Below are 110697 nucleotides of genomic sequence, written 5' to 3'. Positions count from 1 at the left end.
CGACCGCAAGCGTTGCAGCGGCTGAATCAGGCGTCAACTTTAGCGGCTATGCCCGTTTTGGTCTTGGCTACGTCGAAGACCGTACCGGCACCGTTGACAACTTCGTCACATCTGGCGGCGTGATCACGACAACAACTGAAGCCACTGTGGATACCGACAACACCGCCCTGATATCGCGGTTCCGCCTGAGCATTGATGGCTACACCGAGACGGACAGTGGCATTCGCTTTGAAGCCCGTGTTCGCCTGCAAGCCGACGACACTCCTTCGACCGGCGAACAGCAAAAGGCTGGTCTGAACGGAGCTCGCTTCTCAGTCATCTACGGTGGTCTGCGCGTTGACGCAGGTAACGTTGCTGGTTCGTTCGACAACTTGGACGACTATTTCGGCACCGAAATCGGCCTGGAAGACTTCCTGGGGCAGTATTCGGGCGTGAACTATAGCTTCCTCGAGTACACCTCGACCGGCTCTGGCGCGAACGCTGTATTTGTCAAATATAGCGTCGGTGATTTGTCCGTATACGGATCGTATGACCAAAATACGATTGCTGTTAACGGCGGAAAAGACAGTGCAGACCGTTGGGATGTCGGTGCGAGCTACACTTTTAACGACATCATTACTGCATCGTTGCTCTACGGTGAAACCGACCTCGCAACTGGCGGTGATGAGAGCCTGGCCCTCTTCACCCTGGGTGTAGATATGGGAGATTTCTACGGCACACTGTTCTTGGCCGATGATGATGTTGAAAACGACGACGAAGACGGCACTGCGTACGGTTTCTCGGTTGCCTATAACGTAGGTGCTGCGACCACGCTGGAACTGGCATACGGTGACGGTTCGGCTGATGATGACCAGCGTTTCATCGGTGCCGGCGCAATCTATGATCTGGGTGGCGGCGCGTCTCTGCGCGGCGGTGTCGGCGAGATCAAAGATGGCGATGAGGACGGTATTATCCGTGCCGACTTGGGTGTCCGGTTCAACTTTTAAGTTGACCTAAGCTGATTATGTAAAAGGGCGGGTTTTCGAACCCGCCCTTTTTTCCGCCTATTTCTTTTCAAAAAACAAGATAACCTCGCCCAGACGGACGCCGAAGCGCGAGACATAGGCGCGGTTCAGCAGACGATCATCCGTCAGCAGCCACATCCAATCGTCGAAGTTCACGCGCATCGTTCCGTCTTTGACCGGTAGGTCGATCTTATATTTCCAATTGAACGTATCGCCACGCTCGATCCCGCTGGCGGTGCCCAGAACGCCGGGTGCAGTACCGGTCCAGGTGTCTTCGCCGGTTTTGGTAAGTGTCCATATGCGTTGTTCGGTGGCGCCATCATCATAGACGAAATCCTCGACCAAGGTCAGGGCTTCGCCATCCCACGTTCCGTCAATGTCGACAGTAAAGCGGCGGGGTACATTGCCCAGAACATCCTGAAACTGACCGTAGGCAACAGTCTTTCCCTCAAAGAACTCTTCAAGGTTCAGTTGCCGGTCGGACAGAAATGTCTTGGGGACGCGCGGTTTCGCGGAACAGGCGGCCAAAGCCGCGAGCCCCGCTATGGCAAAACCCAGGATCAGAACGCGGCGAGCAATCATTGAACGACCCTCGACTCTGCCGCCGCGTCATATCCATTGCCGCCGCTGACATGTGCGGTTTTGGTATCCGGTGCCGGACGCATTGTAGCAACCAGTTCAGCAACCTTGAGGCCAAACTTGCGCATTTCCGAACGGTTCATGATCACGCCATTTTCAGTCAGATACATCCAATCGGTGACATCAAGCGTGTGCCCGCCCGCGTCCTGCGGCAGGATGATGCGATAGGTTAGCTTGACGGTCGAACCCGATATGGTTCCTTTGCCTTCGCCCACGATATCATCTGCCGTAGCGGTAAACGTGTTGCCGGTCCCAAGCGTCAGATGCCATTTCCGTGTCATTTTCTTGCCGTTAGAGTAGGTGAAATACTCGGCCAGTGTACCGGTGTTTCCGTTCCATTCCCCGACCATGCGGGCGACGAAACTGTTCGACATCTTGCCGTTGGGTCCATAGATCAACCCTTCGGACAATATTTCGCCGTTCAGAACCTCTTTGATTCTGAATTCAGGCCCGGTGCCGGAATAATCGGAGGGTGATTGCGATCTGAAGCTCAGGAAACGGTTCTTGACGACTAGAAGAACGAGGATTGCGAGCAAGAAAACAACAAGCGTATTCATTTGGCTGTAACCTCCGTGGGCAACGTCAGGACCAACCCGAACGCGCCAAGTTTCAGTATGCAGGGTAGTACGGCATACGCGATGGTGAGTGTCCGCAAGGCTTCGGCGGAATTCGCCTGCCCCGGCGTGAAACCGCTGCGCTCCAGCAGCGGCAAGGTGAAAAAAGCAGCAAGCGCAAGGCCCAGCTTGCCTGCAAATGACCAGATGCCAAACGCGGCCGAGGCGTTCAGCCCCGCACGCGTCAGCACGACCGAAAACATGGCGGGCAGCACCACCATATCCGCCCCAAGCGCCGCACCTGAGGCGAGGCAGATCAGGGCAAAGCCTGTCAGGTTCCCCGACGACAACATGGCAGCGCCGACAAAACCAGCGATCGATAGGGGCATGGCAATCATCAATGTTTGTTTCGCGCCAATTCGGTTGCTGAGTTTAGCCCAGAGCGGCACGGTCGCCCCAGCGCTTAGGAAAAACAGGATCAACAGCGGTCCGGCTTTACCAGACAGTTGCAGGCGGTCTTCCACAAAGAACAGAAACAGAGTTGATGTGATGGCAACTGGCAGGCTGTTGATCAACGCCAGAAACAAAAGGCGTAGGGCGCCCGCTTGACCAAGCCCTGAAACTGACAAACCTTCACCCGTGATCGGTGCGCGACGCCACATTGGAAGCGTCATGATCAGGGTAAAGATCGCCAGTACTCCCAGAAACAGACCAAACGCTGGATAGCCCTGTGCGCTGGCGCCGAATGCCACGAACAAGGCTGGGGCGCTAGCCGCGAGGACAACTCCGGTCAATTGTCCGCCTTCGCGCCAGGCGGCCAGTGTCATAAGTTCCTTCGGGTCAGTGCGTTTTGCCAAGGTTGCGCTTCGGCCATACAATAATATGGTGCCAACGCTGTAGGCCGAGAACAAAAGGATCAAAACAGACACTAATGCAGCGATACTTGCCCCCTCGGGTAAACCAAACAGCAAGGGAAAACCCAGCGCCAGCCCGAATGCAGCGACAGCAGCAAACAGGGCTTGCGCGCGGGGCCAACGGTCGATGGCCCAACCGATCAGCGGATCCTGCACCAGATCGACCAGTCGGATTACCAGCAGCACGGTACCGATCACAGCCAATCCGATGCCCAGATTGACGGCGGCAAATCGCGGCAAATGGATATACAACGGAATACCTGCTGCCGCCAACATCAGGGCGTATAGGCTGACTCGGGGGTAAAGCATCACTGGCCTTTCAATTGCCGGGTGAAGCTGGCTGATCTTGTGTCATTGCCAAGGAAGATGGACATGAAGGCCCGCTTGGCCCCCGGGTAGGACAGGGTGCAGGTTTTTTGGCCGTTGCGCCAAAATCCAACCTGGTTCGCACCTTCCGAGATTGCGACGTAATTATCGCCCCGGCTGACGCCTTGGAAACACTGCTCCAATTGACCTGCGGTGGGCACAGGGTTGCCCTGACGCGCCATCTCATCCAGTGTCGACTCGACCAGGGCTTTTTGTTTCAGGTTCTTGCGGTAGGTCAACTGTATGCCAAAGTCTTCATTCCAGCTAAACGCGTCGCCCGCGGGCGTGAAAAGCTTGGCGTCGTAAACAGGTACACCCAAAAATCGAAATGTCGCACTGCCCTTGAGCTGCGCGTCAGAAAGCGTCTGATTGATAGGAGACGCAGCAAGCCCTCCCGGAGCCAGTATCACCAAGGAAACCAGCACCGCACGGCAAGCGTCAGGTATCAGCCTAAGCAGGAATGACCGGGTCTTTTTCAAGCGTACCATTGTCAGCTCCGAGTGTTTGCGGGTTGCCATTCAGACGCTCAACAACATGCATCGCGCTGGCAATCCCATCTTCGTGAAAGCCGTGCCGATTGTAGGCGCCGGCAAACCAAGTTCGATTCTGTCCCTGCATCTCGCGGATTTGCCCCTGGGCTTTCAGGGCGGCTTTATCGAATACCGGATGGGCAAATTCGACCTTGTCATAGATTTTATCCGCGGGAATTTCCGATGACGCGTTCAGCGTCACGAACAGCGGATCGCTGTCCGGAATGTTCTGTAGCCGGTTCATCCAATATGTCACACCGACATTTCCGGCTTGTGACCGATAGGTCCAGCTTGACCAGCAGGCGCGCCGCCGTGGCATCTGGCCCGGGTCACAGTGCAAAATCGCGGTGTTGGGCTGATAACGGATAGACCCTAATGCAGCCTTTTCTGCATCCGTTGCGGCCTCACCTAGAATAGACAGCGATTGATCGGAGTGCGTGGCTAGAATGATCTCATCGAACAAATCAGCTTGTCCCTGGCTGTGTACCGTCACTCCGGTATCGTCCCGGTGGATGCGATCAACCGGGCAGGCCAGGCGTATTTCACTGCCGCGCGCCCGCAAAGCAGCATCAATCCGGCGGACGTATTCGATACTTCCGCCTTTGACCGTGTACCACTGATGCTGATTGGCCCGTCCGCTCGCCAACAGGGCATGATTGCGAAAGAACTGCACCAAAGAGCGGGCTGGGAACTGGTCGACAAACTCTACCGGGGTGGACCAGATGGCGCCGCACATTGGCATCAGGTAATTGTGGCGAAACCAATATCCAAGGCGAAGCTGATCGACCAACTCTCCGATCGTGGTGTCATCATCCTTGGCGGCCTCGGGGGCTTCTTTTCCGAACCGTACAATGTCCGCAATCATCTTGTAATAGGCCGGTCGCGCGAGGTTGCGTTTCTGCGCCGTCAGGGTGCGCAGGTTGTTCAGACCGTACTCGATGCGGCCATCGTCGATCGTGGCCCCGAAACTCATTTCAGATTTGATGACCGGCACGTTCAGTTCGTCAAACAGACGTGTCAGGTAAGGATATGTGGCATAGTTGAAGACAATAAAGCCGGTATCGACAGGCTGATCCCCGTTCTTGCCAGCAAGCACAGTGCGCGCGTGTCCGCCAAGCCGCGGCTCGGCCTCGAACACGGTCACATCGTTGTTTTCTGAAAGATAGTAAGCAGCCGACAGACCGGAGATACCTGCACCTACTACTGCGATTTTCTTGCGTACGCCTCGGGTTTCGTCGAACATGCCATCCTCTATATGCGACATTTTACAATAAGATACGCATCGTATGCGCGGATGGATCAATCGTATTGAATGTTTTCTCGGTGGGCTGAAGCGCTGATGCCTGGGATGTGATCCATCCGTTTTGCCCAATCGTAGAACCTGCATGACAACAAACACGGATGAGGTATGAGTAGTTTCAGCGGGAAAACCTATTGGATTATTGGCGCCAGCGAAGGGTTGGGCCACGCGCTGGCTGAGACGTTAAGCCGTCAGGGCGCGCGGCTGATCCTGTCTGCCCGAAATGCAGACCGCCTGACTGAAATCTGCGATACGCTGCCCAATGCGCAATCCGTACCGTTTGACGTCACCGATCTGGACGCCGTGCGCCGCGCTGCGGTCGAGGTCGATGAGGTGGACGGGCTGGTCTATAACGCGGGCGCTTATGAGCCGATGCGCACGGCCGATTGGGATACCGAGGCGGTATTGTCGATGACGGACGTGAACTATACTGGCGCGTTGCGGGTCCTGGGTGAAACAGTGCCGGGATTTGTGCGCTCGGGCCGGGGGGATATCACCTTGATCGGATCGCTTTCAGGATATCGTGGGTTGCCCGGAGCCGTGGGGTATGCGGCCAGCAAAGCAGCCCTGATTTCTCTGGCAGAGACGATGCGGTTCGATCTTGCCGGGACAGGCGTAACCGTGCGGATCGTCAATCCGGGTTTCATCAAGACCCGACTGACCGAGAAGAACGATTTCAAGATGCCGATGCTGATGACGCCCGAAGATGCTGCCGAACGGGTGGCCAAGGCTATGTCGCGGCGCCGCTTTCGCACGGACTTTCCAGCGCCGTTTTCCTGGGGAATTCGCTTGCTGGATTACTTGCCGGATCTTTTGGTTTATCGGGGGAAATAGACGCTAACCAAACTGCCCCTGACAGAACCAGCCTGCCGACATGGTGCCGCCATGGCCGTAGAACAGCCACAGCCGCTCCCCCTGTTCCGTCACCACCACCCAGTAATCCCGGACCCCGCTGCGCCAATTGGGGTCGTCCAGCCACCATTCCGGTGCGATCCGCTCTGGGCCGCTGGCCTGCGCCAGTTGCCAATCACGCCCACGCCAGCGAAAGGCGCTGGGCACTGTCGGGGTTTCCGGGGCCATGACCGGTTCGGGCTGCCACATCAGCAAGGGTCGCGGGCGGGGCGACGGGGGCCAGTCGTGTGCCGGTTCCGACCATGCAGCCGCCAGCGTCTGCGCGGTTTTTTCGGGAATATGAGAGGCCACGGGATGGTGTCGTGTGATCGCCTCTAACCCAACCCGAGCGCCCAGCTTGCCGATGAGGTCATCGACGGCTGTATTGCCTTCCAATCGCTCGCGGGCCACGCGGCGGGCCTCGGCATGGCCTGCCATAGTACGGGCGTGGATAGGCTCGGACTGGATCGCCTCAAGCCGCAGCATGTCGATACCATAGCCCGCATCGATCTTGTCGATTTTCATCTCTAACAAAGGGCGAATACGGTGTTTGTCATAGGTTGGACGGGCCAGACCGACCTCGACAATCTCAGCCGCCTGATCGGCGCGATGCGCCTCCAGCCGTAATGTCCGCACGCCGCGCCCCTTTTCTTCCAGCTTGGTGCAGAGCGTCGGCAGCATCCGGTCGATGGCGGCCATCACGTCCTCGATCAGGCCGATCGGATTGGGCAGCGTCATCCGCACCGCAAAGTGATGCGGGGACCGCGCGGGCGAGACAGGCTCGGGCGCGCTGCCCATGGCCTGATCCAGCCGCAGGACCAGCCCGCGCCCGAAGCGGCGGGCCAACGACGCGCGCGGCTGACCCAGCAGATCGCCAATCCGGCGCAGCCCCAAGCGGTTCAACTGCGCGACCACCTGATCCTCAAGCCGCAGCGCCGCGATGGGCAGGGGGCTGAGCGCGCCATAGGACTGCCCCGGCGCGGCAATCCGCGCGCCGCCGCCCAGGGCCATCACCTGCGGCGCAGTCCCGCCCTTGGTCCAGTGCCGCCGCTTGCCCGCCCGGGCGCGGGTGGCGCGTGCCTCTTGGCTGATGGCGTCGCCGTTGCGGTCGGATGTGGCCTCTTGCCCGGCATAGCGCGCCAAAGCCCAGGCCGCGCCCAGCGTGTCGGCGATGCCCATCTGCACACTCAGGCCCATATCGGCGCAGTCGACCTCAAGAACGTTCAGCAGCGCCTCTTCCCCGCCAAACAGATGCGCGCAGCCCGACAGGTCGACGATCAGGCCATCGGGGGATTCTTCGGCGACCCACGGGCTGAACTTGCCCGCCCAGCGGCGCAGCGCGGTCAGAAATGCAGCCTCGGCCGGGGTGTTGCGGGGGCGTGTCACAAGGTTTGCGCACATGGCATGGGCATCGCGCACGGGCTGGCCAACGCGCAAACCGGCGGACTGGGCTTCGGCGTTCAGTGACGTGATAACCTGCATATTCGATTGTTCCGCCACCACAGCCAAAGGCCCATCCTGCAGCCCCCGCGCAGCGCGGATCAGCCGTTCAGCCCCCAAACGGGGAAACCACAGGGATAATATTCGGCGTTTTGGCATCGGGCAGACATCAAAATGTTCTTACTTTGTTCTAAATGAGAATCATGCCCTGAGTCGAGTCCGCACTTACCCGCAGGTCAGCCGCTGAATGATCCCGGAGCCGTTCACGTAGATGTTCAGCCGGTCGATGCGATAGTCCTGCGTGGCCAAGTCATCGGGGCCCAGCACGCGGGTCCGTTCCGGCAGGTTGGCCTGAATGGTCGAGACCGGCTGGCCAACGGAATCGGCCAATGCTTCCCCTTTGCAGAAGGCCAGGTCCACCGGGGCGGCTTCAGGCTCAGTAGGGCCGGGCTCGGGCAGGTCGGTTTCAGCGCAGGCGGCAAGGACAATCAGGATCGGGATGAACCGGTGCATTGGCGCTCCTCTTTTCGGCAATGTCGTTTCTGAAATATCAAAAGCTTACAGAGCCTGCCATGAAAGCGCAGTTGAAAACACCCTGTATTTGACGCAGGGTCGGGTCAAACAAGACAGGGAGATAAGCACCATGCGTACCCGTGCCGCCGTTGCCGTTCAGGCTGGCAAACCTTTGGAAGTGATGGACGTAAACCTAGAAGGCCCCAAGGCGGGCGAGGTTCTGGTTGAGATAAAAGCGACCGGTATTTGCCACACCGATGAGTTCACCCTGTCAGGTGCAGATCCAGAAGGCTTGTTTCCTGCCATTCTGGGCCACGAAGGTGCGGGCGTTGTGCTTGAGGTCGGCGCTGGCGTGACCAGCCTGAAACCGGGCGATCACGTCATCCCGCTCTACACGCCCGAATGTCGTGAGTGTGAGTACTGCCTGCATCCCAAGACAAACCTGTGTCAGGCGATCCGTGAAACCCAGGGCAAGGGCCTGATGCCCGACGGCACCTCGCGGTTTTCGACGCTGGATGGGGATCCAATCCTGCACTACATGGGCTGCTCGACCTTCTCGAACCACACGGTTCTGCCAGAAATTGCGCTTGCCAAGGTGCGTGAAGACGCGCCGTTCGACAAGATTTGCTATATCGGCTGCGGTGTAACCACCGGCATCGGCGCTGTGATCAACACTGCCAAGGTGGAAATCGGCAGCCGGGCCATCGTGTTCGGTCTGGGCGGCATTGGCCTGAACGTGATCCAGGGCCTGCGTCTGGCCGGGGCAGATCAGATCGTTGGTGTCGACCTGAACCCGTCGAAGGTCAATATGGCGACCGCGTTTGGCATGACCGATTTCGTGAACCCCAAAGAGGTCGAGGGCGGTCTGGTTCCCTATCTGGTCAATCTGACCAAGGGCGGGGCGGATTATACATTCGACGCCACCGGCAATGTCGGTGTGATGCGCGACGCGCTGGAATCGGCGCATAAGGGCTGGGGTGAGTCGATCATCATCGGTGTGGCGCCTGCAGGCGCCGAGATTTCGACCCGTCCGTTCCAGTTGGTGACTGGCCGCTCATGGCGCGGCACCGCGTTCGGCGGTGCCCGTGGCCGGACCGATGTGCCCAAGATCGTCGACTGGTACATGGAGGGAAAGATCGAGATTGACCCGATGATCACCCACACCATGGGGCTGGACGACATCAACCACGGGTTCGATCTGATGCACCGGGGTGAAAGCATCCGGTCGGTTGTTGTGTATTAACAACCCTAAATTGACAGGGCGGGCTTTGACCCGCCCTTTTTGGTTCTTATCTTCAGGTCATTGTAAATTTCTGAATTGAGGGATTAATTTGACAAACAGGACAACGGAACGCTTGGCTGTTCTGATTGACGCCGAGAATGTCCCGGCGAAGCATGTTGCCGAGATATTTGAAGAAGTCGCCACCTTGGGTGAGGCCAGCCTGCGCCGAATCTATGGTGACTTTTCGGGCGGCACCCCGCAAGGCTGGAGCGCCGAGAAACTGGCGGAATACGCCATCGTCCCTCACCAGCAATTCGCCAACACCACAGGCAAAAATGCCGGAGACATTGCCTTGGTGATCGACGCAATGGACATTTTGCATTCTGGCCGCTTCGACGGGTTCGTTCTGGTGTCATCGGATAGCGATTTCACCCGGCTGGCCAGTCGCATCCGCGAACAGGGGTTGAGCGTTTTCGGGATTGGTGAGCGCAAGACGCCCAAAGCTTTCGTCGCGGCTTGCAACCGGTTTATCTACATCGAGAATATCAAAAAAGAAGAAGCGCAGACCAGCGGTGCTGAAGGGAAAGCAAAGAAGCCCTCAGTCAAACAGGATCTGAACCACGCCTATCAGCTGATCCGGAATGTCGTGCTCAAATCTGAAGACCCGGACGGTTGGACCGGACTCAGCGGGGTTGGTAGCCAACTCGGCATGAACTACCCGGATTTCGACACGCGCACCTACGGATTCAAGCGCTTAAGTGACCTGGTACGCGCAACCGGGAAGTTCGAAGAATCCAGCGAAAACGGGGGCCTAAAGATCAGACCAAAGGACAGGTAGGGGCTTACGTATTGCGGCCGCGCTAAGACTCCGGCCGAGCTGATGCCCCGGTATCCGACCGCGGTGACCGCACGCGCAAGACCGGCGTATTCGCTGACGTGTTCGCCCGGCTTTCACGCCAGACGACAAACACCCCAGATGCGATGATGATGCTTGCCCCCACGGCGACCCAGCCGTCCGGGCGTTCGCCAAAAAAGGTCATACCGAATAGCGTTGCCCAGATGATCTGGCTGTACTGGCTGGGGGCGATAACCCCGGCAGGTGCCGCCCGGTAGGCCAGAATGATCAGGTGTTGCGCGATAACCGAGAAGATTCCAACCAATGCCATCATCGCCAGATGTAGCAGAGACGGAGGTTGATAAACGGCGGGTTGTGCAAGACTCATGACTGCGATCGCCAACAGCATCGGATACAGGATCAACACGGCCGAGCGTTCCTCGTTCCCGATTTTTCGCACCAGAACGGATGCAGATGCGCTACAGAACGCAGCCGTCAACGCCGCAAGGTGGCCCAGTGTGATTTCGGTTGCACCGGGGCGCAGGACGATCAGGACACCGATCATACCGACGCCGACGGCCGCCCAGCGTTGGCCGCGAACGACCTCACCCAAAACCGGAATCGACAGGACGGTCACGATAAGCGGGAAGGAGAACAGCAGCGAGTATACCTCGGCCAGCGGAAGCACTGAAAACGCATAGAATGCGCAGACCATGGACGTCACCATCAAGCCTGAGCGCAGCATAACCAGCCACGGGTGGTGCGGCAGGAAGTTGCCTGTTGTCCGGTCGGTCAGGATCGTCACAGCCATCGGCACAAAGGAAAAGAGCGTGGCGAAAAAGATGATCTGCATCACCGAATACGTGCCACCCAACACCTTGATCAGGGCATCATGGCTGGCAAAGACAGCAAAACCCAAAAACGCATAGCCAAGGCCGCGAAGGGTGGTGTTTTGAGTGCTCATCGCTGCGGCCTCAAGTGATGTATCGGCGTTACCGTCGCAGCGCGGGTGATGTTCCGGCTGTCGTGTCTCTGAGTAAACACATTTCAGTGGGGCGCATAGCCCCTAATTTACCGCTAACATCGCATACCCGCTATGTACCGGAATCATCGCAGGACCGGCGGCGCGTCTGTAGGCTGACGTGCGGACTGAACCCCCGCCTTCATGCCCGCTCCGATCCGCCGGGCAAGCGCACTCCACGGAGTAGCCGTTTCCGGTGGCAACGTCTGAGTGGCGACTTCTTCGAACAGGTCCAGCCAATGTGCGAACATCTCGGGTTTCACGTCTGGCCGTTCGATATGAACCCGCTGTGGATTGCCGTCATAGCAGCGCTCGAACAGGATGGCGTTTCGCCAGAAGGCGGCGATCTTGTCCTCATGCGCGGGCCAGTCGTGGACGTGCGTGTTGAAAACGGGGCCAAGCACCGCATCCCTGCGCACGCGGGCGTAAAACGCACGGACTTGCGCGTTGATCTGGTCCGGCGTTGCAGGAAAGCGCGGCGGCAGGGTGGGTCTGGTCATTGGGCTCTCGGTTTTCGACTCTGTTCAGGGCCATATCCGGTTCAGGGGTCACACGACAGGAGTGGTTTTGTCGCGCGGCTCTGGCGTCAGAAGATGTCGCAGCAGGGCCACTGGATGCGCCCGCAGGCTGAGGCGCGTAGCAACGTAATCCTCGACCACCTGTTCGCCCAGGGTCATTTGGGGCAGATAGGCCTCGGGTTCATCCAGCACCTCGCCCTCAAGATCCTGCGAGAACAGCGGCAAGGGTTTGGTGGTTGCAATCGCCTTGGCCTGCCACAAAGCCTCGCGCCGGGTCAGGCCGCAGGCAGCAAAGGCATCGGCCTCGGCCAGCCGTTCGATCACCGACGGCCCCAGCCCCGCGCGGCGCCAGACGTCATCGACTTGATGGTAGCCATTGCCGCGCGCGGCAGTCAGCCAACTGGCGTCTTCCTCGCTGAGACCCTTTATCTGACGGAACCCCAGCCGCAGGGCCAGACCGCCATGGCCGTCAGGCTCCATCACAGTGTCCCAGAAACTGGCATTGATGCAGACTGGACGCACCTGCACGCCATGTTCGCGCGCATCGCGCACAATCTGGGCAGGGGCGTAAAACCCCATCGGCTGTGAGTTCAGCAGTGCACAGGCGAAAATGCCCGGGTGGTGGCATTTGATCCAGGCCGAGGCATAGACCAGCAGCGCAAAGCTGGCCGCGTGGCTTTCGGGGAATCCGTAGGACCCGAACCCTTCGATCTGCGAGAAACAGCGCTCGGCAAAGTCGTCGTCATAGCCGTTGCGCTTCATGCCGCGTAAGAAAAGCGCGCGGAATTCGCTGACATTGCCGTGTTTCTTGAACGTCGCCAGCGACCGGCGCAGCCGGTCGGCCTGTTCCGGGGTGAAGCCTGCACCGACGATGGCGATCTGCATCGCCTGTTCCTGAAATAGCGGTACACCCAGTGTTTTGCCCAGCACCTCGCCCAGCGCGTCCGAGGGGAAGCTGACCTCTTCCTCACCATTTCGCCGCCGGATATATGGGTGGACCATGTCGCCCTGAATGGGGCCGGGGCGGATGATGGCGACCTCGATCACCAGATCATAGAAATTGCGCGGCCGCATCCGAGGCAGGAAATTCATCTGCGCTCGGCTTTCCACCTGAAACACGCCCACACTGTCCGCCTTGCACAGCATGTCATAAACCGCCGGGTCTTCGGGCGGCAGGGTGGCAAGGGTATAGCGGGTCTGGTGGTGCTGGCCGATCAGATCGAACGCCTTGCGGATGCAGGTGAGCATCCCGAGGCTGAGAACATCGACCTTCAGAATACCCAGAGAGTCGATATCGTCCTTGTCCCAGCAGATGACGGTGCGGTCCTCCATGGTGGCGTTTTCGATGGGGACAAGTTCGTCCAAACGCCCCTCGGTAATGATGAATCCGCCCACGTGCTGTGAGAGGTGGCGGGGGAAGCCATCGATCTCATAGACCAGCATTAGAGTCTGTTTCAGGCGGCGATCTTCGGGATCGAGACCGATTTCGCGCATCCGATGCGCCTCGAGTCCGACGGTCGAGAAGAAGCCCCATAGCTGCGATGACAGGGCCGAGATTGTGTCTTCGGTCAGGCCCATGGCGCGCCCAACCTCGCGAATGGCGCGTTTGCCGCGATAGTGGATCACCGTGGCGCAGAGACCCGCGCGGTGACGGCCATAGCGATCATAGATGTGCTGAATCACCTCTTCGCGGCGTTCATGTTCGAAATCCACGTCGATATCGGGCGGCTCATCGCGTGCCTCGGACACGAAGCGTTCGAACACCATCGTGCCCAGTTCGGGGCTGACTTCGGTGATACCAAGACAGTAGCAGACCACCGAATTGGCCGCCGAGCCGCGCCCCTGGCACAGGATATCGCGGGACCGTGCGAATTTGACGATGTCTCGGACGGTCAGGAAGTAGGGTTCATATTTCAGCTTGCCGATCAGGGTGAGCTCATGGGCCAGCATCTTTTTCGCCTTGTCCGATGCGCCTGCTGGGTAACGCCATTTCAGCCCCTCATGCGCCAGACGGTGCAGACGTTCGGTCGGGCTTTCCCGCTCGCTACCCTCACTGGGGTATTCATAGCGCAGTTCGTCGAGCGAGAATGTGAGCTGTTCGCTAAGGACATGCGCGCGGGCGATGGCCCCCTCATGTCCTTTGAAAATGCGTAACATCTCTGGTTCAGAGCGGAGACGCTGTTCACCATTGGCAAGCGCCTCACGACCCAGATCGTCGACCTTGCGGCGCAGGCGGATGGCGGTCAGCACGTCGGCCAGTTTGCGGCGGGTGCCGTGGTGCATCATCGGCGTGGCGCTGGCGAGCGTGGGGATGCCAAGTTGCTTTGATTCAGTCTCTAATAAGCCAAAATATGCAGTATCTGCCCCATCATACCGAGGATGCATCAACAGATGCATCCGTCCGGCAAAGCGGCGCGTTAGCTGTTGTGCCTGTGTCCGCCAAGCGTCCGCGCCGCCCGGGGACCGGGTCGCGTGTGGCCAGAGCAGCAGGTGGAGACCGTCGGAGAATTCCATCAGGTCCGACAGGTGCAGGATGCAGTCACCTTTCTCGGCGCGCAGGCGACCTGCCGACAGGATGCGGCACAGGTTACCCCAGCCCTGACGGTTGAGCGGCAGGGCGGTGACGGTGGGCGCGTCGGTACAGATCAGCCGCGCCGCCGGGATCAGCCGTGGTACGGTATGGATGGGGTAGGAGGACGGTTTGGGAATATGGGCGGGGCAGGGTGGTCCGATCGAGGTGTTCTGGGCCTCCCATTCCACACGTTCGCGAACCTTGCGGGTGATCTCACGCGCCTGGGTGTGGGCACGAACGATCCCGGCGACCGAGTTGTCATCGGCAATGGCAATGGCGGGTAGGCCCAGGGTAACGGCGCGCTCCATATACTCCTCGGGGTGTGAAGCCCCGGTGAGAAAGGTGAAGTTCGATGTGATCGACAGCTCGGCATACATAGCGAGTCCACATTATATTCACGTTTTGTTCTTTTTCGAGTCCTTTGCGCCAAAATCAATGCTCATCGGTCAGAATGACGCTCTCGGTCCAAGATCGTGCAGAAAAGCATGTGCCGCGCATTTCTCAACGCGCGGCACATGATTGTAAGTCACTCGCGTGACTTGATGAGAAGATCGCAGCCCGTTGCGGCGTGAACGGGTTAGCCGTCCAGCCCCTCGGGCTTGCCGACAATTGTGAAATGCAGACCTTCGGGGTTGAGCAATTCACTGGCGACGCGGTTCACCTCTTCCAGTGTCACCGCGTTCACCTTGTCGTTCCGCGTGGCGATATAGTCGATGGGCAGGTTTTCCATCTGCATCCCGACCATGATCCCGGCGATACGACCGTTGCCGTCAAACCGCAGCGGATAAGCACCAGTCAGATAGGTCTTGGCGTCGTCCAGCTCTTTCTGGGTGACGCCCTCGGTCGCGGCGCGAGCCCATTCCGTGCGGATCACCTCAACCGCTTCGGCAATACGGTCGTTGGAGGACGAGACCGACCCCAGATAGACTGACGCCAGATCTTTTGGCACCAGGTAGGTTGCGATGCCATAGGTCAGGCCACGTTTTTCCCGCACTTCCTGCATCAGGCGGCTTTCGAACCCACCGCCACCAAGAATGTGGTTCAGGATAAAGGCGGCAAAGAAATCAGGATCGTCGCGGTCAATCCCTGCATGACCGAACAGGGCAACCGATTGCGGCGTGTCGAACTCAACCACGCTCACACCGCCGGGGATGTTTACCTCGGCCCGCTCTGGTATGGGTTTGCCCGTTTCGGGCAGATCGGCCAGCAGCGTGTCCAGCAGCGCGCCAAGTTCTTCGGCAGTGATGTCGCCCACGGCGCCGACATAGAGCCTATCCTTGGCGAAAACACTGTCATAAGCGGCCACCACGTCATCGCGCGTCAACGCGCCGACACTTTCGATCGAGCCTTTGCCTTCGGATCCGTAGGGGTGATCGCCGTAAGCCATCCGCGCAAAGTTGCGCCCCGCGATATCGTTGGGATCGGTCTGATCCGACCGTAGGCCTGACAGAATCTGAGCCTTAACACGTTCCACGGCATCTTCGTCAAAGCGAGGTTCATGGATTGTCGTGCGTAGCAGGTCGATCACTTCGTCGCGGTTTTCGGTCAAGAATTGCGCTGAGATCGACACCGAGTCATCCGATGCGTCATATCGAAAGGAAGCGGCCAGAGCTTCAAGTTCGCGCGCATAGTTCCGCGCGTCCATGTCACCCGCGCCCTCTTCGATAAGGCCGCTCATCAGGTAGACAGCGCCGCGTTTTTCCGGATCATCCAGCGATGTGCCGCCACGAAAGCGCAGTTCCAGCGCGGTGAACGGGATCGAATGATCCTCGACCAGCCAAGCTGTGATACCACCGGGCGAGGTCACTTCCTTGATATCAATCGCGGCCCAGGCGGGCAGCGCGACGACAAAGGCAATCAGGGTTGCGAAGATCCGTTTCATTGCGTCACCTCATCGTCTTTCATCAGCCAGCCAGTGACGGAAGTTTCAAGCTGCAGAACCTCGCGCGCGGCTGCAATGATCTCATCCCCTGTCACGGCTTGCAGGATATCGGGCCAGGCTTGCACGTCTTCGACTGTCAGGCCACTGGTCAAAGCGCGGCCATAGCGGTTGCCAATCCCGTCTACATTGTCGCGCGCATAAATCTGCGCGGCGCGCAGCTGCATCTTGATCCGGTCCAGATCGTCTTGGTTCACACCTTCGGCAATGAAATCGGCAACGGCCTGATCCATGGCATCTTCGGCCTCTTGCAGCGAAACGCCCTGCGCCGGAACAACCAACAGATCAAAGGTCGTGTCGTCCAGCGAAACGCCGCGGTAAAACGCCCCGGCATAGACAACCTTTTGCTGTTCGAACTGAAGCTTTTCATTCAGATACGACGTGGTGCCGCCACCCAATAATTCAGACAGCAGATACAGGGCAGCCGCTTTTTCCTGTGCACCCGGATCACGCTCGGGTGCCAAATAGCTTCGCTGGACATAGGGTTGCGCAATACGCGGGTCTTTGTACGTCAACCGTCGTGCAGCTGTTTGCGGTGGCTCTTGCGCGCGGTCCCGCTGTGATACATCCGTGTTGGCCGGGATAACGCCATAATATTGCTCGGCCAGCTTTTTGACATCATTGGGTTTAACATCACCGGTTACCACAAGAATGGCGTTATTGGGTGCATAATTGTCTTGGTAGAAGGATAGTACATCCTCCATACCCAGTGTCTCCATCTCATGCCGCCAGCCGATGATCGGCACAGCATAGCCATGGTTCAGATATTGCGCAGCGCTCATCTGCTCGCCGAAGAGGGCGCGTGGGCTGTTGTCTGTGCGCTGGTTACGCTCTTCGACGATCACGCCGCGCTCGGTGACGATGTCTTCTTCGGTCAGACTCAGATTGCGCATCCGGTCCGCTTCCATCTGCATCATCAATTCCAACCGATCTGCAGCGACACGTTGGAAATAAGCGGTGTAGTCATAAGACGTGAACGCGTTGTCATTCCCGCCATTGGCCGCGACGGTGCCTGAAAACTCACCCGGAGCCAGCGTGTCGGTGCCTTTGAACATCAAATGCTCGAGGAAATGTGCAATGCCGGACGCACCCGCAGGCTCATCAGCTGATCCGACGCGATACCAGACCATATGCTGCACAACGGGCGCACGGTTATCTTCGATGACGACGACATCCATGCCGTTGTCCAGCGTGAACGTCGTTACCGCCTCATGCCCTTGCTCGGCAGTCAGGGGGGTGGCGGTGAGCAGGGCGGCAGATAATGCCAAAGCCCGAACCATGGGGCATCCTCCGTTTCGTTTGGTGCTATTCAAACTACGATGGTGCGGCGCAGGTTCAAGGCCGATGACGGAAAGTTAAGATTTATTCATTCGCCGGAGGCGCGGAAGGCGTCTCAAGCCCGGCCCGGCGCGCGGCTTCGTTTTGCGCGGCAGCATCAAGCGCTTCGCGACGATAAACCTGCTCGTACCGATCCACTTTGAACAGGCGCAGACGCGTCAAACGGCCTTGTTTCCTGCGGAACTCAGCATCTTCGGTTTCGATGACCTGCCGTGTGTTGGCGGGAACGCCATAGCGGCTTGAGGCCGTGACCAGCGCGGCGTCGCTGGACGGAATCGCGGTATTGGGGTTCAAAGCCGCCTCGCTGCCGCCCAATGCCACGATGGCATCCGCTTTGGGGTTCGGGTCGGTCAGGTTGGCACCGCCCGGCGTTGGGGCAGGCAGGAAATCGTAATCCTTGGGCTGCGTCAGCGGTTTGACTGGCATAACCGAAAACTCATCCGGGCCGTCTCCGGGTGCCTCAAGATGGCGCAGGCCGATGTTCGAGCATCCGGCAATTGTAAAAGCCAATGTCACAGCAAGTATGGAACGCGGCAACCGCATCAGAGTCTCCAGCCTGTTTGTGGCGCTTTTATCCCATTTCTCGGAGGAGGTCACGAGGGCTTTTTCCCATCAAAGACCACAAGCCCGATAGCTCCGGCAAAGATAAACACATCGGCCAGATTAAAGACAAACGGGTTGTTTATGCCGCAGCAGGACATGTTCAGGAAGTCCAGCACAAAACCGTACAGCACCCGGTCAACAACGTTTCCAAGCGCGCCGCCAATCAGCAATCCGCCGCACACAATCATGAGTTTCGTTGGTGCTGTCCGCATCAACCAGACCAGAACACCGACCGAGATCGCAAGCGAAATGCCGATCAGCATCCAGCGGGCGGCCTCGGAATTTCCTTGGAACAGGCCGAAATTGATGCCCCGATTCTCGCCGTATTTGAACACCAGAAGCGGCGGCAATATGTCGATATTGCCCTCGGCCACGCGCATTACGTGGACGACCAGATACTTGCTGATCTGGTCGATCAGGAACGCGGCCAGCGCCGCCCAGAGCAGAAGGCGATAACGCATCAGTGACGGAAGTGACGCATGCCGGTGAAGACCATGGCAAGGCCTGCATTGTCCGCAGCGGCAATCACCTCATCATCGCGCATCGAGCCACCGGGTTGAATCACGCAGGTAGCACCGGCTTCGGCGGCCTCCATCAAACCGTCGGGGAAGGGGAAGAATGCATCCGACGCCACGGCAGAGCCGATGGTCAAAGGTTGCGCCAATCCCAGCGCATCGGCCATGCGTTCGGCTTTTTTGGCAGCGATCAGGGCCGAGTCGACCCGGCTCATCTGACCCGCGCCGACGCCCACGGTTGCGCCGTCCTTGACATAAACGATCGCGTTCGATTTGACGTGTTTCGCCACTTTCCAGGCAAACAGCAGATCGCGCATCTGCTCGTCTGTCGGGGCTTTCTTGGTGACGACTTTCAGATCATCCAAGCCGACAAAACCGTTATCCTTGTCCTGCACCAGCAGGCCACCGGCCACCTGCCGCACGGTTTTGCCCCCGGTGGTCACGTCCGGTAAACCCTCGGTCGTCAAAAGGCGCAGGTTTTTCTTGGCGGCGAAGATCGCCTTTGCCTCATCCGATGCAACGGGGGCGATCACAACCTCGGTAAAGATACCGGTGATCTCTTGCGCAGTTGCGGCATCAAGCGGTTGGTTCAACGCAACGATGCCACCAAAGGCCGAGGTTCGGTCACAGTCGAAGGCGGCTTTATACGCCTCAAGCAAGGTCGCACCCTTGGCCACTCCGCAGGGGTTGGCGTGTTTGATAATGGCACAGGCCGCACCTTCTGACGGATCGAACTCGGCAACCAACTCGAACGCAGCATCGGTGTCGTTGATGTTGTTGTAGCTCAGTTCTTTGCCCTGATGCTGCACGGCGGTCGCCACACCGGGACGGTTGGTGCCATCGGTGTAGAACGCGGCCTGTTGATGGCTGTTCTCGCCATAGCGCAGGGGCTGCTTCAATTCACCGGCAAAGGCGCGCCGGGTGGGCGTGTCCAGTTGCAGCGCATCAGCCATCCAGTTCGATACGGCGGTGTCATAGGCAGCCGTGCGGGCGTAAGCCTTTTGCGCCAGCCACTGACGGAAGCCATACGATGTCTTGCCGTAATTCTCTTCCAACTGATCCAGCAGGGACGAGTAATCCTCGACATCAACCACCACGTTTACGAATGCATGGTTCTTTGAGGCCGCGCGGATCATCGCCGGGCCGCCAATGTCGATGTTTTCTATGCATTCATCGTAGCCCGCGCCTTTTGCCACAGTTGCCTCAAACGGGTAGAGGTTCACAACCAGCAGGTCGATCGCGCCGATTCCGTGTTCCTCCATCGCGGCCACGTGGGTGTCATTGTCGCGTAGGGCCAGCAACCCGCCATGCACCATCGGATGCAGGGTCTTGACCCGGCCATCCATCATTTCGGGGAAACCAGTGATCTCGCTGACATCCCTGACCTCAAGCCCTGCATCGCGCAGCGCCTTGGCCGTGCCGCCGGTCGACAATAGCTCGACCCCGCGCTCGGCCAGTGCCTTTCCCAGTTCGACCAGCCCGGTCTTGTCGGAAACGGAAAGCAGCGCGCGGCGCACGGGGTGAAGATCAGTCATGGGTCCAAAGGTCCTTTTGGCGTCAGTCGAAATCGGGTTCGTCCCGGTGCAGGTCGCGCACGGCATAGGCTGTATCCTGTGCCTTGCTCAACGTCCACTGGATGCGCGTCGCATACTCCATTGCGCGCCCGGATAGAACGATCTGTTTTGTCGCGCGTGGCTTTAATCGGCCTTTTTCAAGATAAACGCTTGGCTCAACGGTTAGTTTTGCCGCTCCATCATGCCGGAATACCCATATTTCCCCGCTTTTGAGAGCCATCGACACCGCCGCACCGCCCAGATCAATAGCCGCATCAACATCCGGATGCAGGTGAAACCGGATGTCATAGCCAATGCCGTTCAGGCCCGACGCATCCAGCGCCCTGTCAAATTGCCGTTTGGCCTTGTCGCTGGCGGTCAGCAAAATATCCTCGCCCGTCAACTCGCGCCCGTCAAAGCGCAGTTCGAACGTGCGGGCGTGGGTCAGGCCGAAAACCTTGGTGTAACCGTCATGCCCGGCCATGAAACGTGCGCCTTCCATCGCTTCTTCAAATTCCATTGGTACGTCCTTGGGGGCGTCCACCAGTGCCTCGCTGTCGCTGCCGGGTCCTGCGTTTGCCAAACGGGCACTGGAATACCCATCAAGGCACAAGGTCGAATGAGACGGAGTCGCCCGTCCGGCCCGACGCCATTCCGCACCGAAGGTTTCACCGGACCCGCAGTTCACGATCAATGGGCGCCGGCCTGATGTGAGTTCAAAGGCAAGGGTAGACGCGTGCGCATTGTAAGATGCGGCCCCCGTAGGCGGCGCGCTGGCGTCCAGAATCACGCTGGTGCGCCCCGCATAAAGGCGCGCGTACCCCATCGCCAGACCAGATGCGGGCTGGGGTCGAACGCCGCTTTGGGCGAGGGCCTGATCCAACCGCCCCTCGACGCCGCGGCCCCCGCCATGAAACCGGGCAAGGGCGCCATCGGAATGGCGCAAGCTGCGCAAGGTGGGTGCGATGCGCTTGATCGCGTCGGCCTGCGCGCCGGGCGTTCCCCGCCCCAAAGCGCTGAGCGCGGCTGAGGTCCAAGACAACAAAGTAAAGACTTCTAACAGTTCTTCGGGATTGCGGGTGGAAATTCCGCCCTGCCGGTCAACTTGTTTCTCGCATTCCTTTGCAAGGGCGCGCAGGGCCGGATCGGACATCTGTTCCATCCCTTTCAGCGCCAGCCCGGCCTGCACCAAACCGGCCAGCGCCTCGAATCGCGGTAGGCCCGGCGTGGCCGCGTGCCAGCGTTTCGACAGGAACCATGTTTGTTGTGCCAACGCGCGGAAGAACAGACGGGTTCGCTTTTCATCCGCACCCCGCAGCAGGAAGGCCGCGTGGTTGATCCAACGCATTACGCGCCGTCCGGTCAGATCTGGGGCCCATCCCGGCCCTTGCCCGCGCCCATGCGCTTCGATCCAGCCCCAAACCCAACGCTGCGCCTTGTCGCGCGCCCGCATGTCTCCGACTGCGGCAAGATCATCCAGCCAGGCAAACCCGTGGCGCTCGTTGTCAAACCCGGTGCTGGGCGCGGTAACGTCCCACAGATCTGTATCTTCAGCCTCGACGAGGTAACCGGCAAACAGCAAATTGCCCGCAACCAATTGCCGCCCGCGCGCAAACGATCCAACAGTACGGGGTTCAGGCTCGGTCACGAAGCCGGCGACTGCCTTGCGTCTCTGGCTGAGCCGCGCGTACAGGCGGTTCTGAAACCGCGCCCACCGGTTTGTCATGGTATCTGTATTCGACATGACGCTCGTTACTCTGCCCCTCGCGCTCTGCTGGCGCCTGAGACCCAACGATAGACCGCGCTGGCCGTCAAGTCACCGAAAAGCGTGCCCTTAGGCGGATTTGTTCAGGCAGGCGATGTAGAAGCCGTCCATCCCCCCAAGGTCTGCCCAGTAATCGGGCCGCAGGCGCAAGCCGCCCTCTGGCGTAACCCATTCCTTATCCACCCCGGCAATCTTCAGCGCATTGCGGTCGATCTTCATGTCGGGGTGTTGATCCAAAGCCTCTTCAATCTGCACTTCCCCTTCGTCCGGCAGCAGCGAGCAGGTGCAGTAGACCAGCCGCCCACCGGGTTTCAGCAAGGTCCAGGCATGGGCAAGCATCTGTGTCTGCAACGCGATCAATCCGGCGAATTCCGAGCCGTCCTTGGCAAAGGGCAAATCCGGATGCCGTCGAATCGTGCCAGTAGCGGAACAGGGCGCGTCCAGCAGGATGGCGTCGTACTGGCCCTGATGCTCTAGCGCATCGCCTGCAATGACATTTGCTTGCAGATTTGTGCGCTTGAGATTCTCGCGGACTTTTTCCAGACGCGACTCTGAGATATCCAGTGCTGTGACCGTTGCCCCGGCAGCGGCCAGTTGCAGCGTCTTGCCGCCGGGTGCCGCACAAAGATCCAGCACGGTTTCCCCGGCCAATGGCGCCAGAACGCGCACCGGCAAAGCCGCCGCCGCGTCCTGCACCCACCAGTCACCCTTGGCGAACCCCGGCAGGGTCGAGACCTGCCCGGCATCGTGAACACGTAGTGACCCTGTCGGCATTGCCTCTCCGGGCCCGTTTGCACCCGGCTTGAGCGTGATATCCAGCGGAGCACCGGCGAAATGGGCCCGTTCCATTCCTGCGACGGCGTCCGCCCCCCAGGCCGCGATCAATGGTTCGCGCAGCCATTCGGGCAAACGTGGTACGCGCATTTTGGGCCAGGCCTTGGGCCCTTCGTCGGCCACTTTACGCAGAACCGCATTCACCAGACCCTTGAGTCTGCCATGCTTGCGCGAACGGCCCACGATTTCGACCATGGAATTGACCACGCCATGAGCGGCCTCACCCAGGCACAGTTCAACCGCGCCCAGACGCAGCGCGTTCCGGACAGTCAAAGCGGGCGTGCGGTTCAGATGGTTGTCCAGCAAACGGTCTGCGCGTTCCAGCCCGCGAAGGGTTTGCAAGGCCAGGCGTTGTGCCCGGGCGCGATCGTCCGGTGCCAGCCGGTCCAACGCGCCTGCAGCCAGGCATTCAGGCAAAAGCCGCCCTTCACCCAGTATTTGATCCAACAGATAGATCGCGCTGCGTCGCGCCGCCGTTGCAGTGTCAGACATGGAACCGCCTTTGATTATATACGCGTCCACATTGCCAACAGCGGACGCGGGCGTATATCAAGCCCATGCCCGGAAAGGAACCCGATGTCATGAGTGACGACCGCAAAGACCTGCCCCCTGCCGCCCAACGCGCACTGACCGAGGCGGAAGAGCGCCGCAAGAAGGCTGAGGCCGAAGCCAAAAAGATGCCCAGGGAACTGGGTGGTCGCGATGGTCCCGACCCTGCGCGCTATGGCGATTGGGAGAAAAAAGGCATCGCGATTGATTTCTGATCCGTCGAATCGGTAACGCGCGAAGAAGATAAACGGGTCATGTTGTTTATTTGAGTTAACGCGCACCGCCCGAGGTGCAGGCAGTCCCTTGATTGGCTTATAGCCCAAGCACGTCAACCATGTCGTACTGACCGGGCGCCTTGCCTTGTCCCCACAGCGCTGCTTTCAGTGCACCACGGGCAAAGATGGCGCGGTCGGTGGCAAGGTGGCGCAGCACGATCCGCTCACCGGGGGCGGCAAAAAGAACGTCATGCTCGCCCACGATGTCACCGCCGCGAATGGCGTGAAACCCGATGTCGCCCCTTTTGCGCGCGCCGGTGATGCCATCGCGGCCCCGGTCGGCCACATCCGACAGCTTGACGCCCCGCCCTTCGGCGGCGGCCTCACCCAACATCAACGCGGTGCCCGAAGGGGCATCGACCTTGTGGTGATGGTGACCTTCGATCACCTCGATATCAAAATCTTCATCCAGCGCGGCGGCGACTTTTTTGGTCAATTGCACCAGCAGGTTGACACCAAGGCTCATGTTCCCCGCCCGTACGATGACGGCATGGCGCGCGGCAGGCTCTAGCGCCGCGATCTGGTCCTCGGTCATGCCGGTGGTGCCGATCACATGCACGCAACGCGCCTGTGCCGCCAGAGCAGCAAATCCCAGCGTTGCCTCAGGCGCTGTGAAATCAATCACCGCCTGTGCCTGCGCGAAAGCCTCCAGCGGGTCGTCGGTCACTTTGACACCCATCGCCTGACCGTCCATGGCCTCACCAACATCCTGACCGACCCAATCGTGGCCGTCACGCTCGACCACTCCGACCAGACGGGCCTGATCGCTATCCGAAACGGTCTTGATCAGCATCTGCCCCATGCGGCCCGAAGCCCCTGTGATAACGATCCCCGGAATATGGGTCATTGCGCTGGTCCTTTCGCATTTGTCGGCTCAAAGCCTCCTACCCCGTTCGCGCCCGCTTGGCAAAGCCCTGCTTTGGGCTTAGATCGGGGATATGGCAAAGAATAAATTCCACGATGGCCCCGGCCCGTCCCAACGACAGCTGCGCGTCGGCGAGCTGATCCGCCGCACCCTGTCCGAGGTTCTGGCGCGCGGAGATGTCCACGACCCCGACCTGAACCGCATGTCGATCACTGTGGGTGAGGTGCGCACTTCGCCCGATTTGAAGATCGCGACTGCCTATGTGCTGCCCTTGGGTGGCAAAGGGCAGGAGGACGTGATCGAGCTGCTGGCCCGCAACAAGGGTGAATTGCGGCGCGTGGTTGGCAAGAAGGTCGGCCTGAAATTTTCGCCCGATCTGCGGTTCCGTCTTGATGACACGTTTGATCGTCTGGACGACACCCGCCGCATGTTCGAACAGGACGCGGTGCGCCGCGATCTGGACGAGTGATACGCGCACTTATCTCCTTGGGCGCCGTCCTTTGGGCCGCGCAAGCTGCTGCGGTGACCTGCGAAAAGGTGACCCATGAAGAAAAGCGTTACACGGTTTGCGAAGTGGATGCGTCCGAGGCAGACCTTCGCCTGTTTCTGAAGGATGAAAATGGCGAGTTGCTGGGGCATTTCTCTTCGGTGAACGAAGTGCTGGCCGCCGACGGCAAACGTCTGGCTTTCGCGATGAATGCGGGCATGTACCACGATGACCGCTCACCCGTTGGCCATTATGTCGAAGACGGTCAAGAACAGATGCGCGTGATCCCCAATGCAGGGCCGGGCAATTTCGGCCTGTTGCCCAACGGAGTGTTCTGCATCCGTGACGGTCGCGCCGACGTGTTCGAAACGCTGGACTACGTAGATCGGGCGCCCGTGTGCCGCTTTGCTACGCAGTCCGGTCCGATGCTGGTGATTGACGGGGAATTGCATCCGCGTTTTTTGCCCGATTCGACCTCGCTCTATTTGCGTAATGGGGTGGGCACCAGCGCGGATGGGACACGGGCGGTGTTTGCAATCTCGGACGATTATGTCACCTTCCACGAGTTTGGTAGCCTGTTTCGCGATGTACTGAAAACTCCGAACGCGCTGTTTCTCGACGGCAATATTTCCCGAATGTACGAGCGGGCCAGCAATCGGTCTGACATCGGGTTTTCGCTGGGTCCCATTGTGGGGGTGGTAGAAGACGCGCCCTGAAATTGACAGCGGCAGAGCGATCCGCTAGGTCGCGCGCCTCAGCAAGGATCAAGGTGCAAGATGGGACGCAAACGCAAGGGCCGCGACATTTCCGGTTGGCTGGTGGTGGACAAGCCTGCGGGCATGACCTCGACCGCTGTGGTCAACAAGGTGCGCTGGGCGATGGAGGCCCGGAAAGCGGGTCATGCAGGTACATTGGACCCCGAGGCAACCGGTGTTCTGGCCGTGGCCCTGGGCGAGGCGACCAAAACCGTTCCCTACATCACCGATGCGCTGAAAGCTTACACCTTCACCGTGCGTCTGGGACAAGCCACCAACACCGATGACGCCGAGGGCGAAGTGATTGCGCAAAGCGATGCGCGCCCTTCGGATGCCGATATCAAACAGGCGCTCGCCCCGTTTCTGGGGGATATCATGCAGGTCCCGCCCAAGTTCTCGGCCGTGAAGATCGACGGACAGCGTGCCTATAAGCTGGCGCGTGATGGCGAAGATGTGGAGCTGTCCGCCCGCCCGCTTTGGGTTGAGGAACTGGTTCTGGTCGACCGACCTGATCAGGACCACGTTGTGCTAGAGATGACCTGCGGCAAAGGCGGCTATGTCCGCTCGATTGCCCGCGATCTGGGCGAAGCATTGGGGTGCTACGGCCACGTCAAACAACTGCGCCGGATATGGTCCGGCCCGTTCGAGGCCGAAGATGGCCTGAGCATCGAGCAGATCGACGCGATGGCCAAGACACCCGCGCTGGACGAGTATCTACACCCGCTGGAAACCGGCCTGACCGACCTGCCCGAGCTGAAATGCACCCCCGAGGGCGCCACCCGTCTGCGCAATGGCAATCCGGGCATGGTTCTGGCTGGTGACGTGGAATATGGCGATGAGGCATGGGCTTCGCTGGATGGCAAGGCGGTGGCCGTGGGTATCTACAAATCGGGCGAATTGCACCCCAGCCGGGTGTTCGTCGATTGACCGGCATGCTAGGCGAAGGACATGATCACCCGTTCCCATACCAAGGGCGATGCGCCCTCGACCGCCGTTTATTCCGATTGCGAGAAGTATCGCTATAGCCTGACCCGTATCTGGGACCCTGAGGGGCGCAAGGCGCTGTTCGTGATGCTGAACCCATCGACCGCGACCGAGGTGCAGAATGACCCGACCGTTGAGCGATGTGAACGGCGCGCGCGGGCCTTGGGGTTCGGTGCGTTTCAAGTGACCAACATCTTTGCCTGGCGCGACACCGACCCGCGCAAGATGCGCGCCGCAGCCGATCCGGTGGGGCCGGAAAACAATGCCGCCATTCTGGACGGAGCAGATTGGGCCGATCAGGTCATTGCCGCCTGGGGCACCCACGGTGCGCATCTGGAGCGTGGCCCTGCGGTCGAAACCCTTTTGCGCGGAACGGGTCTGCCGCTGTTTCATCTGGGGCTGACCAAGGAAGGGCACCCGAAACATCCGCTCTATATCGCGTACACTCAGCAACCAGAACCGTGGTGACAAAGGGTTAACCACAAGATCAGCTTGGCTTTGACCAAGCGGTTGATTGCATGGGATATTTACCGTCGGGGCGGAGCGTTCACGGAGGGTTCCCATGTTTCTGTTCGGATTGCTGAGCCTTGCCGCCGTCGGTGGTGCGGCTATTGCCTTGAGCGACGCGTTTGTCTCTGATGACGCGCCTGAAGAGGACGACAGCATTGATGACCAGCCCGACGAAATCTCTGAGGGTAAATTTATTGAAATCGACACGCGTGAGGAAGATACGCTCGAACCTGCAGAGCAGACCGAAGCTGAAGAGCAGACCGAGGCGGAAGACTCCTCAACCGGTACGCCCCCAACCGGAACGATTGTGTCCGAGTATCAAGGCGGTCTGGTCATTGCTGGCACCGCCGAAGCGGATGTTTTAACCGGGCAGGACGGAGATGATCAGATCAATGGCTTTGCCGCTGATGACGTCATTGATGGCGGCGAAGGCAATGATGTGCTGCATGGGGGCGCAGGTTTAGACACTATTCTTGGCGGTGATGGAGATGACATCCTTCACGGTGAGGATGGGGATGACCTGATGGCTGGGGACGAAGGCGAAGATACGCTTTACGGCCATTTCGGCGCAGATCAGATGGAAGGGGGTGCGGGCGACGATACCCTTTACGGCGGACAGGAAGATGACTCTCTGCTTGGCGGTGACGGCGATGACGCGCTGCATGGCGGTTTTGGCGACGATATCCTGGACGGGGGCGCGGGCGAGGACGTTCTGTTCGGCGGCGATGGCAATGATGTGCTTACCGGTGAGGATCCCGACGGTGAACACGCCACCGACTTTCTGAACGGCGGTGCTGGAGAGGATCAAATTCTGGCAGACAGTGGCGATATCGTTACCGGCGGCGACGGCGCAGATGACATCATTCTTGACCCGGAAGCCGAGGATGAAGCGGTGACCGTGATGGATTTCCAACCCGGACAGGATAAGCTGTTCGTGTCCTGGGATGGTCAGGATGATCCGGAAATTCAGATCGAAACTGACGCTGAGAACGAAAATCTGGTCCATGTGGTTGTTGACGGGCAGGGTGTTGCACAGTTGCTTGGCGCAGAAGGGTTGACCGCTGACGACATTCAACTGATCTCTGGTGCTAAACTGGCGCACCTGACCGCGCTAAGCTGATTTAAGAATCCCTTTGCCATTCGAAGAAAATACGCCTATACGCGCCCATCCGCATCGGAATCGGTGCGGTTTTCTCCATGGGCCTGCGCTGGACGACATCCCGGCCTGCGCCATTCACGCTAACCTTTAAAGGAGACCCCGATGTCGATCACTGCCGCTGAAAAAGCACGCGTCATGAAAGAATTCGCAACCAAGGACGGCGACACCGGTTCGCCAGAAGTCCAGGTTGCCATTCTGACCTCGCGCATCAACACCCTGACTGAGCACTTCAAGACCCATAAGAAGGACAACCACGGTCGTCGCGGTCTGCTGAAGATGGTTGCCCAGCGTCGTAAGCTGCTGGATTACCTGAAGGGCAAGGAAGAAGCGCGTTACCAGGACCTGATCAAAAAGCTGGGCATCCGCCGCTAAGCGCTTTTTGCACAAGATTTGAAACTGGATTTTCCGGTTTAGCGCCCGTCATTTTGGCGGGCGTTTGCTTTTTCTGGTCGCCGGAAGGGCGCACCCTTCTATAACGCTGTCTTCAGCCATGCGCTTTTTTTGACGAGAACACGATTGGCACTGTCGCGCGCTGCATCCACCAGATCAGAAACCTCGTCGATACTGTCCAAAAGTCTTTTGCCTTGGTGCGCTTTTTTTGCCCTGAGATCGAGGATGATTGACCCGTTCTCCGCCACAACGTCTTTGAAATAGCTAAGATAAGTCTCAACAGGGTAGTGAAACCCACATGAGATAAAGCTGAACGCCAGATCAACGGGCGCGTCTGTACTCAGATCATCAACCTCCGGATTTCGGCAATGAATTTGTCCGGGTTCAACACCATTCTCGATCAGAAACGCCTTGGCCGTAGCAAGGTTTGAATATGCTGCTCCGGTTTCGTTGAAGCCGAAGTGCTTTTCCTCCGTTTTTTCGAGGTCTATCAGGACCAGTTTGCAAGCGGTGTCGCGCCAAAGGAAAAGGTCAAAGATCGCATAGCCGCAGCCGATATCTGCAATTGCTTTGGGTGCGCAATCCGCAATGGTGCCCCGCAGCTGTTGGTATTCCAGATAGATGATTGCAGCTGCACGTCGGAAAAGCTCATCCCTGTTCTTGTCGATCAGAGATTCGGCAGGGCGTGAATCTCCAGCTATCCAAGAGCTGATGATTTTTGCTGATCTCGGCTGATCATGAATTATCTCCGATCGCTGCATGATCAGGTTTACCACGTCTTCGCGGGAAAATGCCTTGAAACTCAAGCCCTGAATTTCTGGCAGCGCGGTTCCTCTACCATTTACTCAATCGTTATCATTACCTGCTTCTGGCGCGATCATATCAGAGACATTTTGATTGTGAGTAACGTGTTACCGGCCACAATGAGCGGCCTTGGAACAGGTTGGATGGCTCGCAACAGACAAGTTACGAAAAATATCCAAACGTTCGCGATTAAACGGGCGCGTGGAGTCTTTCGGGGTCTGGTCTACATTTTGGCTTCTCTGATCTTAGCGTTAGCCGCAGGCGCTAGCACATCATCGAAACCACCAAAGCGAAGGGGATGTCGGTGGATACGGCTGCGCCTTGCAAGGCAGCAAGACCGCCACCCAAAAGCAAGGCGATAGCAACCAAGTCTTCGAACGTGCACCAGAACACGCGCTGGACCGCCAGGGTCGATTCCGTTCACGATGATGAAGAAGATAAACAGGTTCACGACCATGGTCATATTGATCTTGCTGAGTCGTTTGACTCTAGCATTCATACCCAACAAGACCGAGCCCGACTTGATAGTGGTGATCCCGATGATCAACAACGCGGTAACGGTCGAACCGGGTTCGAGGCCGTAAACTTCATTTAGCTCTGCTGCAACCTGTTCTGCGCTCAGACCCAATGAGGTGGTCAGGCCAAACAGCTTCGCTAAAACCGCCAGCGTGTCGATGATTTGGCCCCATCAGCCCCAGACACGTTGACCCAGAAGCGGATAGAACGCAGACCGGAGCGTCAGCGGCAAGCCGAGGTTGCAACTGAAAATCGCAAGGCTCAGACCCACGGCGGAATAGACTGCCCAGTTTTCAAGCCCCAAATGGCGAATCGTGCCGACGATGCCGATATATTCATTGCCGTTCACTGCGATATCTATACTCAGGGGGTGGGCGTCCTTGGCAAAGTCGTAACAGACCGTCTCCATCGCCCAAGAACGGGAGGCAAATACCGATGCCGGCGGCAAACGTCATAGCGGTCCAGCCGGCATAGGGATAGTCTGGTGTGACGTCTTTGACCCAGATACGCACCGTCCCGACGGGCAGAAAAATCAGCAACAGGCAGAACAGCGTATATAGATTGACGACCTGCTCATGAGGAACTTCAAGCCGTCAAGCTGAAAGCCCAGCGGTTGTCTGTCACCGCTTATGATGGATAGAACGCACCGCCTATTTTAACCCCCGAGAGCCATCGGTTTTGCGGCTGTGCGCCGCGCGCAAACGGTCTTTCAGGCCCGGCGGCCAAGCAGCTTGACCAGGTTCATCTGCCAAAGGCTCGACCAGTTCGGCATCCATTCGGAAGGTCGCATGCATCTGCACCAAGCCGTCCACCACGTTCACCACGTGATCCGATGGATTGATGACCAATCGCCCGGTCAGACGTACCGGTTCGTGGTCGTAGGCGGGCGTCCAGCCATCGTGGAGTTTCACCCGGATCATCTGATTTGGTGGCGGGGGTGGCAAATGACTGCACATTCCGGACTGAGGCACCAGATAGGCCGTGCGCTGCCCGTCTTTGTCCGAGGGGGCCGGCAGGGCAAAGCCCGTCAGGGTGACGATCTGTCCGTCCAGTTTGGGGTTTCCAGCGGTGTCGGCTTTTTTGCGATGCTGGGATACGACCTCGCGCTGAGAGAGCAACCCATCGATATCAATCCGATCAGCGGCCAGCGCCTGTTCGGTCTCGGCCAAAAGCATATGCCATCTTTGGCGCTCTTCCGGACTGCCAACATCCGCTTGCAACCGACCGCGCAGACGGATTGCAAACAAGATGTCGTCACGTTGTTCCGGCGTGAGCGCGCGAAACGGGTCGTCAAAGCTCTGCGCTGCCGGATCCGGCAAGGCGGTCCAATCGATCAAAGCGCCCGGCGCGGCAAATGCCGGACCCAACAGGCCCAACCATGCCAGAAATGCGATTGTCACCCAGGTTTTTATCCGCATACCTTTCCCAAAACGCTCAATTCCACCGTATCTTAGCGGGTTTTGACGCGGCGCGTCCACGCGGGGATCATCACGAAATCACAAGCGGAGCAAGACCGTCTGGCCGTTCGGTTTCGCTTTCCTTTGGGCCCATTCTCATGTATGCGCCAGACATCTGAGACGTTGTGCCCTGACCCCGGCACTCGAATGGAAGATAAAGTGGGGTCGGCGGCAATGGGGCCGCCAAGCAAACGGGAGACCCGGGATGCGCCTGGGAGTGCTCCCTTTTAGGATACGCATATGTTTGATGTAACAAAGAAATCAATGCAGTGGGGCGAAGAGACGCTTACACTGGAAACCGGCAAGATTGCCCGTCAGGCCGACGGCACCGTGATCGCCACGCTGGGCGAAACCAGCGTCATGGCGAACGTGACCTTTGCCAAAGAGCAAAAGCCCGGCCAGGACTTTTTCCCGCTGACCGTACACTACCAAGAGAAATACTATTCCGCCGGTAAAGTTCCGGGCGGCTTCTTCAAGCGCGAGGCGCGCCCGACCGAGAAAGAAACGCTGACCGCGCGTCTGATCGACCGTCCGATCCGCCCGCTGTTCGTTGATGGTTTCAAGAACGAAGTGCTGGTGATGTGCACCGTGCTGAGTCACGATCTGGTCAACGATCCCGACATCGTTGCGATGATCGCGGCGTCGGCTGCGCTGACCATTTCCGGCGCGCCGTTCATGGGCCCGATCGCCGGCGCCCGTGTTGGTTTCGTGGATGGTGAATACGTCCTGAACCCAACCGTGGACGACATGCAGGACCTGCGCCTGAACCCCGAACAGCGTCTGGACCTAGTTGTTGCCGGCACCAAAGACGCCGTGATGATGGTGGAATCGGAAGCCTACGAACTGTCCGAGGCTGAAATGCTGGGTGCCGTGACCTTCGCGCATGAGCAGATTCAGCCGGTCATCGATCTGATCATCGGTTTGGCCGAAGAAGCCGCGAAAGAGCCTTTCGATTTCCAAGCGCCCGACTACTCGGACCTGTACGCCGCTGTTTCAGCAGCCGGTGAAGAGCAGATGCGCGCCGCCTTTGCGATCACCGACAAACAAGAGCGCACCGCCGCTGTTGCTGCAGCCCGTGAAGCGATCAAGGAGGCACTGACCGAGGAACAGCTGGAAGACAGCAACCTTGGTTCGGCGATGAAAAAGTTGGAGGCCGGCATTCTGCGCGGTGACGTCGTCAAAGGCGGTAAGCGCATTGACGGCCGTTCAACCACCGATGTTCGCGCGATCGAAGCCGAAACCTCGCTACTGCCCCGTACGCACGGTTCCGCCCTGTTTACCCGTGGTGAAACGCAGGCGCTGGCCGTAACCACGCTGGGCACCGGTGATGACGAGCAGTTCATCGACGCGCTGCATGGCAACTTCAAATCAAACTTCCTTCTGCACTACAACTTCCCTCCCTACTCGGTTGGTGAGGTTGGCCGCGTGGGTGGCCCGGGCCGTCGTGAGATTGGTCATGGCAAACTGGCATGGCGCGCGCTGCAGGCGGTTCTGCCTGCGCCGACCGACTTCCCCTACACCATCCGCGTGGTGTCCGAAATCACCGAATCCAACGGCTCGTCCTCGATGGCGTCGGTCTGCGGCGGTTCGCTGTCGATGATGGATGCGGGTGTTCCGCTGAAGGCTCCGGTTGCCGGTGTCGCCATGGGTCTGATCCTGGAAGATGACGGGTCGTACGCCGTTCTGACCGACATTCTGGGTGACGAAGACCACCTTGGCGACATGGACTTCAAAGTAGCGGGTACCGAAAACGGCATCACCTCGCTGCAGATGGACATCAAGGTCGCAGGCATCACGCCGCAGATCATGGAAACCGCCCTGGCACAGGCCAAGGATGGCCGGATGCACATCCTGGGTGAGATGGGCAAAGCCCTGTCCGAGACCAGTGAATTCTCGGTCCACGCGCCGCGTATCGAGACCATGAACATCCCGACTGACAAGATTCGTGAAGTGATCGGATCGGGCGGTAAGGTCATCCGCGAGATCGTGGAAACCTCGGGTGCCAAGGTCGACATCAACGATGACGGGGTCATCAAGATCGCCTCGCCCGATGGTGAATCGATCAAGAAAGCCTATGACATGATCTATTCGATTGTGGCCGAGCCGGAAGAAGGTCAGATCTACACCGGTAAAGTGGTCAAGATCGTCGACTTCGGTGCCTTCGTGAACTTCTTTGGTAAGCGCGACGGACTGGTCCACGTGTCCCAGATTGAAAACCGTCGCCTGAACCATCCGTCGGATGTTCTGAAGGAAGGTCAGGAAGTAAAGGTCAAGCTGCTGGGCTTTGACGACCGCGGTAAGGTCCGCCTGTCGATGAAAGTCGTCGATCAGGAAACTGGCGAAGAGGTTGTGCCTGAGAAGAAAGAAAAGAAAGAGGAAAGCGCAGACTAATCTGCACGCCTTTTTTAACCCGAAAGGCCCCGGTTTCGACCGGGGTCTTTTTTGTAAGGGCTGCTTTTGCCGCCTCTTGAAAAGTCGATGGGCGACACCGAAAGTAAAAGGACTGTTCTAAGAGGCACTTCCATGATCCTTGAAATACGTCACTACACCCTCAAGCCCGGACGCCGAGAGGAGTTTATCACCTTCTTTGAAAAGCATAATCGCTTAGCACTGCGCGACGCTGGTATGTTGGTATTCGGCCCGCTTCGGGATTTGGAAGACGCAGACAAGGTTCACTGGATGCGCGCCTTCCCCTCGATGGAGGCAAGAGAGAAGATAAAGGGCGATTTTTACGGCGGGCAGGTCTGGCATGATCAGATCGAACCAACCGCAATGTCGATGATCGCCCATTTCGAGGCAGAGGTGACTGAGACCACTGACGGTTTCGAAAACTTTAGCGGTGCCTCGTCAGTCGACGGATAGCTTCCGTAAAAACATCGCTGTCTTGCACGCTTCGGTCATGATGTAGATCGCTAATGCGCCACGCCTGACGGTCCGTGCTTCATAACGTGCCATTGCCCGTAGCTGTCGGTCAGGTCCAGCTTGATCGCAGTATCCGCCTTGGTCGACGCGCTGCCGATTTCGGCCAAGGTAAACTCAATCCCGCCGGGGATGTCGATGCGGACGCGGTGTTCGCCACCACCATGCGGGGTCTGAATTGGCCGACCGGTCGAGTTCAGGACGTCCCCGATTGCGACCTTCGCGGTGCGCCCCTCCATGTCCATTTCAAAGTCAATGGGAAGGAACAGCGTTTCGTGAACGGTTTTGCACATCGCACGGAAGACGAACCAATGGGTTGCCATTTCTTCGGTTTCTTCCCCAAGAAAGACCTTTTCCAGCGCGGCCCGCTGAGCATCTGACGCGCTGGGGTCGATAATAACCTGCATCTCACCGCCGCCCTCAAAAATCGGGCCCGGCCATGCATAAATCAACGCGGCCTTAGCCCCAGTCAGGTCGGTGTCTCCGAAATGACCTTTTGAAATCTCTAAAACCTCCAACCCGCGGCAATGACCGTGGGTCGGCAATTCCTCGAACTGGCAGGGGCAGGCATAGCCGCAATTGCAGTTCCCGAAAGCGTCGCCTTCAACGTACCAATCTGTGAATGCCATCGTCCTCTCCTGTCTTGCACGGCCTGTATGCTCGAGGTCGACGGTCTGCCTGAATGCGAGTCTGCCACCGCCACCCTACCATATGTGGGGCAAATCACGAACTGATGTCCGTGTCTTTCGGTGCCTTCACCTAAAGTCCGGCTCGCCCTGCGGGTTCTGAAAACGCGCGGCGCAGAGTTTCGCTTTCCCTGCAAGCATCTGTGATCTATGCAAAGCGCTATGCGATCTTTCGTCATTCATATGTCCTCAAGTACAGCCCGGCGCCCCAACGCCGAACGGCTTTGCGCCGACCTTCCCAATGCCGAGCTTTTCGAGGCAGTAAATGGCCGCGACCCCAGCCAGATTGCCGGAGTTCAGCTTCACCCTGGTAACCTGCACCGACCACATTATCCCTTTGTGTTGCAGCCTGCAGAGATCGGCGTCTTCGAAAGCCACCGCTGTATCTGGCGCAAGATGGTCGAGGAAGAGATTGATCTGGCGATCATCACCGAAGATGACCTGCGTATCGACGCCCCGCGTATGGTCGAGGCGTTGGAGATGCTAGAACCGATCGCCACGCCGGATCACTACATCCGCATCCCCGTGAAACAGCGCGAAGTCCCAGCCCAAACCCTTGCTTGCCAAAACGGACTGCGCCTGATCCTGCCCAAGGTGATCGGCCTGCAATGTGTCTGTCAACTGGTGGGGCGACGCGCGGCCAACCGCCTGCTGGCTGCCACCACTCAGATCGACCGGCCCGTGGATACGTTTCTTCAGATGCACTGGCTGACCGGCCAGCCGATCCATGCGTTGCAAGGCAGTGGCAATCAGGAAATTGCGGGCAAAATCGGCGGCTCGACCATTCAGAGCAAGCCGCCTTTGTCTGATAAACTGACCCGAGAGTTTAAGCGTGCTGCCTATCGGGCGCAGCTGCATCTACACCCGCAACGCCCGCCCGCTGCTTCGGAATAACATCTTTGCCAAACTGCGCCCGAACGCGCGATTGGGGGCCAAGTCGGCCCCCAATATCTAAGCCCGTCTTAGGACGGTGCTTTTGTCGTACGAAGATATGGAAAGACCGTTTTGAACTCACCAAACTTTTCTTTCGCTTCGTCGTTTGACACCGCAGGGGGGATGATCACGTCCTCACCCGGTATCCAGTTGGCTGGCGTGGCGACACCCTTGGCCGACATTTGCAAACCGTCCAGCGCACGCAAAATCTCGGCAAAGTTCCGGCCCACGGTCATCGGATAGGTCATGGACAGTTTCAGCTGTTTGTCAGGCCCGATGATAAAGACCGACCGCACCGTTGCGCTGTCTGCGGGTGTGCGGCCATCAGGCAGATATGCCTCGGCTGGCAGCATGTCGAACGCCTTGGATACCGCTAGCCCGTCATCGGCGATGATGGGAAAGCCGGGATTGGCGTTGCCATAGGCTTCGATGTCCTTTTTCCACTTTTTGTGGTCTTCGACGCCGTCCACCGACACGCCCAGCACCTTGGTGTTGCGGGCCGCCCATTCGTCATTCAGTTGCGCGACGGCCGAGAATTCGGTCGTGCAGACAGGCGTAAAATCCTTGGGGTGCGAGAACAGGATTGCCCAGCTGTCGCCGATCCAGTCGTGAAACTGAATGGTGCCCTGGTCCGTTTCTGCGGTGAAGTTCGGAACCGTATCGTTGATGCGCAAACCCATTGTGAAGCTCCTTTGCTGTAAAAGCCCGATTCGGCTGCCGTCAACCTAAACACTTTCCGCGATTGTTAAACCTTGCATTCGCGCGGAATGATTTGATCAAATCATGTCTTGCCGCGCCATGTTGCCGGTGCCAGAGTAGCCGCAACTACGCTATTTTGGGCTGCTGGCACAGGAGAATACGCCATGATCGAAAAACGCGATTTTTACATCAACGGTCAGTGGGTGGCCCCCGCGTCGGGCAATGACTTTCACGTCATCAACCCCTCGACCGAAGAGCCATGCGCGGTCATCTCACTCGGCACGCAGGCCGATACGGATGCTGCTGTTGCTGCAGCCAAGGCGGCCTTGCCAGGGTGGATGGCCACCCCAGTCGCGGATCGGATTGCCCTGGTCGAAAAACTGGCCGAGATCTACCAGTCCCGCGCCGAAGATCTGGCACAGGCCATGTCGCTTGAGATGGGCGCACCGATTGATCTGTCGCGCACGGCGCAAGCAGGCGCGGGGATTTACCATCTGAAAAACTTCATCCGCGCGGCGCGTGAATTCCAGTTCGAACGCCCGCTGGGTGATCATGCCCCCAATGACCGGATCATTTTTGAGGCCGTTGGCGTTGCCGCGCTGATCACGCCGTGGAACTGGCCGATGAACCAGATCACGCTCAAGGTGGGTGCTGCGGCGATTGCGGGGTGCACCATGGTTCTGAAACCGTCGGAACAGAGCCCGCTGAACGCGATGATCTTTGCCGAGATGATGGATGCGGCCGGTTTCCCGCCCGGGGTGTTCAATCTGGTCAACGGTGATGGTGCCGGGGTGGGGTCACAACTGTCAGGCCATCCGGATGTGGATATGGTCAGCTTTACCGGCTCGACCCGCGCTGGCACCGCGATTTCCAAGAATGCTGCGGATACGCTGAAGAAGGTGCATCTGGAACTGGGTGGCAAGGGCGCGAACGTGATCTTTGCCGATGCCGACGAAAAGGCAGTCAAGCGCGGCGTGTTGCATATGATGCAGAACACCGGCCAAAGCTGCAACGCCCCAAGCCGCATGCTAGTGCAGCGCCCAATCTACGATCAGGCGGTTGAGACAGCCGCCGAAGTGGCTGGAAAGGTCACCGTAGGACCGGCGTCGGAGGAAGGACGCCATATCGGCCCGGTCGTGAACGAGGTTCAGTGGACCAAGATTCAGGATCTGATCCAGAAAGGCATCGACGAGGGTGCGCGTCTGGTTGCAGGTGGCACAGGGCGGCCCGAGGGGTTGAACAAGGGGTACTACGTGCGCCCTACGGTGTTTGCAGATGCCAACAACAAGATGACCATCGCACGCGAGGAAATCTTTGGCCCGGTCTTGACCATGATCCCCTTCGATACCGAGGATGAAGCCATCGAGATCGCCAATGACACGCCTTATGGCCTGACCAACTATGTTCAGACTCAGGACGGCGCGCGTGCCAACCGGATGGCGCGTCACCTGCGGTCGGGTATGGTCGAGATGAATGGTCAGTCACGCAGCGCTGGCTCACCGTTTGGCGGAATGAAGCAATCGGGTAATGGGCGCGAAGGCGGCGTTTGGGGTCTTGAGGATTTTCTTGAGGTCAAAGCCGTTGGCGGCTGGACAACCGAGTAAGAACAAACACCATCGAAAACGGATTGGGCAAGGCGCAGAGATGTGCCTTGCCCTTATTTTGTCAGATGGGGCGAACCACCAGCTGCGGTTCACCATTCGATGTTCGGCGCGTGGACCGGCCATCCCATCCAACCTCGCCGCTGACCCGTTGCCGGAACGACGAGAAGCTGTCGAATGTGACCACGTCAACGGGCGCGTCGAACTGCAGGGTAATCCGCCTGTGCGCCCCATCGCCCAATATAGTTAGGCCGCGAACCTCAGCGGTGAATGTCTGACCCAGATAGGTTCCCTTGACCCTGTCACCCACACGCAGGTGCATCCGATTTCCGGCCATCGCGCGCAGCGTATTCCAGTCGCGCACGCCGTGCTGTTGGGCGACCAGTTCCAGCGATTGTGCGTGCGACAGGTCGACCCCTGCGCCGCGCAGTTTTTCACGCAGTCGCTTGGCCTGCGCCTTGAGGTCGCCTATTGGGGCGATTATTACGGTTTGTGTCATGTCTTGCCTCGTTTCCGTAAACGGGCGCAAAGATTGGACGGGCCTCGCATTGCCATCCGTGCGCCGGGAAAGGGCAACAGATGTTTACTCAACCGGGTTTCACCAAAGTCATAAGACCGCGAGCGGCAGGGGACCAGAACCTAGCCGCCTTGTTGCATTGGCAAGCTTGCCTGTCAATCAGACATCGGCCTGCGCGGCCTCGTAGGCGAGCATGGCGCGTTTGACCGGCAAGCCCCAGTGATAGCCGCCCAAGCCCCCGGATTTGCGCAATGCCCGGTGGCAGGGGATCAACCAGCTGACAGGGTTGCGCCCAACCGCCGTTCCCACGGCACGAACGGCCCGAGGTGAGCCGACCCGTTCTGCGATCTCGGAATAGGTTGTGACATGGCCCGACGGGATATGCATCAGAGCTTCCCACACCTTGATCTGAAGGGGTGAGCCAATCAGGTAGAGAGGTGTCGGCTCCAGCCGGTCGCTGGCCGCGCCAAAGGCGCTGAGTACCCAAGGCCGCAGCCGCATCGGGTCCTTGACAAAATCAGCCTGCGGCCAGCGCGAAAGCATATCCTCCATCGCGCCTTCTTCACCGGACTCTGCCCCGAAGGCCAAGCCGCAGATTCCCCTTTCGGTCCCCATGACAAGGGCCGGGCCAAAGGGGCTTTCGAACCAGCCCCAATAGATTGTCAGTCCAGCCCCTTTGCGGGCGTATTCACCTGGGCTCATGGATTCCCATTTCAAGAACAGGTCATGCAGGCGGCCACTGCCTGAAAGGCCCACGTTGTGCGCGGTCTCCAAAGTCGTAAACCGGTCGCGCAGCAGGGCTTTGGCGTGACCTAATGTCAGATATTGCTGGAAGCGTTTCGGCGACACCCCGGTCCAGCGCGAAAACAGGCGCTGGAAATGGGCCGGGCTCATGTTCATCTCACGCGCCAGTTCTTCAAGGCTCAGCCCCTCGCCGCCCTGGTCGATCAGGTCGATGGCGCGCCGCATGACGTTGTAGTGATAACCGGATTCGGAGTTTTGGATGTTCATGGCTGTCACCTTTTTATGGCTTGGCCTGATCCTAGACGGTCGGACCTGACCGAAGCGACCCGAAACTTGCGATTTTTGTGCCCATTGTTGGAATCAGCCCGGCTGATTACTCTGAGTGAATTCAGGAGCGACTGATATGCCTCAAGCCGACGCCTTCCACCTGTCCGGTGCTGCTGCCCAAAAGTATCAGGATCATTCGGTGCCTGCCATGTTCGCGCCGCTGGCGCAGGCCACGGTGAAAAAGCTGGGACTTTGCGAAAACGATCACGTGCTGGATGTCGCCTGTGGCACCGGTGCTCTAACGCGAGAGATCATCGCAATGCTGCCGGGTCGTGGGCGCGTTGTCGGTACTGACTTGAACCAGACGATGATAGACGTAGCCTCGGCTTTAATACCTGCGTCCAGCCATTCCGTGGACTGGAAGGCTGCGGATGTCACTGACCTGCCTTTTGACGTTCACAGTTTTGATTTGGCCTGCATCCAGCAAGGGCTGCAATTCTTTCCCGACAAATCTGCGGCACTGGCCGAGATACACCGCGTGCTAAAACCGGGTGGAAGGCTGTGCCTGACCTGTTGGAGCGCGATCTCAGAGTTCAACAATGGGTTGGCCGAAGCACTGGAGCGGCATGTCAGCCCCGGTGCCGCGCAAAAGGCGCGGGCGCCGTTTTCGTTTCGCGATGGCGATTTGATCACCGCGCTTTTGGAAGGCGCGGGGTTTCGGGTTGTCGAGCATGACATCATCACCCTCCACCGCCGATTTGAAGACCTGCGCGCGCAGGTTCTGGCCCTGCCGGTTGAACAGGACATGCGCGCCAAGGGGGATGCCGTCATTGACCGCGTTCTGAAGGATATCGCCGATCACCTTGCCTCTTACGACAAGGACGGGGTGTTCATTGTTCCGCAAGAAGCGCATTTCTTTGCCGCAACTCGTGCCTGACACACTTTACCCGCCGGTTCAGGCATTGCATTAAGGGTCGGATGGCAAAGCAACTCGATTATCACAAAATCCGTGAGATATTCACACGCTTCCATGACGCTGACCCCGAACCCAAGGGTGAGCTGGAGCATGTGAACGTCTATACGCTCGTTGTTGCCGTGGCGCTGTCGGCGCAGGCGACGGATGCGGGTGTCAACAAGGCCACACGCGCCCTGTTTCAGATCGCAGATACGCCGCAAAAGATGCTGGATCTGGGCGAAGAGGGGTTGATCGAACATATCAAGACCATTGGCCTGTTCCGCCAGAAGGCGAAGAACGTCATCAAGCTGAGCCGCATCCTCGTCGATCAGTACGGCGGCGAGGTTCCAAATTCCCGCGCGGCGCTGCAATCCTTGCCGGGCGTGGGGCGCAAGACGGCCAATGTGGTTTTGAATATGTGGTGGCGGTACCCTGCGCAAGCCGTAGACACGCATATCTTCCGTGTCGGCAACCGCACCGGTATCTGTCCGGGTAAAACCGTTGATGCTGTTGAGCGCGCGATCGAAGATAACATCCCAACCGATTTCCAGCTGCATGCGCATCACTGGCTGATCCTGCATGGCCGCTATCACTGCAAGGCACGCAAACCGATGTGCGCAACCTGCATCATCCGCGACCTCTGCGAATTTGAGGACAAGAACCTATGAAAACCTACCAGCTTGTTGGCATCGGAAACGCTGTTGTGGACGTGATTTCCCAGGCCGATGACAATTTCCTTGAACTGATGGGGATCGAGAAGGGCATCATGCAACTGATCGAACGTGACCGGGGCGAGGTTCTATATGCCGCAATGGAGGGGCGGGTGCAGACACCGGGCGGCTCGGTTGCCAACACGATCGCCGGGGCCGGTGCGCTGGGCCTGGACGCCGCGTTCATTGGCCGGGTTCATGATGACGCGCTGGGCCGGTTCTATGCGGATGCGATGAACGAGGACGGGGTGGATTTCGTCAACCCGCCCGTGCCGGGGGGTGAATTGCCTACCTCACGCTCAATGATCTTTGTGTCGCCCGATGGTGAACGGTCGATGAACACCTATCTGGGCATTTCCTCGGAACTGTCGTCAAAGGACGTCCCGAACGAGGTGGCAGGAAACAGCCAGATCATGTTCCTCGAAGGCTATCTGTTCGACAAGGAAAAGGGTAAGGCTGCGTTTCTTGAGGCCGCGCGCGACTGCCACAAGGGCGGCGGCAAGACCGGCATCGCCATTTCCGACCCGTTCTGCGTGGAACGCCACCGCGCCGATTTTCTGCTGCTGATCGAACACGAGCTGGATTTCGTCATCGGCAACGAGGACGAGATCAAGTCGCTGTTTGAAACAAGCGATCTAGAGGAAGCGCTGGCTAAGACGGCTGAGATTTGCCCTCTGGTCGTCTGCACCCGGTCTGGCGATGGGGTGAGCATTCTGCACGAAGGCACCCGTATTGATGTGCCTGTTGAAAAGATTGCGCCCGTCGACGCAACCGGCGCGGGCGACCAGTTCGCCGCTGGGTTCCTGTACGGCATGGCGACAGGCCGCGACTACGAAACCTGCGCAAAAATCGGCAATGTCTGCGCCCGCGAGGTGATTTCGCACATCGGCCCGCGGCCCGAGGCGAACATGTTGGAATTGTTGCGGGAGGCGGGGTTGGTTTGAGGAGTTCCGTTTAGAAGGTTAAAGGGGATCGATGAAACCACGGCACGGTTGGGCTCCATGGTCACTATCCGACATAACATCATCACGGCAGTGTATTTTTTTACCTAAAAGCGGTCGTTCGAGCCGCGCCATGGGTGCCAGTTTAGAGCCCGTCGTTGTCGTGTGACAACCGAAAGCTTCGCATGCTTAGTTAACTTGTAATTCACAGAGAAGTCGCAGGAGTTGACTAATAATGAATGATATGGATCAGTCTGCAGGGCGAACAAAATGCGTGCCGTAGCGAGCCATTTTGAATGCTTTGTAGAACCAATGTGGCGCAACTTTTACGCTAAAGTGTCCCGAATCGAATGAATTCTGAACTCACAGTCCGTGCAAAAAAGCTGGTTAAAGCAGGTGGTCCGGTTGGCGCTCTGGCGCGGTTGTCGGGAGCGGTAGACAGGCCGGGAGCGGTGTTTGATGTTGGTGTGAACCGCGGAACAATCGCAAGGCATCTGATCCGTATTTTTCCCAACAGTCAGTGCTTTCTCTTCGAGCCATTGCCGCAGCAGGCCGTTTTTATCGCCGACCGCTTTCAATCTCACAGAAACGTAACCGTAGTTGAACAAGCTCTGAGCGACAAAAGCGGTCGATCCGAATTTTATGTCGGGAAAAAGGTCGGGACTTCTTCGCTCTTATCAATGAATGGCGCAGCGCTGAAAAACCATCCAGAGGCTGTTGTGGACACCACGATCGAGGTTGATCTGAATACGATTGACAATTTTTGCGAGGAGAAAGGCATTGACCATGTCGTTTGTATGAAGACTGACGCTCAGGGATCTGAATTAAATATTTTCAAGGGAGCGGCAGCCATGTTGTCCGAGCAGCGGATCGACATGATCATGTTCGAATGGTTTGCCACACCGCATTATAAAAACTGCCCGCTGCTACTAGACTTGTGTAATGAACTGGATCGGCGGAACTATTCAATGTACGATATTTTCCCAGAACGCTCCTTCAGAAACGGTCAGAGGCGGTTCGGGAATGCCGTGTTCATTTCTGATATGTTTCGCGAAAATAACCTTTCACAACTCTAAGTGGAAACTGTACCTGGCTTTCGACTTAAGTGCGAAAGGTGCGCTGACACTGCTTCCGTTTCACAGGCATTTGGTTGAGCAGATCAGCTCGTGACAAGACGTCCGCTGTGGGCTCATAACAGACAAAAAGAACTTACCCCAAATACCCGCCAAACGCCTCCATCACCCGCTCATACACATCTCGTTTGAACGGCACGATCTCATCGATCAGGCGCGCGGGGTCCTGCCACTTCCAGCGGGTGAACTCGGGGTGGTCAGTCTCGATGTTGATCTGGTCATCAGCCCCCAGAAACCGCATCAGGAACCATTTCTGTTCCTGCCCGCGATAGCGGCCTTTCCAGATTTTGGGTACGATGTCATGCGGCAGGTCATAGGGCAGCCAGCTGTCGGTTTCAGCGACTATCTGAACCAGGTTGGCAGTGACGCCGGTTTCTTCCCACAGCTCGCGCAGAGCCGCGTCGCGGGCGTTTTCACCTTTGTCCACGCCGCCTTGAGGCATCTGCCACGCATCCTCAAACCGGTCGTTGCGCTGGCCGACAAAGATTTTGCCCTCAGTATTCATCAGCATCAGCCCGACACAGGGACGATAGGGAAGTTTGGCGATCTCTGCGGGGGTCATGCGCGGCCTCATGGTTATCCGGCCAAGCTGTACCAAGCGTGGCCGCAGCAGCAAAGGGGGTGACGTGAGGTTTCGCGTGACAAAGGTGACGCGTACGGCAATTTGGGGCATGACTTCAGGAGGGAGAGTTTCGCCATGACTGCGTACCCAAACATGCTGGCCCCGCTTGATCTGGGCTTTACCACCTTGAAGAACCGGGTGTTGATGGGCTCGATGCACACGGGGCTTGAGGAAACCGGGGACTGGAACCGGGTGGCCGAGTTCTATGCCGACCGGGCACGCGGCGGCGTGGCGCTGATGGTGACGGGTGGGATTGGCCCAAACCTGGAAGGATCGGTTCTGCCGGGTGCGTCGATGATGACGACCGAAAAGGACGTGGCGAACCATTCTATCGTGACGGACCGGGTGCATCAGGCGGGCGGCAAGATCGCGATGCAGATCCTGCATGCGGGCCGCTATGCCTATGGCCCGAAATGCGTGGCGCCCAGCCCGGTGAAATCGCCCATTTCACCATTCCCTCCGAGCGAGCTTGATGAAGAGGGCATTGAGAAACAGATCAGCGATATCGTCAACGCTGCCGTTCTGGCTCAGAAGGCGGGCTATGATGGGGTCGAAATCATGGGGTCCGAGGGGTATTTCCTGAACCAGTTCCTCGTGACCCATACCAACAAGCGTACCGATCGCTGGGGCGGGTCTTACGAGAACCGGATGCGCCTGCCTATTGAGGTCGTGCGCCGCACGCGCGAAGCGGTGGGCCGTGAGTTCATCATCATCTATCGCCTCTCCATGATCGATCTTGTTCCCAACGGCTCGACCCATGACGAGGTGGTGCAACTGGCGCAAGAGATCGAAAAGGCCGGCGCCACGATCATCAACACCGGCATTGGCTGGCACGAGGCGCGAATCCCGACCATTGCCACCAGCGTTCCCCGCGCGGCCTTTGCGTGGGTGACGAAAAAGCTGATGGGCAAGGTGTCTATTCCGGTGATCACCTCGAACCGCATTAACACCCCCGAGGTGGCCGAAGAGGTGCTGTCGACAGGCTGTGCCGACATTGTCTCGCTGGCCCGGCCAATGCTGGCGGATGCGGATTTCGTGGCCAAGGCAATGGCAGGAGAGTCAGCCAAGATCGCGCCCTGCATTGCCTGTAACCAAGCCTGTCTGGACCACACGTTCAGCGGTAAGCTGACATCGTGCCTGGTGAACCCACGCGCGTGTCACGAGACCGAACTGTTGATTGGCAAGTCTGATACGCCAAAGTCCGTGGCTATCGTCGGCGCAGGTCCGGCTGGGTTGTCCACCGCGATGACCGCCGCCCAGCGTGGCCACAACGTCACCTTGTTCGACCGTGCCAGTGAGATCGGGGGCCAGCTGAACATGGCGAAACAGGTTCCGGGCAAAGAAGAATTCTGGGGGTTGGTCGCTTGGTACCGCACCATGATGGCCGATCTGGGTGTCAAACTGGAACTGAACCGCGAAGTCAGCGCCGACGATCTGACCGGCTTTGACGAGGTGGTGATCGCCACGGGTGTCACCCCGCGCGATCCGCAGATACCCGGGCAGGACCGCGACAATGTATTGAGCTACATCGACGTCCTGCGCGGCAAGGCCGAGGTCGGCGCATCCGTTGCCGTGATCGGCGCCGGGGGTATTGGCTTTGACGTCTCTGAATTCCTGATCGAAGACGGCCACAGCGCGACCACCGACCTCCCCCTTTGGATGAAGGAATGGGGCGTCACTGACCCGGCCGATCACCGCTCGGGTCTGGCCCCCGAAGGCCCACAGCCCGAGGCACCCAAGCGTCAGGTAACCCTGTTGCAACGCAAGAAGCAGGCGCACGGCAAGGGGCTTGGAAAAACCACGGGCTGGATTCACCGCGCAACGCTGAAGATGAAGCAGGTGAATTTCGTGGGTGGCGTGAACTATGAAAAGATCGACGAAGACGGCCTGCATGTCAGCTATGGCGAAGACCGCGCCGACCCGACTGTCATTGCGGCGGATACGATAGTTTTGTGCGCGGGTCAGGTCTCGGACCGCAGCCTCGCAGATGCGCTGATCGAACGCGGTATCACGCCACACGTCATCGGTGGTGCAGATGTTGCTGCTGAGCTGGATGCAAAACGGGCGATCAATCAAGGTATACGATTGGCGGCAGACCTCTGAGTGCATTAGCCCACCGCAAAAAGAACCACGGCCGAGTCCCACGGCCTGAGTGTGAATCCCACCAGTGTCGGCAGCCAAGTTTATGCAGGCGCGCTGTTACTCTACCGTAATCGTGATCACCTCGGACACAATCGGCGGGTTATGCGGCACATGGCCCGCATCGCCCAGAACCAGTTGTAGCGTGTGCTCTCCGGGTGCAAGTTCTAGCGTTACCTCGGTCTGACCGCCGCCGAAATGCAAGTGGTTTTCATCGGCAGGCAGGCCATAAGCCAGCTCATCGGCGCCGCCTTCGCCCTCACCAATTGGCGGGCGATCAATCAAAAGGTGGTGGTGGCCAGTGTTCTCTTTCTCGGTTCCGGCAGGGGCCACGCCCATGCCACTGAGGCCAAAGACCACGGTGACCGGAGATTGAACCGTTTCCCCGTCTGCAGGGGTCACGAAATAGACTTCCGCGTCGGGGTTTGATGGTGTTTCTCCACCGGCCAACGCAACGGTTGCGGACAGGCACAGGGCCGCAATTGCAAAAAGCAGTTTCATGATCTCCTCCATGGTCACAAATTTGCCATTCTCATCCTAGCATATCAGGATCATCGGTCCCAAAATCGGTCTCTTTATTGGATGTAGTGCATTTGGAAACCATTGTTTCCGCGTTTCCCATCTGCAAACGATCCGTTTTAAAACCCTGATATTATCCCATGTCTGCCCAGTTTCCGCCCAGATTGACCCCAATAGTGAGACAAAGAACAAAAGACCTGGGGAATGAGAATGGACCGACTGACCGAAATGGAAGCCTTTGCCAATGTGGTGGACCAAGGAGGCTTCACAGATGCGGCCAAGAAAATGGGCATCTCCAAATCGGCTGTGTCAAAGCACGTATCCAGCCTTGAGGCCCGGTTGGGCGCGCGGTTGCTGAACCGCACCACGCGTCGCGTTTCCCCGACCGAGATCGGATTGGCTTATTACGACCGCGCGCGCCGCGTTCTGAATGACGCGGGCGAGGCGGATGCGCTGGTTACCTCAATGCAATCTGCACCGTCCGGCCTGTTGCGGATCAGTGTAGCGACGGATTTCGGGGTGAATCACCTGTCACCGGTTTTGTCGGATTTTCTGGCCGCCTACCCGGACATTACGGTGAACATGGTTTTGAACAACCGCTATGTGGAGCTGATCTCGGAAGGATTTGACGTTGCCGTGCGTATTGGCGAGTTGGAAGACAGCACCCTGCGCGCCCGCAAACTGACTGAAACCGTGAAACGCATGGTCGCCGCGCCCAGTTACATCGAAAAGTTTGGCCGCCCGCAGAAGATCGACGATCTGAACGAACACAAACTGCTGCACTATTCCAGCCAGTCATCCGGCAATGTATGGCGGCTGACCGCACCATCCGGCGAAAAGCGGCAGGTGCGCACGGCCGGCTGGCTGAGCGTCAATGACGGTCAGTCGCTGCTGAATGCGGCCATCTCGGGTCTGGGGATCGCCTATCTGCCAAGCTATCTATACGCGGACGCGCTGAAAACCGGTGCGGTTCTGGATGCAATGCCATCCCTGCCCGATGAAGTACAGGGCATCTATGCCGTCTATCCACCCGGCCGTTTCACGCAACCCAAGGTGCGCGCATTCATTGATTTCCTCGTCGAGTCCTTCGCAGACAAAGGCCTGATGGACTGGGCGAGTTAACGGAAATTACAGTACGCAGGAGAGAAATCGTGCTGCGTTCTGTGAATTGACTCACTTCGTCCGCTTAAGGTGCTGGCAATACGTCAAAGAAAATCTCATATTGTCTTTGTTTCGTCGACAAATCGTCTTTATTGGTGAAGATAGTTTATAAAACAGCACATATCTCCTCGGTAAACTTCAACGGCCCGCGCTTTGATGCGGGTCTTTTTTTGAATTGTCAGAACCCTTCGATGCAGGAAAGCCGAGTCAGTTGACCAGCAGCACGGCCTCAACCCGGCGATTCAGGTCGCGACCTTCGGGTGTGGCGTTCGAGGTTAGGGGGGCCAGGTATCCGATTCCGCGCGCTTCGATCCGGTCGCCTGACACGCCGTATGCCTCGATCAGTCGGACGCGCACCGCTTGCGCCCGTCCCGTGCTGACAGAAATATTAGCATCCAGCGCACCGGTGTCGTCCGTATGTCCAACAAGTGCCAGTCGCGTGCCCGGGTTGTCGGCCAGATAGCCCGCTATCTGCGCCAGTGAGGCAAACGGGCCTTCGCCCAGGGTGATTTCACCGGTACGGAAATTCAGATCGTCCAGAATAACGTGCCCGTTCTGCGCCAGGGCAGAAAGCAGTCCGCCCGAGTTCTCGACTGTTTCTTCGATCACCAATGGGGGAGGGGCAGAGGCGTCTACCGGGGTCACCCGGATCATCTGGATGTAACCGCTGGGCGGGTTGCGGCTGACTAGCAGGGTGACTACGTCTTCTCCGCGTGCGGCGGCCAGAAAGCGATAATCCTGTATCGCCACGTACATGTCGGGGGTTGGCACCACCTCTGTCGCGAAGCGGAAGTCGAACCCGCCGCAGGCCTTGGCTGCACATTCGAACATAATGTCATAACCTTGCGCGGTGATCTGTTCGCGCAGCGGCGCCAGAAGTTGCAGCGTTGTGCTGGAACCAGATTGCACGCGCCATGTGAACCTTTCGACCCGACCTTCGACTTGGCGCACCGGCAGGGTGCCACCGTCGAATGGGCCGGTCGGCAGGTCATAACTGTCGAGCGGACTGACACGTTCGCTTAGCTGGCGCGCACCTGTGGGCAACGTCAGGTCCTGGGCGGCAATTGGTCCTGCCAGCACCAAAAGGAACACTCCTGCAATTCTGATCATCGAGCCTGCGCGTGATAGTCGTCGTTCGGAGCCATAGCAGTCGCGCTTGCAACCCGGTTAGACATGTTGAAAAACCCGGCGACATTGGCAATATCCCAGATATCCCGGTCGGTGAAACCTACGTCGCGCAGACGCTGGCGATCCGGCTCTTCGATCTCGGTGCTGGCTGTGGTCATCTTGGCGGCAAAATCCAACATTGCACGCTGGCGCGGGTTCAGATTGGCGACGCGGTAATTCATGACCAGCCTCTCTCCCAATTGCGGATCGCCAGACAACTGCCGTACCGCTGCGCCATGGGCCACAAGGCAGTAGAAGCACTTGTTGATCGCTGACACGACCACCGCGATCATTTCGCGCTCTAACTTGCTGAGGCCGCTGTCGCCCAGCATCAGGTCGTTATACATCGCGGTAAACGCGTTCAGCTTGTCGATGTCAAAGGCATAGGCCCGCAGCACGTTTGGCACAAAGCCCAGTTTTTCCACACAGATATCGAAATACTTCTGCGTTTCGGGCGGCAGCGGGTCCACCATCGGCAGGTTCAGCGCAGTGGGCATAGTCTGGTCGGTCACGTCGGTCTCTCTCCTTAGGCAGACTGACGGTAGTGGTATTCGTCGACAATCTCCATCCCAAGTGCGTGATATAGCCCGTTAGCACCGTCATTTGCCTTGGTGCAGATCACGCTGAGCGTTTTGGCCCCATGCTCTTGCGCCCAGAATGCAGCAGCGCGCATCGCCCATGCACCCAGCCCCTGCCGACGGTGTTCTGGCAAAACCTCAAGTGCGTGAACCATGACAATGCCGTCCTGCAGCGCAGCAAAGCTGGTGCCGGCGGGATGATCGTTGCGACGCAAAAGAAAGCCGGTTTTCAGACCCTTCGCGCGGTCCATCACGGCGATCCGTTCCGCTCCAATCCCGCCCTGCGCCCAGATTTCGCGCATGATGGCCAGAGGCTCCCAAATGGTGAAGACCGTCACGCGGGGGATGGGGATGTCGGTCAGATGATCAACGGGACAGGCATAGATATTGACTGGGTCTAGAATGTCATACCCTCGCGCGGCAAGCTGCACGTCCAGCGCCTCATCCCCTGGACGCAGGCAAAATAGGCGCTTTTGCCCCATCGCCTGCATCGCGGCTTCGGCGGCGTCGATATCAGCCTCGGTCGCCGGACCCAGCGCACTTGCGGCACTTACGCGCGAGCCGCCGCCCTGTCCCTGTCGCAATTGAAATGGCCCTAGTCTTTCGTACCGTGCAGCAGGCCAGGTGCCGTCGACGATTGCGGCCCAGTTGGTGTTCACAGATTCAGTTCTTTCGCCAAGCGGGTTATGGCCGCGTCAATTTGCGCGCCGTTCGTCCCCCGCACGACCACGTTCGCGCCAAAGGCACCATTGACCTGGAATGGATAGCAACCGATCGAAAGATCCTGAAACTTCTCGGCCAATACGGCGAGGGTTGCGGCGATATCGCCTTCGCCCCGATCCACGCGCAAGGTCTGTGACAGCAGCGGATTGCCTCCGGTCAGGCCGGGCAGCACGCTGGCAACCATAGCCTGAAAAACCGATGGCACCCCGGCCATCACGTGCACGTTTTCTATGGTAAATCCAGGAGCCGTCGAAACCGGGTTTTCGATCAGCGTGGCCCCGTCAGGGATACGTGCCATCCGCAAACGCGCGTGGTTCAGCTCCAGACCGGACTTGTCGTAGTGGGCCTGAAGCAACGCCCGCGCATCCTCGCGCACGTCGATGGGCCTGCTGAAAGCGCGCGCAATGCAATCTGCGGTGATGTCGTCATGGGTCGGACCGATCCCGCCGCTGGTGAAAACGGTGTCATAGGCCTGCGATAGTGCCTTGACCGCAGTTTCGATGGAAGGCGCGTCGTCGCTGACGACACGCACTTCTTTGAGGTCGATACCGTGTTTGGTTAGCTCTCCGGCCAAGAAGTGCATATTCGAATCGCGGGTCCGGCCTGACAGAATCTCATCTCCGATCACAAGCATCGCAGCGGTTGGATTGGCCATGGTACGCGCCTCCCTCTTGATCGACCTTTGGGGCAGGTATAGGCCGTGAGGCATGCGATTTGAAACCCCCCTCGTCCCCGCCCGCCTGATCCGCCGCTACAAACGCTTTCTGGCGGATTGTACGCTTGAGGACGGACGCGAGGTCACGGCCCATTGTGCCAATCCCGGCTCGATGATGGGGCTGGCTGAACCGGGTGAAAAAATCTGGCTTGAGCCAAATGACAATCCGAAGAAAAAGCTTAAATACGGCTGGCGTTTGGTCGACCATGAAAACGGGCATTTCACCGGCGTGGATACATCCGTTCCAAACAAGGCGCTGCGGGCTGCGTTAGAGGCGGGCGAGATACCCGAACTGACCGCTTATGGCACCATTCGGGCCGAAGTAAAATATGGTGAGAAAAGCCGCATCGACTTTTTACTGAGCCAACCGGGGCTGCCGGACGCCTATGTCGAGGTAAAAAGCGTAACTTTGTCACGACAGCCGGGTCTGGCCGAATTTCCAGACAGCGTGACCGCGCGTGGCGCCAAGCATTTGGCCGAGTTGTCCGGGATGGTGGCGCAAGGGCACCGGGCGATCATGCTGTATCTGGTGCAGCGTACCGACTGTGACCGGTTTGCGCTGGCGGCGGATATCGACCCCGCCTACGCCAAGGCGTTCGACGCTGCAAAAGCGCAGGGCGTGGAAAGGTTGATCCATGGGACACGAATTTCGCCCGAAGGGGTATGGGTGCGGCCCGAAACAGGAAACTGGGTCAGGTAAGCACAGCTTTGCGTCAATTGGCGACAACGGCGTCCACTTCGATCTCGACCAGCCATTCGGGGTTCACGAAACGGTCGATGGCCATGATCGTGTCGACCGGCCGCGCATCCAGGCAGTAAAGTTTCCGCGCCTCGATCGCCTGCTTCCAGTTGTTGATATCCGTCAGGATCACGCGGGTACGCACGATGTCGTGCAAACCGGACCCTGCCTGTTCCAAGGCTGCTTTGATGATTTCGAAACACTGCTTGGTCTGCAAGAACACGTCACCGACCCCTACGGTCTTGCCCTCCTGATCGACCGGGGCGGTGCCGCCCACCGCAATGAAATTTCCCACCCTGACTGCACGGCTGAACCCGACAATGGTTTCCATCGGGTTTCCGTTTGATATCAATTCTCGCTTGTGCGGCATTGTTCTTTTCCCTGGCAATATCGTCGAAATCCGGCGTCACTATGCAGAATAGGCGCCGAAACGGGCTGAAAATCGAGGAAAATTTCTGCCCGAACCTGTCTGCAGGCCTCGATACGACGCGCTTCACTTGTCCAATCGACGCTGTGGCACTTGCAGAACCGGCCCAAAGGACCATCTAAGCAACCTACCGCGCGCGACCTCAAGCCCTCTGGAACTTTCTGCACAAGCAGCGTAAAAGACGGGTTGCGCGAAACATTCGGAGCCTTGCATCCATGAAAGAACATCGTGGCCGTCTGACAAAGGACGGTATCCGTATCTATGAACAGGGTGACTTTGCCGGTATGCATACGGCAGGGGCCTTGGCCGCGCGGATACTCGACAACATCGCGGAGCATGTTTTTCCAGGCCAAACCACGGGTGAGATTGACCGGATCATCACTCAGATGGTCGAGGATGCAGGCGCGACGTCGGCAACGATTGGCTACAAAGGCTATCAGCACGCCAGTTGCATCAGTGTGAACCACGTGGTTTGCCACGGGATTCCCGGCGACAAGCGGCTGAAGGACGGTGACATCCTGAATATCGATGTCACGGTGATCGTGGATGGCTGGTTCGGCGATACATCGCGCATGTATGTGGCGGGCAAGCTGCCGCGCAAGGCCGAGCGTCTGATCCAGGTGACACATGACGCGCTGTTCAAGGGTATAGAGATGGTCAAACCCGGTAATACCTTTGGTGATATCGGCCACGCCATTCAGGCCTATGTCGAGGCGCACCGGATGAGCGTTGTTCGCGATTTCTGCGGGCACGGGCTGGGCCGGGTGTTCCATGCGCCACCGAACGTGCTGCACTACGGGCGTCCGGGGACCGGTGCGATGCTGGAAGAAGGTATGTTTTTTACCATTGAGCCGATGGTAAACCTGGGCCGTCCCGAAACCAAGACGCTGGCCGATGACTGGACTGCCGTGACTCGCGATAAATCGCTGTCCGCGCAGTTTGAACACTCGGTGGGTGTGACGGCGGATGGTGTTGATATCTTTACCCTATCGCCGGGCAATAAGTTCCACCCAACCTATTCGTCCTGATCAGCGGACTGGTCGCGCAACAGTTTCAACAGCAGGGTTTCGTCGCCCAATGGCGTCATCGCGTCCTGGATGAAGACCGGGGCTCGCATGGGTTTGCGTTCAGGCCCGGTGGCCGCGTCAGCGTCCTTGGGAACAGACCAGATCGAAGGGGTTAGGGCTCGGTCCATAGCGCAGACACTAGCACGCCCGATCAAATTCTCAAAAGATAGAACAACAGAGGCGAGAGCGGCGAGAGTCCGTCTCAGTCGATTGGACAGCATTCGCGTCGGCGGTCCACCGACAATGGCCCGACCATGTGTGCCTGAACAGTGTCCAAATCCAGACTCTCGTGGTCATCTGTCGGGATCATCGTGCCACAGGAGGGTGATATAGGTATCGCCGTATTTCCGGGCGTCCTGCTTAATGAACCCGTTGGGTGCCTGCATCGGTGCGTTTTCTTCCCAGACAATCAGGGCACCGTCAGCCATCCAGCCATACGATAAGGCTGCAATGGCTTTCTGCCCCAGTGCTTTGCCATAGGGGGGGTCTAGGAAGATCAGGTCATAGGCCTTGCCCGGATTCTCACCCAATCGCGTGACGTCCCGGCGGATCAGGTCGGTGCGGTCGGCGCTGTGGGTCAGGTCGATATTCTTGCGGATTAGACCCTGTGCCACGCGCCCGTCATCAACGAAGGTTACGTGCGCCGCGCCACGCGACAAAGCCTCTAGCCCCAGCGCGCCAGTGCCCGCAAAAAGGTCCAGTACGCGCAAGCCATCAAAATCAATCTGATTGGTCAGAACGTTGAACAGGCTTTCCCGGACCCTGTCGGTAGTGGGGCGCAGATGTGCACCTGCATCCCCTTTGCCGACCGAGGTCAAAGCCCGGCCCCGGAACTCTCCGGCAATGATCCTCACGCCCTAAGCAGCGGTTTCAGGTCCGCCTCGGGATCGGCAACCACTGCAGGATCGGCGGTCTTACCTGCATCAATAAGGCGTTTGCCAACCATGTAGGCGCGCGGGTCGTTCATCGCGTCAACAGCAATCAACTGATCCCCTTTGTAATACCAGAAGGATACAGTCTGCCCCTCGCCCTGACGGGTCACGACGCGATCATAGCCTGTGTTCAGCCCGGCGATCTGGAGTTTGACGTCATATTGGTCCGACCAGAACCAGGGCGTCGCCACATAGTCCTTGCCCGCGCCCAGTATGTTCTGGGCTACAACTTCGGCCTGATCAATGGCGTTTGGCACGCTTTCCAGTCGGATGCGCGTCCCGGCATGCGGGAAAGACGCGCAATCACCCGCCGCCCAGATTGAGGGATCGGAGGTACGCCCATGCGCGTCGGCCTTGATCCCGTTGTCCAACTCTAACCCGGCCATTTCAGCCAATTGGGTCGAAGGGGTGATACCCACGCCAACAACAACGAAATCAACGTCCAGTTTGGTGCCATCGGTCAGAACAGCGCCGACCACACTACCATTTTCGCCTACCAGATGGTCCAGCCCCACGCCCTCGCGGATATCGGCACCGTGTTGAGTGTGCAGAGTTCGGAAGTAATCACTGGTCTCGGGTGCGGCTACCCTTTGCAGGATACGATCTGCCATCTCGACCAGAGTCACCTTGACCCCGCGTTTGGCGCAGACGGCCGCAGCCTCAAGCCCGATATAGCCGCCGCCCACGATCAGGGCACGCGCGCCTTCAGTGACATAAGGCTCCATTTCATCCACATGATACAGGTCGCGCACCACATGCACGCCTTTCAGATCACCGCCAATCGAGGCGGGCAGATGGCGGGGTTCAGATCCGGTGGTCAGTGCCAGTTCGTCGTACGAGATCACATCGTGCCCCACGGTGACCGTCTTGGCCTGCGGATCTATCGCGGTAACACGCTGACCCAGCCGCAGGGTGATGTTGTTTTCGGCATAAAAGCTCTCGGGTCGCAGGAACAGGCGTTCCAGCTCCATCTCTCCCAGCAGATAGGCCTTTGACAAAGGCGGGCGCTGATAGGGCAGATGCGGTTCGGACCCAATCAGGGTAATGTCTCCTGCAAACCCGTTCTTGCGAAGTCCGGCGACAAGAGAAGACCCTGCCTGCCCTGCACCTATCACGACAATATGGCTCATGTACCTTCCACCCCATCGAATTCCCGTGGTTTCATCCACGCGACCACCTATATTGCGGCTAAGCCCGACTCTGCAAATCCAAACGACAGGAGCTTAACAATGATTTCAACAGGTGACACGCTGCCCGACGCCACGCTTACGCAGATGGGTGCAGATGGCCCTGAAGAGGTGCGGATTTCAGACAAGACCAAAGGACGCAAAGTCGTGATTTTTGCGGTACCCGGTGCATTCACACCGACATGCCATTCGGCCCATGTTCCCAGCTTTGTGCGAACAAAGGATCAGTTCACGGCCAAAGGAGTGGATGAGATCATCTGCATTGCGGTCAACGACCCCTTCGTGATGCAAGCCTGGGGTGAGGCCACCGGTGCCACCGCGGCTGGCCTGACCATGCTGGGCGATGCCTCGGCCGAGCTCACCAAGGCCATCGGCATGGAGTTCGATGCCCCGCCCGCAGGTCTAATTGCCCGGTCCAAGCGCTATGCCATGCTGGTGGAAGACGGAAAGGTCACCGCGCTGAACGTGGAAGAAAACCCCGGTGCGTGCGAAATTTCAGCGGGTGAAAGCCTGCTTGAGACGATCTGATTGCGTTTGGCCTCGGGCGACCCTCGGGGCCATGCACGCTAATTAACTTGATGCAACGCCCTGATCCGCCAATAGTTACGGCATATAATCAGGGAGTTGATCAATGAAACTAAAGATTTTCACCCTAATCCTCGGAGCTGCAGGCGCTTTGGCTGCCTGTGGCCCGGCACCCACCCCACAACAACAAGCTGCGCGGCAACACGAAATCGCCTGCCTCAGCGGATCGTTGGGCGGAGCGCTCATCGGCGGAGCAATAGGCAACCAGTTCGGCGGCGGGTCCGGACAATCAATCCTGACGGCAGCAGGCGCAGCCGCCGGTGCCGTTGAAGGCAACAGATTCGCATGCTGAGGAGAGCTGAGATGACACGTGGACTAGTGATTGCGGCAACCATTCTGTTGGCGGGTGCGGTTTCGGCTGAAACTGTGGGCGAACTGCATGAAAACGAACTCAAGGCCATTGACGCGAATAATGACGGATTCCTCTCGCGCGATGAGTTCAACGCATTTTCGGACTATGCTTTTCAGGAAATGGACGAGGATAAGAACGGTACGCTGGGACTGGACGAGGCAAAGCCGTTTCTGGACATAAAACTGTTTCAGGCCGTTGACCGTGACAACAACAACAACCTTATTTCAAAAGCAGAATATGATGCGCAAATGAACGCCGATTTCGATGCCGCGGATCAGGATGGTAATGGTCAGCTAGATTAACAACCGGAGTGTGCGATGAAGAAATGGATCGGTTTTGGATTACTTGCACTGCTGGCGGCCTGCGATGTGCCTCAAGCTCCGGTTGTGACCGGGCCGGACGGGCAAGCGCGTATTCAGATCAACACTTCGGGTTTGACCTGCTACGACAATCGCTGTTTGGATATTAACCCGGCTGCGCGCAGTGTTCGGCAGATCGGCAACCGAACAACCGGCATTCCACGAAATATCGATGTCAGCAGCGGCAGCGTGACCCCGGCAGAGTTTGCGCAGATGGGTACCGCTGCATCGCTTGCGGGTGGTGTCGGTTCGGGCAACCGCTAGCAGAGACTGTCCATTTTGCGCGCCAGCTTGGCGTCCAGCGCAGATATCCCACCAACGTCATGCGTGGCCAGCGTCACCTCTACCGTGCGGTAGACGTTGCTCCATTCTGGATGGTGGTTCCATTTCTCGGCAAAGATGGCAACTTGGGTCATCCAGCCAAATGCGTGTACGAAATCTTCGAAAATAAAGGTTTTGGTGATCGCATCCCGGCCTTCGACCATGGTCCAGCCGTTGTTGAACAGCGGATCCAAAAGTGGTCCGCGGGTCTCGGGTGACAATAGTTCGGTCATTGCTGTTCCTCCGGGTTCGATTTCCTGAACGGGCCGTATTCCGTCAGAATCTCAATCTCTTGTCCCACCGCGTGGGCCTCGGCGTCCAGATATTTCTTGATCGCATCGGCAAAACCGGGATCAGCGACCCAATGCAAGCTGTGCGTGCGCGTCGGCAAGTAGCCGCGTGCCAGCTTGTGTTCGCCCTGCGCGCCCGCTTCGACGCGGGCCAGGCCCTGTGCGATGGCGAAGTCTATGGCTCGATAGTAGCACAATTCGAAATGCAGGCAGGCGTGGTGTTCGACGCAGCCCCAATAGCGGCCAAACAACGTTTCGCGTCCGATGAAATTCAGCGCCCCGGCAATGGGATAGCCATCTCGTTCAGCCAGCACCAACGCCATGTCGTCCGCCATGGTTTCCTGTGCAATATCAAAGAATTGCCGCGTCAGGTAAGGCGAACCCCATTTCCGGGCGCCGGTATCTTGGTAAAACCGCCAAAAGGCGTCCCAATGCTCGGGGCGCAGGTCATCCCCCGTAAGCGTGCGAATATCTCCGCCAAAGCTGCAGGCTTGGGCGCGTTCTTTGCGGATATTCTTGCGCTTGCGCGAGGACAGGGCGGCCAGGAATCCTTCGAAATCCTTGTAGCCGTCATTGAGCCAGTGAAACTGCTGCGACTCGCGCAGCATCAGACCCATCTGCTTGCCGGCCAGTGCCTCTTCCTCGGTGCAGAAGGTCGCGTGTACGGATGAAACCCGATTGTCAGCCGCCAATTGCACCGCGCCTTGCACCAGCGCCGACATTCCCAACGCCTCATACCCCGGCCGCACCAGAAAGCGCCGCCCGGTGGCGGGGGTGAAAGGCACTGCAATCTGCAATTTGGGATAATACCGCCCGCCCGCATTCTCGTAGGCATGAGCCCAATTGTGGTCAAATATATACTCACCCTGACTGTGCGACTTGGCATACATGGGTGCAGCAGCAATCAGCATACCGTCGTGGTAGGTCACCAGATATTGCGGATGCCAGCCCGTACCCGGTCCGACAGACCCGCTGTTTTCCAGCGCAGACAGGAACCGATAAGTGGTGAACGGATCAAGCGGCCGACCGCCATCTGCAACTTCGGGACAGGCGCAGGCATCCCAGTCCGCCGCAGAAATCTGCGAGAGCGTCCCAAGAACCTGAACTTCTATTTGTGCCTGATCCATGTGCCCTCCGCGTCTTGTCTTTATCTGTGCTGGCAGGGGGAAGGTTCAACCCGGACGCGGGCGCAAACACCCTACGAAGGTCACATTATCGGCAGCAGTGCGGGCGTGTGCCTTTTGTTCGGGCGAACGCTCTGTCCTTCATGGGACCGGCATGCCCATTCGTAACCGTTGAAAACCATCGCTGAACTTTCTGCTGTCAGTTGTAGATGAGTCTTGAGTCCGTATCCGACCTGAACAGCAGCACGAATGGCCGCCCGGCTGTTCTCCGGGCGGTGATCCGCTTTTTCATGCAGCGCCCAATGCGCGATTGGTACCTCAAGAAAAGCGGGCGGCAGGGGCGCGGTCAATCGATCTCGAAAATACCTTCGATTTCGACAGCCACGCCCAGCGGCAGCGCGGCTGCACTGACAGCCGAGCGTGAGTGGCGGCCAGCCTCACCCAATGCTTCGACAAGGAAGTCAGATGCACCGTTGATCACCTGCGGCTGAGCGGTGAAATCCGCGGTGGAGTTCACGAAACCCGTCAGTTTGATCACGCGGACCAGTTTGTCGATGTCTCCACCGCAGGCGGCCTTGACCTGTGCCAGAAGGTTGATGGCGCACACTTTCGCTGCCGCCGCGCCGGCCTCGACATCCATGTCATCACCCAGCTTGCCGGTGATCAGATCGTCATCCTTGGAAATCTGACCCGAGACATAGACGATGTTGCCCACCCGCACAAATGGCACGTAATTCGCCGCCGGTGCAGGTGCGTCGGGCAGAGTGACGCCCAGGTTTTCCAGTTTTGCCGCGATGCTCATGAAGGTTCCTCCCAATCTTTGATTCGGGGCGAAGCTATCTGGCACGGCTCTGATCGAAAAGTGCGAAATCAAGAATGGACGCGCCTTACATGTAGGCGTAACTGTTCTTATCCCGAACACTTGAACGCGTGTCGCTTTACCTACCCCCATCATGCGGGTTAAACGCTAGCTGTTTCGTGCTGGTCGTGAAACGTCTACAAGATATCAGATCAGGCCGCGTAACGTGGCCAAAAGGAATATTGTTTTAACGTTCGGGAAAATAATATCCGAGCGGTTAGGAGTGGCAAAGACCGTGTTGAGCAAACCCCGCTGCAAGCACCTGATCGTCCTGTCCCTGCTGACAGTGCTTGGCGCTTGCGCCACGCGCCCTCCTGAGGGTGCGCCCCCCAACGAAGTATTCGACCCCTACGAAAACACGAACCGGGGCATTCACAAGTTCAATCTGGGTGTCGACAGGTTCCTGTTCCGGCCAGCTTCGAAAGGGTATGTCAAAATCGTACCCGATCCGATGGTGACGAGCTTCAGTCATTTTGCTGAGAACCTGACGATGCCAGGTCAGGCGCTGGATTATCTGTTGCAGGGCAATATCAAACAATCCGGTAATGCGCTGTTGCGTTTCTTGGTCAATACCACGGTGGGCGGCGCGGGCTTGTCCGATCCTGCCGCGGAACTGAACCTGCCGCCTGTTGACACTGATTTCGGCGAAACCCTGCATGTTTGGGGTGTCGGCGAGGGCGCTTATGTTGAACTGCCGTTCTATGGCCCGTCTACCCAGCGCGATGCGATTGGTGTTGTGTTCAACCTGTTCTCGAACCCGATCAACTTTTCACCAGTGCGACCGGTCGACAATATCGGCGTATATGCCGAGGTTGTGCGGCGCATGGGCGATCGGGGCAGGTTCTCGGATACGGTCGACTCGATTCTGTATGAAAGTGCCGACAGCTATGCGCAGGCACAAACGATTTTCATCCAAAATCGCCGCTTTGAACTGGCGCGGGATGATGAAGAAACCTATCTGGGTCTTTACGACGACCCTTATGCCGAAACCGGGACCGACCCTGTCAGGGACCCCTACCTAGACCCTTACGAGGACCCCTATGCCGAGTAACCATCTGAACAGACGCGGCTTTGTCGCCACTTGCATGGCCAGTGCGGTGATGACCGCACTTCCTGCCTTTGCGCAGACCGAAGCCAGCGCCAAAGCGCTGGTTGTAAGTGTCGTGGACGACATCAACCGCGTGATCGCTTCTGGCAAGTCCGAGAAAGCAATGATCCGCGATTTCGAAAAGATTTTCGTGCAATATGCGGATGTGCCGATCATGGCGCGCTATGTGCTGGGGGCCGATGGCCGCTCGGCCAGTCCGTCGCAGATCCGGCAATTCACCGATGCGTTTCAAGGCTATATCTCGAATAAGTATGGCCGCCGTTTCCGTGAATTCATTGGGGGTCAGGTCACCGTTCGCAATGCCCGCAAGATCAAGGCCGGGTACGAGGTGCGCACTTCGGTCAAATTGCAGGGCTCATCGCCGTTCGAAGTGACGTTTCTGGTGTCGGACAAATCGGGGCGGGACAAGTTTTTCAACATGTTCATCGAAGGGGTGAACATGCTTTTGACCGAACGCACCGAAGTTGGTGCCATGCTGGATGCCAGGGGCGGAGATCTAAATCGCCTGATCAACGATATGAAGCGCAATCAGATCAGTTGATCCAATTTACACCGTGCAATTGCGCCGCGCGATTAGCTTCGCGCGGCGCTTTTGGTTTAATTCAGGCGTTCGCCGGTCTCTTTGGCAAAGTATGACACCTTGCTCATGTCAAAGGCGAGGTTCAGCATCTCACCCGCCTGTGCACTGGTTTCCGCGTGCAGGCGCGCGGTGACTTGCTTGCCGCCCAATTCCGAGACCACATAGGTGTCCGCGCCCGCCGGTTCGACCATATCGACCAAACACGCGGCCTCTTGTACGCCAGCCCCTGCACGGAACCCGGCCTCGGCGATATCTTCGGGGCGCAAACCAAGGACAACGTCCTTGGGCAACGATAGGTCGCGGGTATCTTTCAGTACCAGTGTGTCACCCGTTTCACGCGCGATGGCGATCTCGGTGCCCGACCCGTTCTTGGTCGCCTGCGCCGGAATCAGGTTCATCGCGGGAGAGCCCATGAAATCGGCCACGAACAGGTTGGCCGGATTGTTGTAAATCTCGGCCGGGGTGCCGATCTGCTGCACAACGCCGCCCTTCAGCACCACGATCTTGGTGGCCAGGGTCATCGCCTCAATCTGGTCGTGCGTGACGTAAACGATCGAGGCATCCAGCGTTTGGTGCAGCTTCTTGATCTCGGTCCGCATCTCGACCCGCAGTTTAGCGTCAAGGTTGGATAGCGGCTCGTCAAACAAGAACAGCTTTGGATCGCGCACCAGCGCCCGGCCCATCGCCACGCGCTGACGCTGACCACCCGACAACTGGCTGGGGCGGCGATTCAGCAGCGGTTCAATTTGCAAAAGCGATGCGACCTCTTTCAGCTTGGCGTCCTGTGTTGCCTGATCGACCCCGCGCACTTTCATACCGAAGGTGATATTCTTGGCGACGGTCATCGTCGGATACAAAGCGTATGACTGGAACACCATCGCAATATCGCGGTCCTTGGGGCTGACATGGGTCATGTCCTTCCCACCGATGGACAAGGTGCCGCCCGAGATCGGCTCCAGCCCCGCGATACAATTCAATAGGGTGGACTTGCCGCAACCCGAAGGGCCGACCAGGACCAGGAAATCGCCCGGCTCGATCGAAATGTTGATGTCCTTCAGAATCTCGGTCGCGCCGTAATTCTTGTAAAGGTTGTTGATATCAAGGATCGGGGCCATGGGTTATCCCTTCACAGAGCCGGCAGTTAAGCCGCGGATGAAATACTTACCGGCTACGACATAGACGAGCAGCGTCGGCAGCCCCGCGATGATCGCGGCGGCCATGTCGACGTTGTATTCTTTGACGCCGGTGGTGGAGTTTACGATGTTGTTGAGCGCCACAGTCACAGGCTGGGTACCGGCCTGGCTGAATGAAACGCCGAACAGGAAGTCGTTCCAGATCTGCGTGAACTGCCAGATCACCGTCACCACGACGATGGGCAGGGACAGCGGCAGGAAGATCGACCAGAAAATTCGCAGGAAACCAGCCCCATCGACGCGGGCGGCCTTGGTCAGCTCGGCCGGGATGGTGACATAGTAGTTGCGGAAGAACAGCGTGGTGAAGCCCAGCCCATAGATCACGTGGACAAAAATCAGGCCCGGAATAGTTCCGGCAATCCCCATCATGCCCAGCAGGCGCGCCATCGGCAGCAGAACCACCTGGAACGGTATGAAGCAACCAAACAGCATCAGCGAAAAGATGATGTTGGCCCCTTTGAACCGCCATTGTGCCACGACATAGCCATTTAGCGCGCCCAGCAGGGTCGAAATTGCAACCGCCGGCACCGCGATCAGGACCGAGTTCCAGAAATAAGGTCGCAAGCCTTCACACTGGATACCGGTGCAGGCACCGGACCACGCGGTTTTCCAGGCGTCAAAGCTGACCTCTCGCGGAAGCGAAATCAGGGACCCGGTGCGAATTTCCTCAAGGCTTTTTAGCGATGTGGTCAACATCACGAACAGCGGCATTAGGTAGTACAGTGCGAACAGGCCCAGCAAGATATACAGCAACCAGCGCAGCGCAACCTTGCCAGTGGCGCCTTGGCTGCGGGTTTGGGGCATCGACAGATCAGTCATTTTTCGCCCTCAGCTCTGAGTAAAGATAGGGAACCACGATGGCAAAGACGACCAACATCATGATCATCGCGGAGGATGCCGCCTGACCGATATCGCCGCGCGAAAACGCCATCGCGTACATGTAAGTCGCCGGAAGATCGGTCGCGTATCCCGGACCGCCACCCGTCAACGCGATGACAAGATCAAAGCTTTTTATCGCCAGATGCGCCAGCACGATGAAGGCGGACAGAAAGATCGGAGCCATCGAGGGTATGATAATCGCCGTATAGATGCGCCATGTGGGGATACCATCGACCTGCGCGGCCTTGATGATCTCACCATCCACCGATCTTAGACCGGCCAGAAACAGCGCCATGACGAAGCCCGAGCTTTGCCAGATCGCGGCCATCACGATGGTGTAGATCGCGTAATCCGGGTTCACCAGCCAATCGAACTCGAAATTCGGAAAGCCCCAGCCTTGCACCATGGACTCGATGCCCAAGCCTGGGTTCAAAATCCACTTCCACGCCGTCCCTGTTACGATCATAGACAGCGCCATGGGGTACAGGTAGATCGTGCGGATCGCCCCTTCGACGCGAATCTTCTGATCCAGCAAGATGGCCAACAGCAGACCCAACACCATTGCGATCACTATGAACAGCGCGCCAAAGATATACAGGTTGTTGATCGCCGTATCCCAGCGGGGCGAGTCAAACAGGCGTTCATATTGCATGAAGCCCTTGATCTCGTATTTCGGCAGTAGTTTTGATCGGGTCAGCGACACCCATGCGGTCCATCCGATAAAGCCGTAGACAAAGATCAATACGGCGATGAACGACGGTGCCAGCACCACCTTGGGCAGGTGGTTTTCCAGCCATTCAGACATTTCAGCCTCCGGGGAAAGATGCTCTGCCCCTCAGTATAGGGGGCAGAGCGATTTGGATCAGTAGCTGTTTGCCACCGCGTCCGCCAATTGCTGAACCGCGTCAGCCGAGGACATATCCGAGTTGAAATGTGCGGTTACAACATCCGTAATCGCACCGGACTGCGCACCGCGCAGCGCCATGCCATGAGCATACGACGGCAGCAGCGAGCCCGCGTCCGAGGTCGACCCCATATCTTCGGCCGACAGATTGGCGCAGATGTCAAAGTCATCCAGCGCCACGTCGGTACGCGCAGGGATCGAGCCCTTGTTCAGGTTGAACACTTTCTGGAAGTTCGGCGCGACGATCAGCTTGGCCAAGAGGTCCTGACCGGCTTTCTTGTCGTCTCCGTCCACGTCGAACATGGCAAAGCTGTCGACGTTGTAGAGATAGCCGTCGCCGGGGGTCGAGGCGCACAGGAAATCTTCACCGGGTTTCTTGCCTGCTGCTAGGAATTCACCCTTTGCCCAGTCGCCCATGATTTGAAATGCCGCTTCGCCATTCATAACCATGGCGGTGGCAAGGTTCCAATCACGGCCCGAGAAGTTCTCGTCCACATAACCGCGCAGGGTGCGCATCTGGTCAAATACCTGCACCATAGTGTCCGAGGTCAGCGCATCGGGGTCCAGATCAACCAATGCTTTCTGGAAGAACTCCGGCCCGCCAATACCAAGAACCACGGTTTCGAAAACGGTCGCGTCCTGCCACGCCTGACCGCCATGGGCCAGCGGGATCACACCGGCGGCTTGCAGTTTTTCTGCGGCGGCGTTGAATTCATCCCATGTGGTTGGCATTTCAATGCCGTTGGCTGCCAGAACGTCTGCGTTGGCCCAGATCCAGTCTACGCGGTGGACATTGACCGGTGCAGCGCACCATGTGCCTTCACACATCATGTGGCCCGCGATCGACGCCGGTAATACCTCGGCCCAGCCTTCCGCTTCGGCAACCGAAGAAATATCGGCCAGAACGCCCTCTTCGTACCATTCCTGGATCGCGGGGCCTTTCAACTGAACGGCGGTCGGTGCGTTGCCGGACAGAACGCGCGCCCGAAGTGCGGTCATGGCAGCATCGCCGCCGCCGCCAGCAACCGGCATGTCGGTCCAGGTGCCACCGTTCGAGGCGAACTCTTCCTGCAAAACCGCGACTGATTTGGCTTCACCGCCCGAGGTCCACCAATGCAGAACTTCGGCCTGTGGCCCCGCCAATACCGACGATCCGGCCATGACAGCCAGCGTCGATGCAGTGGCCAATGCGATATTTTTCATTTTCTGTCTCCTCCCTCGAGAACTCTGTAACTGCAAAAGCAGCGATGCGGGCCATACTGCGGTCAGATTGCCGTCTGGCAACGCGTAATCCGGCGCTAAAGCGCGCCTTGGCTCAAAAATCCACCGCTTTTGTTACAGCGTGTTACGTTGACATTGAATCTGTTTCCGTTCGTTACAATGAATAAGACCTGAGGAGCAGAATTCGGGAGGAAAAACCGCGTGAGTATTCCGCGACTTTTGGTGGTGGATGACGACCCCGAGATGCGATCGATTATGACGCAGTTCCTGCATCAGAACGGATTCATTGCCTTGCCAGCCAGTTCGGAAACCGAAATTCGCACCCATCTGACGTCAGGGCGGATCGACCTTATCCTGCTGGACGTGATGCTGGGGGACGAAAACGGGGTCGAAATCTGCGCCCGCCTGCGCGCCGAACAGGATGTGCCGATCATTCTGGTCTCGGCCCTGTCGGCCGACCATCAGCGCATGGCGGGGTATGCGGTTGGTGCGGATGACTATATTGCGAAACCCTTCAACCCACAGCTTTTGCTGGCCCGTGTCCGTGCCGTGATGCAACGCGCTCGGCGAACGCCTTCGCTGGCGTATCGCCGCCGTACGCACAGCTTTCGGTTCAACAGCTGGTCCTATGACGGCAAACGCGATGAGGTGCATTCGCCTGAAGGGTACCTTGTATCCCTTTCGCGGCGTGAGACCGCGCTGCTCAAGGTTTTGCTGGCCAACCCACATATCCCATTGACCCGTATCGAAATTGCCGCCGCGCTGGATGTAACCGGCAGCACCGACAAGCCCGAGGCACAGGGGCGCGCGATTGATATGCTTGTCGGCCGGCTGCGCTCGAAGATAGAGGCCAACCCGAAAGAACCGCAAATGCTGCGAACCGAGCGCGGGGTCGGTTATATCTTTGCAGCCGAGGTGTCAGCGGTGGAAGACGACGAATGACATGGGCGCCCCGCCTTCGCAGTCTGGGCTGGATCTGGAGCGGAGCGGCTTTTGTTTCGGGGCTGCTCTCCGCAGGCCTCTGGTTCTATTCGGCGAACGCGTGGGATGATTTCCTGACCCGCGCTTATGTTGCAGGTTTTTCCGTTTACGAAGAGCTGCGGACCGAAAAAAGCCCAACGCCAGGGATTAGGATCACCCCTTTACCGCCGGAGGCTTCGCGATTGGCCGATGCGGGACAGTTCGAACAGCTACCAGGCATGTCGGACCGCAGCTTTGTCACCAACCTGTCGATTCTGACCGACACCACCACCCCCCTGACCGGACGCGAGCTGACGCTGGCTGTGATGTCTGATAGGCTTATCTACCCGGTCTCGGATATTCTGTCGCGGATTGATCAGACCGGACCTGAAAAGATGGGCAACCTCACCCGTCTGTTGGCGACCTATTGCAGCGAGCCCGTTCTGATCGCGCAGTTCGGATACAATGATTGGCAGCGCGTGGATGGGACTGATATCTGGGGCTGCAAGGCGGCTCCTGCTGACCTGCGCCTGCCCGCAATTCTGGCTGCGATTGTCGCATTATCGGTCATAATGTCTTCGGTCGGCAGCGTCTCAGACAGTTTTGCCCGATTCTCGGGCGCACTGCGCGACCGTAAGCGTCGGGGTGGACCCAGCAGCTATGATGCAGATGGCCCGCTTGAGTTGCGTGAGATTGTTTCGGCCGTGAATGACCATTTGGATGCTGAACGCATGCAACTGGAAAAACGCGCCACCGTTTTGTCCGGCGTCAGTCACGATCTGGGAACGCCAGCCACGCGTGTTCGTCTGCGCGCCGCCTTGATCCCGGATAACGAGCTGCGCGAAAAGCTTGAGGCAGATGTGGATCAGATGACCGGAATGATCGAAAGCGTTCTGACCTACACCCGCTCTGAGCTCAATGTTGAAGAGCCCCGCCAGATTTCCCTGACCGCGCTGGTCGAGTCCCTTGTCGCGGATTACCAGGACATGGATCTGCCGGTAACACTGAAGAAAATAGCGCCGGTCGCGATTGAGGGCGCGCCTTCAGTCTTTATGTCCCGGCGCGGCCACGGATCACTGCCCGAGACACGAAGAATGCTGGTCGTCGGGCGGCCGATTTCCCTGAGGCGGGCTTTGACCAATTTGATCGACAACGCGCTAAAATACGGCCGCCATGCCGAGGTTGAACTGGAAACCGACGCGCGTATGGCGATCATCACGGTTGAGGATAAGGGCACGGATCTCTCGGTCTCGGATATCGAAGCGTTGATGGCCCCGTTTCGGCGCGGTGCCAATATCGGGTCATCAGACGGGTTTGGTTTGGGTCTTACCATCGCCGCCACAGTGGCCGAGCAGCATGGCGGCACCCTGAGTTTTGAGGCCGGGGATTATGGCTTGCGCGCACAGTTGCAGATTACCCGCCAATAACGCGTCACGTCACATAGCTGCGCACCAATGCCCCGGCGATCAGCGACCAGCCATCGGCTATGACGAAGAAAGCCAGTTTAAACGGTAGCGAAACGGTCGCAGGTGGCACCATCATCATCCCCATCGACATCAGTACAGCAGCAACGACGAGATCAATGATCAGAAACGGCAGGAAAATCAGAAAGCCGATCTGAAAAGCGCGGGCTATCTCGGACAGCATGAAGGACGGCATCAGGATAGACAGTGGAGCTTCGGGCGTCAGGGAAAGTGTGTCGCCGCCGGGCCGAAGAGCGGCCATGGCATGAAACGTATCCGGGTCCAGCCGGGCGGCCATAAATGTACGAAACGGTTGAATCGCAAGTTGCAAGGCCGGTTCAACGTCCATGGTTTCTTCGACCAGAGGTTCGATACCGGTTGTCCAAGCCTCGGAAAAAACAGGTTCCATGACGAAGTAGGTCAGGAACATCGCAAGGCTTACGATCAGCATGTTGGGCGGCGATTGCTGCAACCCGATACCCTGCCGTAGAATAGACAATACGGTGATCAGAAACGGAAAACAGGTGATCATGATAGCCAGCCCTGGCGCAAGGCTCAGGATAGTGATCAAAAGGATCAACTGGATGGATCGCGCCGAAATTGAGCCCCCCTCACCCAGCGAGAGAGGTACCTCCTGCGCCGCGGCCAAGGATGGGGACAGGGTTGCCAGCGCGATGACCAGCCAGAGCAATACCCGCATCAACCGATCCCGTTCTGCAAATCCGCGATCTCGGTCAAACGCACGGCAAGCTGACCGGCCTGATCGCCTTCCAATTCCTCGAGCAAGCCCCGAGCAACCAATTGGTCACCGACATAAAGCTCAACCGGATCATCAATCCGTTTGTCTAGTTTCAGCACAGCGTTCTCACCCATGTTAAGTAGATCGCGGATCAACGGGCGTGCGCGCCCGACCGAGACCGTGACCTCAATCGGGACAGCCTCAAACGGGTTAATTTTTTCTGGTTTGTGGAGGTCACTCATTTGCTAAAGCCTTTTTTGCCTCAAAAACATACGCGTCGAATGCCGCGGCGATCGAAGTGAGCAGGCTGCTGCAATCCACCTCGCGTTGTGATGTGCCGACCTGCAAGCGGGCCCGACCGGGTTCCAGCGCTGCGTGCTCGCGCACGCGGGTGGATGATGACAGATCTTGCGGCAACAAGGCTTCCACTTCAGCTACGCGGCCTTCAGGTACAAAAATCTGCATTGGTTGATTGATCTGTTCCTGCGCCATTTCGCATAGCTGTTCGACCAAACGGGCGGCGAAGCCACGGTTTAGTGTCTCGGGAAGGACAACATCCACCAAGCTCTGGAACATCGGTTCCAGTGACAGGGACATTCGGGTTGTGGCTTCCTGATAGGTGAAGGACATGTCCTCTAGCGAACGTGCCAATTCGTCTGAAACCCGCCCCCGGCTTTGCTCCTGTGCCTGAACAGCGTCTTCCCAACCCGCGCTATAGCCTTGCTCAAAAGCAGCTAACCGTTGTTCTTCCAGCGCGTCCTCGTCCAGAAGGTGCAACTTGCTGTCGTCGGGCTGCAGTTTGAAGTCTTCAAGAAGATGGGCAATCGACATCACACACGCTCCTCACTTTCTTCGAGCCAGCTGCGTAGGATCTCTACGGTTTCTTCCTGCTTGTCGCCGATCATCTCCCGCAAACGGTCGACCGGGTCTTCGCCAATCTGAGCGCCCAGTGCAGGGATGTCGCCGCCGGACACGTGAACAGGTAGCGATTGGAATGGCCCACTTTCGTCTAGCGCAATCTCACCGGTCAGAAAATCATCGGGTTCGGGGATCGAATCAGTGGTTAACAACGCGGGGGCAGTCACAGGGTTCGTCAGGATCGGTCGGATCACGAACAAACCGAGGACGACAGCAACAATCGCAAGTACAGCCATTTGAATCAGAGACATCGCATCAAAATGGACTTTCTGCCAGATCGACGAAGACGCCAGCGTCCCTTGCGGTTCGACCGCAGGCAGATCAAGTGATTTGAGGGTGATGACATCCCCACGCTCGGCGTCGAAACCGACGGCTGATGCGACAAGTTCCCTTAGCGCCTGCAACTCTGCTTCGGGCATTGGTTCAAAGGTCTCAACCCCGGCTGCATCTACCGTTCGCGTTCCGTTGACCAAAACAGCAACCGTCAGACGCTTGATAGCACCGGGGGCGTTGTGAACCTCAAGCTCGGTCTCCGAGACCTCATAATTCACCCGCTCACGCGTTTGCGTTGCCGTGGAGTTTGATTCGTCGCCACCAGCCCCATCGCCGTCCGGCAGATTCGAGGCCACGGTCACATCCGCAGATTGGTTACGGGCGCTGTCCGAGCGTTCTTCGATGTCGGTGCTAATGGCGACGCGGCTATTGGGATCAAAGCGGCGTTCGCGGATGGATTCCGTCTTTGTCACTGTATCGACACTGACTTCGACCACTGCATTCCCAGTCCCGACGCGCGCCTCAACCAGCCGCATTACCCTTTCGCGCAACTGACGCGCTTTATCATCGGCTGTATCCGCCGCAACCGTTGTTTCCTGTGCCCCAATAACCGTCCCGTTCGAATCGATTACCGTAACCTTCTCGGGCGCCAAACCACTTACGGCCGACGCCACCAGAAACCGGATGGCCTTGGCCTGGTCCGACGTGACCTGCGACCCCGAAGGTACCAGATAAACCGACGCTGTCGGGGCCACGTTTCGCTGAAACGGGTTGGCCGACCCGTTGGCAATATGCACGCGTGCCTGACTGATATGAGGGCTGCCAACGATGGTGCGGGCCAGTTCACCTTCTTTGGCACGCCAATAGGCGGCGTCGAACATCTGCGACGTCGTGCCGAACCCGCTGAGCGTATCCAGCAGTTCATAGCCTTGATTGCCGTTTGCAGGTAGGCCTTCGCTGGCCAGAGTCAGGCGAAGCTCGTCCCGCTGTGATCCGGGCACAAAAATCGAGCCGCCCCGAATTTCATAGGAAACCCCGCGCTGATCCAGCGAACGGACAATGTCCCCTGCCGCACCGCTTTCCAGCCCGGCATATAAAAGGGTCATTGATGGCGCTGTCACCAGCCGCGACATCGCAAGGACCCCAAGAAATACCAGCACAACTGCGCCGGCAACGATAATTTGTCTACGCCTGTCCAAACTTGCCCAGACAGTTCCGATCTGCTGCACGCTCACCTCCGACTCGCCGACATTCTGCCCGGCACACCCCCTGTTTGGACGATTGCCCTTAACAATCGGTTAGTTCCTGCCGGGTTATGACGATTCCGGAACCGACAAATGAGGACGTCATGACTGACGCGACTGCAGAACAGGCAGAGACACCCGTAAAAAGCGGGAAAAAAGGAATGATTATCGGGTTGCTTCTTGCTGTGGCCGGGGCGGGCGGTGGGTATTTCGTGACCACGTCCGGGATGTTGCCATTCGGCGGCAAGCACGTGATGGAAAACGCCAGTGGGCTAAATGAGACTGAGCCTTTGAAGATGTTACCAAACGTGGACTTTATCGACCTTCCGCCTGTGGTCGTCTCGGTAAAAGCAGGTGATTCGCGGCATCTGAAATTTCACGCTCAGCTAGAGGTGAACAGCGACTACATAGACGATGTCGAAATGATGAAACCTCGCATCATGGATGTCCTGAACGGATACCTGCGCGCCGTTGAGATGTCGGATTTAGAAGATTCGCTGGCCCTTATGCGTATCCGGGGGCACCTGCTGCGGCGCATTGAAATCGTTGTTGGAGAAGGCCGCGTACGCGACGTTCTCGTCATGGAATTCGTTTTGAACTAGGAGGCGAAATTGGAGCTGATTGCAGATATTTTGCTGGTCGCTGGCGCACTTGGTGCGGGTCTTTACTGTTTCGTGCTGTCCCGGCGGCTCAGGCGCTTTACTGATCTGGAAAAAGGTGTGGGCGGCGCGGTCGCCGTACTGTCGACCCAGGCAGATGAGTTGAAAAAGTCATTGGACGCAGCACGTGATGCCTCGGATCAGTCAGGCGCGGTATTGAAAGACCTGACACAGCGCGCCGAATCGGTTGCCCAGCGACTGGAACTGATGATGGCGTCCATGCACGACGTCATCCCACCAGAGGATGAGCCCCCGACGCCGACCGTATCACCGACCGCTGAAAAAACAGAAGAGGTCGAGGCAAAAATCGAAGATACGGTGGAACATAATACGGTGGAAGTGGACGAAACTGCGGAAGACGTCGCAGACTTCGCGGAAACAAACGCCCCCGAATCGCCCGAGGCCAAACGGTCCGATGGTTTGATGTTCTTCCGGCACAACCGTTTGCAGGGCGAGGCATCAACATGACCCGCCAGCAAAACGAGCGCGCACGGGGTGGTGTGCTTGCTGTGATTTCGCTGCTGATGATTGGGTCTGCCGCAATTCGGCTTGGGTTGGAGGCAGGACCAGCATTCGCAAAAACGACCGAACCTTCTGCCCCATCCACGAAACAAGAGCGGGTGGATATGCCCGGAGCGCAAGTTTTGCTCACTGAGCTATTGCGTCGAGAGGAGGCCTTGAAACAGCGCGAGGCGGCAGCCCTGGATAAGCAGAAAGCGTTGGATATCGCGTCTGAGGCGATCGAGAAAAGGCTGGCTGCCTTGCAAGAAGCCGAAGAATCCCTGCGCGCGACGCTCGCCCTTGCTGAAACCGCCGCCGAAACGGATCTGACGCGCCTGACGGATGTGTATCAAAGCATGAAACCCAAAGATGCCGCGGCCTTGTTCGAAACGATGGACCCAGACTTTGCTGCCGGGTTCCTGTCGCGCATGCCCCCGGACGCGGCAGCCGGCGTGTTGGCCGGGCTGAGGCCTGAAGCCGCCTACACGATAAGTGTCATTATGGCGGGGCGAAATGCGGCTGCCCCTGAGGAATAACATTTGAACCCCGCACTGGAACTTGACGGAGATCACCCATGATCGGAGTTATCGGAATTGTCATCATTTTCGCAATGGTGTTCGGCGGCTATCTGGCGGCGGGCGGCACGATGACCATCATTATGAAGTCGCTACCGTTTGAAATGATGATTATCGGCGGCGCAGCCGTCGGTGCCTTTATGATCAGTAATGACTCGAGTGCTGTAAAGCACACGGTCACGGATATGAGAAAAGTCTTCCGGGGGCCGAAATGGAAGCCCGAGGACTACCGTGATTTGCTGTGTCTGCTGTTCTCGCTGATCCGAATTGCCAAGGCGAACCCGGTGGAGGTTGAGCACCACATAGAAGACCCTGAGAACTCGTCGCTGTTTTCTGCCTATCCGAAGATACAAGCTGATAAAGAGGCTGTTGATCTGATTTGCGACACGATGCGGTCAGCTTCGATGAATTACGACGATCCGCACCAGGTGGAAGAAGTTTTGGACAAACGGATGGAGGCAAATTTCCACCGCGCAATGCACCCTAGTCACGCCTTGCAGACGGTTGCGGACGGTTTGCCCGCCTTGGGTATCGTTGCGGCGGTTCTGGGTGTGATTAAAACGATGAGCTCGATCGACCAGCCGCCAGAGGTCTTGGGCAAGCTGATCGGGGGGGCGCTGGTGGGGACCTTTCTGGGCGTGTTTTTAGCTTACGGTCTGGTTGGTCCGTTTGCGGGTAAATTGAAGGCGGTTGTTGAAGAGGACAATCATTTCTACCAACTGATCAAAGAAGTTTTGGTCGCAAATATGCACAACCATAACGCCGCCATGTGTATCGAGGTTGGGCGTCAGAACACGCCCACTCACAACCGTCCCGGCTTTACCGAGTTGGAAGAGGCATTGAAACAACTCAAGCAGGCGGCAGCATGAACCGGTTCACACTAATTACTGCTGCAATGATCGCGGCGGCCTCGGGGGCTGCAGCGAAAGACTTTACCGTACGCTCGGGCGAGCATGAAGGTTTCACCCGACTTGTTGTTCACGTACCGCAAGACACCGGCTGGGTTCTGAAACACACGAAAAACGGCGCACGGCTGCATGTCGCTCTCAAGGATGCAACGTATGACACCAGCTCGGTTTTCCGGCGTCTGACGCAAGACCGGCTGACCGCCATGTCTCAGGCAAAGCCCGGCGCGGCCCTTGAATTGGAGTTCGGTTGCGAATGTGTCGCGTCGGCCTACCTGTTCAAGAATACAATGATCGTGATTGATATCGCTCCCGGTAGCTTGCCGCCTTCGCTGATCAGCGATGTGCCCCTACCGGTTTTGCCCGAAAACCGGAAACAGGAACCTGCACCTGGATCGGAACAGGCCTTGGACACGTTGGCTTTACCGCTGTTAAACCAGAACGCAAACGGGTTCGAGGACCAGCTTTCGACCCGTCTTTTGCAAGGCGCGGATCGGGACATTATCGATCTGAACATTGCGGCGGTTGGACCAAGAGCCTCGACCAGCAAGCAAGAGGTGTTTTTACCATCTGATTTGGAGATGAACATTCAGGTTACGTCTATCCTGGACGATCTTGAAGGTCTTCTTGGGCCGGATATCCCCGAGTTGAAGCAACGTCGCGACTGTGTGTCCCGCAACGAACTGGCGTTTGAAGACTGGTCAGATGGCAGACCATTCGCCGTACAGGCCGCATATCTTAGGTCCGAATTGTATCAGGAGTTCGACAACGTTGATACGCAGAAGGCGTTTGAACTGGCAAAGCTTTATGCCTATTCCGGCTTTGGCGCCGAAGCGATGACGACCCTAAATTTACTGGGCGACCAAACACTAGAAACTGATCGTGTCGCCGCCATTGGGCGTGTTCTGGACAACGGGCCTTTGACCGAAAACAACCCGTTTGCCGGGCTTCAGCGATGCGACAGTGATGCAGCCCTTTGGGCGGCTCTGACCGAAGGGCACCTGCAAGAAGACGCCAATCTGACAGCGATCGAACAAAGCTTTGTCCGGTTGCCTGATCACTTGCGGCGCCATGTTGGTCCGGCACTTTCCGATATTCTGGTAGATGGAAGGGAACTGGAGGCTGCGCGGCGCGTATTGCGCTCGGTTGATCGCGTCAACACTCAGACGAATGCGAGCCTTGCGCATGCCAAGGCAAGTGTCGCATCCGCTGAAGGGGATGCCCCAAAGACCGAAGCATTGTTGACCGAAGCCATCGAAGCCTCGGACGCCACGTTCGAGGCACCCCTTGCACTGGCGCGTTTGGTGGACAAACGTTGGCGTGAACGTGGCGCGATCTCGCCCAAAGAACTGGAATTGGCGGACTCCTACACGGTTGAATTTCGCCATGCTGGCATTGGCGAAATGATGCAACGGACCCACGCAGTCGCGCTTAGCCTGGGTCAAGATTTCGATGCCGCATTGGATGCATTGGCCGAGCTTCCCGAGGACGAGGATACCGCGGACGCATTAAACCGCGTGGTGCTTATTCTTACGGAGCGGGCAGAAGATGCCACCTTTTCACGCCGTATTCTGGCTTTGCCGCAAAAGCAATCCGACGGGCTTACAACTGATACAGCCATTGCTGTTGCGAACCGGCTGACCGAGCTTGGTTTTTCAAGACAGGCGCGGGCTTTGGCAAACCGTCCTCAGGATAGGCTCAGAACAGACGAGCTAGCGCGCGTGCGCGCCAGAGCAGCGCTTTTGGACCAACGCCCGCATCAGGCATTGCTTGAGCTGGAAGACGACCACACAGAGGAGGCGATAGATTTGCGAGCCGAAGCCTTACAGGCCGTCGGTGAATTTGCCGCAGCGGGGGCCTTGATGCGTGATGCGGGCCGTGCGGATGATGCAAGCCGGTTGTACTGGCTGGCCGATCAGACAGGTGAGGCGGAGTTGGCGCAAAGCGAAAAGTTCGATCTGGTCATCAAATCGACGCTGGGCTTAACCGCCGAAGTGGGTCGCCTGCTGGACACTCCATTGGCTGATGCGGAAAACTTGCTGAGAGACAGCGCAGAGACCCGCCAAATGGTTGCTGACCTATTGGGAACGCTGGTTGAGAACTGAGTCTGGCTGTGCATCCCCTAATCCGGAGGTCAATCGACAAATAGGAACAAGACAGCTCCGTGCGTCAGGGCTCAAAGATCAATGGTGGCAGATCAGAAAATCGCGAGCCCGGCGCGACCCAACCCAAAACAACATCCCGGATCGCCTCGGCGCGTGCCAGGCCAATGACCGGCACCGCAAACCCCAGGTATTTGTCGATCACTTCACCCCGTTGCATCGGTGCCTCAGGGCCGCCCCGCGCGTGGACGTCTTCGGATTTTAGAAGCTGACCGTCCGTGGTTTCGATCGTGACATCGGCCCAGCGGCCCACGGGGAAACGGGTGTTGTGGCGATCCGTTTCAGTCACATGGATACGGGGAATAAACTCGGCAATCGTCGGGTCCGACAAGCCAGAGCCCGAAATATGCTCTACGCCAATCCGGCCATGGATGGCTTGCGCGGCGACCGCGAAGGGGAGTGAGTATTGCGCCTGCGACGTCGTTGCGGGCATCCCGGCATACAAACATGCCGCCTGATGGAATGTATTGATTTGAACAGATCGAATCTGCGTGTGTGTCAGGTTGTTGTCCCGCATCACCAAACGCACGGCATCTATTGATGCATGGGCCCAACGACAAACCGGGTACGGTTTCACATATTGATGCTCGACCTGCCAGAACTGGCCCAGATCAGCCCAATGAGTTGCTGCTGACTCTGCCTCGATTGTAATAGCGGGTGCTCCGGTAAATCCGCGCTCGGCCAGGATCGCGGCGGAAAGACCGACCAGCGCCCCCCATCCCGACCCGTCATGCAGCATCGTTGGATTGGCTATCTCGCGCATCATCTGGCTGCGGGGGCCGTGGTATTCGGCAATACCCATCGCCTGACGCAGTTCGTTCGGCGTATGGCCCCGCAGCCGAGCGGCCATTGCGACCACGCCCAACGCATTCCACGCACCTGACGTATGATAGTCGCTCACCGATGCGTGCAACGACAGCCCGGCGCGACCGGCGATTTCGTACCCGGTTATCACGGTCGCCAACGCGTCGGGGCCTGTCAGATCAGGGCAATGCTCGGCCAATGCAATCAGCGCTGGCAGTACCACCACGCCAATATGCCCCTTTGTGGGTTGATAGCCATCGTGACCATCCAGATTGTCGATCTGGGTCGCCCCTGCAAAAGCCGCCCCGGCCATGCTGACCGAGCGGCCATCAAAGGCCATGCGCGCGCTAAAACGCGCGTCTGAACTGGCATAAAGCAGCGCGGCCGTATCGCGCGCGATCACCCCGGCCTCCATCGGGCCGGATGCGATCAGGATGCCCATCGTATCCAGCATCATCAGCGCCGCCGCCTGTTTGGCGCTTTCGGGCATCTCATCCGCGCTGCGGTTCAGGGCAAAATCTGCAACGCTTGAGAAGGTCCCGGCCATCAGATCGTCTCGGCAACCGGCTGGACGTCACGCAGCTTGTACCCCTTGGGATCGAATGGCGGTTCCGCGAGGATTTTGGCTTTGTGCGGTTTGCCCAGAATAAAGACTTCGACTGTATCACCTGGGCCTGCCACTTTGGGGTCAGCGTATCCAATGGCCAGAGATTTACCTACCGAATACCCATATGCGCCTGACGTCACGCGACCCACGGGGGTGCCATCGGGGGTAAAGATCGGCTCCCCTCCGGTTGCGTCAGCCTCGACCGCGTCGACCTCGAAAATCGTCAGAACTTCACGGGCTGGGTTATCCTCAATGGCAAGATAGGCTTGCTTGTTCAGGAAGTCCTTTTCCAGCTTGATAAGGCCCGCTAGCCCAACCTCTTGTGGCCAGTATTCCTGAGAGTACTCACGCCCCCATGAGCCATAGCCTTTTTCGATGCGCAGCGATCCCAGTGCGCGACCGCCCACAGGACCCCCACCTAGATCTTTAGCCGCATCAATAAGCGCGGAATAGAGCCTTATTTGATCGCTCTCGGCACAGTGCAGCTCCCACCCCAAATCACCTGTAAAGCTGACGCGAATGGCGAGGCAGGTGACCCCGGCGACCTCGATCATTCGAGATCGCATGAACCGGAACCCTTCGTTCGACAGGTCCGCATTGGTCAAGCGCTGCAAAAGATCGCGCGACTTGGGTCCGGCAACGTTGACGCCCGCGATACGGTCAGTGGCGACTTCAAACGTGGTGTCGTTCGGTAGGTCGACCATATTGAAAAAACGCTGATGATAGCGTTCGGCCATGCCGGAGCCGATCATCATGTATTCGTCTTCAGCGACCTTGGTGATGGTAAAATCGCCCGCCACACCACCGCGCACCGAGATCAGCGGCGTCAGGCATGAGCGCCCGATTTCGGTTGGCACTCGGTTGGCGACCAAGCGGTCCAGCCAGTCATGTGCGCCCGGGCCTTTGATCACGTAGTTGGCGAAATTCGAAATATCTATGACGCCAACATGATCGCGCAGCATCTGCACCTCACGGCCCACAGGCTCCCACCAGTTCTGGCGGGTAAAGCCGTTGGTCTCGGTCGTGCCGGGCTGATCTGCGAACCATAGCGGGTGTTCCCAGCCACAATTCAGTCCAAACACGCAGCCCATCTTTTTTTGCATTTCATAGGCCGGGCGAACGCGGGCAGGGCGGCCGGCGCTTCGTTCTTCGTTCGGAAAGTGAATGGCGAAACGGTGCGTATATGCGTCTTCGACACGGGCCTTGGTGAACGCCTTGTCGGCCCAGTCTCCAAATCGGGCCAGATCCCAGGCGAACATGTCGTATTGCGGCTCACCCTCAATCATCCATTGTGCGGACAGCAAGCCTAGGCCGCCGGATTGCGAGAAGCCGGGGATAATACCTGTGCAACAGAAGTAGTTCCGCAACTCGGGCACCGGCCCCCAAATCGCATTGCTGTCGGGCGACCAGATCATCGGGCCATTGATTACCCTTTTTACCCCTGCGGTTGCAGCAACCGGAACCCGCTCAGTGGCGCGGATCACATTCTCCATGATCCGGTCCAGATCGTCAGGGAACAGATCATGGGCAAAGTCCAGCGGGGTGCCGTTTTCTGCCCAGAATTTCATGTCCTTCTCATAGGCGCCGATCAGCAACCCGTTGCCTTCCTGACGGAAGTAGTATTCGCCGTCACGGTCAGCGATCGAGGGCAAGCGGTGGCCCAGAGACGCAACCTCGTCAATTGCCTCGGTCACGAAATACTGGTGTTCGGTCGGTTGCAACGGCAGCTCGATACCGGCCAGTGCCGCGACCTCACGACCCCAGAGACCCCCGGCATTCACTACCCATTGCGCATGGATATCGCCTTTCTCAGTACGTACGATCCACGAGCCATCAGGCTGCTGTTCCGTCCCTATTACGGGACAAAACCGCTCAATCGTTGCCCCGAGCGCACGCGCACCGGCAGCGTAGGCCATTGTCACGCCCGAGGGATCCACGTTGCCGCCATCGGGTTCGTACATGATGCATCGGATGTCATCGAACTGTGCCAGCGGGTGCAGCTCTTTCGCTTGCTCACGGCTGATCTCGTGGAAATTCAGGCCATAAAACCGCGCCTTGGCTTCTTGCAGGCGCAGTTGGTGCTCGCGATCCTCTGTCTGAGCCAGGTACAGTGAGCCGGGTTGGAACACGCCGCAGCCTTGCCCGGTTTCCTTTTCCAACTCCTTATACAGGTTCATTGTGTAGTGTTGGATGCGGGTGATGTTGTTGTTGTCATGCAGCCCGTGGATATTCGCCGCCGCGTGCCAGGTCGACCCCGAGGTCAGCTCATCACGCTCCAGCAAGACCACATCGGTCCAGCCGAGCTTGGCCAGATGGTAAAGGATCGAGCATCCGACCAGCCCTCCACCAATCACAACGGCCTGTGCGTGGGTTTTCATGGGGCTTTCCTCCTGATCGTATGCGTGCGTGCCCGTTCATGAAAGTCAGCCACAGGTCACGGCCAGCTTATGCTCTGTTCCCGACGCGAAATGTCGGGAACAGGCGCAGAGGTCCGGTTTCTGCAGAGTTATCTTTTTTGGTTTGTCAGTCAAAAAAGGCTGGCCTGGCATATTTCCGCCGAGTCCCCGGCGCCCCCACTTGAAATAAACTGTTAATGTTCCATCTTTGTTCTATACAGTCAGAGGAACATCCGATGGCCCAACACACGCAAAGCACCGCCTTGGGCGGCCCGTCGAACGACTATCACCTGCTACCCGTTACCGACCGACAGATGCGCTATGCCCGCGCTATCGCCAAACAGTCTGCGCTGGATATTCCTGTTGAGGCGCAGCGCGACCGTAAGTCAATGTCGGCTTGGATTTCGGCGCATAAACCGCATGACCCGTCACCTTTCGCCAACTATCCCACAGGCAAACAGGTGGCTTTTGCTGAACGTATCTCGCGCAGCAAACGTAGGCCGATCCCGTCCGAGTGTTTCCGCGACAAACACGCCATGTCCTTGTGGATCGACCGCAACAAGTAAGCGGTCAGTCCCTTTTGTGATCGCGCGCGTAAATCCCGACAGCCGCGGCGACGAACAGGCCTAACAGGATATAGCCGGTAATCGCCTCGGCCACCGCCAGCCCACGGCACAGACCCGCAGGACGCAGATCGCCAAAGCCCACCGTCGTAAAGGTGACATAGGAAAAATACAGAACATCGGATGGCCCTTTAGCGCCGACAACACACAGGTCGTAATATCCGAACGAGCCGTAGACGGCGGCAAACAGGAAGGGGACGACCTGAATAAAGGATATCCCCATCAGCAAAAGCTGGCGCTTTGGCGATTTGACCTGAGTCATTGAGTACCAGGTCTGCGACACCAGCCAGATCATCAGCAGTATCGTTGTGGCCGTACCGATCTTGTCGCCGGCGGTCGTCTCACTCAGACGGGACAGCCCAAACCAGGCGACAAAGCTGACAATCACTAGGCCAAGCGCGGCGACCAGGGTCGACTTCCACTCTTCCAGCGTTTTTGGCTCGCGGCGCATGATACCTCCGGTCGGGTGATACGGGTATGATGATCGGCTTTCCGACCCGCCCCTGCAACCTTGTTTATCAGTGCCTTAGTCGGTGCCCAGATGCTCGTGTCCGCGCTGGCGTGCCAGGGCGATCTGTTTCTGCCGCTCGCGAAAACGCATCTTGTCGGCCTCGGATGTCTCGTGAATGCAGTTGTGGCAAGACACACCATGTTCGTATTCAGGGCGCTTCATGTCTTCGGGCAGGATCGGACGGCGGCACCCGTGACACAGATTGTGCGGGCCTTCGACCAGCCCGTGCCCGACTGAGACACGATTGTCGAATACAAAACATTCACCCTGCCAGGCGCTGTCTTCGGCAGGCATTTCCTCGAGATAGCGCAGGATGCCACCCTTCAGGTGGTACACATCCTCGACCCCTTGCCCCAACAGGAAATTCGTCGACTTCTCACAGCGGATGCCGCCGGTGCAGAACATCGCGACGCGCTTGTTATGGAACCGATCCTTATTCTCCGCCCACCAGGCCGGAAACTCGCGGAAACTGGCTGTTTCAGGGTCTATTGCGCCTTCAAACGTGCCAATCGCGACCTCGTAATCATTGCGAGTGTCGATCACCACAACATCGTCTGAACGGATCAGATCGTTCCAATCCTCGGGGTCGACATAGTGGCCAACGCGGGCACGGGGATCGATATCCGGCTGGCCCATTGTCACGATCTCATTCTTCAGGCGGACTTTCATCTTGCCAAAGGGTGGATGATCGGCGGTCGCCTCTTTCCACTCCAGATCGGCACAGCCGGGCAGGGCACGGATATGGGCCAGTACTTCGTCGATCCCCGCTCGTGGTCCGGCAATGGTGCCATTGATCCCCTCTTGCGCCAGCAGCAGTGTGCCTTTGACCCCTTGCGCGCGACATAGCTGTATCAACGGCTCGCGCAGGGCAGCGTGGTCGGGGAAACGGGTGAAATGATATAAGGCGGCAATCGTGTACATGTGCGCGGTCTAAACCCGCGCTGAAAGAGTCGCAAGGGATTGGATTGACGCCCCCCTTTCATCCGCTTACCGATGTGGCAACCTGACGGAGACCGTGATGACCCATGCCCTGCTTGTAATCGACGTCCAGAACGATTTCTGCCCCGGTGGTGCGTTGGCCGTATCCGGCGGGGATGAGATCGTGGCCCCGATCAACGCCATGATGGACGACTTTGATGCCGTGATCCTGACGCAAGACTGGCATCCGGAGGGGCATTCCTCATTCGCCAGTTCTCACGACGGGAAAAACCCGTTTGACCTTACCGAAATGCCTTATGGCCCACAGGTGTTGTGGCCGGATCATTGCGTACAGGGAACACAAGGCGCGGCGTTTCACCCGAACTTGCGTACAGATGGTGACCTGATCATCCGAAAGGGGTTCCGCCACGCAATCGACAGCTATTCCGCCTTTTTCGAAAATGACCAAACGACCCCAACCGGGCTGGAGGGGTATCTGAGGACCCGAGGGATCAACAGGTTGACCCTTGTCGGACTGGCAACAGATTTCTGCGTCCATTTCTCGGCCGTGGACGCTGCGCGGCTAGGGTTTGAGGTAGCCGTTTGCATGGACGCATGTCGCGCCATTGATATGGACGGGTCGCTGACCGCCGCCCAAACAGCGATGAGAGATGCGGGCGTTACGCTGACCTAGGGTGTGGTGCCTTGGGAGGCCAGGTACCTGAGAACGACAATCACGATCACCGCCAGACCTAGCGCAAAGCCGATACGACCCTGGATCGAGCGTCGCTTTGGTTTATTCACCTCGGCTTGCCGGGTCTTTGGCGTCCAATCCGGTACCTCGCGGGTTATTTCTGCCCTCGGTCGGGCGCGCCGCACATCATCCAGAAATTGCCAGAAGTCGAAGTCGCCGCAGTATTCGCCTTGAACGCCCATATTTCGGATGTTTGCAAACAGCCGCTTTAAAATACGCTCGCGATCTGCGGCATCCTCGGACCGGTAATACCCGTGTGGCAGACCATTGCCTTTTGATTCCAGGCTGAACCCGGATTCCAGAAATATGCGGCGAATCTTAGGGGACGCGCTGTGCAAGGCCGCGATGGTTCGGGCGTTGCGAAAAGACGCGCGAACGGCCCGGTGACCCTTCATGGCGGCAACACCATGTTCGGGATCGACTTCGTCCGGTGCGATCGTCACAATATCAAAATCGTACTCAAGAACCATTCACTAACTAAACCTTGTTCTTCCAACCCCTTCTTTTCACTAACCAATGAAAAGACCACACAATTTGCTCGATTTGTGACCTCAACTTGTCATTGTTATCAATTTAGCGACTCTTGCCAATCCGCGCACCTATTGATCTAACAACGGAAATCGCAGGAGTTTTACCATGGTCGATATTGCGACGCGTGTGTACAATCATAAATGGAAGATTGACCCGATTGTACGGTCTTTGATCGACACAGACTTCTACAAACTGCTGATGTGCCAGTCAGTGTTTCGAAATAAGCCCCAAACGGATGTTGTTTTTTCGCTGATCAATCGGTCGAATCACATTCCACTGGCGAATCTGATCGACGAAGGTGAGTTGCGCGAGCAACTGGATCACATCCGCTCGCTTGGTCTCAGTCGGGGCGAAAGCACTTGGCTGCGCGGCAATACCTTCTACGGCAAACGTCAGATGTTTCGGTCGGATTTCATGGAATGGTTCGAAAATCTGCGCCTGCCGCCCTATCACCTTGAGCGGAAAGGCGATCAGTATGAGCTGACGTTCGAGGGCAAGTGGCATGAGGTCATGCTGTGGGAAATCCCGGCGCTGGCGGTGCTGATGGAGCTGCGGTCGCGTGCGGTTCTGAACCAAATGCGCCGGTTCGAGCTACAAGTGCTCTACGCCCGTGCCATGACACGTGTTTGGGAAAAGATCGAAAAGCTACGCAAGATCGACGGCTTGGGGATTGCGGATTTTGGCACAAGGCGGCGACATTCGTTTCTGTGGCAGGACTGGTGCGTGCAGGCGATGATAGAAGGCCTTGGGCCCGCGTTTTCCGGCACCTCGAACTGTCTGATCGCCATGCGGCGCGAGGTTGAAGCGATCGGTACAAACGCGCATGAACTGCCGATGGTCTATTCTGCGCTGGCCGACTCAGATGAAGAACTGGCGCAAGCCCCCTATGACGTGCTGAGCGACTGGCACGAAGAACATGATGGGAACCTGCGCATTATTCTGCCCGACACCTACGGAACTCAGGGATTTCTGGACCGCGCGCCGGACTGGCTGGCTGGTTGGACCGGCATTCGCGTGGATAGCGGCGACCCGGCTGCAGGGGCTGAGATTGCTATCAACTGGTGGAAATCGCGCGGCGAAGACCCGAGGCAAAAGCGGATCATTTTCTCGGATGGTTTGGACGTTGGGAAAATCCAGGAGCTGCACAGCCAGTTCGCCCATCGCACCAAGGTATCCTTTGGTTGGGGCACATTGCTAACCAATGATTTCCGCGGACTGGTCCCGAATGACGCACTGGCGCCATTCTCGCTGGTTTGCAAAGCGGTTTCGGCCAATGGCCGACCGACCGTGAAACTGTCGGACAACCCCGAAAAGGCAATGGGTCCGAAAGATGAGATCGCGCGCTACAAGCGGATCTTTGGTGTGGGTGCGCAGGAATCGGTGGAAGTCATTGTTTAGACCCTAACCATGATACGCTGCCACGGTTTTTACTTGTGAGAACCCATAGAGCGCCTCAAACCCTTTTTCCCGGCCATGACCGGATTTACCGACACCGCCGAACGGCAGTTCCACCCCGCCACCCGCGCCGTAATTATTTACGAACACCTGCCCCGAGCGGAGCTGTTTTGCCAGCCTCATCTGGCGGGCGCCATCGCGGGTCCAGATGCTGGCGACCAATCCGTACTCCGTCGCGTTGGCGATCCGAACTGCGTCTTCCTCGGTGTTGAAGGGAATCAGAACCTGTACAGGGCCAAATATTTCGTCTTGGGCCAAGACGTGATCCGGTGGAACATCAGCAAAAAGAGTAGGCTGGACATAGGCACCGTTTTCTGGCGCATGCTCAACGATGCACCCCTGACCTGCGATGCTGAGATCAGACCCATTGGCCAAAAAGCCTTCTACAATGTCCTTTTGCCGCGCTGAAATCAGGGGGCCGAGCGGCAAATTCTCTTGCGCAGGGCCGACCTTCAGGTCGGCATACGCCGCTGCCATGCGCGTTTTGACCTGATCATACACGCCGCGCTGGACCAGAATTCGGGACGAGGCCGAGCATGTCTGCCCGGCATTCTGAATACCCGCATTCACCAAAAAGGGCAGGGCGGCATCAAGATCGGCATCGTCAAACACCAGCTGCGGGGATTTCCCGCCCAATTCCAACGTTACCGGCACCACGTTGCGCCCGGCGGCCTGCTGGACAAGCGCTCCGGTCGCAACTGAGCCGGTGAAGGAAATATGATGCACGCCCGGATTTGCTGACAACGCTGCCCCAGCCTCGGCCCCTAGACCGGGCACGACGTTCAGCGCGCCAGTCGGCAGGCCAGCCTGTTGCGCCAGATGGGCAAAGGCCAGTGCGGTCAGGCAGGCCTCTTCCGCTGGTTTCAGGACACAGGCATTGCCCATCGCCAGCGCCGCCCCGACCGAGCGTCCAATGATCTGCATTGGGTAATTCCACGGTACGATATGACCCGTGACGCCATGCGGCTCTCTCAGTGTGTATACTGTGTAGCCATCCAGATACGGGATGGTCTCACCCATCACCTTATCCGCCGCGCCGCCATAAAACTCGCAGTACCGGGCCAATGCCACCGCATCCGCACGTGCCTGCGTAAGCGGTTTGCCCACATCCATCGCTTCAAGCTGTGCGAGGTCGTCTATCTTCTCCAGCACCAACTGCCCCAGCCGCGTTAGTATGCGCCCCCGCTCCAACGCAGTTTTTCGCCCCCAATCGCCGTCCAATGCCTTATGCGCCGCCTGCACCGCTGCGCTGATATCCGCCGTTTCGCCGCGCGCAATCCGGCAGAGTTCCGATCCGTCCGATGGGTTGGTCAGTGGAAGTGTCGCCCGCGATACCGGCCTGACCCATTCGCCGCCGATCAGACATAGTTCGGTGTTGAACCAGATTGGATGAGACATGAATTCCTCTCCTCAGGGTCTAAAACCCGCTCACGCGACGTTGTTGCTGATATCTGGCAAGGTCGGTGCGGCGTTGATTAAGCTTTGGGTATAGGGGTGTTTGGGTTGGGCAAAGACCTGATCGGTCTCGCCCTCTTCGACGATCTTTCCCGCCTGCATCACCATCACCCGGTCAGTGATCGTGCGAACGACGCTCAAATCGTGGCTGATGAAAAGGTAGGTCAGGTTGTAGGTGGCGCAGAGTTCGGCAAGCAGGTCGAGGATCTGCGCCCTGACCGAAACGTCAAGGGCCGAGACCGCCTCATCAAACAGGATCAGCTCAGGTTGTATGACCAAGGCGCGGGCGATGGCGATCCGCTGCCGTTGACCCCCCGAAAACTCATGAATGTACTTGCTTGCATCGTCGGGGCTGAGACCAACAGCTTTGAGCATTTCCGCGATGCGGTCCTGTCGTTCGGACCCTGTGGGCGGGGTTTCAAGCAAGTGAAAAGGTTCGGCGATCAAACGAGCCACGCGGTGTCGTGGGTTGAAACTGCCATATGGGTCCTGAAACACCACATGCATCTTACGGCGGACTGCGAGGTTGGGTTTGTGGCCTGAAAAAACTGCTTGGCCATCCAATCGGATCTCACCTGCCTGTACTTGATCCAACCCTAAAATTGCCTTTGTTAGGGTCGATTTTCCACAACCAGACTCTCCGACCAGACCAAGGCGTTCACCACGGTTCAGGGCAAAGCTGACGTCATCCACGGCCCGGTGATGCTCTGGCCTGTCGAACAACCCTTTCCGCGGCAAGCGATACGTTCGGATGACGTTCCTGACCTCAAGCAATGGCTGAGGCTGCGGCCGTTCTGGCAGGGTCACCTGATGGCCCGAGGCCTTGAACAGCATCCGTGTGTAAGGGTGTTGCATGTTTTGAAGCAGGTCAGTTGTGGCCCCACTTTCAACCACCTCACCATGGCGCATGACAACGATCTCATCCGCCATGTCGGCTACAACCGCCAGATCATGGGTGATCATCAATAGGCCCATCCCGAACTCGCGCACCAGCCCTTTGAGCAGGTCGAGGATTTGTGCCTGTGTCGTCACGTCCAGCGCGGTGGTTGGTTCATCCGCAATCAACAGCTTGGGGCGCAGCGCGATGGCCATTGCGATAACGACCCTTTGGCGCTGGCCGCCCGAAAGCTCATGTGGGTAGCGTGATAGCGGGAACCGGTCTTGGGGCAGCCCGACGCGCGTCAGCACCTCTTGCGCGCGTGCCTGAGCCTGGCTGCGTGACATGGCCTTGTGGATGAGGATCGTCTCCATCACCTGATCGCCGATGGTCTTGACCGGGTTCAAGGCGGTCATCGGCTCTTGAAACACCATGCCGACCGAGGCGCCGCGCAGGGTGCACATCTTGGACTCCGACAGGGTCAACAGGTTCTGGTCCTCAAGCAAAACGGACCCGCTTGCCTGTGCTCCGTTCGGCAGCAATTGCATCACGGCCAGGGCAGTCATCGACTTGCCCGAGCCGCTTTCACCCGTCACGGCCACAATCCGACCAGGTGCGATAGACAGGTTGACGCGTTTCAGAATCTCAACGCTGTGGATCGATAGAGAGAGGTTTTCAATTCGCAACAGGCTCATGCGCGTGCCACCCGGATGCGGGGGTCCAGCCAGTCTCGTAACCCATCGCCCAACAGGTTCAGACCCATCACCGTGACGATAATCGCCAAACCCGGAATCAGAGCCAAATGCGGGGCAAAACTGACCATCGTCTGCGCATCAGCCAGCATCCGCCCCCAACTGGGCGTTGGCGGTTGCGCGCCCAGTCCGACATAGGACAAGCCTGCCTCTGCCAGAATCCCAAGCGAGAACTGGATGGTTCCCTGCACGATCAGCAAATTGGCCACATTGGGCAGAATATGTTCCGCTGAGATCCGCGCCGCGCCCTTGCCTGAGACACGCGCGGCAAGGATGAATTCGCGTTCCCAAAGAGAAAGCGCCGCCCCGCGTGTGATGCGGGCAAAGACAGGAATGTTGAAGATGCCGATGGCGATGATTGCATTGATTGCGCCAGCGCCAAGGATCGCGGTGATCAGGATGGCAATAACCAGCGATGGGAAGGCAAAGACCAGATCGTTACCGCGCATGATCACCTCGTCCAGCCAGGTGCCTTTGCGCGCAGCGGCCATAAGGCCCAGCGGAATGCCCAGCGTCATCCCGATACCGACTGCCACCAGGGCCACCGCGATGGATGTACGCGCGCCGATCATAATCATAGAGAACATATCGCGCCCGAAATGGTCTGTTCCGAACCAATGCTGTGTACTGGGGGGCTGTAACTTGTTCGGGATATCCAGCGCTGTATGATCATAAGGCGTCCAGATAAACGACAGCAACGCCGCCAGCAGCACCAGCGATGACAGCAGCGCGCCAAGGATCAGGTTGCGGCTCATGTCCGGCTCCTTAGCCTTGGATCGACGACGGCATAGGCCAGGTCAACCAGAAAATTGACCGTGATGACAGCGAAGACCAGAAGCATGACGACTGACTCCACGACAATCAGATCGCGCGCAGAGATCGCCTGAAACACCAACCGTCCTAAGCCCGGCAGATAGAACACCTTTTCGATGATGATCGACCCCGCCAGCAGGAAAGAGAATTGCAGCCCGATGATGGTCAGAACCGGGATCAAAGCGTTGCGCACACCGTGCCGCCACAATGCCTGACGGCGGGACACCCCCTTGGCGCGGGCGGTGCGCATGAAATCCTCGCCCAGAATATCCAAGAGCGACGATCGCATGACCCGCGCCAAAATCGCGGCTTGCGGCAGGGCGAGTGCGATGGCAGGCAGGGTTAGCGAGTGCAGACCCGTCCACAGGCCGTTTTCCCAACCTGCAAACCCCCCCGCGTTAAACCATCGCAGGTTGATTGCGAAGATCAGCACCAGCATCATCGCAAACCAGAAATTAGGCACCGCAATGCCCAGCTGCGTCGCTCCCATTACCGTCAGGTCGCCCGGCTTGCCGCGGCGTGCAGCGGCGTAAATCCCGGCCGGGAACGCGATCAGGGTGGACAGTGCCAGCGCATAAAGCGCCAAAGGCAACGAAACCCAAAGCCGATCCGCGATCATCTGCGACACCGGTGTGCGATAGGTATAGGATGTTCCGAAATCCCCCACCAGCATACCGCTGACCCAGTTGAAATACCGCTGAACCTTGGGCACATCCAACCCCAACTCGGCCCGTAAGGCGGCCAGAGTGTCCTCTTGCGCGTTCACACCCAGCATGAACGAGGCCGGATCACCGGGCGCGACCTCGATCACAACAAAGATGACCACGGACGCAACCACAAGGCTGATCAGCAGGGATATCAGGCGTTTAAGGGTATAGCGGAGCATTGAGGCTACGTTAGGGTCACATAAAGCCCGGGTCCAGCAGATAGGCAAAAATCGCGTAGCCGACAATTGCTGCGTATCCTAGTGGATAGATCCACTTGATCGCGTAATTATCCAGCATCTTTGCGCTACCTACCCGGCCCGAAGTCTTCATCCTTCGCAAGGCGACGTTAAAAACTATGATCGCGCCGGTCATCAGGAACATGCATTGCAGAACAAAATCCAAAAACGTCAGATATCCCAGTTTTGGCAGGTCAGCAGAAATCGCCCAGTTAAAGGCCACAAAAACCAACAAGTTGCCGCCGGCGATTTCGATCCTTTTTTGGTATTCATCCAGAAAGAACAGGGCCCAGCCCACGGTGATCAGAACCAGCATAGGCAGAAAGATTCGAATAACGTAGTAGGTCAGATGCCGTGTGCCCGTGAACACAAGCTCTACCTGATCACTTTCCCTTCCGGACAAGCCGATGGTGGTCGAAGCAAGAAGTCTTTCGTTTCCAAGAATCCACTCCTCTTCGCCCAGCATGTCGCCCAAGCCTGAAAATGCATCGAGTGTATAGAAGCGAACAAACTCGGACGGGAATACCGAGGCAACCTCAAAATGAAACTCCTGCGTGTCGAATGGGAATTTGACGAAATTGAAATGCGGCGCCTGCAAGGTCAGAGAGGATTTTTCGATAAAAGTAACATGCCCATCATAGCGTAGGGCGGCGGCTGATTCATGTATCCATCTGTTCGATTGCTGATTGTGAATGACAAATGCCGGAATAACTGTATCGAGGTTAGCCGCATGGGTAACGAAAGCCGGAGGATCAAATACCCGAAAATCTCGCCCCATGTTTTCTCGGTCGAATGCTAGCGTGGGGTCTGTCCACTCAAGTCGCAGGACAACGACGGCGCCATAGTTCTCGGCCTTTTGATTGACGTCGGTGATTTGATCGATCTTGATACCGACACCAACCTCCAGCGGATTGTCCGGCGTTCCAACAAGCCTGTCTTGGTGCCCATGAAACAAGCCTTGCGCGCCTAGTCCCCCCGGAAGCAACAAGGCGGCAAGAAAGAACGCCAGAACCTTAATGCAATGTCTCATGATCGAAAAAGCTCACCATCAAAACTGACATGTCGGACCCCGAGCAGGCTAGGGGCCCGAACTGGATTTTTCATTCGGCCCAACTTATCTGGGTCAGGTCAATCGCTGCGGTCGGCGCGTTTGCCCAAAGCCCTTGCACACCAGCCTTCGCAACCCCTAGCTTAGCCAACTGGAACAAGTAGCCATTGACGAAATCACTCGCGATCAGACGCTGCATCTCTTCCAGCAGATTTTTGCGTTCGTCCGGGTCCGTAGTTGCATTCAGCGTCTGCATTAGCGTTTGAGCGTCCAGGCTGTCATATTGGAAATAATAGTCGGGCCGCGCGTAGATGCCGATATCCATCGGCTCGGTATGGCTGATGACGGTCAGGCCGAAATCCTTGCCCTTAAAGACCGATTCCAGCCATTGCGCCCATTCGACGTTGATGATCTCGGCCTTGATACCGACCTCAGCCAGTTGCGCAGCGATGATCTCGCCTCCGCGCCGGGCATATGCGGGTGGCGGCAGGTGCAACGTAGTTTCGAACCCGTCTGCGTACCCCGCTTCGGCCAACAGGTCAGCTGCCTTCTTCGGATTATAGTTCGAGGTTCCGGTCAGATCGATATAGGCCGGGTTGTGAGGTGCGAAATGCGTGCCAATGGGTGTGCCATAACCAAACATCGCCCCGTCAATGATCGCCTGCCTGTCAATGGCATGGGCCAGCGCCTGCCGCACGCGTATGTCGTCGAACGGAGGTTGCTTGTTGTTGGTCGACAGGATCGTTTCGCCCTCGGTCGAACCGACAATCACTTGGAATCGCGGATCAGCTTCGAATTGCGGTAGGTTTTCAGGGGCAGGGAAGTTGTCGAACGCATCCACGTCTTCCGCCATCATGGCGGCAAACGCCGCCGTCGGGTCCGAGATGAATTTAAAGGTGGCTGTCTCTAACGCGGGCTGTTCGCCCCAGTAATTCGGGTTGCGGTTCAGGACTATGCTATCGCCCTGCACCCAGTCGCCAAAGGTAAACGCCCCCGTGCCCACAGGATTGGTCTGAATCGTTTCGATGCTTTCAGGCGCCACGATAACCGCATCGCCCCACGCCATATTGAACAGGAAATTGCCATTGGGCTCGGACAGGGTGACTTTGACGGTCAGGGGGTCGACCACCTCGACAGTTTCGATCCCTGCAAACAGTGCCTTTTGCGCATTGACGCTGTCTTCGGCCATGGCGCGATCAAGGCTGAACTTGACATCCTCGGCATCCATTGCGGTGCCGTCATGGAACACGACCCCCTCACGCAGCTTGAAAGTATAGACGGTGCCGTCGTCAGAAATTTCCCAGCTTTCGGCCAGCCCCGGCACGACCGAGCCATCGCCCATGAAACGTGTCAGCCCTTCGAAAATGTTGGTGTAAACCACGGAATCAATGGCTTGGGCCGCAGCGCTTGTGGGGTCAAGGTGCGGTGGTTCAAGCTGCATCGCGATGGTGATGTCGGACTTGGCCAAAGCCCCCGTGGCAAAGACGCTGGTCCCTAAAACCAGCGCAGAAGCAAATGATCGAAAAGCTTGCTTAGTCATGAAAATTTCCCCGCGTTGCGTAACTGTCCCCGCTGTTTTGCGGGCTTTGTAGAAACAATGTTCCTTTAAACCTTGGTTCAATCAAGGAAATGTTCGCGCAACCGGGGTTTCTATGACCCTGTTCAATCTGCTATGCCGCGCTGCAACATGAACTCCGGAGGAGCGACCATGAGCGCCACCGCCCGCAAAAAAGCCCCCAATGCCGAGGATATTCGCGCCCGAAAAGGCGGCACGCCTTTGGTTTCACTGACGGCCTACACGACGCCGGTGGCCCAGTTGATGGACGCGCATTGCGATTTTGTTTTGGTCGGCGACAGCGTGGGTATGGTGCTGCATGGGCTGGAATCGACGCTGGGCGTGACGATGGAGATGATGGTGCTGCATGGTCAGGCCGTTTCGCGCGGGCTTAACAATGCGATGATGGTGATCGACATGCCCTTTGCCAGCTATGAACACAATCCGGCAGAGGCGTTTCGCAACGCTGCCCGGCTGATGGCGGAAACCGGTGCAGGTGCGGTCAAGTTGGAAGGCGGCGTGGAAATGGCCGAAACGATCCGCTTTCTGGTCCGGCGCGGCATTCCGGTGATGGCGCATATTGGGCTGACACCGCAGTCGATCAACACGCTGGGCGGCTATAAGGTGCAAGGCCGCGATCAGCAAGCGCAGGCCGTATTGGCAGATGCGCATGCTGTGGCCGAGGCAGGCGCCTTTTCCGTGGTGCTTGAGAAAATACCGCAGGGTCTGGCCGACCGAATCACCGCCGAGATTGCGATTCCGACCATTGGAATCGGCGCCTCAGCAGGGTGTGACGGGCAAATTCTGGTTGTTGACGATATGCTGGGCTTTTTCACCGCATTTAAGCCGAAATTCGTCAAACGCTATGCCGACTTGGGACAGCAGGCCGAGGATGCCATCGCAGAATATGCGGCCGACGTACGCTCTCGCACGTTTCCGGCCGATGAACATGTGTTTGCAGATCACGCCCCGGCCAAAGGGTCCGCAACATGAACGCCCCAATATTGCGCCGCCTGAACGAATTGCGCGCGCTGACGACCACGTGGCATGGCCATGGCGAAACCATCGGAGTCGTTCCCACGATGGGCGCGCTTCACCAAGGGCATTTATCCCTGGTCGAAGCTGCCAAAGCTGGCACCGACCGTGTTATCGTTACGATCTTTGTGAATCCTAAACAGTTCAACAGCCCCGAAGATCTGGCCAACTACCCGCGGACTGAGCATGAAGATGCACAAAAACTGGCCCCCTACGGTGTTGATGCGATTTATGTGCCTGATCCTCAAGAGGTTTATCCACAAGGCTTTGCCACGACTGTCTCTGTCGCGGGTCTGACCAATGTGATGGAGGGCGAATTCCGTCCGGGACACTTCGATGGGGTTGCCACCGTTGTTGCCAAGCTGTTCCTGCAAACGCAGGCAGATCGAGCCTATTTCGGCGAAAAAGACTACCAACAGTTGATGACTGTCCGCCGCATGGCCCGCGATATGGACATCCCGATTGAGGTGGTCGGTTGCCCAACCGTTCGCGAACCTTCGGGGTTGGCGATGTCGTCGCGCAACCTGCGTCTTTCGCCCAAAGGGTTGGAAGTTGCGGCCAACAAATACCGTATCATGACCGATCTGGCCTTGGCCCTGAAACAGGGTGCGGTCTTCGATGCGTTGGCTGCACAAGCTGAATCGGATTTGCTGGCCGCGGGTTTTACGCAAGTCGAGTATATTCAACTGCGGTGTGCTGAAACGCTGGAACCCTTGACCCGCGTGACGCAACGCCCCTCCCGACTGTTTGCGGCAGCGTGGGCGGATGGTGTACGCCTTATCGACAATATTGCTGTCTGAACGCTCTGGCACGTCCGGCAGTGTTTGCGCTAAAGTCCCGCAAAACCAAACGGGAGGGGCGCGGGGAATGACTTATATTCTCGCCATTGATCAGGGCACCACATCATCACGGGCCATTTTGTTTGACGCCAATATGCAGCGCGCAGGCACGTCGCAGCACGAATTTACCCAGCATTTCCCGCAGGAAGGCTGGGTCGAACATGATGCCGAGGAAATATGGGACAGTGTCCTGCGTGTCTGCCGCGAGGTGATGGACAGCACAGGCGTTACCCCGGACCAGATTGCTGGTATTGGAATCACCAACCAGCGTGAAACCACTGTCGTCTGGGACCGCGCCACGGGCCAACCAATCTACAACGCCATCGTCTGGCAGGATCGCCGTACCGCCGATATTTGCGCGCGTTACAAGCAAGCCGGGTGCGAGGATGACGTGACCTCTCAGACCGGGCTTTTGCTGGACCCATATTTTTCTGGCACCAAGGTCAAATGGCTGTTGGACAAAGTGCCCGGTGCCCGCGCCCGCGCAGAAGCCGGAGAGCTGATGTTCGGCACCATCGACAGTTTCCTGATCTGGCGCCTGTCCGAAGGGCGCAACCACGCAACTGATGCAACCAACGCCGCTCGTACCCTGCTGTTTGACATTCACAAAGGGGAGTGGAGCGCCGAGATTTGCGACCTGTTGGATGTGCCCATGAACATGCTACCCGAGGTGCATGATTGCGCCTCGGACTTTGGACATACAACCCTATTAGGGGGAAATATCCCTATTCTGGGCGTTGCAGGCGATCAGCAGGCCGCCACGATTGGGCAGGCCTGTTTCCAGCCCGGCATGATGAAATCGACCTATGGGACGGGCTGTTTTGCGTTGCTCAATACGGGCGATAATCCGGTCGCGTCAAAGAACCGCTTGCTTACAACAATTGCCTACCAACTGGATGGGCAACGGACATATGCGCTGGAAGGGTCGATCTTTGTGGCTGGGGCTGCGGTACAATGGTTGCGGGATGCCCTGAAGATCATCGAAACGGCCCCAGAAAGCGGCGAACTGGCCCAACAGGCCGATCCGAATCAGCACGTTGTACTTGTCCCTGCCTTTACCGGCCTTGGCGCGCCATATTGGCAGCCCGATTGCCGGGGCGCGATATTTGGCCTGACCCGCAACTCCGGTCGCGCAGAATTTGCCAAGGCAACGCTGGAAAGCATCGCCTACCAGACCCGAGACCTGTGGCATGCCATGCAGGGCGACTGGGGCGTAGATACCGAAGTGACCCTGCGCGTAGATGGCGGGGCCAGTGCCTCGGACTGGGCGATGCAGGGGCTGTCAGACTACCTGGGTGCCGCTGTCGACCGCCCTGTCATGCAGGAAACTACCGCTCTGGGTGCTGCGTGGCTGGCCGGAATGCGAGCAGGTGTTTACCCCGACCAGCAGGGATTTTCGGAAACCTGGGCACTGGACCGCCGGTTCGAGCCGAAACTGTCGGCCGAGGAACGTGATGCCGCCTATGCCCGCTGGCAGCGCGCGGTCGCTGCTGCCATGGCGTTCTGAGAATAGTGAGGGATCAGCTGTGATCCTTCATCAGCCTTTGTTTCTGACGGGACCAGTCCCGTTTGGCCTGGGTTTCACGCTTGTCATGTAGCTTTTTGCCCTTTGCGATGCCGATTTTAAGCTTGGCCCGGCCCTTGTGGTTGAAATACAAAACCAGCGGCACCAGCGTCATACCCTTGCGCTGGGTCGCGTTCCAAAGGTTTGAAAGCTCTTTGCGCGAGACCAGCAGCTTGCGGCGGCGGCGCTCTTCGTGTTTGAACACCTTGGCCTGCTCATAAGGCGCGATGTAGCTGTTGATAAGCCACAACTCTCCGTTATCGACCGTGGCATAGCTTTCGGCGATATTCGACCCGCCTGCGCGCAGGGATTTAACCTCGGACCCTTCAAGCACGATGCCGCACTCGATATCCTCTTCGATCGCGTAATCGAAGCGGGCGCGCCGGTTTTCGGCAATCACTTTGTAATTCGGGTCTGTCTTCTGTTTGGCCATGACGCGTTGATTTAGGCGGCTTGGGCCGCCCTTGCAAGCTAAGGATGTCAGGTCGTGGCCGCAAACATCAGGTCGGGTCCGAAAATCGTATCGGCGTAGTTGTGCAGATAGATCTTCAACCACGGCGTAAAGCGCTGAGGGTGGCGCTGCACTTCGGCCAGAAGATCGTGGTAATCAATCCAGCGGATATCCATGACTTCGTCAGGGTTCGCCTCGATTTTTAGCGGGCTGCGGACATGGGTCAGAAAGATGTCCACGACCTCGTGTTCGATCATGTTGTTACCAACATCCGCGTGATATTCCAGACGATGGCGGTATTCGGGATACAGGCCGGTGATCCCTAATTCTTCACGCAGGCGACGCACCGCGCATTCCGAGGGTGTTTCACCCCAATCGGGATGAGTGCAGCAGGTATTCGCCCAGAGGCCCGGCGTATGATACTTCCCCAAGGCTCTGCGTTGCAGCAGGATTTCGGTTCCGCGAACGGCGAAGACCGACACCGCCTTGTGCCGAAGACCCTTTTCATGCACCTCAAGCTTGTCCACTGGGGTCAATTCGCCGTCAACCCAGGCCGGGATCATAATACCCATCTGTCGTCTCCTGCTGGCGATCCGCCGAGCGGCGGAAAAGGTCGAAACTGGCTGCCGCCGGATCGGCTTGGCTTTGTGGCATCACGCGAAAGCACGATGAACACGATTTGTAAAAGGTGGCGCTGATCGGACAAGTTATCAATCGCACGAAAGGCCGCAGGGGCTGCGGCCTTTTGTAACTTTTCGGTATGTAAGGCCTCAGGCCTTATTCGGCCGACAGGCTTGCGATATAGGCGTAGACGTCTTCGCCGCCAGATTTCAGCTTGAACGACATCTTGGATTTGGCAGCCGTGTCATCCAGATAGGATTTCAGGAACGCCTTGGGATCCTGCGTATATTCGGCGAAAGTGGCTTCGTCCCAGACTAGGCCATTCTCACCGGCAGCGACGAGACTGTCACCATATCTGAAGTCTTCCACAGTGCCTGCCGTGCGGCCAGCGATGCCATAAAGGTTGGGGCCAGTCCGTCCGCCTTTGACAATCACGTCTCCATCGGGAGTCGCGATCATGTGACATGATTTGCATCTGTTAAAAGCTTTCTTTCCAGCCTCTGCATCTCCTTCAGCATAGGCGGGAAGGGCCAACAGACCCACAATTGCGGTGGCGAGGGCGCGATTCATAACTTTCTTGCTCCATAGTTTTAGCTGTGCCGACAGGATCGCTGGTGCCAGACGGAGTCAATGCGCAGATTGCCGCGTGGGATAAATTCCCAATGCAACAGCACCATCAGGTAGACTGTTCGTTGCGCAGATTGGACCAGCACGGCAGAAGATCTTTGTCTGATGGAGTCGCCAGATAGACCGCCCGCGCAATGGCCCGCGACAGGCAGAGCGAGGCCGCGTGCCCGATCAGCCCAAGGTGGGCTTCGGTGTCAACCGCGCGCGCGCCGGTGCTGACGCCAAACACAAGATCGCCATCGCCCGGCGTGTGTGCAGGTAGAATTGCACGGGCGATGCCATCATGCGCGGCAACGGCCAACCGCTGGCATTGCGGTTTGGAGAGGGCGGCATCCGTGGCAACGATGGCGATGGTGGTGTTACCCTTATCCGGTTCAATCAATTGCATAGCCTGCGCCTTAAGGCTGGGAACGGGCAGACCCAGACCCACCTGGGAATCAGACCCTAATCCGCCAAACTCGGCATCGATTTCAAGCGGCGCGGCCCAGAAATGTTTGTCCCCCGGCGTGGTGACGCTGCCCATTGGGTTGGCCGCGACAAGGGCACCTACGGTGACACCATTTTCCAACACCAACGAGGCCGACCCCAGCCCGCCCTTAAGTCGCGCCGTCAACGCGCCGGTTCCCGCACCCGCCGTACCCAGTGCAAAATCCTGGCCAGCGTTCTTGAATGCTGTACGCCCCAATGCGCGATAGGGGTTTTCAGCCCAATCCTTGTTGCCGCCGTTCAGTAGGTCGAACAGGATCGCTCCGGGAACGATCGGGACCTTGGTGTTACCTACCGGATAGCCGCGGCCCTGCGCGCGCAGCGCATCTGAAACGCCAGAACAGGCATCCAGCCCAAAAGCCGACCCCCCGGACAGGGCGATTGCATCCACCTGAGCCACCGATTTGTCTGGCGCTAGAAGATCGGTTTCGCGGGTCCCCGGTGCCCCGCCCATAACATGAACCGAAGCGGTCAGACTTTGATCCGAAGTCAAAACAGTAGTGCCGGATTTCAACTCATGATCCTGCGCGTTTCCAACCAGAACGCCGGGGACGTCGGTGATCAGATTCCTAGTTCCTGGTTTCATGCGTGGTCCTTAAATGCAGCGCCCACCATCAACCTCCAATGCAGCGCCGGTAATCATGCCAGCCTCGTCCGAACACAAGAAGCAGGCGGTATTGCCCATGTCTTCGGGTGTGGAAAACCGGCCCAGCGGAATGGTTGACAGAAACTTGGCGCGCATCTCTGGCGTGTCTTCGCCCATGAACGACTTTAGCAACGGTGTTTCCCCTGCCACCGGACAGATCGCATTCACGCGCACACCAAAGGGCGCAAGCTCCACCGCCATGGTCTTGGTCGCCGTGATCATCCACCCTTTCGAGGCATTGTACCAGTTCAGGTTCGGGCGCGGCGACAGGCCCGCCGTCGATGCAACGTTCAGAATCGCGCCTGAGCCGTTCGCCTTCATTGCGGGCACAAACGCCTGCGCGGTCAAGTAAACCGACTTTATGTTCACGTTGTACACACGGTCGAAATCTTCTGGACTGACTTCTTCCAGAGGCATCGGCAAATGAGTGACGCCGGCATTGTTGACCAGAATGTCCAAGCGGCCAAACCGCTCTTGTGCGATGTCTGCCATGGCGCGCACCGAAGCCGCATCCGCCACGTCAACCATCTGAGCTATCGCATTCGGCCCGTGTTGCTTTGCCTGAACCTCGGCCGCGTCCCCGTTTATGTCGGCGATCATGACCCGCGCGCCTTCGGACAGGAATTTCTGCGCGATCCCGGCCCCAAAGCCTGACGCGCCACCTGTCACGATTGCGGTTTTTCCCTCTAACCTCATGGTCTTGCTCTCCCTTGCGGGGCCAGACTAGCAACGTGCGGCGAAACTACCAGATCAATCTTCCGCCACCTTGCCGCGCAGCGCCTTCACATCCGACCGCGCCTTTTTTGCCGCCAAGCGCCGCTTGACTGACCCGTAAGTAGGTTTGGTTGCGATCCGCCGTTTGGGTTTGACCAGCGCTCGCGTGATCAACTCAGCTAGCCGGGCGCGGGCAATTTCACGGTTGCGGGCCTGTGACCGCGTTTCCTCACACTGAATGATGATCGCGCCATCTTTGGTCCAGCGGCGTCCGGCCAGCCGTTTCAGCCGGCTCTTGACCGGATCCGGTAGCGATGGAGAGCGCGCCGCCTCGAACCGAAGCTCAACCGCTGTCGAGACCTTGTTCACATTCTGCCCGCCGGGACCGGACGAGCGCACAAAACTCTCGGTCATTTCCCAGTCTTGCAGGGTGATATCGTCGGTGATGCGCAACATTGACGCGACCTTACAAGGGTCGCGCAGAAACAGAAAGGGCCGCCCCGGCGGGACGGCCCTTCGAAAGTACAGGAGGTCGGGTCGGTTAGATCAATCGACCAGCCGGAGCGAGCGCTCCGCCAAGGGCTGCCTTAACAGGCGATCCCCCCGGTTGTTCCGACACCTCTCTCCAATCTCTTTCTCGACACTGGATCACCTCCTTTTCTATCTGTTGCGGTTAACTTTGAGCCTGACACAAGATGCGCCATTCTCAAAGCACTTTTTTACGCAGGCTGAGCGGTCAAACGCGCAACAATCACCTTGAACGGGATCAGCGCGATCAGGGCTAGCGACAGTTTTACCAGCCAATCGGCAAAAGCCAGCGTCACCCACAAAGGCGCCATTGGCCCGGTCAGCATGAAGGGCACTGGCTCCCACGCCCAGTTGATTGCAGCGTCCGCATTGGCGCCGAATATGGTGATCGACGCCGAAAACGCGATGGTGAAGAACAGCGCGGTGTCCAGCGCCGATCCGACGAGTGTCGACACCAGCGGCGCGCGCCACCACCGACCGCCGCGCATTGCGTTGAATACGGTGACATCGGTCAGTTGCGCGATCAGAAAGGCGGTTCCCGACGCGACTGCGATCCGTAGCGGTACGGCGGCATAGGTGAAACCATCACCCTGCAACATGATCTGGCTACCGATCAGCGAGCAGATGATACCGGTGATGAACCCGGCAAACACGACCTTGCGGGCCGTTGCCGCGCCGTAGACGCGGTTCATGATGTCCGTGACAAGGAAGGCCAACGGATAAGTAAATGCACCCCAGGTCAGCAGCCCGTCAAGGATCAGGAACTGGACCAGGATGTTTGAGGCCACAACAATCGAGGCCATGGCAAGGATGCCGGGAATAAAGCTGCGTTGCATTTTCAGATGCCCGTTTTGACAAGGTAGCGGCGACTTGGCCCCGGGCTCATCCCAAGGCAAGCCGAGCGTTTAGACCCTTGATCGTGACGAGTCAATCGGGCAGCAGGTATTCCACCAGTTCGGTCCGTTGCAGCGCCAGAAAATTGTCATCCGAGATCATCGTGGCCCGCAGCCGCCCCTGATCGTCGCGCCAGACGGACAGGCCTTCGAGATTGTCATGTGCGCCAGTGCTTGTTGTGAACAGAGTTTCCTCGGCCTTTGCCACGTCGTCTTCGATCCGCCACCGTCGCAGGCGTGTGCGAAAACCGGTAAGCACAAAACTGCGTTCCAAAACATAAAATCGCCCATCGGGGCCGAAATCGGCGGAAACGGGCAGGAACTTTCCCCGTTGCGGCAGCACGAATGGCGTTGACCATGCCTGACCGTCCCAGCGGTAGACGGGAATGTCGCCCTGCTTGGTTCGGCTTTTCTCGGGCAGGGTATAAAGCCGCCCCTTGTGATCTATCGCCAAAGCCTCGAATGAGCCATTCAGGTTCAGGTCGTCAAACACCTTGGGGCGCGACAACACCTGTGCCTTGGCGTCTGGACTTGCATATTGGGCCACGCGGTGCACCGCCTCGAATGATATGTAATAGCTGCCATTCGGCGTGACGGCGATACCTTCGGAATCCCCTGTGCTACCCGACAGCGGACGGCCCGTACTGGACAAAACCGGCCAGCGTTCGGTGATCTGAATTTGCGCGATCTGATCGCCGTCTCGGTGAATCCGGGCGTGAAGCAGTATCGACCGATCACTGAGCGCGATCATGTTCTGACCATTCTCAGAGATATGAACGGCCGAAAACCCACCAAACCAGTCTGCGCTGTGACGCCAGACAAAGCTGTTTAGCTGGGTGGCCTGCTTGATTTCGGCGGCCCCAACCGATCCGGTCAGCAGTAGGGCGGCAATCAGTTGGATTGCAAAACGGCGGCACATTGCTGGGGTAAATCGGCCAGAACATATTCCCGGCGTTTCTTGGGGGCTGGTGCGTTTGGATCGGGTGGCGGCGGATTGAGGATGTTGTTCACCCATTTGTGTGCATCCTCACATCCGTCCCCCTTGGGCGGGGGGTCCTGATTGACACATCCGCGCGAACCTCGGGGACATTTCAGCCGAACGTGGAAATGATAATGATGTCCCCACCACGGGCGAATTTTTCGTAGATAGGCGCGATTGCCTTTCTCATCGTTGCACATTTGGACCTTGGCGCCGGGAAAAACAAAAATTCGGGCTACGCGTTTGTCCTTTGCGGCTTCGCGCAGTACGGCGTGGTGTTGCTTGGTCCAGTTGCCATTCACATAGGCTCCGTTGGCCCGGCGCATCGAGATGGACGAGATATTCTCGCGCGCCTTGCGGCCCAGGCGCATATTATCACCGGGCAGCATCCAGATATCGATATCCAGACCCAGTTGATGCGAACGATGGCCCGACGTCATCGGCCCGCCCCGTGGCTGGCTGATATCCCCTATATAGAGACCATTCCAACCCGGTTGCTTTGCCGCAAACCGGCTAAGGTCCTGAACATAGTCAATCGCGTCCGGATGACCCCAATTGCGATTGCGCGACAGGCGCATGGCCTGCCATGTCGGCCCGGTTTCGGGCAGTTGTACCGACCCGGCGGCACAGCCGCGCGAATAACTGCCGAACGCGGCAGGTTTTTGCTGTGAACTTTCCTTTTGAGCCCCGAACAACTGCTTGGCCAGGCGCTCTGCCTCGACCTTGCCTGCAAATGTTATCGTGGCGACTATTGCCAAAAAGCGTAATAAAATCATCTGCTCTGATCCCCTTCCGGTTTCACCCAGCGCATTAGGAACAGGCCTAGAATAAACAACAGAATGATTGGTGACACCCCCAGTCGGGCGCTGCCGGTTACAGTTGTGGCAATACCGATCAAAAGTGGCGCCGCAAAAGCAGTGGCGCGCCCGGATAAGCCGTACAGGCCAAAGCTTTCAACCGGAGCTGCGGGATCGGTATGCCGCACCATCAGGGATCGGCTGGATGATTGCAGGATGCCGCCCATACCGCCAATCAGAACGCCGCAGGCAAAAAACAGCAGATCGGGAAGACCCGAGCCATCAGGCAAAGCTATGCCAAAAACCTGCGTCCGGTCCATCGAAACGATGGTCGCACAGACCAGGATCAGCACCCATATCGCCACCAGAATGACTGGCTTTGGTCCATATTTCTTATCCAGTTTTCCACCAATCCAGGAAAAGGCCGCTGCGGCCAGAACGCTGACGATGCCGAACACACCAATCTTGATCAGGTCCCACTCCAATACCAGCCGCGCATAAACGCCGCCGAAACTATACAGCCCGTTCAGCGCGTCGCGATAAAACATCGACGACCCCAGATATGTTGCCAGGCTGATCCGGTGGCGCAGGTTTGAAACGGATTTGCCCAATAGATGCAGCGCCGCGCCAAGACTGCCCGTCCTGGCACCGTTTGGATCGTCGCGCACCCAAAGGAAATAGGGCACCATGAACAGAACGAACCATCCGGCAGTAAAAGGACCGACGAACCGTGTCCCTTCCTGTTGGGCGGCGTCCAGCCCGAACAAGGGGTCCAACCCGATTAGGGTTTTGCCGCTGGGCTGTTCAACAAACAGGGCTAGCATGATCGCAAGTGAGACCAGCCCGCCGAAATAGCCAAACGCAAAGCCCGAGCCCGAAATCTCTCCGACCTCGTTGTCATCGCCCAGATCGGGCAATTGCGAATTTATAAAAATCAACGCATATTCCGCGCCCACAAAGCCCAGCCCAAAGGCAGACAGCATGAGCCACATGTTCGAGCCGTCCGGTGTTGTATACCAAAGCGCTGCTGACCCCACCACATACATGACCGAAAAGGCGAATATCCACGGGATACGCCGCCCGGAAACATCCGCCATCGCGCCCAGCAAGGGTGCACCAAAGGCGATGATCAGCCCCGTGATGGTCAGGCAGTTGGCCCAGACCGTTTGCGCCCGCGCTGCCGCGGCCTCTGCATCCAGACCGGCGCCCGAGAAGTACCCCGCCGCAACACCGGCGAAGTAAGGACCAAAGACAAAGGTGACCAGAAGGCTGTGATAGGGTTGACTGGCCCAATCGAAAAACCACCAGCCCCAAATGCGCTTGCGCTGCGAAATCTCTGCCATGACCGCCCCTGTTTTATTGAGGTTATAAGAGGGGGCTTTAGCCCATTTCGCAAGCGTTCTGTTGGCGTGGGCTTGCTCTTTGCTGCGGGTGCGCTTAGGTCTCAGCAGATGTGAAAACGGAGGCCCCATGCTGTCGCTGATCCAAATTCTGCTGCTGATCCTGGACATTGTCTGGTTCATCATCCTGGCCCATGTGATTATGAGCTGGTTGATCAACTTTCAGGTTCTCAACCTGCATCAACAGCTGGTCGCGCAAATCTGGTACGGCCTGAACCGCATATTGGAACCGATTTATGCCCCCATCCGACGTATTCTACCCAATATGGGTGGGCTGGACCTGACGCCACTGGTGGTACTAATCGGGGTCTATGCGGCGCGGATCATCCTGATAAACAATATGGGCTATTTCGCCTGAACCCTTGTTCGTCGAATCTTTGTGTGTGATTGTCCTGTTTTAAGAGCAGTCAAACCATAAAACAGGGCAACCCCGCACATGTTCGACTCCGCGCCATTGCTGCGAGATGTCTTTGGATTCGATGACTTCCGCCCCGGTCAGGAAGAAATCGTCGATGCGGTAACAGTTGGTGAAAACGTATTGGCGATCATGCCAACGGGAGGCGGTAAATCCCTTTGCTTTCAACTGCCTGCCCTGCTGCGCGACGGGGTGACGGTGGTGATCTCTCCGTTGATCGCCTTGATGCGCGATCAGGTGCGGGGTTTGCAAGAAGCCGGGGTTGAGGCCGGTGCGCTCACGTCCGGCAACACCCCCGAAGAAACGGATGCGGTGTGGGAGGCGCTTGAGGCCGGGCGGCTGAAATTGCTCTACATGGCGCCTGAGCGGTTGGCCGCCGGGTCGGCACTGGGGATGCTGCGTCGGATCAACGTCAGCCTGATTGCCGTGGATGAGGCCCACTGCGTCAGCCAGTGGGGTCATGACTTCCGCCCTGACTATCTGCGGATCGGCGAGCTGCGCCGCGCTTTGGGCGTTCCGTTGGCTGCTTTTACCGCCACGGCGGATGCGGAAACGCAGGACGAGATTGTTGAAAAACTCTTTGACGGCACCGCGCCGCGCAAATTCCTGCGCGGGTTTGACAGGCCCAATATCCATCTGGCCTTTGCCGCCAAGGACGGGCCGCGCAAGCAGATCCTGGATTTCGCCGCTGCCCGCAAAGGCCAATCGGGCATCGTCTATTGCGGCACCCGAAACAAGACCGAGGTTCTGGCCCAGGCCCTGCGGGCCGAAGGCCACGTGGCCTGCCATTACCATGGCGGCATGGAAGCTGAAGACCGCCGGATCGTCGAAACGCGTTTTGCGCGCGAAGACGGTCTGATCGTCGTCGCAACCGTGGCCTTTGGTATGGGGATCGACAAACCCGATATCCGCTGGGTTGCCCATGCGGACCTGCCCAAATCCATCGAGGCCTATTATCAGGAAATCGGACGCGCTGGGCGTGATGGCAGCCCTGCCGAGACGCTCACACTGTTTGGCCCTGATGACATCCGTCTGCGCCGCGCGCAAATCGACGAAGGGCTGGCCCCGCCCGAGCGACGCATGGCTGACCACGCGCGGCTGAATGCCTTGCTGGGATTGGCCGAAGCCCTGGTCTGCCGCCGTCAGACTTTGCTGGGTTACTTCGGCGAACAGACCGAGCCCTGCGGAAAATGCGATCTGTGCGACAACCCACCCGAAGTGTTCGATGGCACCACCCCCGTCCGCATGGCGCTGTCCGCGATTTTGCGTACGGAAGAATGGTTTGGTACGGGACATCTGATCGATATCCTTCAGGGTGTTGAAACCGACAAGATTCGCGCGCGGCGTCACGACGCTCTGACCACGTATGGCATCGGCAAAGATTGGTCGCGCCCGCAATGGCAGGCGATCTTCCGGCAGATGATGGGTCACGATCTGGTCCGCCCTGATCCCGAACGGCACGGCGCGCTGCGCATGACCGAGGCTGCAAAACCGATCCTGAAGGGTGAGGCAACGATCAACCTGCGAAAGGATACGCTGCGCAAGGCTGTCCGACGTCCTGCCGTCAAAATGATGGTGTCCGAGGAAGACGCGCCCTTGCTGAGCGCTTTAAAGGCGAAGCGCCGCGCACTGGCGGAATCGGCACGGGTTCCGGCCTATGTCATCTTCCCCGATCGGACGCTGATTGAAATGGCTGAAAAGCGTCCCGCGACGCTGGATGATATGGCACGCATCAGCGGCGTTGGTGCGAAAAAGCTTGAGCGGTACGGTGATACGTTCCTTGAGGTTCTGACCGGCACGGTCGAAGAGGTGCATCCCGCGCGGCGCAAACTGGCCGGACGCGATCAGGGTGAAATCTACGACCAACTGTTGGAAGTTCAGGCGCAACTGTCGCGCGGACCGGATGGTTTTGACAAGCCGTTGACATGCTCGGCCTCGCAATTGGCGAAGGTTGCACAACTGCGCCCCGACGATCCGCGCGGGTTGGTGCAAGTTCTGGGTGAGCGTCGTCACGAAAGGTTTGGTGCCGCCTTTCTGGACGTGTTGCGTCAGGCGGGCTAAATACCCAACGACAGGCAAGGAAAGAGGGCGGATATGCTGGTAGTGATTTCTCCGGCCAAGCGGCTGGACTGGGCAGAGCGGGATGTCGAGGTCACGCAACCTGACTTTCAGGACGATGCGATCCGGCTGGCGAAAACCGCCCGCAATCTGACCTTGGGTGATCTTAAGAAACTCATGGACCTTAGCGATGATCTGGCGCGTCTGAACCGGGACAGGTACCGCGAATTTGAAATTGCTCCGGGCGCTGATCAGACCCGACCGGCTGCGCTGGCTTTTGCGGGTGATACCTATCAAGGTCTCGAAGCGGCCTCGTTGGACGCTGACGAAATGGCGTGGGCGCAGGACCACCTTCGTATTCTGTCTGGTCTCTACGGTGTGCTGCGTCCGCTGGACGCCATTCAGGCCTATCGTTTGGAAATGGGTAGCAAGCTGAAAACCCGGCGCGGCAAAAACTTGTACGAATATTGGCGCGATCAACTCAGCAAGGCGCTGAACGCGCAAGCGCAACAGATCGAGTCCGAGGTTCTGATCAACTGCGCCAGTCAGGAGTATTTTGGTGCAGTTGACCCTAAGGCGCTGAAATTGCGGGTCATCACACCTGTTTTCATGGAAGAAAAAGCCGGTACGCCCAAAATCGTCAGCTTTTTTGCAAAGAAAGCACGCGGTGCCATGGCGCGATACATCATTCAGCACCGCCTGACCGATCCCAAGGCCCTGCTGGATTTTGATACCGGCGGCTATGAGTACCGCCCCGACCTTTCGGAAGAGGACAAGCCCGTCTTTCTGCGTCCCTATCAGGCTTGATTCAGTATAGACGGGTCATAGGCGACCAGCTCGACCGTATTGCCTTCCGGGTCTTCGGTGAAAATGCCGCGCCATCCGATCCAGTCAAACTGTTCAACGCGGTATGGCTGGCCGAGCTTCTCATACCACCTCATGACGGCTTCTTGTTCGGTGAACGGTAGTGAAAGGGCGATATGGTGCAGAGATGATCCAGCCCCGGTTTCAGGCCTGTCGGCACCGGTTGGATGCAACCCGGGCCGAGGGGCTGCCGTATGATGAAACAGCGCCAACACCTGTGTGTGCCCACCGAAACCTTCGGCAATGCGAAAGAAGGTAATGGTGTTGTTATGATCACCGGTCAGGCGTTGCAACCCGACCACGGTCTCATAGAACTCGACCATTGCGCCCATATCCGCGCAGCGAATAGCAATCTCTCCCAAGGCACGGGGGTGAAATCCACGTTCTGACATAGGATCAGCCTAGGGTCACAGCGCAGCGTTTTCCATCGTTCTTTATCGGTCCCGGGTCGGAAAATTGCACAGGGGCTTGAACCCGTTGGGCAACGCAAAAGATCACAACACCGCAGGACAAAGACCAGCCGTTCTGTATGAAAATCGGCTGCCGCTCCACGAGAAATACCAGTTTCTGTGACCGTTCACCCGCAGCTCGCGTGGTGTCGGTTTGGCCGGGGGGGTGTGCGCCGCGCTAGTCATCCACCAAGGTTCCGGCAAGGATGGGTGCCGCCCCTTCCGGCTTATAATCCAGGATCATCTTGTGGATTTTCCGTTTTTGCAGCGGCTTGGTCAGGTAGTGATCCAGGCCGGCGGATAAAATGTTCTTGTCGTCACCGGCCACTGCATGCGCGGTGAGTGCTACGATGGGTACGTGACGCCCGGCAATTACCTCGCGGCGGCGGATTTCGGTCGTAGCTTGCTTTCCATCCATTTTGGGCATCGAGATATCCATAAAAATCAAGTCCGGATCGAAATCACGGTGCTTTTCCAACACCTCAATTCCATTGGCTGCGAATTGTAGATCAATGTTCAGATCCTTCACCATTTTTTGCAGGATGAGTTGATTGGTCCGGTTGTCCTCGGCGGCCAGCACACGCATGCGCGGCAGATGCCTGCCGGGTTCAGCGTACGGTGTTTCCGACAACGCCTTGGGTGCCGAGGTCGAACGCCCAAGCGCGCTCAGGCAGGAGTAGAGTTCGGCCCGGGGAATAGGTTTTTGCAGGACACCTTCCAGAAGATGTCGGTCAGCGCTTGCGTGGATCAGGCCGGGATTGGTTGTCACCACCACCACGGGCAGATTGTCCCAACCTCGGTTCCTCAGTTCAGCGGCAAGTTCCAAACTGTCCATATCCGGTAGATCATGATCGCACAGCAGCAAGTCGACGCTGTTATCTATCGCGGCCAGCGCTTCGGTACCGGTTGAGCAAACCGTGACACGAGAGCCTAACCGCCCCAGTTGCTTTGAAAGAATGGCGCGACTGACGGCCATATCCTCGACCACAATCACATGGCGCAGTTGGTCTGACAGATTGGGTGGTGCGGGCTGCGGGCCTTCTGCAGTCGGTAGCGGTACCCGAAAGCCAAAGCAAGAGCCATGCCCCGGCTCACTTTCAACCCAGACCGACCCTCCCATCAGTTTAATCAGACGCTCGGTAATTGCCAGTCCTAAACCGGTGCCTTCAAAGGCGCGGTTTTGCTTGTCTTCGACCTGACTGAATTCCTCGAAGATATGCTCAATCTTTTCAGCTTCTATCCCGATACCCGTATCCTCGATCGCAATATGGATATCGCATTGATCAGACTTGGCATTGGGCACCCCGGTGACCCGGATCAGCACGTGCCCGCTGGACGTGAACTTGACGGCGTTGCCAACCAGATTGGTAAGTACTTGCCGCACACGCCCCGGATCGCCCACGAATAAAGTCGGCAGAAACAGGTCGTAGTCAACCAACAGGCACAGCCCCTTGTCGCGTACGCTGGGCTGCATAAGCATCGTAACTTCAAGAATGCAACGTTCGAAATCGAACTGCTCGGCGTGTAGGACCAGCTTGTCAGCCTCAATCTTCGAGTAATCAAGCACATCGTTGATGATCACAAGCAAAGCCTCACCGGAATTGCGGATTGTGTTCAGATACAACCGCTGTTCGTCATCTAAGGGCGTTTCCGACAAAAGCTCGGCCATCCCGACAATGCCATTCATCGGGGTCCTAATCTCATGGCTCATATTGGCAAGAAAGGCGGATTTGGCGCGGTTGGCGGCTTCGGCGCGTTCGCGCGCGGCCTCAAGCGCGGCCTCATGCTTGACCGAAGCGGTTATGTTCAGGCCTAGGCTGACCACTTCGCCGCCAATGCCGCGATGGGCAATCACCTTAAAATACTCACCATTCCAAAACTTGATTACAACCGAGTCGGGTTGAGGCTGCGCCCAACGCTCTATCATTCTGTTTTGCCAATCCTTTGGGGATTCCGCACCAATGTCGATCAGCTTTTCTTCCGTCAGGATCTCAAGGATACGCTGGTAAGTTGTACCCGGTCCCACCTCTGGCAGCCCTTCGAACACGCCCAAATAGGTCGCATTGGCACCGATCAGGCGGCTTTGGTTGTCAAAGAATGCGAATCCGTCCCGAATGGTTTGCATAGAATGCCACAGGCGGCGTTCGGCCACTTCGATTTTTGCGTTGGCCAGCGTCAGATCTGATTTGACCTTTTCATTTTCACCACGAACCGTCTCTACCTCTGCTTCGGTCTCGCCAATGCGCTTTCTCAAGGCCAAGGCGTGCAGGCTAAGCTCATGATTGGCGGCAGACAGCTCGGCCTGTTTCATTTGCAACAGCCGCTCGGCGGCCAGCCGTGCGCGGCGTTCTTTTGCCAGTTTGGTTGCAAGACTCATCTTTTCGGGTTCCGGATAGCGTGCGCCAAGCATCCGTAGAGGAGGTAAAAATCTGTTTAAGCTGTTGCTGCCGCTTTGGAGTCCGTGCCAAAATTTCCGAAAAGCGGAGGTCAACCATGCAACCTGTGTCGTATATCTGTTTACTCTGTGCCGCTGTTGTTGGGTCCCAAGTGGCGGCAGACTGCGCCACGGACGCGCAAATCGAACGATATGTACAGGACTATGTGACCAATACGCCCACTGCGGCCCTTTCTGCGAATGGCAGCATGGAAGATGCGTACTGTACGCAAGCCAAGGTAATCGCTGCGTTAGAGCCACATATGGGTCCGGTCATTGGCTACAAGGCGGGCTTGACCAGCAAACCCGCGCAAGAGCGCTTCGGCGCTGCGGAACCCATTCAAGGCGTCTTGTTCCGCGATATGATGCTGGAAGAGGGGGCGACGGTACCAACCGCATGGGGCGCACGTCCGGTTTTCGAAGCTGACTTGGTTCTGGTTGTTGCCGACGCGGGGATCAATCAAGCCACAACACCGCAAGAGGTCATCGCGCATGTTGCGGCCATCCGCCCCTTTATCGAACTGCCCGACCTGACATTGGCCGAGGGTGAGCCGATCACGCCTGTCACTCTGACGGCCATCGGTGTCGCGCCAAAACTGGGTGTGTTGGGCTCTGAAATCCTTGTCACAGAGGTTGAGGCAATGACAAAAGCCTTGGCGGATATGACCGTCACGCTCAGTGCGGCTGATGGTGAGGTTCTGGCGCAAGCACCGGGTACGGCAGTGCTGGGGCACCCCGCCAACGCTGCTTTGTGGCTGATGTCGAAAGGTATCGTGTTTGAGTCGGGTGACCTGATCTCGGTTGGGTCTTTCGGGCCACTTGTACCGCCGGCAAAAGGCAAGGGCGGGGCGTCTGTCACATATGCGGGGTTGCCCGGCGATCCGACCGTCAGCGTCACGTTCGAGTAGTCAACGCCGCCCTTCGCGCAGCCAACCGCCCAGCAAAAAGCCACCTGCCAGCAGCAGCACCAACCAAGGCGGCAG

Annotated in this window: 116 protein-coding genes and 1 pseudogene (2 of these 117 only partly in view); 46 read left to right on the top strand and 71 right to left on the bottom strand. The window is 58.0% G+C overall.

Going from position 1 to position 110697, the window contains the following annotated elements:
- On the top strand, positions 1 to 986 hold the 3' portion of the coding sequence (locus AC2FIT_RS04670) for a porin (protein ID WP_496827099.1). Its footprint begins 37 nt before the window's first position; only the last 986 of its 1023 coding nucleotides appear in the window; the start codon falls outside the window, past its left edge; the stop codon is at positions 984 to 986.
- A gap of 57 nt (positions 987 to 1043) precedes the next feature.
- On the opposite strand, the gene AC2FIT_RS04665 is transcribed toward AC2FIT_RS04670, so the two are convergent.
- From AC2FIT_RS04665 to AC2FIT_RS04645, 5 genes are read right to left on the bottom strand one after another with little or no spacing between them, the layout of a single operon-like run.
- Positions 1044 to 1586 carry a DUF3833 domain-containing protein gene (locus AC2FIT_RS04665; RefSeq protein ID WP_496827097.1) on the bottom strand — a complete coding sequence of 181 codons (543 nt, stop codon included), beginning with the start codon at positions 1584 to 1586 and terminating at the stop codon, positions 1044 to 1046.
- Entirely contained in the window at positions 1583 to 2200 is a 618-nt protein-coding gene (locus tag AC2FIT_RS04660) for a DUF3833 domain-containing protein (protein ID WP_496827095.1), read from the bottom strand. Before AC2FIT_RS04660 ends, AC2FIT_RS04665 begins: the two co-directional genes overlap by 4 nt.
- Positions 2197 to 3420: an MFS transporter gene (locus AC2FIT_RS04655; protein ID WP_496827093.1), complete on the bottom strand. Its 1224-nt coding sequence runs from the start codon at positions 3418 to 3420 to the stop codon at positions 2197 to 2199. Before AC2FIT_RS04655 ends, AC2FIT_RS04660 begins: the two co-directional genes overlap by 4 nt.
- On the bottom strand, positions 3420 to 3965 hold the full coding sequence (locus AC2FIT_RS04650; protein ID WP_496827091.1) for a hypothetical protein: 546 nt from the start codon (positions 3963 to 3965) through the stop codon (positions 3420 to 3422). Before AC2FIT_RS04650 ends, AC2FIT_RS04655 begins: the two co-directional genes overlap by 1 nt.
- A complete protein-coding gene (locus AC2FIT_RS04645) occupies positions 3928 to 5250 on the bottom strand; it encodes an NAD(P)/FAD-dependent oxidoreductase (RefSeq protein ID WP_496827089.1) in 1323 nt (440 codons plus the stop codon). Before AC2FIT_RS04645 ends, AC2FIT_RS04650 begins: the two co-directional genes overlap by 38 nt.
- Positions 5251 to 5415: 165 nt before the next feature.
- Here AC2FIT_RS04645 and AC2FIT_RS04640 point away from each other — a divergent pair, with 165 nt between their 5' ends.
- The gene (locus AC2FIT_RS04640) at positions 5416 to 6141 is read left to right on the top strand and encodes an SDR family NAD(P)-dependent oxidoreductase (RefSeq protein ID WP_496827087.1); all 726 of its coding nucleotides are present in this window, start codon (positions 5416 to 5418) and stop codon (positions 6139 to 6141) included.
- Positions 6142 to 6144: 3 nt separating this feature from the next.
- On the opposite strand, the gene AC2FIT_RS04635 is transcribed toward AC2FIT_RS04640, so the two are convergent.
- Positions 6145 to 7797 (bottom strand): DUF6504 family protein, encoded by a 1653-nt coding sequence (locus tag AC2FIT_RS04635; protein WP_496827085.1) that lies wholly within the window; start codon positions 7795 to 7797, stop codon positions 6145 to 6147.
- A 66-nt stretch (positions 7798 to 7863) separates the two neighbouring features.
- Positions 7864 to 8151 (bottom strand): I78 family peptidase inhibitor, encoded by a 288-nt coding sequence (locus AC2FIT_RS04630; RefSeq protein WP_496827083.1) that lies wholly within the window; start codon positions 8149 to 8151, stop codon positions 7864 to 7866.
- Between the two features lie 130 nt (positions 8152 to 8281).
- Between AC2FIT_RS04630 and AC2FIT_RS04625 the strand changes: the two genes are divergently transcribed.
- Both AC2FIT_RS04625 and AC2FIT_RS04620 read left to right on the top strand, forming a co-directional pair.
- Entirely contained in the window at positions 8282 to 9394 is a 1113-nt protein-coding gene (locus tag AC2FIT_RS04625; protein WP_496827081.1) for an S-(hydroxymethyl)glutathione dehydrogenase/class III alcohol dehydrogenase, read from the top strand.
- Between the two features lie 112 nt (positions 9395 to 9506).
- Complete coding sequence (locus AC2FIT_RS04620; protein ID WP_496827079.1) at positions 9507 to 10211, top strand: NYN domain-containing protein; 705 nt, start codon at positions 9507 to 9509, stop codon at positions 10209 to 10211.
- 22 nt (positions 10212 to 10233) lie between these two features.
- Here AC2FIT_RS04620 and AC2FIT_RS04615 read toward each other — a convergent pair whose 3' ends face one another.
- The 10 genes from AC2FIT_RS04615 to AC2FIT_RS04570 form a co-directional block, all read right to left on the bottom strand.
- Positions 10234 to 11172 (bottom strand): DMT family transporter, encoded by a 939-nt coding sequence (locus AC2FIT_RS04615; RefSeq protein WP_496827077.1) that lies wholly within the window; start codon positions 11170 to 11172, stop codon positions 10234 to 10236.
- A gap of 143 nt (positions 11173 to 11315) precedes the next feature.
- Entirely contained in the window at positions 11316 to 11729 is a 414-nt protein-coding gene (locus tag AC2FIT_RS04610) for a group III truncated hemoglobin (protein ID WP_496827075.1), read from the bottom strand.
- A 48-nt stretch (positions 11730 to 11777) separates the two neighbouring features.
- The gene (locus AC2FIT_RS04605; RefSeq protein WP_496827073.1) at positions 11778 to 14696 is read right to left on the bottom strand and encodes an error-prone DNA polymerase; all 2919 of its coding nucleotides are present in this window, start codon (positions 14694 to 14696) and stop codon (positions 11778 to 11780) included.
- A gap of 200 nt (positions 14697 to 14896) precedes the next feature.
- Entirely contained in the window at positions 14897 to 16201 is a 1305-nt protein-coding gene (locus AC2FIT_RS04600) for a M16 family metallopeptidase (protein ID WP_496827071.1), read from the bottom strand.
- A complete protein-coding gene (locus AC2FIT_RS04595) occupies positions 16198 to 17538 on the bottom strand; it encodes a M16 family metallopeptidase (protein WP_496827069.1) in 1341 nt (446 codons plus the stop codon). Before AC2FIT_RS04595 ends, AC2FIT_RS04600 begins: the two co-directional genes overlap by 4 nt.
- An 82-nt stretch (positions 17539 to 17620) precedes the next feature.
- A complete protein-coding gene (locus AC2FIT_RS04590; RefSeq protein ID WP_068336539.1) occupies positions 17621 to 18139 on the bottom strand; it encodes a DUF3035 domain-containing protein in 519 nt (172 codons plus the stop codon).
- Positions 18140 to 18189: 50 nt separating this feature from the next.
- On the bottom strand, positions 18190 to 18660 hold the full coding sequence (gene lspA, locus AC2FIT_RS04585) for a signal peptidase II (protein ID WP_496827066.1): 471 nt from the start codon (positions 18658 to 18660) through the stop codon (positions 18190 to 18192).
- Complete coding sequence (gene purH, locus AC2FIT_RS04580) at positions 18660 to 20249, bottom strand: bifunctional phosphoribosylaminoimidazolecarboxamide formyltransferase/IMP cyclohydrolase (RefSeq protein WP_496827064.1); 1590 nt, start codon at positions 20247 to 20249, stop codon at positions 18660 to 18662. The genes lspA and purH overlap by 1 nt, the downstream gene beginning before the upstream one ends.
- Before the next feature lie 22 nt (positions 20250 to 20271).
- Positions 20272 to 22011, bottom strand: a complete 1740-nt coding sequence (locus AC2FIT_RS04575) for a heparinase II/III family protein (protein ID WP_496827062.1) — start codon at positions 22009 to 22011, stop codon at positions 20272 to 20274.
- A 90-nt stretch (positions 22012 to 22101) separates the two neighbouring features.
- A complete protein-coding gene (locus tag AC2FIT_RS04570; protein ID WP_496827060.1) occupies positions 22102 to 23358 on the bottom strand; it encodes an RsmB/NOP family class I SAM-dependent RNA methyltransferase in 1257 nt (418 codons plus the stop codon).
- Positions 23359 to 23447: 89 nt separating this feature from the next.
- Between AC2FIT_RS04570 and AC2FIT_RS04565 the strand changes: the two genes are divergently transcribed.
- Complete coding sequence (locus AC2FIT_RS04565) at positions 23448 to 23630, top strand: DUF1674 domain-containing protein (protein WP_496827058.1); 183 nt, start codon at positions 23448 to 23450, stop codon at positions 23628 to 23630.
- A gap of 97 nt (positions 23631 to 23727) precedes the next feature.
- Here AC2FIT_RS04565 and dapB read toward each other — a convergent pair whose 3' ends face one another.
- Complete coding sequence (dapB, locus tag AC2FIT_RS04560; protein WP_496827056.1) at positions 23728 to 24537, bottom strand: 4-hydroxy-tetrahydrodipicolinate reductase; 810 nt, start codon at positions 24535 to 24537, stop codon at positions 23728 to 23730.
- A gap of 91 nt (positions 24538 to 24628) precedes the next feature.
- Between dapB and rbfA the strand changes: the two genes are divergently transcribed.
- The 6 genes from rbfA to rpsO all read left to right on the top strand — a co-directional run bounded on the left by rbfA (position 24629) and on the right by rpsO (position 28822).
- Positions 24629 to 25024 carry a 30S ribosome-binding factor RbfA gene (rbfA, locus tag AC2FIT_RS04555; RefSeq protein ID WP_068336555.1) on the top strand — a complete coding sequence of 132 codons (396 nt, stop codon included), beginning with the start codon at positions 24629 to 24631 and terminating at the stop codon, positions 25022 to 25024.
- On the top strand, positions 25021 to 25758 hold the full coding sequence (locus tag AC2FIT_RS04550; RefSeq protein ID WP_496827054.1) for a phosphodiester glycosidase family protein: 738 nt from the start codon (positions 25021 to 25023) through the stop codon (positions 25756 to 25758). The genes rbfA and AC2FIT_RS04550 overlap by 4 nt, the downstream gene beginning before the upstream one ends.
- Positions 25759 to 25818: 60 nt before the next feature.
- Positions 25819 to 26724 (top strand): tRNA pseudouridine(55) synthase TruB, encoded by a 906-nt coding sequence (gene truB / locus AC2FIT_RS04545; protein ID WP_496827052.1) that lies wholly within the window; start codon positions 25819 to 25821, stop codon positions 26722 to 26724.
- Positions 26725 to 26745: 21 nt separating this feature from the next.
- Entirely contained in the window at positions 26746 to 27249 is a 504-nt protein-coding gene (locus AC2FIT_RS04540; RefSeq protein ID WP_496827050.1) for a DUF1643 domain-containing protein, read from the top strand.
- 94 nt (positions 27250 to 27343) lie between these two features.
- Entirely contained in the window at positions 27344 to 28411 is a 1068-nt protein-coding gene (locus tag AC2FIT_RS04535; protein ID WP_496827048.1) for a calcium-binding protein, read from the top strand.
- Positions 28412 to 28552: 141 nt separating this feature from the next.
- Positions 28553 to 28822 carry a 30S ribosomal protein S15 gene (gene rpsO / locus AC2FIT_RS04530; protein WP_068336567.1) on the top strand — a complete coding sequence of 90 codons (270 nt, stop codon included), beginning with the start codon at positions 28553 to 28555 and terminating at the stop codon, positions 28820 to 28822.
- 98 nt (positions 28823 to 28920) lie between these two features.
- Here rpsO and AC2FIT_RS04525 read toward each other — a convergent pair whose 3' ends face one another.
- The 4 genes and pseudogenes from AC2FIT_RS04525 to AC2FIT_RS04510 form a co-directional block, all read right to left on the bottom strand.
- Entirely contained in the window at positions 28921 to 29646 is a 726-nt protein-coding gene (locus AC2FIT_RS04525) for a class I SAM-dependent methyltransferase (protein ID WP_496827045.1), read from the bottom strand.
- Between the two features lie 221 nt (positions 29647 to 29867).
- Positions 29868 to 30569, bottom strand: a pseudogene (locus AC2FIT_RS04520) (BCCT family transporter).
- The gene (locus tag AC2FIT_RS04515; RefSeq protein WP_496827167.1) at positions 30496 to 30672 is read right to left on the bottom strand and encodes a hypothetical protein; all 177 of its coding nucleotides are present in this window, start codon (positions 30670 to 30672) and stop codon (positions 30496 to 30498) included. The pseudogene AC2FIT_RS04520 and the gene AC2FIT_RS04515 overlap by 74 nt, the downstream one beginning before the upstream one ends.
- A 138-nt stretch (positions 30673 to 30810) precedes the next feature.
- Complete coding sequence (locus tag AC2FIT_RS04510) at positions 30811 to 31560, bottom strand: DUF3299 domain-containing protein (RefSeq protein WP_496827043.1); 750 nt, start codon at positions 31558 to 31560, stop codon at positions 30811 to 30813.
- Positions 31561 to 31857: 297 nt separating this feature from the next.
- Between AC2FIT_RS04510 and pnp the strand changes: the two genes are divergently transcribed.
- Together pnp and AC2FIT_RS04500 are read left to right on the top strand one after the other, a co-directional pair.
- Positions 31858 to 34008 (top strand): polyribonucleotide nucleotidyltransferase, encoded by a 2151-nt coding sequence (gene pnp, locus AC2FIT_RS04505; protein ID WP_496827041.1) that lies wholly within the window; start codon positions 31858 to 31860, stop codon positions 34006 to 34008.
- Positions 34009 to 34140: 132 nt separating this feature from the next.
- A complete protein-coding gene (locus tag AC2FIT_RS04500; RefSeq protein ID WP_496827039.1) occupies positions 34141 to 34479 on the top strand; it encodes a putative quinol monooxygenase in 339 nt (112 codons plus the stop codon).
- 50 nt (positions 34480 to 34529) lie between these two features.
- Here the strand turns inward: AC2FIT_RS04500 and AC2FIT_RS04495 are convergent, their stop codons facing one another.
- A complete protein-coding gene (locus AC2FIT_RS04495; protein WP_496827037.1) occupies positions 34530 to 35165 on the bottom strand; it encodes a DUF1326 domain-containing protein in 636 nt (211 codons plus the stop codon).
- A gap of 219 nt (positions 35166 to 35384) precedes the next feature.
- Between AC2FIT_RS04495 and AC2FIT_RS04490 the strand changes: the two genes are divergently transcribed.
- The gene (locus AC2FIT_RS04490; protein WP_496827035.1) at positions 35385 to 36116 is read left to right on the top strand and encodes a glycosyltransferase family 25 protein; all 732 of its coding nucleotides are present in this window, start codon (positions 35385 to 35387) and stop codon (positions 36114 to 36116) included.
- Between the two features lie 68 nt (positions 36117 to 36184).
- Here the strand turns inward: AC2FIT_RS04490 and AC2FIT_RS04485 are convergent, their stop codons facing one another.
- A complete protein-coding gene (locus AC2FIT_RS04485; protein WP_068336589.1) occupies positions 36185 to 36835 on the bottom strand; it encodes a peroxiredoxin in 651 nt (216 codons plus the stop codon).
- A gap of 183 nt (positions 36836 to 37018) precedes the next feature.
- Here AC2FIT_RS04485 and AC2FIT_RS04480 point away from each other — a divergent pair, with 183 nt between their 5' ends.
- Entirely contained in the window at positions 37019 to 38458 is a 1440-nt protein-coding gene (locus tag AC2FIT_RS04480; RefSeq protein ID WP_496827032.1) for an aldehyde dehydrogenase family protein, read from the top strand.
- 61 nt (positions 38459 to 38519) lie between these two features.
- Here the strand turns inward: AC2FIT_RS04480 and AC2FIT_RS04475 are convergent, their stop codons facing one another.
- Entirely contained in the window at positions 38520 to 38954 is a 435-nt protein-coding gene (locus tag AC2FIT_RS04475) for a glyoxalase superfamily protein (RefSeq protein ID WP_496827030.1), read from the bottom strand.
- Positions 38955 to 39131: 177 nt separating this feature from the next.
- Positions 39132 to 39983: a methylated-DNA--[protein]-cysteine S-methyltransferase gene (locus tag AC2FIT_RS04470; protein ID WP_496827028.1), complete on the bottom strand. Its 852-nt coding sequence runs from the start codon at positions 39981 to 39983 to the stop codon at positions 39132 to 39134.
- A gap of 136 nt (positions 39984 to 40119) precedes the next feature.
- Here AC2FIT_RS04470 and AC2FIT_RS04465 point away from each other — a divergent pair, with 136 nt between their 5' ends.
- The 4 genes from AC2FIT_RS04465 (at position 40120) to AC2FIT_RS04450 (ending at position 43665) form a co-directional block, all read left to right on the top strand.
- A complete protein-coding gene (locus AC2FIT_RS04465) occupies positions 40120 to 40920 on the top strand; it encodes a class I SAM-dependent methyltransferase (protein WP_496827026.1) in 801 nt (266 codons plus the stop codon).
- Between the two features lie 41 nt (positions 40921 to 40961).
- Positions 40962 to 41606: an endonuclease III gene (nth, locus tag AC2FIT_RS04460; RefSeq protein ID WP_068336600.1), complete on the top strand. Its 645-nt coding sequence runs from the start codon at positions 40962 to 40964 to the stop codon at positions 41604 to 41606.
- Positions 41603 to 42592 carry an adenosine kinase gene (locus tag AC2FIT_RS04455; RefSeq protein ID WP_496827024.1) on the top strand — a complete coding sequence of 330 codons (990 nt, stop codon included), beginning with the start codon at positions 41603 to 41605 and terminating at the stop codon, positions 42590 to 42592. The genes nth and AC2FIT_RS04455 overlap by 4 nt, the downstream gene beginning before the upstream one ends.
- 347 nt (positions 42593 to 42939) lie before the next feature.
- Positions 42940 to 43665: an FkbM family methyltransferase gene (locus AC2FIT_RS04450; protein ID WP_496827022.1), complete on the top strand. Its 726-nt coding sequence runs from the start codon at positions 42940 to 42942 to the stop codon at positions 43663 to 43665.
- A gap of 133 nt (positions 43666 to 43798) precedes the next feature.
- Here AC2FIT_RS04450 and AC2FIT_RS04445 read toward each other — a convergent pair whose 3' ends face one another.
- Entirely contained in the window at positions 43799 to 44284 is a 486-nt protein-coding gene (locus AC2FIT_RS04445; RefSeq protein WP_496827020.1) for an RNA pyrophosphohydrolase, read from the bottom strand.
- A gap of 135 nt (positions 44285 to 44419) precedes the next feature.
- Here AC2FIT_RS04445 and AC2FIT_RS04440 point away from each other — a divergent pair, with 135 nt between their 5' ends.
- Positions 44420 to 46447, top strand: coding sequence for an FAD-dependent oxidoreductase (locus AC2FIT_RS04440; RefSeq protein ID WP_496827018.1), 2028 nt, complete (start codon positions 44420 to 44422; stop codon positions 46445 to 46447).
- A gap of 96 nt (positions 46448 to 46543) precedes the next feature.
- On the opposite strand, the gene AC2FIT_RS04435 is transcribed toward AC2FIT_RS04440, so the two are convergent.
- A complete protein-coding gene (locus AC2FIT_RS04435) occupies positions 46544 to 46984 on the bottom strand; it encodes a DUF4399 domain-containing protein (RefSeq protein WP_496827016.1) in 441 nt (146 codons plus the stop codon).
- Positions 46985 to 47212: 228 nt separating this feature from the next.
- On the opposite strand from AC2FIT_RS04435, the gene AC2FIT_RS04430 reads away from it, so the two are divergent.
- Complete coding sequence (locus AC2FIT_RS04430) at positions 47213 to 48124, top strand: LysR family transcriptional regulator (protein WP_068336630.1); 912 nt, start codon at positions 47213 to 47215, stop codon at positions 48122 to 48124.
- A 246-nt stretch (positions 48125 to 48370) separates the two neighbouring features.
- Here the strand turns inward: AC2FIT_RS04430 and AC2FIT_RS04425 are convergent, their stop codons facing one another.
- The 4 genes from AC2FIT_RS04425 to AC2FIT_RS04410 are packed head-to-tail and all read right to left on the bottom strand — an operon-like array spanning position 48371 to position 51286.
- Positions 48371 to 49273, bottom strand: a complete 903-nt coding sequence (locus AC2FIT_RS04425) for an OmpA family protein (RefSeq protein WP_496827014.1) — start codon at positions 49271 to 49273, stop codon at positions 48371 to 48373.
- Positions 49270 to 49842, bottom strand: coding sequence for a peroxidase-related enzyme (locus tag AC2FIT_RS04420; protein ID WP_496827012.1), 573 nt, complete (start codon positions 49840 to 49842; stop codon positions 49270 to 49272). The genes AC2FIT_RS04425 and AC2FIT_RS04420 overlap by 4 nt, the downstream gene beginning before the upstream one ends.
- A gap of 14 nt (positions 49843 to 49856) precedes the next feature.
- Positions 49857 to 50567 (bottom strand): GNAT family N-acetyltransferase, encoded by a 711-nt coding sequence (locus tag AC2FIT_RS04415; protein ID WP_496827010.1) that lies wholly within the window; start codon positions 50565 to 50567, stop codon positions 49857 to 49859.
- Complete coding sequence (locus AC2FIT_RS04410; RefSeq protein WP_496827008.1) at positions 50564 to 51286, bottom strand: competence/damage-inducible protein A; 723 nt, start codon at positions 51284 to 51286, stop codon at positions 50564 to 50566. Before AC2FIT_RS04410 ends, AC2FIT_RS04415 begins: the two co-directional genes overlap by 4 nt.
- Before the next feature lie 52 nt (positions 51287 to 51338).
- Here AC2FIT_RS04410 and sfsA point away from each other — a divergent pair, with 52 nt between their 5' ends.
- Entirely contained in the window at positions 51339 to 52046 is a 708-nt protein-coding gene (gene sfsA / locus AC2FIT_RS04405; protein WP_496827006.1) for a DNA/RNA nuclease SfsA, read from the top strand.
- A 13-nt stretch (positions 52047 to 52059) separates the two neighbouring features.
- Here sfsA and AC2FIT_RS04400 read toward each other — a convergent pair whose 3' ends face one another.
- A complete protein-coding gene (locus AC2FIT_RS04400) occupies positions 52060 to 52455 on the bottom strand; it encodes a RidA family protein (protein WP_496827004.1) in 396 nt (131 codons plus the stop codon).
- A gap of 272 nt (positions 52456 to 52727) precedes the next feature.
- Here AC2FIT_RS04400 and map point away from each other — a divergent pair, with 272 nt between their 5' ends.
- Complete coding sequence (map, locus tag AC2FIT_RS04395; protein ID WP_068336647.1) at positions 52728 to 53540, top strand: type I methionyl aminopeptidase; 813 nt, start codon at positions 52728 to 52730, stop codon at positions 53538 to 53540.
- Here map and AC2FIT_RS04390 read toward each other — a convergent pair.
- The 3 genes from AC2FIT_RS04390 to AC2FIT_RS04380 form a co-directional block, all read right to left on the bottom strand.
- The gene (locus tag AC2FIT_RS04390; protein WP_068336649.1) at positions 53528 to 53707 is read right to left on the bottom strand and encodes a hypothetical protein; all 180 of its coding nucleotides are present in this window, start codon (positions 53705 to 53707) and stop codon (positions 53528 to 53530) included. The genes map and AC2FIT_RS04390 overlap by 13 nt on opposite strands.
- Positions 53708 to 53872: 165 nt before the next feature.
- A complete protein-coding gene (gene rsmD, locus AC2FIT_RS04385) occupies positions 53873 to 54433 on the bottom strand; it encodes a 16S rRNA (guanine(966)-N(2))-methyltransferase RsmD (protein WP_496827001.1) in 561 nt (186 codons plus the stop codon).
- Positions 54430 to 55641 (bottom strand): NAD(P)/FAD-dependent oxidoreductase, encoded by a 1212-nt coding sequence (locus AC2FIT_RS04380; RefSeq protein ID WP_496826999.1) that lies wholly within the window; start codon positions 55639 to 55641, stop codon positions 54430 to 54432. The genes rsmD and AC2FIT_RS04380 overlap by 4 nt, the downstream gene beginning before the upstream one ends.
- Positions 55642 to 55740: 99 nt before the next feature.
- Between AC2FIT_RS04380 and AC2FIT_RS04375 the strand changes: the two genes are divergently transcribed.
- From AC2FIT_RS04375 to AC2FIT_RS04360, 4 genes are all read left to right on the top strand, one after another.
- Positions 55741 to 56226: a peroxiredoxin gene (locus AC2FIT_RS04375; RefSeq protein WP_496826997.1), complete on the top strand. Its 486-nt coding sequence runs from the start codon at positions 55741 to 55743 to the stop codon at positions 56224 to 56226.
- A gap of 103 nt (positions 56227 to 56329) precedes the next feature.
- A complete protein-coding gene (locus AC2FIT_RS04370; RefSeq protein ID WP_496826995.1) occupies positions 56330 to 56575 on the top strand; it encodes a glycine zipper 2TM domain-containing protein in 246 nt (81 codons plus the stop codon).
- Between the two features lie 11 nt (positions 56576 to 56586).
- Positions 56587 to 56937 (top strand): EF-hand domain-containing protein, encoded by a 351-nt coding sequence (locus AC2FIT_RS04365; protein WP_496826993.1) that lies wholly within the window; start codon positions 56587 to 56589, stop codon positions 56935 to 56937.
- A 15-nt stretch (positions 56938 to 56952) separates the two neighbouring features.
- On the top strand, positions 56953 to 57258 hold the full coding sequence (locus AC2FIT_RS04360) for a hypothetical protein (protein ID WP_496826991.1): 306 nt from the start codon (positions 56953 to 56955) through the stop codon (positions 57256 to 57258).
- Here AC2FIT_RS04360 and AC2FIT_RS04355 read toward each other — a convergent pair.
- The 3 genes from AC2FIT_RS04355 to AC2FIT_RS04345 all read right to left on the bottom strand — a co-directional run bounded on the left by AC2FIT_RS04355 (position 57255) and on the right by AC2FIT_RS04345 (position 59531).
- Complete coding sequence (locus AC2FIT_RS04355) at positions 57255 to 57548, bottom strand: 4a-hydroxytetrahydrobiopterin dehydratase (RefSeq protein WP_068336668.1); 294 nt, start codon at positions 57546 to 57548, stop codon at positions 57255 to 57257. The genes AC2FIT_RS04360 and AC2FIT_RS04355 overlap by 4 nt on opposite strands.
- On the bottom strand, positions 57545 to 58732 hold the full coding sequence (locus AC2FIT_RS04350; protein WP_496826989.1) for a GNAT family N-acetyltransferase: 1188 nt from the start codon (positions 58730 to 58732) through the stop codon (positions 57545 to 57547). Before AC2FIT_RS04350 ends, AC2FIT_RS04355 begins: the two co-directional genes overlap by 4 nt.
- Before the next feature lie 343 nt (positions 58733 to 59075).
- Positions 59076 to 59531 (bottom strand): RidA family protein, encoded by a 456-nt coding sequence (locus AC2FIT_RS04345; protein ID WP_496826987.1) that lies wholly within the window; start codon positions 59529 to 59531, stop codon positions 59076 to 59078.
- A 295-nt stretch (positions 59532 to 59826) separates the two neighbouring features.
- Between AC2FIT_RS04345 and AC2FIT_RS04340 the strand changes: the two genes are divergently transcribed.
- Together AC2FIT_RS04340 and AC2FIT_RS04335 are read left to right on the top strand one after the other, a co-directional pair.
- Positions 59827 to 60639 (top strand): MlaA family lipoprotein, encoded by an 813-nt coding sequence (locus AC2FIT_RS04340; protein ID WP_496826985.1) that lies wholly within the window; start codon positions 59827 to 59829, stop codon positions 60637 to 60639.
- Entirely contained in the window at positions 60629 to 61237 is a 609-nt protein-coding gene (locus AC2FIT_RS04335) for an MlaC/ttg2D family ABC transporter substrate-binding protein (protein WP_496826983.1), read from the top strand. Before AC2FIT_RS04340 ends, AC2FIT_RS04335 begins: the two co-directional genes overlap by 11 nt.
- A 56-nt stretch (positions 61238 to 61293) precedes the next feature.
- Here AC2FIT_RS04335 and AC2FIT_RS04330 read toward each other — a convergent pair whose 3' ends face one another.
- The 4 genes from AC2FIT_RS04330 to AC2FIT_RS04315 are packed head-to-tail and all read right to left on the bottom strand — an operon-like array spanning position 61294 to position 65455.
- Positions 61294 to 62391 carry an ABC transporter ATP-binding protein gene (locus AC2FIT_RS04330; RefSeq protein ID WP_496826981.1) on the bottom strand — a complete coding sequence of 366 codons (1098 nt, stop codon included), beginning with the start codon at positions 62389 to 62391 and terminating at the stop codon, positions 61294 to 61296.
- A 3-nt stretch (positions 62392 to 62394) separates the two neighbouring features.
- The gene (locus tag AC2FIT_RS04325; RefSeq protein WP_496826979.1) at positions 62395 to 63288 is read right to left on the bottom strand and encodes a carbohydrate ABC transporter permease; all 894 of its coding nucleotides are present in this window, start codon (positions 63286 to 63288) and stop codon (positions 62395 to 62397) included.
- Positions 63281 to 64153: a carbohydrate ABC transporter permease gene (locus AC2FIT_RS04320; protein ID WP_496826977.1), complete on the bottom strand. Its 873-nt coding sequence runs from the start codon at positions 64151 to 64153 to the stop codon at positions 63281 to 63283. The genes AC2FIT_RS04325 and AC2FIT_RS04320 overlap by 8 nt, the downstream gene beginning before the upstream one ends.
- Positions 64154 to 64210: 57 nt before the next feature.
- Positions 64211 to 65455, bottom strand: a complete 1245-nt coding sequence (locus tag AC2FIT_RS04315) for an ABC transporter substrate-binding protein (protein WP_496826975.1) — start codon at positions 65453 to 65455, stop codon at positions 64211 to 64213.
- Positions 65456 to 65674: 219 nt separating this feature from the next.
- Here AC2FIT_RS04315 and AC2FIT_RS04310 point away from each other — a divergent pair, with 219 nt between their 5' ends.
- A complete protein-coding gene (locus tag AC2FIT_RS04310) occupies positions 65675 to 66415 on the top strand; it encodes a response regulator transcription factor (RefSeq protein ID WP_496826973.1) in 741 nt (246 codons plus the stop codon).
- The gene (locus tag AC2FIT_RS04305; protein ID WP_496826971.1) at positions 66412 to 67860 is read left to right on the top strand and encodes a sensor histidine kinase; all 1449 of its coding nucleotides are present in this window, start codon (positions 66412 to 66414) and stop codon (positions 67858 to 67860) included. Before AC2FIT_RS04310 ends, AC2FIT_RS04305 begins: the two co-directional genes overlap by 4 nt.
- A 4-nt stretch (positions 67861 to 67864) precedes the next feature.
- Here the strand turns inward: AC2FIT_RS04305 and fliP are convergent, their stop codons facing one another.
- The 4 genes from fliP to fliF are packed head-to-tail and all read right to left on the bottom strand — an operon-like array spanning position 67865 to position 71055.
- Positions 67865 to 68596 carry a flagellar type III secretion system pore protein FliP gene (gene fliP / locus AC2FIT_RS04300; protein ID WP_496826969.1) on the bottom strand — a complete coding sequence of 244 codons (732 nt, stop codon included), beginning with the start codon at positions 68594 to 68596 and terminating at the stop codon, positions 67865 to 67867.
- On the bottom strand, positions 68596 to 68877 hold the full coding sequence (locus tag AC2FIT_RS04295; RefSeq protein ID WP_068336688.1) for a FliM/FliN family flagellar motor switch protein: 282 nt from the start codon (positions 68875 to 68877) through the stop codon (positions 68596 to 68598). Before AC2FIT_RS04295 ends, fliP begins: the two co-directional genes overlap by 1 nt.
- Complete coding sequence (locus tag AC2FIT_RS04290) at positions 68870 to 69466, bottom strand: FliH/SctL family protein (protein ID WP_224891113.1); 597 nt, start codon at positions 69464 to 69466, stop codon at positions 68870 to 68872. Before AC2FIT_RS04290 ends, AC2FIT_RS04295 begins: the two co-directional genes overlap by 8 nt.
- A complete protein-coding gene (gene fliF, locus AC2FIT_RS04285) occupies positions 69466 to 71055 on the bottom strand; it encodes a flagellar basal-body MS-ring/collar protein FliF (protein WP_496826966.1) in 1590 nt (529 codons plus the stop codon). The genes AC2FIT_RS04290 and fliF overlap by 1 nt, the downstream gene beginning before the upstream one ends.
- A gap of 119 nt (positions 71056 to 71174) precedes the next feature.
- On the opposite strand from fliF, the gene AC2FIT_RS04280 reads away from it, so the two are divergent.
- Genes AC2FIT_RS04280 through AC2FIT_RS04260 form a run of 5 tightly spaced genes read left to right on the top strand, consistent with a single transcriptional unit; the run spans position 71175 to position 75815 of the window.
- Positions 71175 to 71672 carry a flagellar basal body-associated FliL family protein gene (locus AC2FIT_RS04280; RefSeq protein WP_496826964.1) on the top strand — a complete coding sequence of 166 codons (498 nt, stop codon included), beginning with the start codon at positions 71175 to 71177 and terminating at the stop codon, positions 71670 to 71672.
- Positions 71673 to 71681: 9 nt separating this feature from the next.
- Positions 71682 to 72197: a hypothetical protein gene (locus AC2FIT_RS04275; RefSeq protein ID WP_496826962.1), complete on the top strand. Its 516-nt coding sequence runs from the start codon at positions 71682 to 71684 to the stop codon at positions 72195 to 72197.
- A complete protein-coding gene (locus AC2FIT_RS04270) occupies positions 72194 to 72766 on the top strand; it encodes a MotE family protein (RefSeq protein WP_496826961.1) in 573 nt (190 codons plus the stop codon). Before AC2FIT_RS04275 ends, AC2FIT_RS04270 begins: the two co-directional genes overlap by 4 nt.
- Positions 72767 to 72804: 38 nt before the next feature.
- Positions 72805 to 73674, top strand: coding sequence for a flagellar motor stator protein MotA (gene motA / locus AC2FIT_RS04265; RefSeq protein WP_496826959.1), 870 nt, complete (start codon positions 72805 to 72807; stop codon positions 73672 to 73674).
- Positions 73671 to 75815 (top strand): hypothetical protein, encoded by a 2145-nt coding sequence (locus AC2FIT_RS04260; protein WP_496826957.1) that lies wholly within the window; start codon positions 73671 to 73673, stop codon positions 75813 to 75815. Before motA ends, AC2FIT_RS04260 begins: the two co-directional genes overlap by 4 nt.
- A gap of 64 nt (positions 75816 to 75879) precedes the next feature.
- On the opposite strand, the gene AC2FIT_RS04255 is transcribed toward AC2FIT_RS04260, so the two are convergent.
- Entirely contained in the window at positions 75880 to 77223 is a 1344-nt protein-coding gene (locus AC2FIT_RS04255; RefSeq protein WP_496826955.1) for an MmgE/PrpD family protein, read from the bottom strand.
- Positions 77223 to 79661: a GcvT family protein gene (locus AC2FIT_RS04250; RefSeq protein ID WP_496826953.1), complete on the bottom strand. Its 2439-nt coding sequence runs from the start codon at positions 79659 to 79661 to the stop codon at positions 77223 to 77225. Before AC2FIT_RS04250 ends, AC2FIT_RS04255 begins: the two co-directional genes overlap by 1 nt.
- A gap of 254 nt (positions 79662 to 79915) precedes the next feature.
- On the opposite strand from AC2FIT_RS04250, the gene AC2FIT_RS04245 reads away from it, so the two are divergent.
- Entirely contained in the window at positions 79916 to 80245 is a 330-nt protein-coding gene (locus AC2FIT_RS04245) for a hypothetical protein (protein ID WP_496826951.1), read from the top strand.
- Positions 80246 to 80249: 4 nt separating this feature from the next.
- On the opposite strand, the gene AC2FIT_RS04240 is transcribed toward AC2FIT_RS04245, so the two are convergent.
- Positions 80250 to 80753, bottom strand: a complete 504-nt coding sequence (locus AC2FIT_RS04240) for a potassium channel family protein (protein ID WP_496826949.1) — start codon at positions 80751 to 80753, stop codon at positions 80250 to 80252.
- A gap of 75 nt (positions 80754 to 80828) precedes the next feature.
- The gene (gene trhO / locus AC2FIT_RS04235; protein ID WP_496826947.1) at positions 80829 to 81734 is read right to left on the bottom strand and encodes an oxygen-dependent tRNA uridine(34) hydroxylase TrhO; all 906 of its coding nucleotides are present in this window, start codon (positions 81732 to 81734) and stop codon (positions 80829 to 80831) included.
- A gap of 97 nt (positions 81735 to 81831) precedes the next feature.
- Between trhO and pncA the strand changes: the two genes are divergently transcribed.
- Positions 81832 to 82425: a bifunctional nicotinamidase/pyrazinamidase gene (gene pncA / locus AC2FIT_RS04230; protein ID WP_496826945.1), complete on the top strand. Its 594-nt coding sequence runs from the start codon at positions 81832 to 81834 to the stop codon at positions 82423 to 82425.
- Here pncA and AC2FIT_RS04225 read toward each other — a convergent pair.
- Positions 82422 to 82955: a hypothetical protein gene (locus AC2FIT_RS04225; protein ID WP_496826943.1), complete on the bottom strand. Its 534-nt coding sequence runs from the start codon at positions 82953 to 82955 to the stop codon at positions 82422 to 82424. The genes pncA and AC2FIT_RS04225 overlap by 4 nt on opposite strands.
- Before the next feature lie 166 nt (positions 82956 to 83121).
- On the opposite strand from AC2FIT_RS04225, the gene pncB reads away from it, so the two are divergent.
- On the top strand, positions 83122 to 84414 hold the full coding sequence (gene pncB / locus AC2FIT_RS04220; protein WP_496826941.1) for a nicotinate phosphoribosyltransferase: 1293 nt from the start codon (positions 83122 to 83124) through the stop codon (positions 84412 to 84414).
- 3 nt (positions 84415 to 84417) lie between these two features.
- On the opposite strand, the gene AC2FIT_RS04215 is transcribed toward pncB, so the two are convergent.
- The 6 genes from AC2FIT_RS04215 to AC2FIT_RS04190 form a co-directional block, all read right to left on the bottom strand.
- Positions 84418 to 85869 (bottom strand): aldehyde dehydrogenase family protein, encoded by a 1452-nt coding sequence (locus AC2FIT_RS04215; protein ID WP_496826939.1) that lies wholly within the window; start codon positions 85867 to 85869, stop codon positions 84418 to 84420.
- Positions 85870 to 85899: 30 nt separating this feature from the next.
- A complete protein-coding gene (locus tag AC2FIT_RS04210; protein ID WP_496826937.1) occupies positions 85900 to 87498 on the bottom strand; it encodes an ABC transporter ATP-binding protein in 1599 nt (532 codons plus the stop codon).
- The gene (locus AC2FIT_RS04205; RefSeq protein ID WP_496826935.1) at positions 87495 to 88310 is read right to left on the bottom strand and encodes an ABC transporter permease; all 816 of its coding nucleotides are present in this window, start codon (positions 88308 to 88310) and stop codon (positions 87495 to 87497) included. Before AC2FIT_RS04205 ends, AC2FIT_RS04210 begins: the two co-directional genes overlap by 4 nt.
- A complete protein-coding gene (locus AC2FIT_RS04200; protein ID WP_496826933.1) occupies positions 88307 to 89254 on the bottom strand; it encodes an ABC transporter permease in 948 nt (315 codons plus the stop codon). The genes AC2FIT_RS04205 and AC2FIT_RS04200 overlap by 4 nt, the downstream gene beginning before the upstream one ends.
- 16 nt (positions 89255 to 89270) lie before the next feature.
- On the bottom strand, positions 89271 to 90341 hold the full coding sequence (locus AC2FIT_RS04195; protein ID WP_496826931.1) for a ligand-gated ion channel: 1071 nt from the start codon (positions 90339 to 90341) through the stop codon (positions 89271 to 89273).
- Between the two features lie 70 nt (positions 90342 to 90411).
- Positions 90412 to 91899 (bottom strand): ABC transporter substrate-binding protein, encoded by a 1488-nt coding sequence (locus AC2FIT_RS04190; RefSeq protein ID WP_496826929.1) that lies wholly within the window; start codon positions 91897 to 91899, stop codon positions 90412 to 90414.
- Positions 91900 to 92067: 168 nt separating this feature from the next.
- Between AC2FIT_RS04190 and panB the strand changes: the two genes are divergently transcribed.
- The 3 genes from panB to glpK all read left to right on the top strand — a co-directional run bounded on the left by panB (position 92068) and on the right by glpK (position 95295).
- Entirely contained in the window at positions 92068 to 92907 is an 840-nt protein-coding gene (panB, locus tag AC2FIT_RS04185) for a 3-methyl-2-oxobutanoate hydroxymethyltransferase (RefSeq protein ID WP_496826927.1), read from the top strand.
- Entirely contained in the window at positions 92904 to 93749 is an 846-nt protein-coding gene (gene panC, locus AC2FIT_RS04180; protein ID WP_496826925.1) for a pantoate--beta-alanine ligase, read from the top strand. The genes panB and panC overlap by 4 nt, the downstream gene beginning before the upstream one ends.
- Before the next feature lie 67 nt (positions 93750 to 93816).
- Positions 93817 to 95295, top strand: a complete 1479-nt coding sequence (glpK, locus tag AC2FIT_RS04175; protein WP_496826923.1) for a glycerol kinase GlpK — start codon at positions 93817 to 93819, stop codon at positions 95293 to 95295.
- A 13-nt stretch (positions 95296 to 95308) separates the two neighbouring features.
- On the opposite strand, the gene smpB is transcribed toward glpK, so the two are convergent.
- The 10 genes from smpB to AC2FIT_RS04125 form a co-directional block, all read right to left on the bottom strand.
- Positions 95309 to 95785: an SsrA-binding protein SmpB gene (smpB, locus tag AC2FIT_RS04170; protein ID WP_068336745.1), complete on the bottom strand. Its 477-nt coding sequence runs from the start codon at positions 95783 to 95785 to the stop codon at positions 95309 to 95311.
- 47 nt (positions 95786 to 95832) lie between these two features.
- The gene (gene idi / locus AC2FIT_RS04165; protein ID WP_496826920.1) at positions 95833 to 96375 is read right to left on the bottom strand and encodes an isopentenyl-diphosphate delta-isomerase; all 543 of its coding nucleotides are present in this window, start codon (positions 96373 to 96375) and stop codon (positions 95833 to 95835) included.
- 205 nt (positions 96376 to 96580) lie between these two features.
- On the bottom strand, positions 96581 to 96994 hold the full coding sequence (locus tag AC2FIT_RS04160; RefSeq protein ID WP_496826918.1) for a c-type cytochrome: 414 nt from the start codon (positions 96992 to 96994) through the stop codon (positions 96581 to 96583).
- Positions 96995 to 97100: 106 nt separating this feature from the next.
- Positions 97101 to 98123, bottom strand: coding sequence for a P1 family peptidase (locus AC2FIT_RS04155; RefSeq protein WP_496826916.1), 1023 nt, complete (start codon positions 98121 to 98123; stop codon positions 97101 to 97103).
- 9 nt (positions 98124 to 98132) lie between these two features.
- A complete protein-coding gene (locus tag AC2FIT_RS04150; RefSeq protein WP_496826914.1) occupies positions 98133 to 98879 on the bottom strand; it encodes an SDR family oxidoreductase in 747 nt (248 codons plus the stop codon).
- A 54-nt stretch (positions 98880 to 98933) separates the two neighbouring features.
- A complete protein-coding gene (gene arfB, locus AC2FIT_RS04145) occupies positions 98934 to 99353 on the bottom strand; it encodes an alternative ribosome rescue aminoacyl-tRNA hydrolase ArfB (RefSeq protein ID WP_496826912.1) in 420 nt (139 codons plus the stop codon).
- Positions 99354 to 99616: 263 nt separating this feature from the next.
- Positions 99617 to 100261, bottom strand: coding sequence for a queuosine precursor transporter (locus AC2FIT_RS04140; protein WP_496826910.1), 645 nt, complete (start codon positions 100259 to 100261; stop codon positions 99617 to 99619).
- Between the two features lie 91 nt (positions 100262 to 100352).
- Positions 100353 to 101237 (bottom strand): esterase-like activity of phytase family protein, encoded by an 885-nt coding sequence (locus AC2FIT_RS04135; RefSeq protein WP_496826908.1) that lies wholly within the window; start codon positions 101235 to 101237, stop codon positions 100353 to 100355.
- Positions 101210 to 102073, bottom strand: a complete 864-nt coding sequence (gene mepA / locus AC2FIT_RS04130) for a penicillin-insensitive murein endopeptidase (protein WP_496826906.1) — start codon at positions 102071 to 102073, stop codon at positions 101210 to 101212. The genes AC2FIT_RS04135 and mepA overlap by 28 nt, the downstream gene beginning before the upstream one ends.
- On the bottom strand, positions 102070 to 103437 hold the full coding sequence (locus AC2FIT_RS04125) for an MFS transporter (RefSeq protein WP_496826904.1): 1368 nt from the start codon (positions 103435 to 103437) through the stop codon (positions 102070 to 102072). The genes mepA and AC2FIT_RS04125 overlap by 4 nt, the downstream gene beginning before the upstream one ends.
- A gap of 127 nt (positions 103438 to 103564) precedes the next feature.
- Here AC2FIT_RS04125 and AC2FIT_RS04120 point away from each other — a divergent pair, with 127 nt between their 5' ends.
- The 3 genes from AC2FIT_RS04120 to yaaA all read left to right on the top strand — a co-directional run bounded on the left by AC2FIT_RS04120 (position 103565) and on the right by yaaA (position 106774).
- The gene (locus tag AC2FIT_RS04120) at positions 103565 to 103852 is read left to right on the top strand and encodes a YggT family protein (protein WP_224891082.1); all 288 of its coding nucleotides are present in this window, start codon (positions 103565 to 103567) and stop codon (positions 103850 to 103852) included.
- A gap of 78 nt (positions 103853 to 103930) precedes the next feature.
- On the top strand, positions 103931 to 105970 hold the full coding sequence (recQ, locus tag AC2FIT_RS04115; protein WP_496826902.1) for a DNA helicase RecQ: 2040 nt from the start codon (positions 103931 to 103933) through the stop codon (positions 105968 to 105970).
- Between the two features lie 33 nt (positions 105971 to 106003).
- Positions 106004 to 106774 carry a peroxide stress protein YaaA gene (gene yaaA, locus AC2FIT_RS04110; protein ID WP_496826900.1) on the top strand — a complete coding sequence of 257 codons (771 nt, stop codon included), beginning with the start codon at positions 106004 to 106006 and terminating at the stop codon, positions 106772 to 106774.
- Here the strand turns inward: yaaA and AC2FIT_RS04105 are convergent.
- Positions 106765 to 107223, bottom strand: coding sequence for a VOC family protein (locus AC2FIT_RS04105; RefSeq protein WP_496826898.1), 459 nt, complete (start codon positions 107221 to 107223; stop codon positions 106765 to 106767). The two genes, yaaA and AC2FIT_RS04105, sit on opposite strands and share 10 nt — an antisense overlap.
- Positions 107224 to 107458: 235 nt before the next feature.
- Positions 107459 to 109657: a response regulator gene (locus AC2FIT_RS04100; protein ID WP_496826896.1), complete on the bottom strand. Its 2199-nt coding sequence runs from the start codon at positions 109655 to 109657 to the stop codon at positions 107459 to 107461.
- A 116-nt stretch (positions 109658 to 109773) separates the two neighbouring features.
- Here AC2FIT_RS04100 and AC2FIT_RS04095 point away from each other — a divergent pair, with 116 nt between their 5' ends.
- Positions 109774 to 110622, top strand: coding sequence for a 2-keto-4-pentenoate hydratase (locus tag AC2FIT_RS04095; RefSeq protein WP_496826894.1), 849 nt, complete (start codon positions 109774 to 109776; stop codon positions 110620 to 110622).
- Here AC2FIT_RS04095 and AC2FIT_RS04090 read toward each other — a convergent pair whose 3' ends face one another.
- Positions 110623 to 110697: the 3' portion of a hypothetical protein gene (locus AC2FIT_RS04090; RefSeq protein ID WP_496826892.1), read on the bottom strand. Its footprint extends 1968 nt past the window's final position; 75 of the gene's 2043 nt are visible here — the last part of the coding sequence; its start codon lies off the right edge, out of view — the gene reads right to left on this strand; it ends in the stop codon at positions 110623 to 110625.

The organism is Ruegeria sp. YTSA135 (assembly GCF_059610165.1).
This window is presented reverse-complemented; position numbering and strand designations above follow the sequence as displayed.

Bases quoted from the DNA above. Each gene is read 5' to 3' on its own strand.
- AC2FIT_RS04665 (WP_496827097.1), bottom strand. From the start codon at position 1,586: ATGATTGCTCGCCGCGTTCTGATCCTGGGTTTTGCCATAGCGGGGCTC.
- AC2FIT_RS04660 (WP_496827095.1), bottom strand. From the start codon at position 2,200: ATGAATACGCTTGTTGTTTTCTTGCTCGCAATCCTCGTTCTTCTAGTC.
- AC2FIT_RS04655 (WP_496827093.1), bottom strand. From the start codon at position 3,420: ATGCTTTACCCCCGAGTCAGCCTATACGCCCTGATGTTGGCGGCAGCA.
- AC2FIT_RS04650 (WP_496827091.1), bottom strand. From the start codon at position 3,965: ATGGTACGCTTGAAAAAGACCCGGTCATTCCTGCTTAGGCTGATACCT.
- AC2FIT_RS04645 (WP_496827089.1), bottom strand. From the start codon at position 5,250: ATGTTCGACGAAACCCGAGGCGTACGCAAGAAAATCGCAGTAGTAGGT.
- AC2FIT_RS04640 (WP_496827087.1), top strand. From the start codon at position 5,416: ATGAGTAGTTTCAGCGGGAAAACCTATTGGATTATTGGCGCCAGCGAA.
- AC2FIT_RS04635 (WP_496827085.1), bottom strand. From the start codon at position 7,797: ATGCCAAAACGCCGAATATTATCCCTGTGGTTTCCCCGTTTGGGGGCT.
- AC2FIT_RS04630 (WP_496827083.1), bottom strand. From the start codon at position 8,151: ATGCACCGGTTCATCCCGATCCTGATTGTCCTTGCCGCCTGCGCTGAA.
- AC2FIT_RS04625 (WP_496827081.1), top strand. From the start codon at position 8,282: ATGCGTACCCGTGCCGCCGTTGCCGTTCAGGCTGGCAAACCTTTGGAA.
- AC2FIT_RS04615 (WP_496827077.1), bottom strand. From the start codon at position 11,172: ATGAGCACTCAAAACACCACCCTTCGCGGCCTTGGCTATGCGTTTTTG.
- AC2FIT_RS04610 (WP_496827075.1), bottom strand. From the start codon at position 11,729: ATGACCAGACCCACCCTGCCGCCGCGCTTTCCTGCAACGCCGGACCAG.
- AC2FIT_RS04605 (WP_496827073.1), bottom strand. From the start codon at position 14,696: ATGTATGCCGAGCTGTCGATCACATCGAACTTCACCTTTCTCACCGGG.
- AC2FIT_RS04600 (WP_496827071.1), bottom strand. From the start codon at position 16,201: ATGAAACGGATCTTCGCAACCCTGATTGCCTTTGTCGTCGCGCTGCCC.
- AC2FIT_RS04595 (WP_496827069.1), bottom strand. From the start codon at position 17,538: ATGGTTCGGGCTTTGGCATTATCTGCCGCCCTGCTCACCGCCACCCCC.
- AC2FIT_RS04590 (WP_068336539.1), bottom strand. From the start codon at position 18,139: ATGCGGTTGCCGCGTTCCATACTTGCTGTGACATTGGCTTTTACAATT.
- lspA (WP_496827066.1), bottom strand. From the start codon at position 18,660: ATGCGTTATCGCCTTCTGCTCTGGGCGGCGCTGGCCGCGTTCCTGATC.
- purH (WP_496827064.1), bottom strand. From the start codon at position 20,249: ATGACTGATCTTCACCCCGTGCGCCGCGCGCTGCTTTCCGTTTCCGAC.
- AC2FIT_RS04575 (WP_496827062.1), bottom strand. From the start codon at position 22,011: ATGTCGAATACAGATACCATGACAAACCGGTGGGCGCGGTTTCAGAAC.
- AC2FIT_RS04570 (WP_496827060.1), bottom strand. From the start codon at position 23,358: ATGTCTGACACTGCAACGGCGGCGCGACGCAGCGCGATCTATCTGTTG.
- AC2FIT_RS04565 (WP_496827058.1), top strand. From the start codon at position 23,448: ATGAGTGACGACCGCAAAGACCTGCCCCCTGCCGCCCAACGCGCACTG.
- dapB (WP_496827056.1), bottom strand. From the start codon at position 24,537: ATGACCCATATTCCGGGGATCGTTATCACAGGGGCTTCGGGCCGCATG.
- rbfA (WP_068336555.1), top strand. From the start codon at position 24,629: ATGGCAAAGAATAAATTCCACGATGGCCCCGGCCCGTCCCAACGACAG.
- truB (WP_496827052.1), top strand. From the start codon at position 25,819: ATGGGACGCAAACGCAAGGGCCGCGACATTTCCGGTTGGCTGGTGGTG.
- AC2FIT_RS04540 (WP_496827050.1), top strand. From the start codon at position 26,746: ATGATCACCCGTTCCCATACCAAGGGCGATGCGCCCTCGACCGCCGTT.
- AC2FIT_RS04535 (WP_496827048.1), top strand. From the start codon at position 27,344: ATGTTTCTGTTCGGATTGCTGAGCCTTGCCGCCGTCGGTGGTGCGGCT.
- rpsO (WP_068336567.1), top strand. From the start codon at position 28,553: ATGTCGATCACTGCCGCTGAAAAAGCACGCGTCATGAAAGAATTCGCA.
- pnp (WP_496827041.1), top strand. From the start codon at position 31,858: ATGTTTGATGTAACAAAGAAATCAATGCAGTGGGGCGAAGAGACGCTT.
- AC2FIT_RS04500 (WP_496827039.1), top strand. From the start codon at position 34,141: ATGATCCTTGAAATACGTCACTACACCCTCAAGCCCGGACGCCGAGAG.
- AC2FIT_RS04495 (WP_496827037.1), bottom strand. From the start codon at position 35,165: ATGGCATTCACAGATTGGTACGTTGAAGGCGACGCTTTCGGGAACTGC.
- AC2FIT_RS04490 (WP_496827035.1), top strand. From the start codon at position 35,385: ATGCGATCTTTCGTCATTCATATGTCCTCAAGTACAGCCCGGCGCCCC.
- AC2FIT_RS04485 (WP_068336589.1), bottom strand. From the start codon at position 36,835: ATGGGTTTGCGCATCAACGATACGGTTCCGAACTTCACCGCAGAAACG.
- AC2FIT_RS04480 (WP_496827032.1), top strand. From the start codon at position 37,019: ATGATCGAAAAACGCGATTTTTACATCAACGGTCAGTGGGTGGCCCCC.
- AC2FIT_RS04475 (WP_496827030.1), bottom strand. From the start codon at position 38,954: ATGACACAAACCGTAATAATCGCCCCAATAGGCGACCTCAAGGCGCAG.
- AC2FIT_RS04470 (WP_496827028.1), bottom strand. From the start codon at position 39,983: ATGAACATCCAAAACTCCGAATCCGGTTATCACTACAACGTCATGCGG.
- AC2FIT_RS04465 (WP_496827026.1), top strand. From the start codon at position 40,120: ATGCCTCAAGCCGACGCCTTCCACCTGTCCGGTGCTGCTGCCCAAAAG.
- nth (WP_068336600.1), top strand. From the start codon at position 40,962: ATGGCAAAGCAACTCGATTATCACAAAATCCGTGAGATATTCACACGC.
- AC2FIT_RS04455 (WP_496827024.1), top strand. From the start codon at position 41,603: ATGAAAACCTACCAGCTTGTTGGCATCGGAAACGCTGTTGTGGACGTG.
- AC2FIT_RS04450 (WP_496827022.1), top strand. From the start codon at position 42,940: ATGAATTCTGAACTCACAGTCCGTGCAAAAAAGCTGGTTAAAGCAGGT.
- AC2FIT_RS04445 (WP_496827020.1), bottom strand. From the start codon at position 44,284: ATGACCCCCGCAGAGATCGCCAAACTTCCCTATCGTCCCTGTGTCGGG.
- AC2FIT_RS04440 (WP_496827018.1), top strand. From the start codon at position 44,420: ATGACTGCGTACCCAAACATGCTGGCCCCGCTTGATCTGGGCTTTACC.
- AC2FIT_RS04435 (WP_496827016.1), bottom strand. From the start codon at position 46,984: ATGAAACTGCTTTTTGCAATTGCGGCCCTGTGCCTGTCCGCAACCGTT.
- AC2FIT_RS04430 (WP_068336630.1), top strand. From the start codon at position 47,213: ATGGACCGACTGACCGAAATGGAAGCCTTTGCCAATGTGGTGGACCAA.
- AC2FIT_RS04425 (WP_496827014.1), bottom strand. From the start codon at position 49,273: ATGATCAGAATTGCAGGAGTGTTCCTTTTGGTGCTGGCAGGACCAATT.
- AC2FIT_RS04410 (WP_496827008.1), bottom strand. From the start codon at position 51,286: ATGGCCAATCCAACCGCTGCGATGCTTGTGATCGGAGATGAGATTCTG.
- sfsA (WP_496827006.1), top strand. From the start codon at position 51,339: ATGCGATTTGAAACCCCCCTCGTCCCCGCCCGCCTGATCCGCCGCTAC.
- AC2FIT_RS04400 (WP_496827004.1), bottom strand. From the start codon at position 52,455: ATGCCGCACAAGCGAGAATTGATATCAAACGGAAACCCGATGGAAACC.
- map (WP_068336647.1), top strand. From the start codon at position 52,728: ATGAAAGAACATCGTGGCCGTCTGACAAAGGACGGTATCCGTATCTAT.
- AC2FIT_RS04390 (WP_068336649.1), bottom strand. From the start codon at position 53,707: ATGGACCGAGCCCTAACCCCTTCGATCTGGTCTGTTCCCAAGGACGCT.
- AC2FIT_RS04380 (WP_496826999.1), bottom strand. From the start codon at position 55,641: ATGAGCCATATTGTCGTGATAGGTGCAGGGCAGGCAGGGTCTTCTCTT.
- AC2FIT_RS04375 (WP_496826997.1), top strand. From the start codon at position 55,741: ATGATTTCAACAGGTGACACGCTGCCCGACGCCACGCTTACGCAGATG.
- AC2FIT_RS04370 (WP_496826995.1), top strand. From the start codon at position 56,330: ATGAAACTAAAGATTTTCACCCTAATCCTCGGAGCTGCAGGCGCTTTG.
- AC2FIT_RS04365 (WP_496826993.1), top strand. From the start codon at position 56,587: ATGACACGTGGACTAGTGATTGCGGCAACCATTCTGTTGGCGGGTGCG.
- AC2FIT_RS04360 (WP_496826991.1), top strand. From the start codon at position 56,953: ATGAAGAAATGGATCGGTTTTGGATTACTTGCACTGCTGGCGGCCTGC.
- AC2FIT_RS04355 (WP_068336668.1), bottom strand. From the start codon at position 57,548: ATGACCGAACTATTGTCACCCGAGACCCGCGGACCACTTTTGGATCCG.
- AC2FIT_RS04350 (WP_496826989.1), bottom strand. From the start codon at position 58,732: ATGGATCAGGCACAAATAGAAGTTCAGGTTCTTGGGACGCTCTCGCAG.
- AC2FIT_RS04345 (WP_496826987.1), bottom strand. From the start codon at position 59,531: ATGAGCATCGCGGCAAAACTGGAAAACCTGGGCGTCACTCTGCCCGAC.
- AC2FIT_RS04335 (WP_496826983.1), top strand. From the start codon at position 60,629: ATGCCGAGTAACCATCTGAACAGACGCGGCTTTGTCGCCACTTGCATG.
- AC2FIT_RS04330 (WP_496826981.1), bottom strand. From the start codon at position 62,391: ATGGCCCCGATCCTTGATATCAACAACCTTTACAAGAATTACGGCGCG.
- AC2FIT_RS04325 (WP_496826979.1), bottom strand. From the start codon at position 63,288: ATGACTGATCTGTCGATGCCCCAAACCCGCAGCCAAGGCGCCACTGGC.
- AC2FIT_RS04320 (WP_496826977.1), bottom strand. From the start codon at position 64,153: ATGTCTGAATGGCTGGAAAACCACCTGCCCAAGGTGGTGCTGGCACCG.
- AC2FIT_RS04315 (WP_496826975.1), bottom strand. From the start codon at position 65,455: ATGAAAAATATCGCATTGGCCACTGCATCGACGCTGGCTGTCATGGCC.
- AC2FIT_RS04305 (WP_496826971.1), top strand. From the start codon at position 66,412: ATGACATGGGCGCCCCGCCTTCGCAGTCTGGGCTGGATCTGGAGCGGA.
- fliP (WP_496826969.1), bottom strand. From the start codon at position 68,596: ATGCGGGTATTGCTCTGGCTGGTCATCGCGCTGGCAACCCTGTCCCCA.
- AC2FIT_RS04295 (WP_068336688.1), bottom strand. From the start codon at position 68,877: ATGAGTGACCTCCACAAACCAGAAAAAATTAACCCGTTTGAGGCTGTC.
- AC2FIT_RS04290 (WP_224891113.1), bottom strand. From the start codon at position 69,466: ATGTCGATTGCCCATCTTCTTGAAGACTTCAAACTGCAGCCCGACGAC.
- AC2FIT_RS04280 (WP_496826964.1), top strand. From the start codon at position 71,175: ATGACTGACGCGACTGCAGAACAGGCAGAGACACCCGTAAAAAGCGGG.
- AC2FIT_RS04270 (WP_496826961.1), top strand. From the start codon at position 72,194: ATGACCCGCCAGCAAAACGAGCGCGCACGGGGTGGTGTGCTTGCTGTG.
- motA (WP_496826959.1), top strand. From the start codon at position 72,805: ATGATCGGAGTTATCGGAATTGTCATCATTTTCGCAATGGTGTTCGGC.
- AC2FIT_RS04260 (WP_496826957.1), top strand. From the start codon at position 73,671: ATGAACCGGTTCACACTAATTACTGCTGCAATGATCGCGGCGGCCTCG.
- AC2FIT_RS04255 (WP_496826955.1), bottom strand. From the start codon at position 77,223: ATGGCCGGGACCTTCTCAAGCGTTGCAGATTTTGCCCTGAACCGCAGC.
- AC2FIT_RS04250 (WP_496826953.1), bottom strand. From the start codon at position 79,661: ATGAAAACCCACGCACAGGCCGTTGTGATTGGTGGAGGGCTGGTCGGA.
- AC2FIT_RS04245 (WP_496826951.1), top strand. From the start codon at position 79,916: ATGGCCCAACACACGCAAAGCACCGCCTTGGGCGGCCCGTCGAACGAC.
- AC2FIT_RS04240 (WP_496826949.1), bottom strand. From the start codon at position 80,753: ATGCGCCGCGAGCCAAAAACGCTGGAAGAGTGGAAGTCGACCCTGGTC.
- trhO (WP_496826947.1), bottom strand. From the start codon at position 81,734: ATGTACACGATTGCCGCCTTATATCATTTCACCCGTTTCCCCGACCAC.
- pncA (WP_496826945.1), top strand. From the start codon at position 81,832: ATGACCCATGCCCTGCTTGTAATCGACGTCCAGAACGATTTCTGCCCC.
- AC2FIT_RS04225 (WP_496826943.1), bottom strand. From the start codon at position 82,955: ATGGTTCTTGAGTACGATTTTGATATTGTGACGATCGCACCGGACGAA.
- pncB (WP_496826941.1), top strand. From the start codon at position 83,122: ATGGTCGATATTGCGACGCGTGTGTACAATCATAAATGGAAGATTGAC.
- AC2FIT_RS04215 (WP_496826939.1), bottom strand. From the start codon at position 85,869: ATGTCTCATCCAATCTGGTTCAACACCGAACTATGTCTGATCGGCGGC.
- AC2FIT_RS04210 (WP_496826937.1), bottom strand. From the start codon at position 87,498: ATGAGCCTGTTGCGAATTGAAAACCTCTCTCTATCGATCCACAGCGTT.
- AC2FIT_RS04205 (WP_496826935.1), bottom strand. From the start codon at position 88,310: ATGAGCCGCAACCTGATCCTTGGCGCGCTGCTGTCATCGCTGGTGCTG.
- AC2FIT_RS04200 (WP_496826933.1), bottom strand. From the start codon at position 89,254: ATGCTCCGCTATACCCTTAAACGCCTGATATCCCTGCTGATCAGCCTT.
- AC2FIT_RS04195 (WP_496826931.1), bottom strand. From the start codon at position 90,341: ATGAGACATTGCATTAAGGTTCTGGCGTTCTTTCTTGCCGCCTTGTTG.
- AC2FIT_RS04190 (WP_496826929.1), bottom strand. From the start codon at position 91,899: ATGACTAAGCAAGCTTTTCGATCATTTGCTTCTGCGCTGGTTTTAGGG.
- panB (WP_496826927.1), top strand. From the start codon at position 92,068: ATGAGCGCCACCGCCCGCAAAAAAGCCCCCAATGCCGAGGATATTCGC.
- panC (WP_496826925.1), top strand. From the start codon at position 92,904: ATGAACGCCCCAATATTGCGCCGCCTGAACGAATTGCGCGCGCTGACG.
- glpK (WP_496826923.1), top strand. From the start codon at position 93,817: ATGACTTATATTCTCGCCATTGATCAGGGCACCACATCATCACGGGCC.
- smpB (WP_068336745.1), bottom strand. From the start codon at position 95,785: ATGGCCAAACAGAAGACAGACCCGAATTACAAAGTGATTGCCGAAAAC.
- idi (WP_496826920.1), bottom strand. From the start codon at position 96,375: ATGGGTATTATGATCCCGGCCTGGGTTGACGGCGAATTGACCCCAGTG.
- AC2FIT_RS04160 (WP_496826918.1), bottom strand. From the start codon at position 96,994: ATGAATCGCGCCCTCGCCACCGCAATTGTGGGTCTGTTGGCCCTTCCC.
- AC2FIT_RS04155 (WP_496826916.1), bottom strand. From the start codon at position 98,123: ATGAAACCAGGAACTAGGAATCTGATCACCGACGTCCCCGGCGTTCTG.
- AC2FIT_RS04150 (WP_496826914.1), bottom strand. From the start codon at position 98,879: ATGAGGTTAGAGGGAAAAACCGCAATCGTGACAGGTGGCGCGTCAGGC.
- arfB (WP_496826912.1), bottom strand. From the start codon at position 99,353: ATGTTGCGCATCACCGACGATATCACCCTGCAAGACTGGGAAATGACC.
- AC2FIT_RS04140 (WP_496826910.1), bottom strand. From the start codon at position 100,261: ATGCAACGCAGCTTTATTCCCGGCATCCTTGCCATGGCCTCGATTGTT.
- AC2FIT_RS04135 (WP_496826908.1), bottom strand. From the start codon at position 101,237: ATGTGCCGCCGTTTTGCAATCCAACTGATTGCCGCCCTACTGCTGACC.
- mepA (WP_496826906.1), bottom strand. From the start codon at position 102,073: ATGATTTTATTACGCTTTTTGGCAATAGTCGCCACGATAACATTTGCA.
- AC2FIT_RS04125 (WP_496826904.1), bottom strand. From the start codon at position 103,437: ATGGCAGAGATTTCGCAGCGCAAGCGCATTTGGGGCTGGTGGTTTTTC.
- AC2FIT_RS04120 (WP_224891082.1), top strand. From the start codon at position 103,565: ATGCTGTCGCTGATCCAAATTCTGCTGCTGATCCTGGACATTGTCTGG.
- recQ (WP_496826902.1), top strand. From the start codon at position 103,931: ATGTTCGACTCCGCGCCATTGCTGCGAGATGTCTTTGGATTCGATGAC.
- yaaA (WP_496826900.1), top strand. From the start codon at position 106,004: ATGCTGGTAGTGATTTCTCCGGCCAAGCGGCTGGACTGGGCAGAGCGG.
- AC2FIT_RS04105 (WP_496826898.1), bottom strand. From the start codon at position 107,223: ATGTCAGAACGTGGATTTCACCCCCGTGCCTTGGGAGAGATTGCTATT.
- AC2FIT_RS04100 (WP_496826896.1), bottom strand. From the start codon at position 109,657: ATGAGTCTTGCAACCAAACTGGCAAAAGAACGCCGCGCACGGCTGGCC.
- AC2FIT_RS04095 (WP_496826894.1), top strand. From the start codon at position 109,774: ATGCAACCTGTGTCGTATATCTGTTTACTCTGTGCCGCTGTTGTTGGG.